Annotated in this window: 107 protein-coding genes and 1 tRNA gene (2 of these 108 cut by a window edge); 62 read left to right on the top strand and 46 right to left on the bottom strand. The window is 66.8% G+C overall.

Annotated elements, in window-relative coordinates; genetic code table 11:
- The 3 genes in view from ACFVUS_RS36825 to ACFVUS_RS36815 are tightly spaced (at most 16 nt apart) and all read right to left on the bottom strand, a layout consistent with a single transcriptional unit that may run on beyond the window.
- A protein-coding gene (locus tag ACFVUS_RS36825) for a DUF6529 family protein (protein WP_387777580.1) crosses the window boundary here: on the bottom strand, positions 1-751 show its 5' portion. Its footprint begins 23 nt before the window's first position; only the first 751 of its 774 coding nucleotides appear in the window; the start codon lies at positions 749-751; the stop codon falls past the left edge of the window.
- On the bottom strand, positions 735-1436 hold the full coding sequence (locus ACFVUS_RS36820; RefSeq protein WP_387777577.1) for a hypothetical protein: 702 nt from the start codon (positions 1434-1436) through the stop codon (positions 735-737). Before ACFVUS_RS36820 ends, ACFVUS_RS36825 begins: the two co-directional genes overlap by 17 nt.
- Before the next feature lie 16 nt (positions 1437-1452).
- Positions 1453-2031: a sigma-70 family RNA polymerase sigma factor gene (locus ACFVUS_RS36815; RefSeq protein WP_387777574.1), complete on the bottom strand. Its 579-nt coding sequence runs from the start codon at positions 2029-2031 to the stop codon at positions 1453-1455.
- Between the two features lie 233 nt (positions 2032-2264).
- Here ACFVUS_RS36815 and ACFVUS_RS36810 point away from each other — a divergent pair, with 233 nt between their 5' ends.
- The 3 genes from ACFVUS_RS36810 to ACFVUS_RS36800 are packed head-to-tail and all read left to right on the top strand — an operon-like array spanning position 2265 to position 4242.
- A complete protein-coding gene (locus ACFVUS_RS36810) occupies positions 2265-2642 on the top strand; it encodes a hypothetical protein (RefSeq protein WP_387777571.1) in 378 nt (125 codons plus the stop codon).
- A 56-nt stretch (positions 2643-2698) separates the two neighbouring features.
- Entirely contained in the window at positions 2699-3448 is a 750-nt protein-coding gene (locus tag ACFVUS_RS36805) for an SDR family oxidoreductase (protein WP_387777568.1), read from the top strand.
- A gap of 41 nt (positions 3449-3489) precedes the next feature.
- Positions 3490-4242, top strand: a complete 753-nt coding sequence (locus ACFVUS_RS36800; protein WP_387777565.1) for an alpha/beta fold hydrolase — start codon at positions 3490-3492, stop codon at positions 4240-4242.
- 9 nt (positions 4243-4251) lie between these two features.
- Here the strand turns inward: ACFVUS_RS36800 and ACFVUS_RS36795 are convergent, their stop codons facing one another.
- Together ACFVUS_RS36795 and ACFVUS_RS36790 are read right to left on the bottom strand one after the other, a co-directional pair.
- Positions 4252-5631, bottom strand: coding sequence for a bifunctional lysylphosphatidylglycerol flippase/synthetase MprF (locus ACFVUS_RS36795; protein ID WP_387777562.1), 1380 nt, complete (start codon positions 5629-5631; stop codon positions 4252-4254).
- 110 nt (positions 5632-5741) lie between these two features.
- Entirely contained in the window at positions 5742-6740 is a 999-nt protein-coding gene (locus ACFVUS_RS36790) for a DUF5996 family protein (protein WP_387777559.1), read from the bottom strand.
- 187 nt (positions 6741-6927) lie between these two features.
- Between ACFVUS_RS36790 and ACFVUS_RS36785 the strand changes: the two genes are divergently transcribed.
- Complete coding sequence (locus ACFVUS_RS36785) at positions 6928-7308, top strand: hypothetical protein (RefSeq protein WP_387777556.1); 381 nt, start codon at positions 6928-6930, stop codon at positions 7306-7308.
- A 109-nt stretch (positions 7309-7417) separates the two neighbouring features.
- Here the strand turns inward: ACFVUS_RS36785 and ACFVUS_RS36780 are convergent, their stop codons facing one another.
- The 4 genes from ACFVUS_RS36780 to ACFVUS_RS36765 all read right to left on the bottom strand — a co-directional run bounded on the left by ACFVUS_RS36780 (position 7418) and on the right by ACFVUS_RS36765 (position 14029).
- Complete coding sequence (locus ACFVUS_RS36780) at positions 7418-8362, bottom strand: ARPP-1 family domain-containing protein (RefSeq protein ID WP_387777553.1); 945 nt, start codon at positions 8360-8362, stop codon at positions 7418-7420.
- A complete protein-coding gene (locus ACFVUS_RS36775) occupies positions 8359-9825 on the bottom strand; it encodes a hypothetical protein (protein ID WP_387777550.1) in 1467 nt (488 codons plus the stop codon). The genes ACFVUS_RS36780 and ACFVUS_RS36775 overlap by 4 nt, the downstream gene beginning before the upstream one ends.
- 173 nt (positions 9826-9998) lie before the next feature.
- Positions 9999-11900, bottom strand: a complete 1902-nt coding sequence (locus ACFVUS_RS36770) for an alkyl/aryl-sulfatase (protein ID WP_387777547.1) — start codon at positions 11898-11900, stop codon at positions 9999-10001.
- A gap of 65 nt (positions 11901-11965) precedes the next feature.
- Complete coding sequence (locus ACFVUS_RS36765) at positions 11966-14029, bottom strand: alkyl/aryl-sulfatase (RefSeq protein ID WP_387777544.1); 2064 nt, start codon at positions 14027-14029, stop codon at positions 11966-11968.
- Between the two features lie 242 nt (positions 14030-14271).
- Here ACFVUS_RS36765 and ACFVUS_RS36760 point away from each other — a divergent pair, with 242 nt between their 5' ends.
- On the top strand, positions 14272-14892 hold the full coding sequence (locus ACFVUS_RS36760; protein ID WP_387777541.1) for a TetR/AcrR family transcriptional regulator: 621 nt from the start codon (positions 14272-14274) through the stop codon (positions 14890-14892).
- A 236-nt stretch (positions 14893-15128) separates the two neighbouring features.
- Here ACFVUS_RS36760 and ACFVUS_RS36755 read toward each other — a convergent pair whose 3' ends face one another.
- Together ACFVUS_RS36755 and ACFVUS_RS36750 are read right to left on the bottom strand one after the other, a co-directional pair.
- Positions 15129-16256, bottom strand: coding sequence for an acyl-CoA dehydrogenase family protein (locus ACFVUS_RS36755; RefSeq protein WP_387777538.1), 1128 nt, complete (start codon positions 16254-16256; stop codon positions 15129-15131).
- 9 nt (positions 16257-16265) lie between these two features.
- Entirely contained in the window at positions 16266-17429 is a 1164-nt protein-coding gene (locus ACFVUS_RS36750) for an acyl-CoA dehydrogenase family protein (protein ID WP_387777535.1), read from the bottom strand.
- 101 nt (positions 17430-17530) lie between these two features.
- Here ACFVUS_RS36750 and ACFVUS_RS36745 point away from each other — a divergent pair, with 101 nt between their 5' ends.
- Together ACFVUS_RS36745 and ACFVUS_RS36740 are read left to right on the top strand one after the other, a co-directional pair.
- Positions 17531-18484 (top strand): patatin family protein, encoded by a 954-nt coding sequence (locus ACFVUS_RS36745; RefSeq protein ID WP_387777532.1) that lies wholly within the window; start codon positions 17531-17533, stop codon positions 18482-18484.
- A complete protein-coding gene (locus tag ACFVUS_RS36740; RefSeq protein WP_387777529.1) occupies positions 18481-19065 on the top strand; it encodes a QsdR family transcriptional regulator in 585 nt (194 codons plus the stop codon). The genes ACFVUS_RS36745 and ACFVUS_RS36740 overlap by 4 nt, the downstream gene beginning before the upstream one ends.
- Here ACFVUS_RS36740 and ACFVUS_RS36735 read toward each other — a convergent pair.
- Positions 19051-19695, bottom strand: a complete 645-nt coding sequence (locus ACFVUS_RS36735) for a DUF3159 domain-containing protein (protein ID WP_387777526.1) — start codon at positions 19693-19695, stop codon at positions 19051-19053. The genes ACFVUS_RS36740 and ACFVUS_RS36735 overlap by 15 nt on opposite strands.
- A 343-nt stretch (positions 19696-20038) precedes the next feature.
- Between ACFVUS_RS36735 and ACFVUS_RS36730 the strand changes: the two genes are divergently transcribed.
- A complete protein-coding gene (locus tag ACFVUS_RS36730; protein ID WP_387777523.1) occupies positions 20039-21553 on the top strand; it encodes a DUF222 domain-containing protein in 1515 nt (504 codons plus the stop codon).
- 334 nt (positions 21554-21887) lie between these two features.
- Here ACFVUS_RS36730 and ACFVUS_RS36725 read toward each other — a convergent pair whose 3' ends face one another.
- A complete protein-coding gene (locus ACFVUS_RS36725; RefSeq protein WP_387777520.1) occupies positions 21888-23954 on the bottom strand; it encodes a heavy metal translocating P-type ATPase in 2067 nt (688 codons plus the stop codon).
- A gap of 73 nt (positions 23955-24027) precedes the next feature.
- Positions 24028-25341 (bottom strand): serine hydrolase domain-containing protein, encoded by a 1314-nt coding sequence (locus ACFVUS_RS36720; RefSeq protein WP_387777517.1) that lies wholly within the window; start codon positions 25339-25341, stop codon positions 24028-24030.
- Between the two features lie 253 nt (positions 25342-25594).
- Between ACFVUS_RS36720 and ACFVUS_RS36715 the strand changes: the two genes are divergently transcribed.
- Positions 25595-26248, top strand: a complete 654-nt coding sequence (locus ACFVUS_RS36715; RefSeq protein ID WP_387777514.1) for a zinc ribbon domain-containing protein — start codon at positions 25595-25597, stop codon at positions 26246-26248.
- 91 nt (positions 26249-26339) lie between these two features.
- Here ACFVUS_RS36715 and ACFVUS_RS36710 read toward each other — a convergent pair whose 3' ends face one another.
- The 3 genes from ACFVUS_RS36710 to ACFVUS_RS36700 all read right to left on the bottom strand — a co-directional run bounded on the left by ACFVUS_RS36710 (position 26340) and on the right by ACFVUS_RS36700 (position 29720).
- The gene (locus tag ACFVUS_RS36710; protein ID WP_387777511.1) at positions 26340-26585 is read right to left on the bottom strand and encodes a hypothetical protein; all 246 of its coding nucleotides are present in this window, start codon (positions 26583-26585) and stop codon (positions 26340-26342) included.
- 107 nt (positions 26586-26692) lie between these two features.
- Entirely contained in the window at positions 26693-28120 is a 1428-nt protein-coding gene (locus ACFVUS_RS36705; RefSeq protein ID WP_387777509.1) for a DUF1254 domain-containing protein, read from the bottom strand.
- Between the two features lie 79 nt (positions 28121-28199).
- Positions 28200-29720 (bottom strand): MFS transporter, encoded by a 1521-nt coding sequence (locus ACFVUS_RS36700; RefSeq protein ID WP_387777506.1) that lies wholly within the window; start codon positions 29718-29720, stop codon positions 28200-28202.
- Positions 29721-29792: 72 nt separating this feature from the next.
- Here ACFVUS_RS36700 and ACFVUS_RS36695 point away from each other — a divergent pair, with 72 nt between their 5' ends.
- On the top strand, positions 29793-30401 hold the full coding sequence (locus tag ACFVUS_RS36695; protein WP_387777503.1) for a TetR/AcrR family transcriptional regulator: 609 nt from the start codon (positions 29793-29795) through the stop codon (positions 30399-30401).
- A 139-nt stretch (positions 30402-30540) separates the two neighbouring features.
- Here the strand turns inward: ACFVUS_RS36695 and ACFVUS_RS36690 are convergent, their stop codons facing one another.
- The 4 genes from ACFVUS_RS36690 to ACFVUS_RS36675 all read right to left on the bottom strand — a co-directional run bounded on the left by ACFVUS_RS36690 (position 30541) and on the right by ACFVUS_RS36675 (position 36244).
- On the bottom strand, positions 30541-31806 hold the full coding sequence (locus ACFVUS_RS36690; protein ID WP_387777500.1) for a hypothetical protein: 1266 nt from the start codon (positions 31804-31806) through the stop codon (positions 30541-30543).
- Positions 31807-31873: 67 nt separating this feature from the next.
- A complete protein-coding gene (locus ACFVUS_RS36685) occupies positions 31874-33328 on the bottom strand; it encodes a tetratricopeptide repeat protein (protein ID WP_387778559.1) in 1455 nt (484 codons plus the stop codon).
- A 67-nt stretch (positions 33329-33395) separates the two neighbouring features.
- Positions 33396-34697, bottom strand: coding sequence for a hypothetical protein (locus ACFVUS_RS36680; RefSeq protein ID WP_387777497.1), 1302 nt, complete (start codon positions 34695-34697; stop codon positions 33396-33398).
- Entirely contained in the window at positions 34694-36244 is a 1551-nt protein-coding gene (locus ACFVUS_RS36675) for a hypothetical protein (RefSeq protein ID WP_387778556.1), read from the bottom strand. Before ACFVUS_RS36675 ends, ACFVUS_RS36680 begins: the two co-directional genes overlap by 4 nt.
- Positions 36245-36380: 136 nt before the next feature.
- Here ACFVUS_RS36675 and ACFVUS_RS36670 point away from each other — a divergent pair, with 136 nt between their 5' ends.
- A complete protein-coding gene (locus tag ACFVUS_RS36670; protein WP_387778553.1) occupies positions 36381-36950 on the top strand; it encodes a lipoprotein LpqH in 570 nt (189 codons plus the stop codon).
- A gap of 105 nt (positions 36951-37055) precedes the next feature.
- Positions 37056-37844 (top strand): hypothetical protein, encoded by a 789-nt coding sequence (locus ACFVUS_RS36665; protein WP_387777494.1) that lies wholly within the window; start codon positions 37056-37058, stop codon positions 37842-37844.
- A gap of 79 nt (positions 37845-37923) precedes the next feature.
- On the opposite strand, the gene ACFVUS_RS36660 is transcribed toward ACFVUS_RS36665, so the two are convergent.
- Positions 37924-39393 (bottom strand): DUF6882 domain-containing protein, encoded by a 1470-nt coding sequence (locus ACFVUS_RS36660; protein ID WP_387777491.1) that lies wholly within the window; start codon positions 39391-39393, stop codon positions 37924-37926.
- Between the two features lie 24 nt (positions 39394-39417).
- The gene (locus tag ACFVUS_RS36655; RefSeq protein ID WP_387777488.1) at positions 39418-40596 is read right to left on the bottom strand and encodes an ROK family protein; all 1179 of its coding nucleotides are present in this window, start codon (positions 40594-40596) and stop codon (positions 39418-39420) included.
- A gap of 134 nt (positions 40597-40730) precedes the next feature.
- Here ACFVUS_RS36655 and ACFVUS_RS36650 point away from each other — a divergent pair, with 134 nt between their 5' ends.
- The 10 genes from ACFVUS_RS36650 (at position 40731) to ACFVUS_RS36605 (ending at position 52299) form a co-directional block, all read left to right on the top strand.
- Complete coding sequence (locus ACFVUS_RS36650; protein WP_387777485.1) at positions 40731-42197, top strand: APC family permease; 1467 nt, start codon at positions 40731-40733, stop codon at positions 42195-42197.
- A 106-nt stretch (positions 42198-42303) separates the two neighbouring features.
- The gene (locus ACFVUS_RS36645) at positions 42304-43260 is read left to right on the top strand and encodes an ROK family protein (RefSeq protein ID WP_387777482.1); all 957 of its coding nucleotides are present in this window, start codon (positions 42304-42306) and stop codon (positions 43258-43260) included.
- Positions 43257-44309, top strand: coding sequence for an SIS domain-containing protein (locus ACFVUS_RS36640; protein ID WP_387777479.1), 1053 nt, complete (start codon positions 43257-43259; stop codon positions 44307-44309). Before ACFVUS_RS36645 ends, ACFVUS_RS36640 begins: the two co-directional genes overlap by 4 nt.
- Positions 44310-44522: 213 nt before the next feature.
- A complete protein-coding gene (locus ACFVUS_RS36635) occupies positions 44523-44930 on the top strand; it encodes a hypothetical protein (protein ID WP_387777477.1) in 408 nt (135 codons plus the stop codon).
- 441 nt (positions 44931-45371) lie between these two features.
- Positions 45372-47117 (top strand): DEAD/DEAH box helicase, encoded by a 1746-nt coding sequence (locus ACFVUS_RS36630; RefSeq protein WP_387777474.1) that lies wholly within the window; start codon positions 45372-45374, stop codon positions 47115-47117.
- A 356-nt stretch (positions 47118-47473) separates the two neighbouring features.
- Positions 47474-48265 carry a heavy metal-binding domain-containing protein gene (locus ACFVUS_RS36625; protein ID WP_387777471.1) on the top strand — a complete coding sequence of 264 codons (792 nt, stop codon included), beginning with the start codon at positions 47474-47476 and terminating at the stop codon, positions 48263-48265.
- Positions 48266-48268: 3 nt separating this feature from the next.
- The gene (locus ACFVUS_RS36620; protein ID WP_387777468.1) at positions 48269-48637 is read left to right on the top strand and encodes a DUF5073 family protein; all 369 of its coding nucleotides are present in this window, start codon (positions 48269-48271) and stop codon (positions 48635-48637) included.
- 28 nt (positions 48638-48665) lie between these two features.
- A complete protein-coding gene (locus ACFVUS_RS36615) occupies positions 48666-49469 on the top strand; it encodes a transglutaminase family protein (RefSeq protein WP_387777465.1) in 804 nt (267 codons plus the stop codon).
- 356 nt (positions 49470-49825) lie between these two features.
- Positions 49826-51262 (top strand): ABC1 kinase family protein, encoded by a 1437-nt coding sequence (locus ACFVUS_RS36610; RefSeq protein WP_387778550.1) that lies wholly within the window; start codon positions 49826-49828, stop codon positions 51260-51262.
- Positions 51263-51369: 107 nt separating this feature from the next.
- Positions 51370-52299 (top strand): hypothetical protein, encoded by a 930-nt coding sequence (locus tag ACFVUS_RS36605; protein WP_387777462.1) that lies wholly within the window; start codon positions 51370-51372, stop codon positions 52297-52299.
- Here ACFVUS_RS36605 and ACFVUS_RS36600 read toward each other — a convergent pair.
- Complete coding sequence (locus ACFVUS_RS36600) at positions 52292-52885, bottom strand: helix-turn-helix domain-containing protein (RefSeq protein ID WP_387777459.1); 594 nt, start codon at positions 52883-52885, stop codon at positions 52292-52294. The two genes, ACFVUS_RS36605 and ACFVUS_RS36600, sit on opposite strands and share 8 nt — an antisense overlap.
- Before the next feature lie 143 nt (positions 52886-53028).
- Between ACFVUS_RS36600 and ACFVUS_RS36595 the strand changes: the two genes are divergently transcribed.
- From ACFVUS_RS36595 to ACFVUS_RS36580, 4 genes are all read left to right on the top strand, one after another.
- Positions 53029-54135: an aryl-sulfate sulfotransferase gene (locus tag ACFVUS_RS36595; RefSeq protein WP_387777456.1), complete on the top strand. Its 1107-nt coding sequence runs from the start codon at positions 53029-53031 to the stop codon at positions 54133-54135.
- The gene (locus ACFVUS_RS36590; protein ID WP_387777453.1) at positions 54132-55436 is read left to right on the top strand and encodes a uracil-xanthine permease family protein; all 1305 of its coding nucleotides are present in this window, start codon (positions 54132-54134) and stop codon (positions 55434-55436) included. Before ACFVUS_RS36595 ends, ACFVUS_RS36590 begins: the two co-directional genes overlap by 4 nt.
- A gap of 68 nt (positions 55437-55504) precedes the next feature.
- Positions 55505-55867, top strand: coding sequence for a hypothetical protein (locus ACFVUS_RS36585; RefSeq protein WP_387777450.1), 363 nt, complete (start codon positions 55505-55507; stop codon positions 55865-55867).
- Positions 55868-56053: 186 nt separating this feature from the next.
- Positions 56054-59749 carry an arabinosyltransferase domain-containing protein gene (locus tag ACFVUS_RS36580; protein WP_387777447.1) on the top strand — a complete coding sequence of 1232 codons (3696 nt, stop codon included), beginning with the start codon at positions 56054-56056 and terminating at the stop codon, positions 59747-59749.
- 70 nt (positions 59750-59819) lie between these two features.
- Here the strand turns inward: ACFVUS_RS36580 and ACFVUS_RS36575 are convergent, their stop codons facing one another.
- The 3 genes from ACFVUS_RS36575 to ACFVUS_RS36565 form a co-directional block, all read right to left on the bottom strand.
- Positions 59820-60989 carry an alpha/beta hydrolase gene (locus tag ACFVUS_RS36575; RefSeq protein ID WP_387777444.1) on the bottom strand — a complete coding sequence of 390 codons (1170 nt, stop codon included), beginning with the start codon at positions 60987-60989 and terminating at the stop codon, positions 59820-59822.
- A gap of 157 nt (positions 60990-61146) precedes the next feature.
- Positions 61147-61485 carry a hypothetical protein gene (locus ACFVUS_RS36570; RefSeq protein ID WP_387777441.1) on the bottom strand — a complete coding sequence of 113 codons (339 nt, stop codon included), beginning with the start codon at positions 61483-61485 and terminating at the stop codon, positions 61147-61149.
- Positions 61486-61510: 25 nt separating this feature from the next.
- Complete coding sequence (locus tag ACFVUS_RS36565) at positions 61511-62074, bottom strand: DUF664 domain-containing protein (RefSeq protein ID WP_387777438.1); 564 nt, start codon at positions 62072-62074, stop codon at positions 61511-61513.
- A gap of 23 nt (positions 62075-62097) precedes the next feature.
- Here ACFVUS_RS36565 and ACFVUS_RS36560 point away from each other — a divergent pair, with 23 nt between their 5' ends.
- The 14 genes from ACFVUS_RS36560 to ACFVUS_RS36495 all read left to right on the top strand — a co-directional run bounded on the left by ACFVUS_RS36560 (position 62098) and on the right by ACFVUS_RS36495 (position 73768).
- On the top strand, positions 62098-62736 hold the full coding sequence (locus ACFVUS_RS36560) for a hypothetical protein (RefSeq protein ID WP_387777435.1): 639 nt from the start codon (positions 62098-62100) through the stop codon (positions 62734-62736).
- Between the two features lie 70 nt (positions 62737-62806).
- On the top strand, positions 62807-62989 hold the full coding sequence (gene trpM, locus ACFVUS_RS36555) for a tryptophan biosynthesis modulator TrpM (RefSeq protein ID WP_387778547.1): 183 nt from the start codon (positions 62807-62809) through the stop codon (positions 62987-62989).
- A 143-nt stretch (positions 62990-63132) separates the two neighbouring features.
- On the top strand, positions 63133-64365 hold the full coding sequence (gene trpB, locus ACFVUS_RS36550) for a tryptophan synthase subunit beta (RefSeq protein WP_387777432.1): 1233 nt from the start codon (positions 63133-63135) through the stop codon (positions 64363-64365).
- Positions 64362-65174, top strand: a complete 813-nt coding sequence (trpA, locus tag ACFVUS_RS36545) for a tryptophan synthase subunit alpha (protein WP_387777429.1) — start codon at positions 64362-64364, stop codon at positions 65172-65174. The genes trpB and trpA overlap by 4 nt, the downstream gene beginning before the upstream one ends.
- A gap of 259 nt (positions 65175-65433) precedes the next feature.
- Positions 65434-65877 carry a hypothetical protein gene (locus ACFVUS_RS36540; RefSeq protein WP_387777426.1) on the top strand — a complete coding sequence of 148 codons (444 nt, stop codon included), beginning with the start codon at positions 65434-65436 and terminating at the stop codon, positions 65875-65877.
- Positions 65878-66137: 260 nt separating this feature from the next.
- The gene (locus ACFVUS_RS36535; protein ID WP_387777423.1) at positions 66138-66887 is read left to right on the top strand and encodes a dienelactone hydrolase family protein; all 750 of its coding nucleotides are present in this window, start codon (positions 66138-66140) and stop codon (positions 66885-66887) included.
- A gap of 120 nt (positions 66888-67007) precedes the next feature.
- A complete protein-coding gene (locus ACFVUS_RS36530) occupies positions 67008-67295 on the top strand; it encodes a putative quinol monooxygenase (RefSeq protein ID WP_387777420.1) in 288 nt (95 codons plus the stop codon).
- Positions 67296-67486: 191 nt separating this feature from the next.
- A complete protein-coding gene (locus tag ACFVUS_RS36525) occupies positions 67487-68872 on the top strand; it encodes a sensor histidine kinase (protein WP_387777417.1) in 1386 nt (461 codons plus the stop codon).
- Positions 68873-68943: 71 nt separating this feature from the next.
- Positions 68944-69315 carry a roadblock/LC7 domain-containing protein gene (locus ACFVUS_RS36520; protein ID WP_387778544.1) on the top strand — a complete coding sequence of 124 codons (372 nt, stop codon included), beginning with the start codon at positions 68944-68946 and terminating at the stop codon, positions 69313-69315.
- The gene (locus ACFVUS_RS36515) at positions 69312-69656 is read left to right on the top strand and encodes a DUF742 domain-containing protein (protein WP_364638764.1); all 345 of its coding nucleotides are present in this window, start codon (positions 69312-69314) and stop codon (positions 69654-69656) included. The genes ACFVUS_RS36520 and ACFVUS_RS36515 overlap by 4 nt, the downstream gene beginning before the upstream one ends.
- On the top strand, positions 69631-70248 hold the full coding sequence (locus tag ACFVUS_RS36510; RefSeq protein ID WP_387777414.1) for an ATP/GTP-binding protein: 618 nt from the start codon (positions 69631-69633) through the stop codon (positions 70246-70248). Before ACFVUS_RS36515 ends, ACFVUS_RS36510 begins: the two co-directional genes overlap by 26 nt.
- Positions 70245-71471, top strand: a complete 1227-nt coding sequence (locus tag ACFVUS_RS36505; protein WP_387777411.1) for a cytochrome P450 — start codon at positions 70245-70247, stop codon at positions 71469-71471. Before ACFVUS_RS36510 ends, ACFVUS_RS36505 begins: the two co-directional genes overlap by 4 nt.
- A gap of 10 nt (positions 71472-71481) precedes the next feature.
- The gene (locus tag ACFVUS_RS36500) at positions 71482-72699 is read left to right on the top strand and encodes a cytochrome P450 (RefSeq protein ID WP_387777408.1); all 1218 of its coding nucleotides are present in this window, start codon (positions 71482-71484) and stop codon (positions 72697-72699) included.
- Between the two features lie 100 nt (positions 72700-72799).
- Entirely contained in the window at positions 72800-73768 is a 969-nt protein-coding gene (locus tag ACFVUS_RS36495) for a DUF2332 domain-containing protein (protein WP_387777405.1), read from the top strand.
- On the opposite strand, the gene ACFVUS_RS36490 is transcribed toward ACFVUS_RS36495, so the two are convergent.
- Complete coding sequence (locus ACFVUS_RS36490) at positions 73769-74386, bottom strand: TetR/AcrR family transcriptional regulator (protein WP_387777402.1); 618 nt, start codon at positions 74384-74386, stop codon at positions 73769-73771. It abuts the gene before it with no gap.
- An 86-nt stretch (positions 74387-74472) separates the two neighbouring features.
- On the opposite strand from ACFVUS_RS36490, the gene ACFVUS_RS36485 reads away from it, so the two are divergent.
- Complete coding sequence (locus ACFVUS_RS36485) at positions 74473-75402, top strand: metal-dependent hydrolase (protein ID WP_387777399.1); 930 nt, start codon at positions 74473-74475, stop codon at positions 75400-75402.
- Entirely contained in the window at positions 75403-76548 is a 1146-nt protein-coding gene (locus ACFVUS_RS36480; protein WP_387777396.1) for a hypothetical protein, read from the top strand. It abuts the gene before it with no gap.
- Here ACFVUS_RS36480 and ACFVUS_RS36475 read toward each other — a convergent pair.
- From ACFVUS_RS36475 to ACFVUS_RS36455, 5 genes are all read right to left on the bottom strand, one after another.
- Positions 76525-77724, bottom strand: a complete 1200-nt coding sequence (locus ACFVUS_RS36475) for a hypothetical protein (RefSeq protein ID WP_387777393.1) — start codon at positions 77722-77724, stop codon at positions 76525-76527. The two genes, ACFVUS_RS36480 and ACFVUS_RS36475, sit on opposite strands and share 24 nt — an antisense overlap.
- 66 nt (positions 77725-77790) lie before the next feature.
- Entirely contained in the window at positions 77791-78768 is a 978-nt protein-coding gene (locus ACFVUS_RS36470; RefSeq protein ID WP_387777390.1) for an alpha/beta hydrolase, read from the bottom strand.
- A 44-nt stretch (positions 78769-78812) separates the two neighbouring features.
- Positions 78813-79319: a hypothetical protein gene (locus tag ACFVUS_RS36465; RefSeq protein WP_387777387.1), complete on the bottom strand. Its 507-nt coding sequence runs from the start codon at positions 79317-79319 to the stop codon at positions 78813-78815.
- 22 nt (positions 79320-79341) lie between these two features.
- Positions 79342-79794: a MarR family winged helix-turn-helix transcriptional regulator gene (locus ACFVUS_RS36460; RefSeq protein WP_387777384.1), complete on the bottom strand. Its 453-nt coding sequence runs from the start codon at positions 79792-79794 to the stop codon at positions 79342-79344.
- Between the two features lie 241 nt (positions 79795-80035).
- On the bottom strand, positions 80036-81199 hold the full coding sequence (locus tag ACFVUS_RS36455; protein ID WP_387777381.1) for a glycosyltransferase 87 family protein: 1164 nt from the start codon (positions 81197-81199) through the stop codon (positions 80036-80038).
- A gap of 244 nt (positions 81200-81443) precedes the next feature.
- Here ACFVUS_RS36455 and ACFVUS_RS36450 point away from each other — a divergent pair, with 244 nt between their 5' ends.
- The 3 genes from ACFVUS_RS36450 to ACFVUS_RS36440 all read left to right on the top strand — a co-directional run bounded on the left by ACFVUS_RS36450 (position 81444) and on the right by ACFVUS_RS36440 (position 85984).
- Positions 81444-82406, top strand: a complete 963-nt coding sequence (locus ACFVUS_RS36450) for a ferritin-like domain-containing protein (RefSeq protein WP_387777378.1) — start codon at positions 81444-81446, stop codon at positions 82404-82406.
- A gap of 295 nt (positions 82407-82701) precedes the next feature.
- Positions 82702-85401 carry a LuxR C-terminal-related transcriptional regulator gene (locus ACFVUS_RS36445; protein WP_387777375.1) on the top strand — a complete coding sequence of 900 codons (2700 nt, stop codon included), beginning with the start codon at positions 82702-82704 and terminating at the stop codon, positions 85399-85401.
- Between the two features lie 142 nt (positions 85402-85543).
- Positions 85544-85984 (top strand): hypothetical protein, encoded by a 441-nt coding sequence (locus tag ACFVUS_RS36440; RefSeq protein ID WP_375968558.1) that lies wholly within the window; start codon positions 85544-85546, stop codon positions 85982-85984.
- A 4-nt stretch (positions 85985-85988) separates the two neighbouring features.
- Here the strand turns inward: ACFVUS_RS36440 and ACFVUS_RS36435 are convergent, their stop codons facing one another.
- Together ACFVUS_RS36435 and ACFVUS_RS36430 are read right to left on the bottom strand one after the other, a co-directional pair.
- Positions 85989-86513 carry a hypothetical protein gene (locus ACFVUS_RS36435; RefSeq protein WP_387777372.1) on the bottom strand — a complete coding sequence of 175 codons (525 nt, stop codon included), beginning with the start codon at positions 86511-86513 and terminating at the stop codon, positions 85989-85991.
- Between the two features lie 90 nt (positions 86514-86603).
- The gene (locus ACFVUS_RS36430) at positions 86604-87329 is read right to left on the bottom strand and encodes a helix-turn-helix domain-containing protein (RefSeq protein WP_387777369.1); all 726 of its coding nucleotides are present in this window, start codon (positions 87327-87329) and stop codon (positions 86604-86606) included.
- Positions 87330-87578: 249 nt separating this feature from the next.
- Here ACFVUS_RS36430 and ACFVUS_RS36425 point away from each other — a divergent pair, with 249 nt between their 5' ends.
- From ACFVUS_RS36425 to ACFVUS_RS36415, 3 genes are all read left to right on the top strand, one after another.
- The gene (locus tag ACFVUS_RS36425; RefSeq protein WP_387777366.1) at positions 87579-88472 is read left to right on the top strand and encodes a LysR family transcriptional regulator; all 894 of its coding nucleotides are present in this window, start codon (positions 87579-87581) and stop codon (positions 88470-88472) included.
- A gap of 202 nt (positions 88473-88674) precedes the next feature.
- Positions 88675-89511: an alpha/beta fold hydrolase gene (locus ACFVUS_RS36420; protein WP_387777363.1), complete on the top strand. Its 837-nt coding sequence runs from the start codon at positions 88675-88677 to the stop codon at positions 89509-89511.
- Positions 89512-89548: 37 nt separating this feature from the next.
- The gene (locus ACFVUS_RS36415) at positions 89549-90445 is read left to right on the top strand and encodes an alpha/beta fold hydrolase (protein ID WP_387777360.1); all 897 of its coding nucleotides are present in this window, start codon (positions 89549-89551) and stop codon (positions 90443-90445) included.
- Between the two features lie 9 nt (positions 90446-90454).
- Here ACFVUS_RS36415 and ACFVUS_RS36410 read toward each other — a convergent pair whose 3' ends face one another.
- On the bottom strand, positions 90455-90925 hold the full coding sequence (locus ACFVUS_RS36410) for a grhN (protein ID WP_387777357.1): 471 nt from the start codon (positions 90923-90925) through the stop codon (positions 90455-90457).
- 112 nt (positions 90926-91037) lie between these two features.
- On the opposite strand from ACFVUS_RS36410, the gene ACFVUS_RS36405 reads away from it, so the two are divergent.
- The 5 genes from ACFVUS_RS36405 to ACFVUS_RS36385 all read left to right on the top strand — a co-directional run bounded on the left by ACFVUS_RS36405 (position 91038) and on the right by ACFVUS_RS36385 (position 95104).
- Complete coding sequence (locus ACFVUS_RS36405; protein ID WP_387777355.1) at positions 91038-92207, top strand: LuxR C-terminal-related transcriptional regulator; 1170 nt, start codon at positions 91038-91040, stop codon at positions 92205-92207.
- Between the two features lie 16 nt (positions 92208-92223).
- Positions 92224-92748: a MarR family winged helix-turn-helix transcriptional regulator gene (locus ACFVUS_RS36400; protein WP_387777352.1), complete on the top strand. Its 525-nt coding sequence runs from the start codon at positions 92224-92226 to the stop codon at positions 92746-92748.
- Positions 92749-92809: 61 nt separating this feature from the next.
- Positions 92810-93217 carry a hypothetical protein gene (locus ACFVUS_RS36395; RefSeq protein ID WP_387777349.1) on the top strand — a complete coding sequence of 136 codons (408 nt, stop codon included), beginning with the start codon at positions 92810-92812 and terminating at the stop codon, positions 93215-93217.
- An 8-nt stretch (positions 93218-93225) separates the two neighbouring features.
- Entirely contained in the window at positions 93226-94086 is an 861-nt protein-coding gene (locus ACFVUS_RS36390; RefSeq protein WP_387777346.1) for an NAD(P)H-binding protein, read from the top strand.
- A 100-nt stretch (positions 94087-94186) separates the two neighbouring features.
- Positions 94187-95104: a hypothetical protein gene (locus ACFVUS_RS36385; RefSeq protein ID WP_387777343.1), complete on the top strand. Its 918-nt coding sequence runs from the start codon at positions 94187-94189 to the stop codon at positions 95102-95104.
- A gap of 18 nt (positions 95105-95122) precedes the next feature.
- Here ACFVUS_RS36385 and ACFVUS_RS36380 read toward each other — a convergent pair whose 3' ends face one another.
- Both ACFVUS_RS36380 and ACFVUS_RS36375 read right to left on the bottom strand, forming a co-directional pair.
- Complete coding sequence (locus ACFVUS_RS36380; protein WP_387777340.1) at positions 95123-96271, bottom strand: hypothetical protein; 1149 nt, start codon at positions 96269-96271, stop codon at positions 95123-95125.
- 71 nt (positions 96272-96342) lie between these two features.
- Positions 96343-96415, bottom strand: a tRNA-Ala gene (locus tag ACFVUS_RS36375).
- Positions 96416-96616: 201 nt separating this feature from the next.
- Between ACFVUS_RS36375 and ACFVUS_RS36370 the strand changes: the two genes are divergently transcribed.
- The 4 genes from ACFVUS_RS36370 to ACFVUS_RS36355 are packed head-to-tail and all read left to right on the top strand — an operon-like array spanning position 96617 to position 101320.
- Positions 96617-97747 (top strand): serine/threonine-protein kinase, encoded by a 1131-nt coding sequence (locus tag ACFVUS_RS36370; RefSeq protein ID WP_387777337.1) that lies wholly within the window; start codon positions 96617-96619, stop codon positions 97745-97747.
- A gap of 15 nt (positions 97748-97762) precedes the next feature.
- Positions 97763-97912 (top strand): hypothetical protein, encoded by a 150-nt coding sequence (locus ACFVUS_RS36365; RefSeq protein ID WP_387777334.1) that lies wholly within the window; start codon positions 97763-97765, stop codon positions 97910-97912.
- Between the two features lie 10 nt (positions 97913-97922).
- Positions 97923-99113: a hypothetical protein gene (locus ACFVUS_RS36360; RefSeq protein WP_387777331.1), complete on the top strand. Its 1191-nt coding sequence runs from the start codon at positions 97923-97925 to the stop codon at positions 99111-99113.
- The gene (locus tag ACFVUS_RS36355; RefSeq protein WP_387777328.1) at positions 99110-101320 is read left to right on the top strand and encodes a hypothetical protein; all 2211 of its coding nucleotides are present in this window, start codon (positions 99110-99112) and stop codon (positions 101318-101320) included. Before ACFVUS_RS36360 ends, ACFVUS_RS36355 begins: the two co-directional genes overlap by 4 nt.
- Before the next feature lie 117 nt (positions 101321-101437).
- On the opposite strand, the gene ACFVUS_RS36350 is transcribed toward ACFVUS_RS36355, so the two are convergent.
- The 3 genes from ACFVUS_RS36350 to ACFVUS_RS36340 form a co-directional block, all read right to left on the bottom strand.
- Positions 101438-102376: a ubiquinol-cytochrome c reductase iron-sulfur subunit gene (locus ACFVUS_RS36350; RefSeq protein ID WP_387777325.1), complete on the bottom strand. Its 939-nt coding sequence runs from the start codon at positions 102374-102376 to the stop codon at positions 101438-101440.
- 122 nt (positions 102377-102498) lie between these two features.
- Positions 102499-104001 (bottom strand): condensation domain-containing protein, encoded by a 1503-nt coding sequence (locus ACFVUS_RS36345; RefSeq protein WP_387777322.1) that lies wholly within the window; start codon positions 103999-104001, stop codon positions 102499-102501.
- A gap of 236 nt (positions 104002-104237) precedes the next feature.
- Entirely contained in the window at positions 104238-105413 is a 1176-nt protein-coding gene (locus ACFVUS_RS36340; RefSeq protein WP_387777319.1) for a cytochrome P450, read from the bottom strand.
- Between the two features lie 34 nt (positions 105414-105447).
- Between ACFVUS_RS36340 and ACFVUS_RS36335 the strand changes: the two genes are divergently transcribed.
- On the top strand, positions 105448-106260 hold the full coding sequence (locus ACFVUS_RS36335) for an SAM-dependent methyltransferase (RefSeq protein WP_387777316.1): 813 nt from the start codon (positions 105448-105450) through the stop codon (positions 106258-106260).
- Positions 106261-106279: 19 nt separating this feature from the next.
- Here ACFVUS_RS36335 and ACFVUS_RS36330 read toward each other — a convergent pair whose 3' ends face one another.
- From ACFVUS_RS36330 to ACFVUS_RS36320, 3 genes are all read right to left on the bottom strand, one after another.
- The gene (locus ACFVUS_RS36330; RefSeq protein ID WP_375968575.1) at positions 106280-106717 is read right to left on the bottom strand and encodes a hypothetical protein; all 438 of its coding nucleotides are present in this window, start codon (positions 106715-106717) and stop codon (positions 106280-106282) included.
- Positions 106714-107550, bottom strand: a complete 837-nt coding sequence (locus tag ACFVUS_RS36325; protein WP_387777313.1) for a hypothetical protein — start codon at positions 107548-107550, stop codon at positions 106714-106716. Before ACFVUS_RS36325 ends, ACFVUS_RS36330 begins: the two co-directional genes overlap by 4 nt.
- Before the next feature lie 289 nt (positions 107551-107839).
- Positions 107840-108916: a polyprenyl synthetase family protein gene (locus ACFVUS_RS36320; protein WP_387777310.1), complete on the bottom strand. Its 1077-nt coding sequence runs from the start codon at positions 108914-108916 to the stop codon at positions 107840-107842.
- Between the two features lie 358 nt (positions 108917-109274).
- On the opposite strand from ACFVUS_RS36320, the gene ACFVUS_RS36315 reads away from it, so the two are divergent.
- Positions 109275-110483, top strand: coding sequence for a glycosyltransferase (locus ACFVUS_RS36315; protein WP_387777307.1), 1209 nt, complete (start codon positions 109275-109277; stop codon positions 110481-110483).
- Positions 110484-110540: 57 nt separating this feature from the next.
- Here ACFVUS_RS36315 and ACFVUS_RS36310 read toward each other — a convergent pair whose 3' ends face one another.
- Positions 110541-111071 carry a PaaI family thioesterase gene (locus tag ACFVUS_RS36310; RefSeq protein ID WP_387777304.1) on the bottom strand — a complete coding sequence of 177 codons (531 nt, stop codon included), beginning with the start codon at positions 111069-111071 and terminating at the stop codon, positions 110541-110543.
- Positions 111072-111126: 55 nt separating this feature from the next.
- Between ACFVUS_RS36310 and ACFVUS_RS36305 the strand changes: the two genes are divergently transcribed.
- A complete protein-coding gene (locus tag ACFVUS_RS36305) occupies positions 111127-111573 on the top strand; it encodes a winged helix-turn-helix transcriptional regulator (RefSeq protein WP_387777301.1) in 447 nt (148 codons plus the stop codon).
- Positions 111574-111726: 153 nt separating this feature from the next.
- Positions 111727-112077: a ribosomal subunit interface protein gene (locus ACFVUS_RS36300; RefSeq protein ID WP_387777298.1), complete on the top strand. Its 351-nt coding sequence runs from the start codon at positions 111727-111729 to the stop codon at positions 112075-112077.
- Between the two features lie 79 nt (positions 112078-112156).
- Here ACFVUS_RS36300 and ACFVUS_RS36295 read toward each other — a convergent pair whose 3' ends face one another.
- A complete protein-coding gene (locus tag ACFVUS_RS36295; RefSeq protein ID WP_387777295.1) occupies positions 112157-113026 on the bottom strand; it encodes a response regulator transcription factor in 870 nt (289 codons plus the stop codon).
- Between the two features lie 61 nt (positions 113027-113087).
- Between ACFVUS_RS36295 and ACFVUS_RS36290 the strand changes: the two genes are divergently transcribed.
- Positions 113088-114637 carry the 5' portion of an AMP-binding protein gene (locus tag ACFVUS_RS36290; protein WP_387777292.1) on the top strand. 103 nt of this gene lie beyond the right edge of the window, so 1550 of the gene's 1653 nt are visible here — the first part of the coding sequence; the start codon lies at positions 113088-113090; the stop codon falls past the right edge of the window.

Here is a 114637-nt window from a genome sequence, read left to right as displayed (position 1 = left end):
GGAAATACCAGACCGCCGAGGTGAACCAGAGCGCCACGAAGCCGGTGAACAGCACCCCGCCCATGACCGGAATCACCCAGCGCGGCAAGCCTTTTCGGGTCAGCAGCAGCATCTTGGCGACGAAGACGCCGTAGACGGCGCAGCCCAGCAGCGAATGCAGCAGCACCCGGCGATCGGTGGCCTCGAAACCGAAGGCGTACAGGCAGTGCGCCGCGACGGGAATGCTCACCAGCACCGCCAGCCGCCCGGACCACACATGCCACACCGAGGCCCAGCGCCCCGCGCGAATCCTGGGCAGCACCCCGTACATGGCCAGCGCGCTGATGTCCTGCCCGACCGCGAGCAACACCACGACCGTGGCGAGCCAGGCCTTCACCGCGCCCGGACTGGAGAATCCCGCCAGGCTCACCGCGTAACCGCGTGCGGGATGGGTGGATCCGTACACCCCCAGCAGCACCGACACCGCCGCCCCCGCGACCACGATCAGCACGATGGTCAGCGCCGCGCGCTGGGGAGACGAACCCGAAACAGATTGTGACGCAACCCCGGACGCGGGCTGAGGCGCACTACCCGTGGCCGGCCCGGGCGATACACCGGGTGCGCACGAAGACGAGCCACTCCCACCTTGCGCGGGCAATGCACCGGGTGCGGACAGTGACGAGTCGGCGCGCGCGGGCGGGACCGCGCCTCGGATCACCGTCGGTATCGAGCGCTGGGTGTGCGGGTCGCGGGGGTCAGAAGTCGGTGTCATCGCCGTGCACCTTTCGTGCGTCCGGGGCGAGAGTCGGTGCGGGGGTGGTGGTTCCGTCGGATTGGCGGCGGACGCCGGTGACGCTGCCGTCGGGGCGCACGATCCAACTGTCGCGCGTGCCGTTTGAGCGGGCGTAGTAGATACCGGCCGGGGCCTGCACCAGGGGTGCGGTGAAATCCATGGCGCGGTTGTCCAGGGTCAGCGTGCCGGTCAGGACATTGTCCTTCAGGGTGGCCTGTAGTTCGGAGTTCTTGCCGGTCAAGGACATTCGACCGGCATCGGCCGCACCGCGCAGCCAGCTCTCGACCGATGCGCCGTCGCAGGCGTATGCCACGGCCTGTTTGCCGGTGACCGTGATGGACAGGGTGATCGAGCGGGGCTGGGCGGGGATCACCGCCACATAGTCGGCCTGGGCGGGGAAGGCCGAGGGGGCAGCGGAACCGGGCGCGGCCGAGGTCCCCGCACCGGGCGCGGCGCCGGAGGGAGCAGCGGGAACGTTCGCGGCGCTCGAGGCGGCGGCGCTCGGCCCTGCCCCGGCGGAAGTGGTGGCTGCTCCGGCGGATGTGGTGACCGCGGCACGATCCGCGGTGTCATCGGTGGGGTCGGTGACGATATCGGTGATCAGCAGTCCACCGCCGAGCACTGCGGCGGCGGCGAGGGTGAGGAGGGGGCCCGCCCGTTTCATGACTGTTCTCCGTTTTTCAGGCGCTGAGGGGCAGTCGCCGCAGCGAGCGCAGTGCGTAGTGCACGCGGGTTTTCACGGTGCCGACCGGAACTCCGAGGTCGGCGGCGACATCCTGATAGGCGCGATCGCGCAGGATGACCTGGACGACGGCATCGCGCTGCGGTCCGGGCAGGTGCGCGAGCAGTTCGTCGACCAGCAGACCGTCGGCGAGCCCATCGCTGAAATCGGGTCGGGCACAGCGTCCCTCGGCCACATCGCCGATCTCGTCCCAGTGCGCGTCGCCGGGCCGGGCGGAGCGCATGCGGGCGATATCGGTGAGGATATTGCGCTCGATGGTGAGCAGCCAGGTGCGCACGCTGCCCCGGCTCGGGTCATAGGTGGCGCAGGCTTTCCAGCCGCGCAGCAGGGTTTCCTGAACCGCGTGCTCGGCCAGGCCGGTATCACCGAGGCGGCGCATGGCGCGCCAGTGCAGCAGTGCCTTGTCGGCGGTGAGGACGGCGGAGAGTCCGTCGTGGGTGCAGAGCCGGGCGCATTCTTCGGCGCAGGTGGAGGGGCCGGGCGAACTCGCGTCGGGGAGGGGTTGGAGTCGTCTCATGCCCTGAATATCGCGATGGGCGACAAGAAGAGAATCGGTGATTACTACCTATTTCGGTGTTAACAGTTTCGACCGTGATTTCCGAATCGAAACCGGTTTGTAGGCAATCAATTACACGGAACAACCGAAATGGACGGTCGATTTCTGATAAACCTCCCCGGGAGATGCGGGGATCTCCACACCGGGCGGAAGCGAGGCCACCCGGCTCACAGAGATTTCAAGGGAGGAACACTGTGCGTACAGGCGCGCTGATGATCGCGGGAGCCCTCGCTTCCGCACTGCTGACCACCACCGCGGCCATCGCCGCCGCCGATCCGGCGACCGAGATCCCGGGCGACGGCCTCTACCTGGTGAATGTCGATATCAAGCCGGGTACCTATGTCTCGGACGGCACCCCGGACAATGCCACCGGCTGCTTCTGGCGCCGGCTCTGGCACGTCCAGACGCCCGCCGATTACAGCGACCCGAACTTCTACATCATCGCCAGCGATTTCACCCGCCAGCATCCGCTGCGGATTGTCATCAAGGCGACCGACGTGGCCTTCAGCAGCGAAAGCTGCGGCGCCTGGCGGCTGGTGCCGGATGTTCCGACGGGGTCCTTCGGCGGCTGAGATTTCGGCGTTCACTGACAATTGTCAGTGACGCGGGTACGGCTAGGGTGTCCGATATGACGCGGCAGAAGATTCTCATCACCGGTGCGAGCTCCGGGCTGGGCGCGGGTATGGCTCGCGAATTCGCCCGGCGGGGACGCGATCTCGCGCTCTGCGCCCGGCGCACCGAGAATCTGGTGGCGCTGCGCACCGAACTCCTGGCCGCCCACCCGGGCATCACGGTGGCCGTGCGCGGACTGGATGTGGACGATCACGCGGCCGTACCCAAGGTCTTCGACGAACTGCGCGCGGAACTGGGCGGCCTGGACCGGGTGATCGTCAATGCCGGACTCGGCAAGGGCGCGCGCATCGGCACCGGCCGCGCGGACGCCAATATCGCCACGGCCACCACCAATTTCGTGAGCGCGCTGGCGCAGACCGAGGCGGCCATGAGCATCTTCCGGGAGCAGAAAGCCGGACATCTGGTGCTCATCTCCTCGATGAGCGCGGTGCGCGGACTGCCCGGTAAGAAGGCGGCCTATGCGGCCAGCAAGGCCGGGCTCACCGCGCTCGGCGAGGGCCTGGCCATCGAATTGCGCGGCACCCCGATCAAGGTCACCACGGTGCAGCCGGGCTATATCGCCACCGATATGTCCGGTCGCGCCGGTGACACGACACTGCTCACCCCGCTGGACAAGGGTGTCGCGGCCATGGTCGCCGCGATCGAACACGAGACCGTGCGCGCCTCGGTACCGCAGTGGCCGTGGCGGGTGTTCGGGGCGGTCATGCCGCTGCTCCCCCGCGCCCTCATGGCCCGCATCTCCTGATCCGGCGCGGCCCTTCGGCTTTCGCCGCTAGCATCGGCCGCATGGCGAAGTTCACCAGCTGGGATGGTCTCGAGCTCAACTACCGCGTGTGGGAGGGCGAGGGCATGCCGGTTGTGCTGCAGCACGGCATCGTCGCCGATACCAACGCCAACTGGATGAGCGTCGGCGTGGTGGCGGCGCTGCACACCGCCGGGCACCACGTGATCTCGCTGGACGCGCGCGGGCACGGGCGGTCGGAGAAGCCGCACGATCCGGCTCGGTATTCCTGGCACGCGATGGCCGATGACGTGCGGGCGCTCTACGACCACCTCGGACTGGATGAGGTTGCGCAGGTTGGCTATTCGATGGGCGGGATCATCTCGATCCTCGTCGCGCAGGCCGATGCGCGGGTGCGCAAACTGGCGGTCGGCGGCATCGGTTCGGGGGTGGTGGATTGCGGCGGTATCGACTGGCGGGTGATCAATGCCGAGGACATCGTCACCGCCATGCGCGGTGACGGGTCCGGCACGGTGGAGCAGGCCAGGATGTTCCGCATGCTGGCCGATGTGCTGGGCGCGGATCGCGAGGCCATCGCCGCGCTGGCGGGCGGGTTGAACGAGGCCCCGATCAAATCGGTCGCCGATATCACCGTGCCCGCGCTGGTGCTGGCGGGCGACGCCGACCCGTTCGCGGCCGAACCGGAACGCCTGGCGGCCGCCTTCCCGAACGCGAAGCTGGCGGTGGTGCCGGGCGATCACCTGGTCGCCACCACCGATCCGGGCTTCTCCGCCGCGCTGGTGGAATTTCTGGCCTGAGAACAGCTCTCAGTATTCGCGGCGGTGCGGTACGAACTCCAGGGTGAGCAGTGCCGCCGCCGCGATGAGCACCTCGCGCCAGCGAATCAGCACGAATCGCTGATCCGAGAACGAATTGAACTTGCGCAGAAACCGGTACAGCGATTCCAGCCGGATGAGCGGATCACCCAGTCGCACAGCGGTATACGCCAGCTGGCCGAGCCTGCCGCGTTCCTTGTCCGCGAACATCTCCGGAAAAGCCGCGAACGCCAGCGAGATTCGGGTGATGCCGCGCGCCTTGGCGTACTCGATCAGATCGACGATCATGCGCTCGTCCAGCCCATTGGGCGCGTCCTTGCGCCGCCACGGCACATCCAGGCTCAGCTCGCGGCCGTTGCCGGAGATGCCGTAGCGCTGGAATCCGGCGACCTGCCCGTGCTCATCGCGGGCCAGCACCAGCAGCATGCCCGGATGCCTGCCGTCCAGCAGATGGTCCAGGATCATCGAGAATCCGCGGGTCTGCCGCCCGTGTCCCCATTCGTCGACAATGCTCAGCAGGTTCTCGCGTTGCGGTTCGGTGAGCGCGACCTCGGGCACGATCTCGGTGGTGACGCCGAAATTGCGGGTGCGGCTGACCGCCTGCCGCAGATTGCGGAATCGCCGGCCGACCATGTCGAAATCGCCGACCTCGACCACCACGTCCCGTCCGATCGGGACCTGGCGCAGCCCGCGATGTTCGAAGGCGCGCAACTGCCAGAGCTGGGTGAGTTCCGGGCTCGCGCCCAGCACCGCCACACGCCAGCCGTGCGAGGCGGCGAATTCGGAGAATTCCGAGACCAATTCGCCGAACCGCGCCCTGTCCCCGATCGGATCGCCCGCGACCACGGCGATACCGAACCGCGCGCGATAGGCGATGGCCGCCGAGGAATCGGCGTTGAAGTAATAGCTCTTGGAGGAGTGCAGCGCGAAGGGGGCGACCGGATCCAATTGCGTGCGGCGCACCAGTTCGGCCACCCGGGGTAGCTGTTCGGGCTGCGGTTTAATGCCCAGCGGGGCCATCAGCACCAGCCCGCTGGCCGCCAGGAAGACGAATCCGACGCTGGTGTGCTCGGCCCGGTAGGCGAAGTTCGCGATCACCAGCACCACGGTCGCGGCTGTGAGATGCGGGAGCGTGATGGGCCGCCGCAGGTGCAGGCCGCGGGCTATGAAGAGCCCGGCTATCGAGACCGCCACGAACCAGCCGTGGTCGGTGCCCTCGCGGGCGGAGCGTTCGGCCGCCCACACCAGCACCAGAGAGCCGAACACGAGCACACCCATGAGTGGTATCCGAGTGGTCGGTCCGGCGGTGAAAACGGTGTCGCGATATGCGGTCAGACCGGTGGTCCGCACCGCCATATTCTCGTCACGCATGCTGCTCCCTTTGCTCCACATGCGGCCCGCTCACCAAGCGTATACCCATGGTGATCCTCCCTCGGTCCCTACAAACACACTAAACGGGACATACGACGGGAGGCACTCGGTTATTCCGGCCAGCCTTTCCAGAGACTGCCCAGCACCGGGTCGGTGATGCCTCCGGGGCAGGCCAGAGCGGGTGCGTCCCAACCAGCGAGACGCGAGCCCGAGGCGTAGGCGGAGTGCAGGAAATCGAGGGTCGCGCCGACCGGATCGGCGCTGCGCCGGGCCGCGTCGTAGGAGTAGTAGGCGGCGTGCGCGGAACCCGATGGCACCCAGCGCGCTTCGGGCGGTTGCAGCGGAAGCTCGGTCAGCCCTTCGGGTTCGGGGGCGGTGTAGGAGTAGAACGTCGGCTCGGGGACCTTATCGTCGCCGAACCAGAATCCGGCGCTGATCTCCTCGCGCGAATAGGCCTCGCGGGTCACCGGATCCACGCTCTCGGGCATCTCGATCTTGCGGTCGGAGAAGCGCTGCACCGCGAGATCGAAGGTGTGCCAGAACAGTTGGACCGGGCTGATCTTGCCGGAGTAACTGGCGCTGAAATCCTCGAGAATGCGGCCCACCTGGCTGGTGACGCGGAAGGCGCGCTGGGCGGCGGCCGGGTCGTAGTGGTGGTGTTCCTCGTCCTCGGCGAAGGGGCGGCCGTGATCGGGCAGGTCGTACGGGGTCGGGAAGGGCAGTTCCACCTCGATGCCGAGATCGCGCAGGCCGCGCATGGTCTCGGCGTAGAACCCGGCCACGGATTGATCGGCGAGCGGGATTTCCTCCTGGCTGCCGCGATCATTGGAAATGCGCAGCACGTGATCGAAGAAATCGAAGGCGCAGGTGAATACCGGGCCATCGGTGGCGCTGCCGAGCGGCAGGGTGGTCCAGCCGCGCGCATTGACGCGATAGGTCATATGCCACCAGTGATTGCGGCGGATGCCTTTCGCCAGTGCGACTTTGCCGACGATCTGAATGTAGCGGTGCAGGGTTTCCTTGGTGGGCCGCCAGACTCCGAGCGGCAGGGCCGGGAGTACATCGCTCGAATCCGCCGCGATGGTGCCGGTAACCGAGGAATCGCCCATGCTCCTGCCCACTTTCGTTCGAGACGGTCGTGTTTCAGATCGGCATTGCGCCGCCAATCCTACACACTCGCAGGCCACCTGCGAGTACAGCGAAACACGCAGTAGTGCAAGATCTTTCAAAGTATCCTGAACATTCCCCGCGCAACGCGCGAGACAGCGCCGGAACCGAGAACAGGGGTGAATCCGCATGACGGACATCAATACGGCCTACGCCGTCGTCGTCACAGCGGTCAGCGACCCGACGCAGGTGGAGGGTCTGGAGTGGGAGCGGGCGGTGGAATACCTGCCCAGCCTGGCGTCCAATGCCATGCGGAGCTGGGTCCGCGCGCAGGAGGCGGCGGCCGAACCCAAGGGCGAGGAACTGCGGCACGGGGTGGTGATTCCCGGGCCGCAACGGCGGGTGGAACCGCGCCAGCCCTATCGGGAGGTGTGCGTGCCACCGGCGGAGTATCAGCTCTTCAGTGCCGCGGTACGGCAAATTCCCCAGCGCGGTGTGGCCACGCCGGGGAATCGCCCGGTAGGTACGGGACAGGCGGCCGGCGCGATGGCGGGTCGGCTATTCGCTTAACAGGCGAGTTATTTCTTCATCTGGAATGAAGCTGGTTCCCGCCGTGCCCGGCTCAGTTCCCGTAGTAGTTATTCAATCTCGTATTCGGTTGTGGCGCAATCTATTTAAATCAGGCCGCGAACAGTGATGCGTATACCAGCCGGTCGTGCTCGACGACCAGCTGACCGGTGAGGCCGCCGCCGGTCACGGTGTGCAGTCGCAGATCGAGGTAGCGCTCCTCCTCGGTGAGCCGCACCTGCGCGGGTGCGGGCATCCAGGAGAGCACCTCGCTCGCCCGGCGCTCGCGCTCACGGGTGAGCTCGGTGCGCAGTGCGGCGAGGCTGTCCACCTCGAACGGCTCCGCCTCGGCGCGCTCCGGTTCGGCCTGCCAGGCGGCGACGCCGTACGCGAAACACACCAGCGGCATCCACATTTCGGCGAAGTACCGGGGATCGGGCGCGATCTCCAGGCCCGCGAACTTCCGGCCGACGAAGAACAGTGCGCCGAGCTGGCCGGGCAGCAATTCCAGGCGGCTGCGGAACTGGGTCAGCACCGCGCGCTTACGGGTGAGCAGCTGCTCCAGATGTCCGCGCGCGGGCAGCCGGTAGCGCGCGTTCACCGCCGAAATATCCTGCCAGAGCTTGGAATAGCCCGGCTTACCGCGCAATTGCAATGCCCTGGCCCGCAATTCGAGCGGCAGTACGAAGAACCACTGATCGCGGGCCTCGAGGTAGCCGCCCTGCGCGGCCTGTACGCAGCAGGCGTCGTCGAACAGCCGGGTCTGTCCCGCGCCCATGAGCGCGGCCGAGCACAGCGCGTGATTCTGCGCGCCCTCCTGGATGTACCCGATATGCAGCGGCACGATGGCCACGCCCGCGGGCGCGCCATTGTGCAGCTCCACACTCCCGTACCCCACCACGCGATTGAGCTTCAATCCCGAACGCGGCGGCACGATCCCGGGCCGCTCCGGACCGTGGATCGGCACCATGGTGAGCGCACCCGCGGTCTGCGGCGCACCCAGCCGGTACCCGCTCAGATCGACCGGCGCGTGCACCAGCGTATCGAGTCGGTTCATGTCAGCACTCCTTCCCGCTCGTCCAGAAATGCCCGGGCCGCGGCGATGATCCAGTCCGCTCCGGCCGGGCACCGCACGAACATCCACGGCAGCAACGCCGCGAAATCGTCCTGATGCCAGCACCGCTGCCGCGGCAGCGCGGGTGCCGGATCACGCAGCGACAGGTCGTCCCGCCCGGTGAACGTGGTCTGACACAGCACAATCGGCGTATCCACCCCGATCCGCGGCAGCGTCGCCACCACCCGCGCCAAATCCCCCGCCATCCGGTTCTCATACCCGTCGGTCACAATCACCACCAGATCCGGGCCGCCCTCCCCCACCGACCGAACTGACGGTGCGACGACAACCGAATCGTCCGTCTCGGAAGACAGCGCGGCCGCCGACATTTCGGCAGACCGAGTCGCCGTCGACATTTCGGCGGGCCGGGTCGCGGTGGCCGTTTGGGCAGGCCGTGCAGTCGTACTCACGTGGGGCGCTCGGCTGGGTCGTCCGGCGAGGGCGTCAAGCAGGGCGGTGGCCAGGTCGGTCGGGGCGGTTTGGGCCGCACCCGCTTCGATGACGGTCAGGTGCTCGCAGAGTCGGGCCAGGACCAGGCGCAGCGCCTCGGCCTGGGACAGGAGTGCCCATTCGCGCTCGCCGTAGCCGCGCATGGAATCCGAGGTGTCCAGCACCAGGGCCACATTCGCGGCCAAGCGCGGGAGGCCGTCCGCCGCGGCCGCGACGTAACCGGCCAGGGCGGAGCGCAATTCGGCGCTGGAGTCGCCCCGATACGCGTGCACCAGGGTGGCCGCGATATCACCGCGATTGGTCACGGTGACGATCGGCTCGCGCTGCCGCGTCGGCTCCAGCGGGGCGATGGGTTCGGTCAGCACGGGAACACCGTGGGTGCCGGGTGCGTACAGCTGCCGCACCCGCTCGACCGCCACAGCGGGATTCACACTGAACCGCAGCAGCTTTCGCCGCAGCTCCGCGCCATTGCCGCCGATGATCTCCCGCACACATCCGCGCGCGGTTGCCTTCCCCAGCGCGTGCTCGAAGCAGTCGCGCAGGGCGGGGCGGCGGGCGGCGATGAGGAGTTCGGCGTCGGGGTGGTCCAGGACGAAGGTCAGGATGGCTCGGGTGACGTGCTTGTGGTTGAGGCGGCGGCGGCGCAGGGTCAGCAGGACCGTGATGACCTGGTTCGGGGCGAGCGCGAAAAGCAGTGCGCGCGTTGCCTTGTCGAGGGTCATACGGGTGTGCTGATCGAGTCCGGTGCGGGTGGCAGTCAGGGTCTGGAGCAGGACGCGGGCGCGCTGGTGCTCGTGCACGCCGGGGGTCAGGGCCAGCAGCAGATAGGTCTCCGGATCGGAATCGTATGCGGCACGGTGGAATTCCGCGTCATCCCAGGTCAGCACACCGGCGCGGGACAGCGCCGGCGGCATGCTGTGGGTGCGGAGGTGATCGAGCAGGGTTGCGGTGTTCACCATTCGAGGGTAGGGAACGTCACACTTGACAATCCACTGATTTTCCCTGAACCACAACGGATTCGACCGCACCGGGTTCGGCGGGCATGAAACGGGGCCCTGCCGGACGGTCGGCGGCAGGGCCCCGCATTCGAATTCGCGGCGCCGATGAGGGGTAGCACCGCGAATTCGGTCTATGGGGTGACGATGGCGAAATTCGGATCCGGATCGTCGAACAGCGTGATCAGCTTCCCGAAGCTCTGCGCGTCACCCTCGATGGAGATCGCACCCGACTGCACGGCCGCGTTCACATCCTGCCCGGCGAGCAGCACCCCGATCAGCGCCGGTTTGGTGAGCGTGAACGTCACGTCCGCGTCCGGCAGCCCGTCCCCGGCGAACCGGTCGTAGTGCACCAGTACGCCATTGCGCAGTTCCAGCCGGTGCGTGCGGTTCTGATCGGTGAAACGCCAATCGCTGACGGCCTTCTCGCTCCACGCCTTCTGCCCGTCCAGCCGCAGCGACAGTGCGTCGAAGACCTGCTCGACGGTCAGCGCCGACATCATGGTCGGCGAATTCGCCTGCGTCGGTGTGCCGACCACGCCGTTGCGCAGTTCGTACGCGCCCATGAGGTAGAAATTGCGCCAGGTCGCGTTCTCCGCACCGTAGCCGAGTTGATCGTAGGTGCTGGCGAGCAGCGTCTTGGCGGCCGCATTGGCGGGATCGGCGAAGATGACGTAGTTGACCGCCTGTGCCACCCAGCGGTAGTCGCCGTCATCGTAGGAGGCGCGCGCCTTGCGCAGCACCTCATCCGCGCCGCCCATGAATTCCACGTGCCGCCTGGCGGATTCGACCGGCGGATGCTCCCACAGGTGTGCCGGATTGCCGTCGAACCAGCCCATATAGCGCTGATAGATGGCCTTCACATTGTGGCTGATCGACCCGTAGTACCCGTGCGTGTTCCAGGCGGCGGTGATGGCGGGCGGCAGTTCGATCATTTCCGCGATCTCGCTGCCGACGTACCCCTGGTTCAGCCGCCGCAGTGTCTGATCGTGTAGGAACGCGTACAGATCCCGTTGCAGCGAAAGGTATTCCACCAGTCGCGCGGTATCCCAGGTCGGCCAGTGGTGCGAGGCGAACACGACATCCGACTGGCGCGCATAGAGATTGATGGATTCGGTGAGGTACTGCGACCACACGTGCGGATCGCGCACCAGCGCACCGCGCAGGGTGAGCAGATTGTGCAGCGTATGAGTCGCGTTCTCCGCCATGCAGAGTGCGCGATGATCGGGGAAGTAGAAGTTCATCTCCGACGGCGCTTCGGTGCCGGGCGTGATCTGGAAGACGATGCGCACCCCGTCGACCGTCTCCTCCTGCCCGGTGTGGGTGATGTCGAGGGTGGGGTCGATGAGGGTGACGGTGCCGACCGAGGTGGTCTGGCCGAGCCCCGCACCCACCTGACCCTGCGGTCCGCGCGGCAGCAGCGCACCGTACATGTACGAGGCGCGACGCGTCATAGCCGTTCCGGCGTAGACGTTTTCGGCGATGGCGTGTTCGAGGAAGCCCTGTGGCGCGATGACCGGCACCTTCCCGGACGCCACATCCTCGACCGCGACCACGCCCATCGCGCCGCCGAAATGATCGACGTGCGAATGGGTGTAGATCATTCCGGTGACCGGGCGATCACCGCGATGCGCCCGGTACAGCTTCAAACCGGCTTCGGCGGTTTCGGCCGAGATCAGCGGATCGATCACGATCACACCGGTTTCGCCCTCGATGAGCGTCATATTCGACAGGTCCAGACCGCGGATCTGATAGATCCCCTCGGTCACCTCGTACAGACCCTGGCGAATATTGAGCCCGGACTGCCGCCACAGGCTGGGATGCACGGACGCGGGGCACGATCCCTTCAGGAATCCGTAGGAATCGTTGTCCCAGACCACTTTTCCATCGGCGTTCGTGACCACGCCGGGTTCCAGCGCCGCGATGAAGCCGCGATCCGCGTCCTGCTGATCGGTGGCGTCGGCAAGGTTCGGGTCCGCGGCGGCTCGTTGATTCTGCTCGACGATGTACTGACTGGGTTCGGTCTGTGCGCTCACTGCCTGCTCCTGTTCCCGTCGGTGTCCCGACTTGATCGAACGTGCTTGCTGGTGAAGGCTTTTCGTCACGGCGTGACGATGGCGAAGCCGGGATCCGGCTTGTCGAACAGTCCCTTCATCTGGATGAGCGCGGCGGCATTGCCGTCGATCTTGATGTCGCCCTTGGCAACCGCGTCCTGCATATTGCCGCCGCCGACCATGTTCTGAATGAACCCGCCGCGGGTGAGGGTGACGGTCGCGTCCGCCGCGGGCAGGCCGTCGTCCGGCCAGCGGTCGTAGTGCACCAGCACGCCATTGCGCAGTTCGGCGCGATGCACCTTGTCCTGCTGATCACTGAATTTCCAGTCGGTGACCAGATGGGTGTCCCAGGCCCTGGGCCCGTTGACGAACAGCGAGATGGCGTCGAACGCCTGATCCACGGTGAGCGCCGCCAGCAAGCCCTTGGAGTTGGCCGCGGTGGGCGTGCCGAAGGACCCGTTGCGCAACTCGTACGCGCCGGAGAGGTAGAAGTTGCGCCAGGTGGCGTTCTCGGAACCGTAGCCGAGCTGTTCGAATGCACTGGCCTGTAGGTCTTTCGCCTTCTTGTTGTTGGCGTCGGCGAAGATCACGTAGTTGAGCATTTGCACGGCCCAGCGGAAATCGGCGTCGTCATAAGCCTTTTGGGCCTTCTTCAGCACCTCGTTCGCGCCGCCCATGGCATCGACGTGCCGCTTGGCGTTGTCGACCGGCGGATGTTCCCACAGATGTGCCGGGTTGCCGTCGAACCAGCCCATGTACCGCTGGTAGATGGCCTTCACATTGTGGCTGACCGACCCGTAGTACCCGTGTGAGTACCAAGCCTTTTCGATCGCGGGCGGCACTTTCATCGCCTCGGCGATCTCACTGCCGACCATGCCGGTATTGAGCATCCGCAGGGTCTGATCGTTGAGATACCCGTACAGATCCCGTTGCGCGGAAAGGTATTCCACGATCTTGTCGGTGCCCCAGATCGGCCAGTGGTGCGAGGAGAACACGATATCGGACTGGCGTGCGTAGAGATTGATGGATTCGGTGAGGTACTTGGACCACACGTGCGGATCGCGCACCAGCGCACCGCGCAACGTGAGCAGGTTGTGCAGTGTGTGCGTGGCGTTCTCGGCCATGCACAGGATGCGGCGGTCCGGGAAGTAGAAGTTCATCTCCGATGGCGCTTCGGTGCCGGGCGTCATCTGGAACACCATGCGGACGCCGTCGATGGTCTCCTGCTGCCCGGTCGCGGTGATGTTCACGGTCGGGTCGATCAGGCTGATGGTGCCGATCGAGGTGGTCTGTCCCAGTCCCGCGCCGATCTGTCCCTTCGGCCCGCGCGGCAGCGCCGCGCCGTACATGTACGCGGCACGTCGCGACATCGCGGTGCCCGCGTAGATGTTCTCGGCGACAGCGTGTTCGAGCAGTCCGGCGGGTGCGACCACCGGGCAGCGGCCCGCCGCCACATCCTCGCGGGTGGTGACGCCGAGCGAACCGCCGAAGTGGTCGACGTGCGCGTGGGTGTAGATCAATCCGGTGACCGGCTTGTCGCCGCGATGCTTGCGGTACAGCGCCAGGCCCGCGGCCGCGGTCTCGTTGGAGATGAGCGGGTCGATGACGATGACGCCGGTATCGCCCTCGATGAGCGTCATATTCGACAGGTCCAGGCCGCGGACCTGGTAGAAGCCGGGCGCGATCTCGTACAGACCCTGTTTGACGGTGAGCTGGGATTGCCGCCACAGGCTCGGGTTGGCCGAGGACGGACAGGTGCCCTGCAGGAAGCCGTAGGAGTCGGTATCCCAGATCACCTTGCCCTTGTCGTCCTTGATGACGCCGGGCTGTAGCGCCTCGATGAAACCGTGGTCCGCATCGGCGAAGTCGACGGTGTCCCCGAACGGCAGCGTCCGGGTGAGCTGCTGATTCGCCGAGGCGATGGCATCGGTGGGATCGGTCTGGGTGGTGGACGGATTGACCTCGTCCGAGGAACCGCAGGCGCTGAGCGCACCGCCGACGCCGACGGCCGCCAAGGCCGCCGCGCCGACTCCGAGCATGCCGCGCCGGGACACCCGGGGTCCGCCGTTCTCCTGCTTGTCCGCGCCCTTGTTCGGATTGCCGTCGACCACGCCGTCTCCTACATCTTCCGCTCGCGCGCACCGCAAACCAGCCAAGCAGCTGTTAGCTACGCGTTCGCTAATTTCGCCATAACGATTCGTTCACGGCATTGAGAACGCCTTCTACGGTTGCTTCAGCGTTTGCCGCGCAATGTCACCATAGCCGCTATTGCAGTTAGACTGCAATAGCGGTGGCCGGAATCCTCCCCCGACCCCGCGAATATCGCCGGGAGCCGATGTGATCGGATGCAGAGATGAGCGAGGGCACCACCGAGCGCCAACCGAGCGGGGAGCGCCGCCGCAGGCGCAATCCGGAGCAGACCCGCAAGGCGATCGTGGAGGCGCTGCTCGCAGCCCTCAAGGAGGGCAGTTACGCACCGACGACCAAGGACATCGCGGACCGCGCGGGTGTTTCCGAACGCAGCATCTTCGTGCACTTTCCCGGCCGCGAGGACCTGCGGGTGGCAGCGGTGGACGCACAGTCCGAACTGGTGGAGTCACTGGTCGTGGCACCCGATCCGAACCTGCCGCTGGACGAGCGGATCGCGGCGGTGGTCGAACAGAGCGCGATCGTCTTCGCCCATCAGCGCACACCCCGGCTGCTCGGACTGCTGGAGTCGCCGTCCATTACCGCTATCGATGAGCGAATGCGGTTGACCGATGGCAAGATCCGCGCCGGGCTGGCGCGGATCTTCGTTACCGAGCTGAATCGGGATGGCGTCCAGGATCGCGAACTGCTCGATCTGATCGAGGCCACCGTGGGCTGGGCGTACCGGCACCAACTGGTCGACCGGCGCGGACTCTCACAGCGCGCGGCCTCGCACGCCATTACCCGAGTCCTGCGAAATCTATTGTCCGACAAAAGCTCCGATTGAGCGTCAGGCTACATGGAACCCCAGGACTGCAATAGATAGGTGATATTGGCGAGCACTCCGGTGATGGTGCTCGCCAGGTCGAGGGTGGCGGAACCGAGGTTGATGATCGGGAAATTCATTGCGGCATCCTCGCTTTCGTTCGATCACTTCAGCGCCTTCACCGTAAGGAATTGAGCAACCGTCCAGCAAGCATTTCGACGCACACTGTTCCGCACCCACACCGGTCAGTCACATCGTCAGATCTCCACCATCTGATAGTCGCCCACGTAATCGCCGAGGCGGCGCAGATGATCGGCGGAGTCACCGAGCGTGTGCTCGATGGCGGTGAGCCGGGCCGTGTAGTGGCCGACCGGATACTCCGCCGTCATACCGATACCGCCGTGCAGCTGGATGGCCTCCTGCCCGATATGCCGGGCGGAGCGGCCGATGCGCAGTTTGGCGCGCGAGGCGACCACCGGATCGGTGATGCCGTCGGCCAACGACATGGACGCGTACATGCTCATGCCCCGCGCGAGTTCGAGCGAGACATACATATCGGCGGCACGCTGGGTCAGTGCCTGGAAGGCGCGCAGCGGAACGCCGAATTGCTTGCGGGTCTTCAGATATTCGGCGGTGAGCCGCAGCGACTCCTCCATCGCGCCCACGGCCTCGGCGCACAGCGCGGCCTGCGCACCGGCCAGCGCCGCCTCGACGGGATCGGAGACATCGACCACCGGGCCGAGTGGTTCGGCGGTCGCGCCCTCGAATTCGATTGTCGCGCCGCGCAATCCATCGTGGGTGCGGTAGCCGGTGCGTCGTACGCCCGGATCGGCGGGGTCGACCAGGAACAGCCCCATCCCGCCGTCGGCGAGTGCGACGCTGACGATCAGCAGCTCCGCGCAATCACCGTGCGCCACCGGATGTTTGACGCCGGTGAGCTGCCAGCCGTCACCGTGCTGGACGGCCCGGGTGGCGAGTTCGGTGGACGGCCAGCGCACACCCGATTCGGCGTGCGCGAAGGCGAGCCGCAGTTCACCCTCGGCCACCTTGGGCAGCAGGCCCTTGCGCTGCGCGTCCGAGCCGACGGCGGCGATCAGCCCGCCGGGCAGCAGCGCGCAGTCCAGCAGTGGCTCCGGGGCCAGTTTCCGGCCGATCTCGGTGAACACCAGCATGGCCTCCAGCGGTCCCGCGCCCATGCCGCCGTCCGCTTCGGCGAAGGTGAGCCCGAGCAGTCCGACCTCGGCGAAGGTCTGCCAGAGTTGCCGATCCCAGCCGAGTTCGGTGCCGATGACCCGCGTGCGGGCTTCCGGGCTGTAGCCGCGAGCCAGGACGTCACGCACGGTGTCGCGCAGCATCTCCTGTTCGGTGGTCAGATCGAAATCCATGGTGCTGCCTCACAATCCGAGGATCGTCGAGGCGATGATGTTGCGCTGCACCTCGTTCGATCCCCCGTAGATCGATGTCTTGCGATAGTTCAGATAGGTGGCGGTGCTGCGGCGCGCCGAGTCCGGGGTATCCCCTTCGCGCACAACCGAATCCGGTCCGGCGATATCGACCAGCAATTCGGTGACGGCCTGCTGTAGCTCGGTGCCGCGCAGTTTGAGAATCGAGGAGACCGGGTTCGGTTTACCATCCGAGGGCCCGGAGGCGACCCGCAGCTGCACCAATTCCAGTGCCAGCAGCTCGTTTTCGAGTTCGGCCAGCCGGGTGGCGAAGACCGGATCCTCGAGCAGGGTGCGCGCGCCCAGGCGGGTGGCGCGGGCCTGTTCCTTGGCCAGCCACAGCCGCACCTTGGTCTGTCCGACCGCGGCGATGCCGGTGCGCTCGTTGCCGAGCAGGAATTTGGCGTAGGTCCAGCCCTGATTCTCCTGGCCGACCAGGTTTTCCGCGGGTACCCGGACGTTCTCCAGGAAGACCTCGTTGACCTCGTGGGTGCCGTCGATGAGTTCGATGGGCCGCACGGTCACGCCCGGGGTGTCCAGCGGGAACAGCAGCATGGAGATGCCGGCCTGCTTCTTGGGCGCGTCCGGATCGGTGCGCACCAGGCAGAAGATCCAGTCGGCGTACTGGGCCAGGGTGGTCCAGGTCTTCTGGCCGTTGACCAGGTAGGAGTCGCCATCGCGCACGGCGGTGGTGCGCAGCGACGCCAGATCCGAACCGGCCTCGGGCTCGGAAAAGCCCTGGCACCACCAGATATCGAGATTGGCGGTGGCGGCGAGGAATCGCTCCTTCAGCTGTTGCGAGCCGAATTGGGCGATGACCGGGCCGATCATATTCGCGTTGAAGGTGAGCGGTTCCGGTACCGAGGCCAGCTGCATCTCCTCGTGCCAGATGTGCCGCTGTACCGGGGTCCAGTCCCGGCCGCCCCATTCGACCGGCCAGTTCGGCACCGCCAGCCCGTGCGCGTTCAGGATGCGCTGGGTGGTGATGACATCGTCCCTGCTCAGCTCCTGTCCGTGCCGGGCGCGATTGCGAATGTCGGCGGGGATTTCGCTCCGGTAGAACGCGCGCAGTTCATCACGAAAGGCGAGCTCGTCCTCGGTGAGCGCCAATTTCATGGTTGGCCTCCAATGTCTTCGGGTAGCGCCGGATATGATACACAGACTATCCAATGTCTCAAATAGCTCTCGTAGACTCGGGAGGCCACGAAAGGGGACCCATGCCGGAGCAGGACCAGACCCTCGGAGTCGGAGAGCTCATCGCCCACCGTCATCGCGCGGACAGCGCACCCGGGGCACGCACCGACGGACATCGCCTCGCCCTGGTCATCGAGGGCGGTTCCTCGCGCGGCGCGTTCTCGCACGGAATGGCCATGGCGATCGAGGAGCTCGGCATACTGCACTGCTTCGACGCGGTGTACGGCGCTTCGGCGGGCGCGCTGAACGCGGCCTGGCTGCTGTGCGGGCGGGCGCGGAACTCCGAGCGCGCCTGGCATCCGGAGGTCATCAACCGGGTCATCTCCCCCGCGCGGGCGTTGCGCGGCGGGCGCGTGGTAGATACCGAGTATCTGGTGCACACCGTGTACGAGCGCATCGTGCCGATGGATTTTCCGGCGATCCTGGCCAATCCGGTCACCTTCCATCCGATCGCGACCGATGCCGACACCGGCGCGGCCGTGGATCTGCATCCCGAGCTCAGCGACAGCGCCTCGGTGCAGGCGGCCTTGCGCGCCTCCACCTGCCTGCCGATCCTGGCCGGGCGGCCGGTGCGCATCGGCGCACACCGCTACGTGGACGCCGGAATCTCCGAATCGGTGCCGATCCGAACGGCATTGGCACAGGGTGCGACCCGGGTACTGGTGCTGCGCACCCGCCGCGAAGACGAGAACATGAGCGCCCCTTCGGCTTTGGAGAGCCGGGTGGTGGCGCGCTATCTGGCCCGGCACGCCCCCGGCACCGTCGATCCGTGGCTCGGCCGCGTGCGGCAGCATCACCGCGACGAAGCGGATTTCGCCACCGATCCGGCCGTGCTCCAAATCCGCCCGCCGCACACCGCCCCCGCCATCGGCCGCACGAATCGCGATCCGGCACTGCTGCGCGAGGCGCTCAGCCTGGGCCGCGCGGTCACCGCCCGCACGCTGTCGCCATATCTGACACCTATGCTTTCGGCGTGACGCGCGCGGAGGGGACACGAGCACCGGGACGACCGGCATCGGCCAGTCGAGACGATGTACTGACGGCCGCCGTCGACATGTTCCTGGCCGGAAAACGCCTGGACGTGAATGCCATCGCCGCCCAGCTCGGGGTGGGCCGGGCCAGCATCTACCGCTGGTTCGGATCCCGCGACGGATTGCTCGGCGCGACCATCGCCCGGCAGTTGGATCGCATGGTCGCGCACGCCGACAAACGCAGCCGAGCCGAGGGCGGCGAACGCCTGAACGAGATCCTCGACCGCACGATTCACTGGCTGGTCGAGGACGATTCGCTGCGCGCCTACTTCGACAATGAGTCCACCGCCGCACTGCGCCTGATCACCCGCAGCGACGGCATCGTGCATCCAGCGGCGGTGGCGATCGTGGAACGACTCATCGAACGCGCCGAAACGCAGGGTTATGAACCGCCGATCGAGCGAAACACCTTGGCGTACGCGCTGGTTCGGCTGTGGGAGGCATTCCTCTACAACGACGCCGTCGCCGGATTCCGCGGCGATGTGGATCGCCTGCGCCAGGTGCAGGCCGCGCTACTGCGCACCTGAGACCGGCATCGGTTCGGAGGTCCGCAGCGAACGGCGCACCCAGAGGAAGGTCGCGGCGATCATCACGACCAGCGCGGGCTTGCCCAGCACCAGCGCGACCGAACCGAGCAGCACCACCTTGTTCGCCAGGTACAGCGGTCCCATGATCACCAGATGCACCGCCCAGAAGGCGAACCAGGCAAGAGTCACCCTGCGGTGCAGGCGAATTCGCTCCTTCGGAGCGGCGTGCTCGGCCGGTTCCAGCCCGAGCCTGCGGCACGCCCAATGGCTCAGCGGACGACCGGTGAGCAGGGTGAGCCCGAAGGCGATGGTGAAGAACACGCAGATCAGCAGATCCGGGAGATAGAACCCGCGACCTTCACCGGTGATGCCGACGAAGAGCGAGAAGACCACCACCACGACCACCGATACGGCCACCACCTTCACCGAATCACCGTGCAGCAGGCGGTATCCCGCGATGGCGATGGCAACCGCGAGCGCGATGAGAACGCCGATCTCGGCATTGACGCTCGCATAGCCGATCAGGAATCCGATCGCCGGAGCCGCCCCATCCACCAAATGCTGCGGCCCGCCGAGAGCGCGAAACTTACCCCACATCTCGGCGGCCGCCGAAGGCTGGTGGACAACCATCACATGGAACCCCAGGACTGCAACAGATAGGTCCAATTGGCGAGCAGGCCGGTCACGGTGCTGGCCAGGTCCAGGGTGGCGGAGCCGAGATTGATGATCGGGAAGTTCACGGGAGTCTGCTTTCGTCGGGAGTTATTGCAGTCCCACTGTAATAAGCGTGGATATGACGGGCAATGAACTTATGACCGAAGACTCCGAATGCCGCGCCTATGACGCGCGTCACCGAATGCTAAAACAGCGCAGATGCACAGACCCGAAATTGAAAGGGCAAGAATTCTGAATACCTTTGTATCACAATAGAATTGAGGTTTCGAGGTCTGTTTTTCGAGAGTAGAATAGAGGTATGAATTCAGGGGAGAAAGTCGCAATCACGGAGAGTGTCATCGCACTGTCCGCTGCGATCGACACCCTGATCTCGCAGCCCCTTATCCCGTTGTCGGACAACGACATTGTCGAATTGATGCAGCAGATCGAAACCGCCACCCGCAAACTCGACGCGCTCAAACTCGACCTCGTCGTGCAGACCTGCTCCCGGTCACTGCCCAAGCGCGCAGGCGCGGGGAGTGTGGCGCTGTATCTGCAACAGACACTCCGCATCTCGCACGGGGACGCGTTGAACCGGTGGCACTGCGCCGAACAAGCAGCCATCTGGCCCCGCGTCGGAGACAACGCCGAAATCTCCGTCCCCGCACCGGTATTGCCGAACACCGCACTGGCGCAGGAAGAAGGCGCGATCGGCCTCGATCACGTGCGCGTCATCCGCCAGGTCATGGACCGGTTGCCCAACAAAGTCACCGCCGAAGATCGTGCCTTGGCTGAAGAGCACCTGGCCCGGCACGCTCGCGCGTTGAACCCGAACCAGCTGCCCAAGATCGGTGATCGGATCCTCGGGCACCTGGACCCCGATGGCACATTGACCGATGATGCGGATCGGGCTCGGATGCGCAGCATGCGAATGAGCCCGCAAGGCTTCGATCTGATGTCCACCATGACCGTGGTGTTGACCCCCGAAGCCCGCGCGGCCATGGACGCGGTCTTGGCCAAGCTCGCCCGGCCCGGTCTGTGCAACCCGGCTGATCCCGAAAGCCCGTTCGTGGTCGATGAGAATCTCGACCCCGAGGTGGTGAAAGCCGCCGCCAAGCGCGACATGCGCACCACCGTGCAACGCCAGCATGATGCGTTGTTCGCGTTGCTGCACCCGGACTTCCACCCCAACCACCTCGGCTCGCACCGGGGCCTGCCGGTGACCACGATCGTGACCATGAGCATCCACGATGTGGAGCGCGCCGCCGGTGTGGCCACTACGGCTACCGGCGGGACCGTTCCGGTCGCTGTCGCGTTGGAAATGGCTGCCCGCAAAAGCAAGACGTTCTCGGTCATCACCGATGGTGAGGACATGCCGCTGCACATCGGTCGGGCACGCCTGGCGAACCCGGCCCAGCGGATGGCGTTGATCGCCACCGAACGCGGCTGCACCCGCCCCGGCTGCACCGCACCCGCCAGCATGGCCGCCGTGCACCACGTCACCGAGTTCGTCAAAGGCGGGCTGACCGATATCGAAAACCTCACCCTCGCTTGCGATCACTGCCACGCGTTGGTCAATGACACCCCGACCGGGTGGACGACCATCAAGCTCGGCAAGGGCGCGAGGTTCGCCGGACGTACCGCCTGGATCGCCCCGGCGCATATCGATCCGACTCGGACACCGCAGGTCAATCACATGCATCACCCGGACGAGTTGATGGCCACCGCCCCGGTAGCCCCGCTGCCCGTCAGCCCTGCTCGGGTCTGTGCGCCGAACCGGATGCGCCAGCGACCCTGGGTATTGCCTCGCCCGGCTTGCCCAGCCCGGCAATAGCTTCCACCACTACCTGTATCCACCGTCAGGAACCTTCCTGCCGGTCCTACAGGCATGTCCGTACCTCAGTTCCAGCCCTTCCGCAGTCCGGACAAAGAAGCAGTGCTGGTTACTTCGCCTGCCGTACCCGACTTGCTCTCCCGCAACCCAGGCCCGCCCCTCACGTCCCCGACGGGGTGACTGGCTGTGGTCACCTACCGAGCCAAAAGACCAAGCCGCCCTGGTGTTTTGGTTTTTGTTGTTGGTCTTTGTCTTTTGTTCTTGTTCTTTTCTTGTCCGGGCGTCTTTTTCTTTTGTTCTTTTAATCTTGTTCTTTGAGTCTCTTGTTTTTCGATCATCGCTGAGACGGAAGGTGTAACCGCTTGAGCGATAGGGCATTCAGAGCCACGATCACACTGGACCCGGACATGGAGAGCGCAGCAATCTCAGGCCGAAGCGTGAACCCGAAAGCAGGCTCGAAAACACCAGCAGCAATGGGAAGCGCGATAGCGTTGTAACCGACCGCCCACGCAAGGTTCTGATGCATCTTGCGAAGCGTGCCACGCCCGATGCGAAGTGCGGTCGGCACATCCAACGGGTCGGAACGCATCAGAACCAAATCCGCTGTCTCGATCGCAACATCGGTACCGGCACCGATCGCAATGCCCAGATCGGCGCGCGCGAGCGCCGGAGCATCGTTCACCCCGTCACCCACCATGGCGACTTTCTTTCCGGCAGCCTGCAATTCGGCGATCCGATCGGACTTATCCCCCGGCAGCACCTCGGCGATCACCGTATCGATACCGAGCTCGGCGGCGATCCGTTCGGCGGTGGCCTGATTGTCACCGGTCAACATGACCACTTCGATACCCATATCGTGCAGATCCTGCACTGCGCGAGCGGAGGTTTCGCGCACCGCGTCCGCGATACCGATGACCGCGGCGGCCTTCCCGTCCACGGCCGCGAGCACCGCGGTCTGCCCTGCTCCCGCGACGCGATCGCGTACAGCGGCCAGCTCTCCGAGCTCGATGCCTTCCCGCTCCAGCAGACGGCGGTTGCCCAACACGACGCGCCGCCCGTTGACGGTAGCTATCGCGCCGTGCCCGGGAACATTCTCGAAGTCCTGTGCGCGTTCACCATTCGCGCCGTGCCCCTCGGCGTAATTCACGACGGCCTCGGCGAGCGGATGTTCGGACTCGCGTTCCACGGCCGCCAGCAGCGGGATCAATTCCTCCGCGCTGATCACCCCGTCGGTGACGATCTCGGTGACCTCGGGTTCACCCTTGGTGAGCGTCCCGGTCTTGTCCATCACCACCGTCTGGATGCGTGCCGCGCTCTCCAGCGCCATCGCATTCTTGAACAGCACACCGCGTTTCGCGCCCAGACCGGTGCCGACCATGATGGCGGTCGGGGTGGCCAGCCCGAGCGCGTCGGGGCAGGTGATGACCACGACGGTGATGGCGAACAGCATGGCCTTGGCGAAGGTGGCTCCGGCGAGCAGCCACACGCCCAAAGTCAGTGCGCCACCGATCAATGCGACCAACACCAGCCAGAAGGCGGCGCGGTCGGCGAGTTTCTGTCCGGGAGCCTTCGAATTCTGGGCTTCCTGAACGAGATTCACGATCTGCGCCAGTGCGGTGTCGGCCCCGACCTTGGTGGCGCGGACCCGCAGCACACCGTTCTTGTTCAGCGTCGCACCGATGACCGCCGACCCGGGTTCCTTGTGCACCGGCAGGCTTTCACCGGTGACCATGGCCTCGTCGACTTCGCTCTCACCCTCGACGACCGCACCGTCGACGGCGATCTTGGCACCGGGCCGCACCAGCAGCAGATCTCCGACAATCACGTCAGCAGTGGGGATTTCGACTTCCCGGCCGTCCCGGATCACCACGGCCTGCGGCGGCGCGAGGTCGAGCAGGGCGCGAATGGCGTCATTGGCTCCGCCGCGCGCCCGCATCTCGAACCAGTGGCCGAGCAGTACGAAGGTGGCCAGCATGGTGGACGCCTCGTAGAACACCTCGCCGCCACCGGTGAGGGTGATGGCCAATGAATACAGCCAGCCCGCACCGATACCGACTGCGACGAGCACCATCATGTCGAGGGTGCGTGCCTTCAGCGCGGCAACGGCACCGGTGAAGAAGATGGTCGACGAGTAGAAGATCACCGGCAGGCTGAGGATGAGCGCCCAGATGTCCTGCCGCAGCCCGAACGGCGTCGGCAGATCCAGGCCGAACATGTCCTTGGCCATCGGCGACCAGAACATCACCAGCAGCGAGAACACCAGCGCGACCAGGAACCGGTTGCGCATATCGCGGGCCATGTCATCCATGGACATGCCCGCGTGCCCGGCATGCCCACCGTGCCCCATGGCGGCGTGATCCATACCCGAGTGATCCATACCCGCGGGCTCGTCATGATCCATGCTCCGACCATATACCCTCGGGGGGTACCTGGCGAGCCCGGTGTGACCGGCGAGTCATTCGAACCATTCGCGACTAGCGAATACCCGGGGTCTTGGGATCGGTCCCGAAGCAGCCGACGATGTAGCACCCGGGCGGCCAATCCGACACCGGCGGCGCGAGTGGTTTGTCCAGGCATGACAGCAGCCCGCACCCCGGATAGGCCATCGGCCCCAGACCCAGCGCGGCGAGGGTGGCCGCCGGATTCGAGATCATCGGATCGGCCAGGCTGATATCCGGATGATCCCGATACGGCCCGGGATCGGCGAGCACCGGATCCCGGAAGGCGAAGGTGAGCGCGCGCAGCACATCGTGCGGGAAGCTCACCGAACTGCCGGGCACGGTCACGCCGGTCCAGCTCACCAGCAACCCGAGACTGGGCACAATCGTGTTGTCCTGCCGCATCATTCCCGACATCTGCACGGCGTCGGCGGGCATGCCGGGGAAAATCGAGCCGCAATCGGGGCCGTTCACCACGAACAGGAAACCGTAGCAATCGTTCGCGGCGGTGCCGGTGGTGGCCTCGCGCAGGTAGTCCGACGAAATCACCTGCGTACCAGCCCAATTGCCATGGTTGGCGACCAGCAGACCCAGCTTGGCGAAGTCATCCGGCGGCAGCACCAGATGCGCGTACCCGTACGTGTTCTGACTGCGATCCCGCGCCCAGTGATAGTCATTGCGCTCTATCCCCAAGGGTGTGAACAGTTTTCGCTGCGCGTACGCCTGGAAATCTTCCCGCACCGCCTGCTGCACCACGTACACCAGCAGATCCACCGCCCGCTGGCTGTACTGCCACTGCGTCCCCTGCGGATGCACGATCGGCATCGCGAGCGCCTGCGCCACCACGTTCGGGTCGAGTTGCACCAGACCCGTGACCCCTTCGGACGCCACGGCCACCTGCATACCGGAGGTCTCGGTCAGCAGGCTGCGCACGGTGATGGCGCGATGCGCCGAATCCCCCAGTCCGGCAGGAAGATACGCGTCGATCGGACTGTCGATCCGCAGCAGCCCGTCATCCACGGCCGCACCGGCGACCATGGCAACCACACTCTTGGTGCTGCTCCACAGGTTCCACGGCATCCCGCCCGCGCGCTTGTTATTGGGCCCGCCCGCCACCAGACAGTTGTTCCGGAAGATCTGCACGGTGAATCGCGTCGGATCCGCCGCGAAGTCCACCGCACGCTGTAGTTCGGCCGGATCCAGCCCGACCGCTTCCGGTTTCGCGGTCTGCTGGGTACGCCCGCTGCTCACCTCGCACTGCTGCTGCGGCTCGGCTCGCGCCGGTTGTGCGACGAGCAGCAGGCTCGCCGTGATCGCCGCCGCCACCGCGACTGTCCATATCCGAAACACCCAATCCGCCTCTCCCGAAGTCCCTGTCCGGCACATCGGCGGCAGAATTGGCCCGTTATCGATTCGTGACCCCCGACTTACCTGGACGATGCTTCTCGGGGCCATGGTTTTCGGGGCGGAGGCAATGTCCGTATTCGTCCCTCCTGTTGCGGACCTCGCACGTCATACGATAAGAACCTGACGACACGTGGTCCGGGGGGCTCCGGTCGCGTCCGTTCGTAGTCCGCTGAGCCGCAAAGGAATCACCCGCGCCATGACCGCACCGGTCGTCTTCACCAGCTCGTATTCCGATAACTCCAATGACAATGGCTTCCAGTGGGAGTTCCATTGCGATCGCTGCAACACCGCGTACAAGTCGCCGTTCGAGCAGAACTACATGTCGCGGGGACGCGGTGTGCTGCGGGTGCTGCGCGATCTGTTCGGCGACTACTCCAAGACCCTGCACAAGGTCTCCAACGCCGCCGACGACTTCTCCAACACCTGGAGCGGCGGCACGGCCTCGGCCACCAAGGACAAGGCCTTCGCCAAGGCCGTCGACCTGGTCAAGGATGACTTCCGGTCCTGTGCGGGCTGTGGTTCCTGGGTCTGCGCGCGCATCTGCTGGAACGACCACGTGGGCCAGTGCACGCGCTGCTCCCCCATGGCCGCGCATCAGATGGCGCAGGCGCAGGCCGAAGCCCGCGGTTCGCAGTACCGCGACGCCGCCAACCAGCAGAACTGGACGCAGAACCAGGATATGTCGGTGCCGGCCCGGGTCACCTGCCCCACCTGCGCGGCCAGCACCACGGGCGGACGGTTCTGCGGATCCTGCGGCACCGCACTGGATCTGCGGGTGCACTGCACCGGATGCGGACATCAGATTCAGGCGGGTACCGCGTTCTGCTCGAACTGCGGTCGCTCGCAGTAGCGGCGCGCACAAACAGCGCCCTTCCCGAATTCGGGAGGGGCGCCGGGTTTTTGGTGTTAGGCGATCAGCCTCGGATCAGTTCCGAATCAGCTCAGAAGGAGCCGGTGCCGGGCATCGGCGGCAGGCCGGGCCAGTTCTGGTTCCAGTCGCCGGGGTGGTCGTGGTGGTGCCGCCACTCGCCGTGGTGGTCCCAGTCGCCGTGATGTCCGGGGCGGCTGATGTCGGTGGGGGACGAGACGGTGGCGTCGGCACTGGCCGGGATCGCCAGTGCGGCAAGAGGTACTGCGGCGAAGATGCCGATCGCGGCGATTCTGGCTACTACTGCGGTACGAGTCATCCACCTATCGAACGACTCATACCTCACAGGTCCATCGGAGTTGCCTGGCAAACGGCTGGGAGTCGAGGCGCCGGACGCCGCTGTGACGTCCGGCGATCATCGCGCTGTCAGCCGACTCTCGTCAGAGCCGGGGGCTGCCAGGTGCCGTCGACCGCGCTCGGCTCGGGCGCGTACAGGCGCATGGTCAGCGAGAACTTGCCGCCGGCCGGAATCGGCAGCCAGTTGCCCTGCGGTACAGCCGGTCCCGGATCCGCGTTCTGGACGGCGATATCGACCGATCCGTCGGCGTTCTTCGTCACCGGGATCTGATGCCCGACGGCGTAGATATTCGCGGGGTTGTCGATCAGGAAGCTGTCGGCGTCGTAGGCCGTGATCGACCAGAACGCCTTGGCGGGCGGTAGCTTTCCATCGGGGAAGTGCAGGGTGTAGCGGATGGGGGTGCCGTTGTCGTCGGCGGTGCCGAAAACGGTCGGGTAGACCGCGTCCTTGGGCAGATTCGCACCCAGACCGCGCAGCGCGACATTGGCACGGTTCAGATAATCGGTGCCGTAGGTGCCGACATTGGTGGCGAACTGCCAGCCGTTCTCATCTTTGATCTGTGGATTCTGATAGGCCGCAATGGCTTTCATACCGGCGGTGGCACCGGTATTCAGCACGTCAGCGGCGACCTTGTCCGCGGTCGCGCCCGGTGCGACACCGATCTTGGCGAATCGCGCCATGGCCGGTGCGTCGGCCGCGGCGGGCGGATTGGTCACCATGAGTTGATTCAGCTTGCCGAAGAAGGTCGGACCGTCCATCTGCGCGACCTGCTGAGAAGGGTTCTGCGACTTGTCACTCGGTGTCCCGCCGCCGGGATTCTCGTGGTTGCCGGTCTCCCACTGACTCAGCGGAATCAATTTCATCTGGTCCTGGATGTCCTTCACATTCGCCAGATCGTCCTGACCGTTGACCTGAACGCGGCCGAGCAGCCATACCGTATCGGTGGGGACGGGCAGCGGGGTCACGTCATCGGGGAGCTTGCCCGACCAGCCCGGTCCGGTGATCGCGTAGGTGAAGGGTCCGGTCTTATCACCCGAGCGCAGTTGCGGATCGACGCTGCCGGGATCGTGCACGGTATTGGACCAGGCATCCAGGAACTGCATGAGCCAGTAGCGGTTCGGGTCCATGGCCGGGACCTGGAGCACGATCGGCTCATTCTTCACATCGAGCCACGCCTGCGAATAGAGCGTGTCCAGGTTCAGGCGCACCACCTGCCGGTCGGCGGGGGTGGGCAGGGTGTCGGCGTGCGCGAAATGATTGGCGGAGGCCGAGGTCGCGCGGGTGGCGTCCATGAGGACCAGCGGGTAGCCGAAGACGTAGGCGTCGGTGGCGATGGCCGCCGGATCATCGGATTGGGCGGTGGTGGAGGTTGCCGAATCCTTGCTCGATGAGGAGTCGCTGCTGCACGCGCTCATTCCGACGGCCGCCAGCACCACGGACAGGGTGGCTGCCGCGCCGATCAGCGGGCGTCGAAAACGTACTCTGCGAGTAGTCATAGCCTTACGCTCGCACGCACGCGAACGAATTCGATTCACCCGGAATGGGCGAGTTGTCGCGCTTGGCAATGTGTCAGCATCAGCGCCGCGCGCCCGGTGCCAAGGCCGCGATGAGTACCGCCGAGAGCAGTCCCGCACCGCCGAGAACGACTCCGGCCTGCTGAAATCCGTGCAGGAAAGCCTGTTTGGCAAAGTCCGCGAGGGGTTCACCCGCCGGGCCGCCGCGCTCGGCCACCTGTAGGGCGGCGGCGAGGGAATCACCGACCGGGCCGCGGGCGGCTTCCGGGAGCCGGGGCAGCGCGGGGGCGATATGGCTGGAGTATCCGGCGGCGAGCACGCTGCCCGCCACGGCAATGCCCAGCGCGGCACCGATTTCGCGAGCCGCGTCGTTCACCGCCGCGGCGACACCGTGCTTTGCCACGGGTGTGCCAGCGACGATCGCGGCGGTGGCGGGCGCACTGCACAAACCCATGCCGATACTCATGATCACCAGCGACCACAGCACGCCCCAGTAGCCGCTGTCGAGGTCCAGCCGCGATACGGCCAGCAGGCCGACGCCGACGGTGCCCAACCCCGCCAGGGTCACCCACCGCAGGCCGAAACGATCGGACAGCATGGGCGCGATGAGCGAGACCAGTACCAGCGGAACGATCATCGGACCCATGGCGAGCGAGGAGACGATCGGCGAGAAGCCGAGGATCAATTGCAGGTACTGCACGATCAGCATGAACAGGCCGAACGAGATCAGGAACTGCACGGTCAACGACAGTGTGCCGCTGGCGAATCCGCGATCGATGAACAGGCGCACATCGAGCAGCGGATGCGCGACACGCACTTCGATCAGGGTGAAGGCCGCGGCGGCGAGCAGTCCGCCCGCCGACAGGCCGAGCACCAGTGGATCGAGCCAGCCGCGACTCGGAACCTCCATGGCGGCAACGACTATCGCGCCGACCGCGGCGATGACGGTCACCGAACCCCACGGGTCCAGCGGCGGGCGTTCGGCGTCGATGGACTCCGATACCGTGCAGCCCGCCGCCAGCAATACCGCACCGACAGCGGTCATGGCCACGAAGACCGACTGCCAGGGCAGCCATTGCAACAGCATGCCGGAGCCGATAATGCCCAGTGCGCCACCGGATCCCGCGACGCCCGCCCACACGCCGACGGCTTGACCACGCCGTTCCTCCGGGAATCCGGCGGTGAGCAGCGAGAGCGTCGAGGGCATGACGAAGGCCGCGCCCGCACCGGCCGCCGCGCGAGCTCCGATCAGCCAGAGCGGGCCGTCGAACAGCAGCGGGAGCGCGGAAGCCACGGTGAATACGGCCATTCCGATGATCAGCACCACGCGCCTGCCCAGCCGGTCGCCGAGCGCGCCCGCGGGCAGCACCAGGCAGGCCAGCGCGAGGGTGTAGCCGTCGACGACCCAGGTCAACTGCTGCTGGGTGACCCCGGTATCGGCGGCTATACCGGGCAGCGCGGAATACAGTGCGGCCATGGCCGCCACCACGAGCGCGATGCACAGGCAGGACACCGTGAGCATCCAGCGTTGCGGGCGTGTCAATCTGGTGGTGACGGCCGCGCCCTGCCCGGTGGATACCATGGCAACTCCCGAGAAACGATACTGACAGTAGCGCTACGGTACTACCGGTAGCGCCGGAAAGGAACCGGTACGGTGGCAGCGAATACGCCCGAGGACGACACCGATCCCCGCAAACTGCGCTCGCGGGCCCGGCTGCTCGACGCCGCCACCACCCTCCTGAAAACCGGTGGGGTGCAGGCGGTCACCATCGACGCGGTGACCAAACTGTCCAAGGTCGCCCGCACCACCCTCTACCGGCACTTCGACAGTTCCGCCGAACTCCTCGCCGCGACCTTCGAACGGCTGGTGCCCCAGGTGTCCCCGCCGCCGGACACCGGCACCCTGCGGGACCGGCTGGTGGAATTGATCGTGCGGCAGTCCGCGCTCATCGACGAAGCGCCGGTACAACTGGCCACACTGGCCTGGCTGGCCATGGGCAAGACGGAAGCCAAAGACGCCACCTCCCACAGCTTCACAAGCCTGCAGCACCGCGTGATCGAACAGTATCGCCAGCCCTTCGACCGACTCCTGAACACCGAGGCGGCGCGCGCCGAACTGGGCGAATTCGACCTGAATCTCGCACTGGCACAACTGATCGGCCCAATCGTCTTCACCAAACTGACCGGGCTGCACACCTTCAGCCGCGCCGACATCACCCGGATCGTCGACGACTTCCTGCGCGCCCGCGCGCACAGAGCATGATCTGGTGATCGCGACTCGGTTCCTGAAGCCGTGTAATCGAATTCGCCGGATGGTCGAACCGCGAACTGCTCGCGGCTCCGATGATCGCGACGAACCGGCGGCGGCCTCGTAGGAGCTGAGGGTGCCCCGCGCGCTGAAGCTACTCGCGGGCGTCGACCGTTGCGAAGGCCGCCCAGATCAGCGGCGAGTCTTCGATGGCGCCGGTCGCGCGCCAGGCCGCGAGACGGGAGCGCTGCCACTCGTTCAGAGCCGCAACCGGATCGGGGCATTCGTGGGCGGCATCGATGGCGCAGACCGCGTCCTGGAGTGGGCGGCGGTCCGGGGTCGCGCCGCCGAAGCGCTGAAAGGCCAGATCGGTGGGCAGGGCCCAGCGGCCCGCCGTCACCAATTCCGCACCGCCGGTGAGCATTGCGGCGACCAGGCCGAGGGCTTCGCCGAAGCGCAGATCGCCGCCGCTCTCGCAGGCGATGAGCGCGACACGGCTCGGGATCGGCCAGAGTTGCGGACCCGTGCGGGGTTGATCGGCCAGGGTGTATGTGCCCAACAGCAGATCCCGCGCGGACAGCGGGCGGTGATCACGTTGGGCGGGCGCGAAGCCGACCGTGTCCGCAGTGCAGGCCAAATGCATTGTGGCCGACTCACTCTGACCGGAATCGGGGGCGGCGGCGGTCACGTGCCCGATATAGAGCAGGCGGGACGCGCCCGCGCGCAACGCCTCCCCCAGCCACTCGCGATCGACATCGGTGCGGCGGAACGCGGCCAGCGGATCACTCACCTTGGGCGCGAGCCGATCCCGTCCCGCGTATGCGGCGACCAGCGCCGCCAGCGGCGCGTCCTCGGTCATCCGCCCGAGCACCGAGCCGAGCGCGGAATCCGCGCGGAATCCGGGTACTCGCGGGTCCAGCACGGCGACGACGGGCAGCTCTCGGGAGTCGGCCCAGGAGCGGCCCACCCGTGCGGGCGCGTGCACGATCCCCGGCGGCGCCAGCAGGCTCACCTCGGCGATATCCACCAGTCGCACACCGGAATCCGGCGCGATCAACTCCCAGGGAAGCTGCGCGACCCGGGGCGAGGGCTGGATCCGGATACGCGGGCGCACCCCCGCCACGTGCAATTCGTAGAGCCGCACCGCCAGTTGGTGCGGGAGGAAGGTCGCCGACAGGAATCCGGCCAGCTCCTCCTCTGCCGCCACCGTGGCCAGTTCGCCCGTGCTCAACGCGGATTCGAGGCCCGCCTCCCCCGTGGTCGGCAGCGCGGTGGCGAACCGCCGCACCGCCGCGACGACCTGTTCCTCCGGCACGACACCGATTCCCGGTGCGCCGCCATCGTTCTCCCACCGCCACGAGATGAACAGATCCCCGGCGTCGGCCATTCGGACGCGGGCCGTGGGTTGTGCGCCGGTCATCGCCCCACCATTCGTTCGGTCGACAGCGCGTCGGCACGGGCGCGCTCCGGCACGGGGCATGGAATCGTCATGAACGCACCACTCGATCGTCGCGCAGGGGGCGGCCGTAGCGTTGTTCGGCGGCGAATATCGCTGCGGCCAAAGCGATGTGGCCGTCGGGGGCGACGGCGACCCGGGGTGGCAGGGCGACCGGAAGACCGGCGCGGGCGGCCACGGCGGCCAGAGCGTTGCCCAGTTGCAGGGCATCGTTGATGTGGCCGGGGTTGGCGGGCAGCGGGTCCAGCGGATCGAGGGTGTCCGGGGTGGCGTTATTCGGTTGTGCGGCGAGTCGGTCGATATCGAGGGTGGTTCCGGCGCAGGCTGTTTCGATGAGGTCGGCGATCAGGACGGCGTCACCGGATAGGAAGCCGTAGCGGAAGGCCAGGCGCATGGCGGGATCGGCCATGCGGCGGTTCCAGTTCTCGCGTTGGGCGCCGTCGGGGAGTTCGTAGCGGACGGCGTCCAGGGCCAGCGCGGCCGGTACGGCCAGGTCGACCGCTCGGGGCAGGAGTTCCGGCATGGCCTCGAGCAGGGGTTCGAGCAGGCCCGCGTGCCAGAAGTCCACCTGGGCGCAGAGCAGGCCCAATCCGTGTTCGGCGTAAATGGCTCGGGCGGTGACCAATTCGGCTTCGCCATCCTGGTATCGACCGGCGGCGAAGGCCAGGGTGGCCAGGCGGGTGCGCACGTCGGCGGCGTCGACGATGACGCCGGATTCCTCGAAGTGCGCCAGGGCGCGCCGATAGTGCGCGTCCGCCGTATCCGGCCGATCGCGGCGCTCGGCGATCAAACCCATGACCTTCCAGCCGATTCCGGCGCGATGCGCGTGCCCGGAGGTCTCGAAATACTCCTGCGCGGTGGTGAGCAGGGGTTCGGCCGCATCGTATCTGCCCGAGCGGGTGTGCATTACGGCCAGATTCTGCTGCGTCTCGGCCACCCCGTCGCCGTCCCCGGCGGCGGCGAACGCGGCCAGCGCCTGTCCGGCGAAGTCCTCCGCCAGCTCCCAGCGCCCGGTCTCGAAATGCGCGGCGGCCAGGTTCATCAGCGAATGCCCGACCTGGTCGGGGGCGAAACGTGTTGCCGCGTCCAATGATTCGGTGGCGATCTCGATACTGCGCGCCCACTGCTGCCGATGCAGTGCCACCGCACTCAACGACACCAGGCACGCGTACCGCAATTCCAGCGGCGCGCTCTCCCCCGACAGCAGCTCCCGGGCCTGTTCGAGCGCGGCCTGCGCACCGTCCAGATCCCCGAGCAGCTGCAATGCCTGCGACATATTGATGAGCGCGGCCGGGCGCATGCGCGGCGCATCGGGCCCCATCTGCGCCAGCGCGTCCCGAAACAGTTCGGCCGCACCCGCGTGATCACCCAATTGATCTGTCACACAGGCCGCGTTCACCATGGCGCACACCCGAATATCCCCGGTCTCGGTGCGCACCGCCGTCTCGAATATCCGCAGCGCCTCCCCCAGCTCACCCCGTGCCATCGCCTCCGCCCCGGCCCGCAGCACCGCCGATTCCCCGGGCGTCCCGCCCCCGGTGGTCGCCACCACCTCAGAAGTCCGAATCGTCTTCGGCGGCAGCGATTTCCGCCAGCAGCGGCGCATCGGGCGACACTCCACCGAAGGTCACCCCCGGCACATCCGAACCGGCGGGGAGGTCGATCGACGAGGCAGCCCGCCCCAGCCTGCTCGAGGCGAAATCCCTTATCTGTAAACGCAATTCGGACTCGCTCGAATGGTGCCGCAATGCGGCATGGCCGGGTGCTGTCGGGTACGACACCGGGCCCGGAGCCAGGCCGAACCCTGGGACGTAGACGTCCACATGTACCGTCGAACCTGTTGCGGTGAAGGTGATTTCGCCCGACCAGCTGCCGCCGGAAGATCGCAACGCGACCTCCCTGACTTCGCCCCCGGTAGCCACCCGCGCCCACGGCCGCAGGTACGCCGGGACCTCCCCGGAAAGCCCCGGTGCAGTTGCCGCCGCGACGGCGATCGTGGTGACGCCCGCATCGCGAATCAACTGCCAGGACAGCGCCTTTTCCGACGCGTCCACCAGCCCCGACGGGCAGCGGCGCCAATCCCAGCCACCCACGCCCCGCCCGAGCACCATCCCATTCGGGATCTCGTCGCCCGCCGCGAGCGCGTAATCCGAAGCGCGCCCCAGACTCTCGACCCTGGCCTCGACCTCCGGCCCGATCGCGTCCGCACCGTCCAGCAGCGATTCGCACTCCAGCGTGAGTTCGGCGATCTCCCTATCGAGCAGCCGCTGATCGAGGGCCGCGATTCCGTCCAGCGTGGACGCGGGCCACCACCGAGATACCCACAGCGCGAACGCGAGTCGCCAAGCACTCGCCGCGAGTTCGGACAGCGGTGCACCACCCGCGCCGACCGACCACGAATCTACGGACCGCCCCGCGAGCCGCTCCCGATCGAATTCGCTCGCGGCCGGGATGCCCGAGCGCTCCCCGTCGAACTCGGGTGCGGATGGGATGGGTGACCGCTCCGGGTCGGACCCGTCGTCGAACGCGGCATCAGATCGTTCGGAGGTGCTCGCGTCCGGAGAAGGGGCCGCGGTCCGATCCGTCCGGGCCGCCGCGTTCGCTTCGTCGAGGGCCAGGGCGATCGGCTCTCCGTATATGGCCCACACCCATTCCTGGGCGAGTTCCACATCGTCGATGACGGCCGCCGGAAGTGCCGGTCCCGCAAGCACATTCCAGGTGAGGTGGCCGCCCGCGACCTCGAGCACCATGACGTCCAGGCGCGGTGCGGCATCCAGTACGGTCGCGGCTCCGGCGGGCATGATGCCGCGCAGCCCGTCGCCGAGCCGCCGAATGAGCAATCCCGTCTCCGTCATCCCGCCCTCGATTCCAGTTCATCGAGTTCGGCCGCCACCGCGGTCGCCGCCAATGCCTTCTTCACCCGCATCCGATGATCCAGCATGACCGATCGTGCCACCCCGTCCAGCAGATCCCACAGCTCATCCGCCTCGTACACCGGCACCTCGCGCACATCCCGCCCATGCACCCGAGCCCATAATCGCCGCAGATACGGCCGCCACGGCACCTGCAGATCCGCCGCGATCGCACCCAGCGGACCGACCGCCGCGGCACCCGTCGCACCGGGCACTGCGCCGGAATCCATCGAGCCGACTCCCGGAGACACCACCGCTGTCGGCGGGATCAACGATTCCGGGCAGAGCATCATCCGACGTGCCTGGAGTACATATGCCTCGCGCTGCCAGCGGCTGTTGATCACTCGCGCGGCGGCCGACGCGACGCCGGTTCCCGGCCCGCGCCCGGTGTGCCCGTTGCCGGACGCGCCTGCCGATGGCGACCCGATATCGTTGGGCGCGTTGACAATCGGCCGCAGCTGCAATGCCAGCTGCGCGCCCGCCGCCGCGGCCAGTCGCAGCGATTCGTCGAGTAGTGCCCAGGGCGAGCACGACCGCGCGATCTCGGCATCCACCAACTCCGGGATGGGCGGCAGGTCCGCGCGCTCACTAGCCGCTTGCAGAACCGTGAATACCCGCTCGTGGATGGTCCGGTCGAAGGGCAGACCCAAACTCGCTTTCGAGGCCGATGCCCCGATGCGCGGTGGCTGTGGTGCGGGATAGGCGGTCAGACCGAGGTATTGCGCGGACGGAACCGGACCGATGGTTGCCGGCGGACCATCTCCGGCCGTACCACCGGCAACCGCTGCGATGGCAGGCGTGTGCTCATGCGTGAGTGGCAGGGCAGGCGCCGCGTCGCTGCCCTGGGCGAGCCAGAGGCGGATGCCGTGGTGGGTGCCGATGGACGCGGCGATCAGGTCGTCGATGTCGATATCGGGTTCCGGTTCGCCGAGCCGGGCGGCGGCGCAGGCGTTGAGCAGGTCGGTGAGCGGTTCGGTGTGGTCCGGGGTGGTGGTGAGGGGGCGGCGACGCCAGGCGGTGCTGATGAGTTCGGCCAGGTCACCGGATTGTTCGGGGTCGGCCAGGAATTCCTTGAGGGCCTGGGTGGTGCGCCCCGCGGTGAGGTTGTGGATTTCCAGCAGAGCGTCCTCGGCGGCACCGCGATCGGCGACCGCATCGGGCATGCCGGAGACGGTGGCGAGTTCATAGCAGCGCTGGAAGTAGAGGTCCTGGGCATTGCCCGCGGTGATGCGCAGTGCCCGGCGCACCTGTTTGAGCAGGGTGAACCAGGCCGCGGTGGCACGCAGTACATCGGCGGCGGCATTGACGCGGGCGGTCAGCAGCACCGCGCCGTCGGCGGTCAGGATGGATCCGGCACATTCGGGATGCTGCACCGGACGGATGACCAGCGGATCCAGGATCAGCTTCACGGTGCGGCGCAGGGGGCCGCCGTGTGGCCCGCTGAGGGCTTCGACGTCGTCCAGGCGGCGCCAGACCTCATCCAGCACCATGGCCCGCGGTCGTCGCATTCGCCCAGGTTAGCGGAGTTTGTCCGGAAATCGCGCGGCAAAAGTTGGTATCGGTAGGACACCGCACCCTTCCTACGGTTCTCTCATCGGCCCCGAACGCGAGCCGAACCGAGAAGAACTGGGAAACACCATGAACACCAAGTCGATTCGCCTGACCGCCGCCCTCACCGCCGCCGCGGCCGCCGCCCTGGTCGTCACCGGATGCAGTGACAACTCCAGCAGCAGCTCCCCCTCGACCAACTCCGCCACCTCGGCGGCGGCCACCTCGGCCACCCCCGGCAACACCGCCCCGGCGGGCGGCAAGTCCAGCGCCAGCGTCGACGGCAAGGCCCTGGACGCCAAGTTCGACACCACCTGCGTGAAGCAGGGCGGCACCCTGGCGCTGGCGCTCACCGATACCGCCAACTCCAACTACGGCCAGCTCAGCGTGAGCGCGACGGTGACCGGCGACAACACCGTGCAGGCGGTCGGCATCGCGGGTTCCAAGGGCGGCAGCAACGGTATGCCCTACGCGGTCGGCTACGGCAACGGCGCTCCCGGCGGCTCGGCCAAGGTCGTCAAGAACGGCAACACCTACACCGTCACCGGTGAGGGCGTCGGCGCTCCGGATCTCACCAATCCCACCGCCGGGGTCAAGAACTCGAAGTTCGAGATCGTGTTCGCCTGCGCCAACATCGTCGGTTCCTGATCCGGCCGAGGCGGCGCCTGATTCCCCATCCCCGCTCATGCCGCGCCGGGCATGAGCGGGATAAAACCCCTTACGCAGCACCATAATTCCGATTACGAGGACATCATGAAGAATCAGATCCGCGCCGCCGCAGTCATTTTCGCCGTATTGGGTTTCGGCTACTACCTCTGGCACGGCCTCACCTCCACCGACTTCCTGCCCTGGGTGGGCTGGCAGATGAGCCTGCCGATCATCGCCCTGACCATCGTCCCGATGGCGTTCGCCTTCACCGGCGACAGCGTGCTGTCGGCCCTGACCGGCAATAACAGCTCCGAATACCGCAATGGCCTGATGGGCCTGGGCACCGTGGAATCGGTGCGCAATACCGGTGTCTCGCTCAATGATCAGCCGCAGGTGCGCATCGACTTCCGGGTCGAGGGCGCGGACGGCAAGGTCTTCCCGGCGCACGCCAAGATGATCGTGCCGCTCACCGAACTGGCCCTGCTGCGCCCCGGCGTGGTGCTGCCGGTCCGCTATCTGCCCGAGCGCCCCGACCGCGTGGAGGTGGATCTGTCCGGCGATACCTCGGCGGCGCAGAATGCCATGAACCAGGCCATGATTCGCAAGGGCATCACCACCCAGGCCAAGCTCGATATCGCCCGCAACGGCATTCCGGCACAGGCCGTGGTGAGCGCGCTGTCGGTCCCCGGCGAGATCCGGGACGGCCACCCGCGACTGGATCTGACCCTGATCGTCACCCGCCCCGACGGCAGTACCTTCGAAGCCCGGACGGAGAAGTTCCTCCCTCCTACCCAGGTCGGGCAGGTACAGATCGGACGGGTGGTGCGGGTGCACTATCTGCCCGGACAGGAACAGGACCTGGTCATCTCGCTTCCGGTGAACTCCGGCTCTTGAGCAGCGCCGGAGGTACCGCACACGACAGACGGAAAACTTAGCGCCGCAGGCTTATTCAGCCCGCGGCGCTTTTGCCGTCTCAGCGCCCGAGTTGACCCTGCAAGCCCCAGTAGGCGCGGGTCAGCGCACCGTCGACACCGAACTCGACGCGCAGTTCGTAGAGGCCGAAATGACCGATCAGCAGCTGCGGTTCGCCGATGAACAGGGTCGGGATCCCGAACCGCTCGAAGTAGCCGACGACCATCTCCCGCATGGTGCGATAGCGGTTCTCCACATCGGTGAGCGGATTCAGCAGGTTGGCCGTCACCTCGAAGATGGTGGCCGCGAAGTCCGGATCGGTACCCGGCGGCGTGATGCGCGAATCGGTGATCGCCAGGCAGCGGAATCCGGATTCGTCGTCGAGCGGTACGTGCACCCAGCCGACACCGCCGCCCAGGTGGACGGCCGCGGTGGTGAGCAGATCGGCCGCGTTGGCCGGTTTGAAGGCCGGACCGAGCGGAACACGCTCGGCGGCAAGGTGATTGGCTCCCGCCTCGAAGGCCGCCCGACGGACGGCGGCAATACCGGGCCAACCGTTCCCGGCCCAGATCCAGGTATCGGTGGCGGACTCGAAGTGGCCGAGCTCCACTGCCGCCAAAGCCAATTCGGGCAGCTCGGCAATGCCGTAGACCCCCGCGACCGGATCCCAGGTGGGCGTCGGGGATTCCACGTCACGCAATCCCTCGGCGAAGTCGAGCAGGCCGCGCTTGAAGCCCATGGCGACGGCCGTGGCGGGCGCGAGCCGCGCCAGCAGCTCATCGGGTATGAACGGTTGCCGGGGCGGACGCGGTCTCTCGGCCGGAACCCGCTGCTGGGCAACACCTTCCACGTCCACAACACTGGCGTCGACGATATTGTCCCGTTCGTCGATGCGCGCGAGCAGCCGATAGCCGCCGGGCAGATCCAGTTCATTGCCGCCGGGCACCTCGCGCACGATCAGGCCGTGCCGGCGCGCGTATCCGGCGATGACCGCTCGCGCTCCACCGCCGAGCAGCAGATCCGAGGCGATGCGCAGCCAGGTCGCCACATTGCCGGGATCGGGTTGCGCCAGTGCGACGCTCTCGTCATCGATGGCGAGGTAGGTGTACGCCCGGCCGCCGTGATTGAACTTGGTCATACCGCGTGCGCCGAGCACGCCCTGCGCGATCAGCGACAGATGATCGGCGGCGAGTTTCGGATCGTGGAAACCGCCCAGATCGAGCAGTTCGGTGGTGAATTCCGGGATCCCGTGTGCCGCACCGATTTCCTGTAGCCGCACCGAATGCCTGGTGCCGGGTAGGCCCGCCAGATCCGGTTTGGCCCACGCCCACATGAAGGTTTGATCCTCGGCGAAGGTGCCCAGCTGTCCCGAACTCGCCAGTTGCCGATCACCGATCCAGGCCAGTCCGGCATCCAGATCGCAGCCGGTGCGACCCGGCGCGATCTGCTCCATGAACCAGTTGTACTGCTCGATGCCACCGCCGAGATATCCCCGCGCGAAGGACAGCAACTCGCTACTGAAAGTGTCCACGGCAGGGCAGGCTACTACCCGGCGTCAGTCCTGGGTCCGGCGGTCGAAAACCTGCGGGCGGGCAATCCGCAGCGCGGTTGCGATCGCGCCGAGAAGTACTGCGTCATCACCCAATTCACTGGAGGCGACCTGCGGGCGCAGGGGTGTCGAGCGGGTCAGCGCGGCGCGCACCTCGTCGAGATAGAGATCGGCGCTGTGCCCCAGGCCGCCGCCGAGCGCGATGACGTCCGGGTCCAGGACGGCGGTGACCGCGGCGACGACCAATGCGACGCGTTCGCCCTCCTGGCGAACGACATTCGCGGCGATGGGATGGCCCGCACGCGCCGCCTCGAAAACGCCTTTGGCGGTGAGCCGTCCGGTCATGCCCTGTGCGCGTGCGGCTTTGACGACGGCCTCGGCGGATACGGCTTCCTCGAGCGCGCCCCGGCGCGGCGCGTCGGTCTCGGGCGCGCCGAAAGTCGTTGGCAGGAAGCCGACTTCACCGGCCGCACCGTGCGCACCGGTGAAAAGTTCACCCTGGGAGACAATTCCGACACCCAGACCGGTACCGATCAGCACATACACGAACAGTCGGCTGCCGCGCCCCGCGCCGAAGACATACTCCCCCAGCGCCGCGAGATTGGCGTCATTGTGCACCGACAGCTCCGGCCCGCCCAATCGCTCGCGAATGGTGTCGAGCAGTCCGGCGCGACCCCAGCCCGGCAGGTTCACCGCGAAATGCATGCGGCCGTCCTGCGGATCGAAAACCCCCGGACTGCCGAGCGCGGCGTGGATCACCTGGTCGGAGGTGATTCCGGCGGCCTCGCAGACCTGTTCGGCGGCTCGCACCGCGATATCCGCGACGGCGGTGGCGGTGCGGGCCTTGTTCGCGATATCGATGCGGGCCAGCACTTTTCCGGAGAGATCGGCGACGGCCGCGCGCAGGTTGGCCCGGCCGATATCCAGGCCGAGCACATATCCGGCGGTCGGGTCGGGTTCGTACAGCACCGCGGTGCGCCCGCGTTCGGGTGCGACCGTGCCCATCTCGCGGACCAGCCCGTTGTGCTGGAGCGCGGCAAGGGCACTGGACACGGTCGGCTTGGAAAGCCCGGTGTCCCTGGCGAGTTGGGCGCGGCTCGACGGGCCCGCGTTGCGCAGCTGTTCGAGCAGCAACCACTCGTTATTGCTGCGCAGGCGCTGCCGGTTCCAGGGGACTTCTTCCATCGCCTTCCGTTTCTGACTCGGGTCGTCGGCTCAACTCTAGGCAAACGAATCTTGATGACCTCTTGACGGCAATAGTAAAGGAATTTAACTTTACTAAACCACTCGCTCGCTCAGCTCCCACCGGAGGAAGCCCCATGTCCGGTCCCCGCCAACTGCCCCGCAGTATCGGCCCCTTCCAGGCCACCGCCATCAATATGAGTCAGATGGTCGGTATCGGCCCGTTCGTCACCATTCCGCTCATGGTCGCCGCGTTCGGCGGTCCGCACGCCGTCATCGGCTTCGTCGCCGGGGCCGTGCTGGCCCTGGCCGACGGGCTGATCTGGGCCGAACTCGGCGCCGCCATGCCCGGCACCGGTGGCACCTACGTCTATCTGAAGCAGGCTTTCCAGTACCGGACCGGGCGGCTCATGCCGTTCCTGTTCGTCTGGACCGCAATGCTTTTCATTCCGCTCATCATGTCCACCGGGGTGCAGGGGCTGGTGCAGTACCTGACCTATCTGTGGCCGTCGATGAGCGATACCCAGGGCGATATCGTCGGCGTCGCGGTGGTGGCGCTGGTGATCGCGCTGCTGTGGCGGCGGGTGGCCTCGATCGGGAAGATCAGCGTCGTCATGTGGACGGTCATGATCATCTCGGTGGCGGCGGTCATTCTGGCCTCGTTCACGCATTTCCACGCGGATATGGCGTTCACCTGGCCCGAGCACGCCATCGACCTGGGCAGCAATACCTTCTGGCTGGGGTTCGCCTCCGGACTGACCATCGGCATCTACGACTACCTCGGGTACAACACCTCGGCGTATCTCGGTGGGGAGCTGAAGAATCCGGGGCGGGTGCTGCCGCGGTCGATCATCTTCGCGATTCTCGGGGTGATGAGCATCTATCTGCTCATGCAGATCGGTGTACTGGGCGTGACCAATTGGAAGGACATGCTCGATCCGGACAATGTGGCGTCGCGGTCGGTGGCATCGGCGGTGCTGGAGACGACCATGGGCAAGGGCGCGGCGCAGGTGGTGACCGGGCTGATCCTGATCACGGCGTTCGCCTCGGTGTTCACCGGACTGCTGGGTGGGTCGCGGGTGCCGTTCGACGCCGCGCATGATCGGGTGTTCTTCAAGGCATTCGGGCGGCTGCATCCCAAATACGAGTTCCCGGTGCTCGGGCTGATCGCCATGGGCGTGGTGACCGCGGGCGGGTTCCTGCTGGCCCGCCATGTCGGCACCTCGGCCACGCATCCGCCACTGGCGGTGCTGATCTCACTGCTCACCACCGTGATGGTGATCGTGCAGGCGCTCGCGCAGATCGCCGCGGTGATCGTATTGCGCAGGCGGCAACCGGATCTCGTGCGGCCGTACAAGATGTTCCTGTATCCGCTGCCCGCGATCGTGGCGGCCATCGGCTGGCTGGTCATCTACGGCTACGCGGATAAGTCGAATCCGGGGGTGCATCCGATCGAATGGTCGCTGGCCTGGGTCGCGCTGGGGGCTGTCGCGTTCCTGATCTGGGCGCGGGCGGAGAAGGTATGGCCGTTCGGGCCCAAGGAGATTCAGGAGGAATACCTGACTCCCGAACCCACCGAAACCACCGAAACCGTCGCGGACTGACCGATTCCGCGCGGCGCGATATCGATAGCGCGCCGGAGAACGATACCGAGATGGGCCGGGCCGCCACCTTCGCGGCGGCCCGGCCCGATTGCAGCGAGGACGTCGAATGCCGCACGCAGCAAGTGAATTCGCCGTCATCGGCATTGATTTCGGCGGCACCAAGACCGAGATCGCGCTCGCCGACGCACACGGTGCGATCCTGGCCCGCGAACGTCTCGACACCCGAACCGATCTCGGCCCCAACCACATACTGGGGCGCACCGCCGACTCCGTGCGGCGACTCGAACAGCTCGCGCGTGAGGGGCACGACCTGCCCGTCACCGAATGGGCGGCGGTGTGCCCCGGCATCATCCGGGCCGACGGCATCCAATTGACCCCCAACCTGCCCGGCTGGGAGACATTGGCGCTGTCGGCCCGGCTCGCAACGGAATTCGGGGTGCCCGCGGTGCGGGTCGCCAACGATGTCCGAGCCGCGGCACTGGCCGAACTCCGCTTCGGCGCACTGCGCGGCGTGGACACCGGCATCTACGTCAGCCTCGGCACCGGCATTGCCGCCGCGTTGATCGCGGGCGGCCGCGTCATCCCCGGCGCACACCAGGCCGCCGGGGAGATCGCCTATATGAATCCCGGCGGTTTCCCCGTCGGCGCGGTCGCCGCCGGGCAGGCTCCGCTGGAGGAATTGGTGGCCGGACGCGGTCTCGGCGAACGCGCCACCGCCCGCCTCGGCACCCCGATCACCAGCGCCGAACTCTTCCACCGCACCGACCCCGAAGCGCGAAACCTGGTGCGGCACACCCTGGAAACCCTGGCAACGGCACTGGCCAACCTCGCCGTCTTCGTCGACCCCGCCCGCATCGTCATCGGCGGCGGCATGATGGCCGCCGCCGACCGCATCCTCCCCACCCTCACCGACCTGATCGCCGCGGCCACCCCCTTCCCACCCGAATGCCGAGCCGCCCACTTCCTCGAAGACGCCTCGCTACACGGCGCGATCACCCTCGCCCTCGACGCGGAACACCGCACCCCCTCAACCTGTTTCAGCAAAATCGGAGGTACTCGATGAATTCCGCTCGCCTCGGCAGACTGATGGAAGCCGAGATGCGTGACCAACCGCGTGTGCTCGCCGCACTCGCCGACCGCTTCAGCACCATCGGCGCGGATATCGGCGCTCTCCTCGCCGGTGCTGCCGAGAGTTCCGCGAACACCGTCGGCGTTGCCTTCCTCGCTCGCGGATCATCCGACCACGCCGCGTTGCTGGGGCGATACGCGGTGGAGTTGCAGACCGGGTTGCCGACCTGCCTGGTGGCTCCGAGCATTGCCACGGCCTACGGGCGTGAGCCGCGGGGGTTTCGGGGGTGGCTGCTCATCGCACTGTCGCAGTCTGGTCGGACGCCGGAGATCGTGGATCTGACCGGGCGCTATATCGCGGCGGGGGCGAAAGTGGTTGCGGTCACCAATGATCCGGATTCGGCGCTGGCGAGGATCGCGGACTACACGGTGGCGCTGGAGGCCGGGCCGGAGCGGGCGGTACCCGCGACCAAGACCGTGACCGCGCAGATGCTCGCGGTGCTGGCGATCGCCTCGGGGCTCGGGGTGGGCGGTATGACTCAGTGCGAGGCGGCCGAATTGCCTTCCGCCGCAGCCGATCTGCTGGCCGATATCGAGGCGGTGCGGCACGCGGCCGAATTGCTCGCGACCGTCGACCGGTTGGCGGTGGTCGGCCGTAGCGCCTGCTATCCGGCGGCGTTGGAGACCGCGCTCAAACTTCAGGAGACCACCGGGATCATGGCACATGGGTTCTCCAGCGCGGATTTCCGGCATGGCCCGATCGCGGTCACCGGCCCGGGCACGCCAGCCTTGCTGCTGGCGGGTTCCGGCCCGGCCGATACCGACACTCTCGCGCTGCGGGAACCGCTCAGCACCCGGTATGCGCCGATTGTTCTGGCGGGCACCGCGACCGAAGCGCCCATCACCTGGCCCGCGCTCGGACATTTGGGCGAATGTTTACTCGCGACCATTCGCGGTCAGCAATTGGCACTCGCCGTGGCAAGGGAATTGGGGATAGACGCCGACCACCCGGCCGGCCTGGCCAAAGTGACGCTCACTCACTGACAACGGCAGATGTCGAGGCTCGACTACGACGGCGATCCAGCTCCCAGCGGTCGCCGACGGCAGCGGTAGTCGACGGCGCAGCGGCGGTGGTCGGCGCGGGTGGTCGGTGGCGGTGATGATGGTGTCGGCGGACTGTCGGTGAGCTGTCAGCGGGCCCGGCCACTGTGGGAACCACGCCGGACAAGGCGCTGAATCCCACAAAGGAGTAAGCACATGAGCACCATCACCCTCAGCAAGGACGACGCCCGCACCCTGCAGACCGCTGCCTACGGGGTAGTCACCCTGCTCGCCGCGGCCGATCCCGGCGTGATCGCCTCCACGAAGGCCAGTGTCGCGGCGGCTCAGGCCCTGCGTACCGCTACCGGACTGGTCGGTCACGCCTTGAACGACAAGCCGAAGCCGAACGTCAAGGCCGGAACCCTCGAAGGGGTGGCTCAGCTCGTGTTCCCCGCGCTGACCGCGTCAGTCCGGCTGCTGGAGGAGAAGGCCCCGGTGGAGGCCGAGAACTTCCGGCGCACCATTGCCACCGCGGTCGCGGCGGCGGGGCAGACGCGGGCCGGGCGACCGCATCCGGCGACCGCCGAACTCATCCGGGAGATCGACTCCGCGCTCGGGAACTGAGCCGCCCGGCCCCCGGTTCGCCCGGCGGCAGGCCCTGGTTGCCCGGAGGTAACAGACCGTTCTGGACTCCCGATTTCGGGGGTAGCGGGGCGGAACGGAACCGAAGGGCAGGCAGGGCGATGACGTTCATCAATGGGATTTCCAACGCGCTGTATCAGTATTCGATCGGGGCGCCGCAGGATGTTGTTGTCGGATGGTTGCTGTACGCGATCGGCATGTAGTTTCGCCGAGAGCAAGCGACATCACAGGTGGGCAATGACCTTGAATCTTGCGCACTGGGCTATGGTTGTAGCCGTTGAGTAGCGCGATCTTGCCTATTCTTCTCCGTCGTGGATGTCTTTTCCTTCGCGTCGGCCACGCAGCGAGGTCAGCAAGTGCGGACAAACAGTCCAGCACACCCCTGCGATTTCATCCGATGCTCGAAAGGCACCAGGAACCCCTATGACTTCTCGTTCGACGAGCCCCGCCACGTCCTTCGCCGATTTCGGTGTGCGCCCCGCCCTGGTCGACGCCCTCGCGGCGAACGGCATCAGCGCGCCCATGCCGATTCAGGCCGCCACCCTGCCCGATGTGATCGCCGGGCACGATGTGCTCGCTCGCGGGCGGACCGGCAGCGGTAAGACCCTCGCCTTCTCGGTGCCCATGGTCGAGCGGCTGGCCGCCGGCGGCGGTACCCGCAAGCCCGGACAGCCGATCGGTTTGATCCTCGCGCCGACCCGTGAGCTGGCCACCCAGATCGCGGTCGCCCTGGAGCCGATGGTCAAGGCGTGCGGGTTGCGCGTCACCACCGTTTTCGGTGGCGTACCGCAGAATCGGCAGGCCAAGGCGCTCAAGGCCGGCGTCGATATCGTCGTCGCCTGCCCGGGGCGGCTGGAGGATTTGATGAAACAGCGTCTGGTGGCGCTGGATTCGGTGCGCATCACCGTGCTCGACGAGGCCGACCATATGGCGGATCTGGGCTTCCTGCCCGGCGTGACCCGCATTCTCGCGGCCACCCCCGCCGACGGTCAGCGACTGCTGTTCTCCGCGACCCTGGATAACGGCGTGGACAAGCTGGTGAAGCGGTTCATGCGGAATCCGTTGTCGCACAGCGTGGACGAGGCGCATTCGCCGGTTCCGGCGATGACCCACCACGTGTTCGAGGTCGGCGGCGCGGAGGCCAAGAAGGATCTGGTCTACACCCTGGCCTCGGGTGAGGGACGCCGAATCCTGTTCATGCGCACCAAACATCACGCGCGCCGCCTCGCCAAGCAGCTGACCGCCGCGGGCATTCCCGCCACCGATCTGCACGGCAATCTCTCCCAGGCCGCGCGCGATCGCAACCTGGCCGCGTTCGCCGAGGGCACCGCGCGGGTCCTGGTCGCCACCGATGTGGCGGCGCGCGGTGTGCACGTGGACGACGTGGAACTCGTCGTGCACGTGGATCCGCCCGCCGAACACAAGGCGTACCTGCACCGTTCGGGCCGTACCGCCCGCGCGGGCAGCGCCGGTGACGTGGTCACGGTGGTGCTCCCCGAACAGCGCAAGGATGTCGCCTTCCTGCTCCGCAAGGCGGGCATCGACACCAAACCGCAGCAGGTGACCGCGCATTCGGCCCCGGTGACCGCCCTGGTCGGCCCCATCGCCGCCCTGGTCACCCCGCAGGCCGACGCCCCGCGCGTCGACGACCGCGACGATCAGCCCCCGCGTCGCGGCAACCGCCGCGGCAGCGCCTCCCGCATGGCCAAGGCCCGCGAGGGCGGCAACGCCCGCCGCACAGGCGAATTCGGCGGCGCGCGCGGCGACGCCCCGGCCCGCCGCAACGGCGACGGCCCCGCTCGCGGCGACAACTCCGCCCGCCGCACCGGCGGCACCCGCAACGCGGACAACCGCTCTTCGGACGGCACCCGCGGCGACCGCAACTTCGATGGCGATCGCACCGCGGGCAGCGGCCGTACTCGCGGAGCGGCCACCACCACCCGTGGTGCGCACGCCACCGACCGTCGCGCCACGGCGGGCCCGGCCCCGCGCACCGGCGGCACCCGCCGCACCGCGGCCCCCGAGCGCGCCACGGCAACAGCCAACGGCCGCCCGCCCCGCACCGAGGATCGCGCCACCGCGAACAACGGAGCCCCGGCCCGCCGCCGCGCCTCCCGCCCCCAGGCCGCGGCCACCCGCGACCAAGCGGCACACTCAGGCCGCCGCTGATCCAGCGCGCACAACCGAATTCGAGCCCGGCCCGCCTCTCCACTGAGGCGGGCCGGGCTCGTTTCACGCCGCGGTGCTCCAGGGACCGCATGCCATACGTCCCGTACGAAACGAGCCGAATGCCAACGCCCGGCATACGGACCGAGCTCCACACGGTGGACGACACCGCGCCGGGCACGTGATCGCCAGGGAGTTTCGTTGCCGAAGCGGCGCGCTCACGTGGGTTGAGCCCGATATCGAGGTAGTGCCGCTGCACAGCGGTTGCGGTGGCGCGCCGCTGGTTGCGGGATCGGCGGCGGGCGGGGTGGGATTCGGCGTCGTACAGTGGCGATGGTCGTCTATGGGAGGCAGGGGTCGTGCAACCTAATCCACCGTTGGAACCGACCGCGGGTGAGCGGCTCTCGCATGCGGGGCGGATCTTCACCTCGGATCTGTCGGTCAATGAGTTCGCGCTGCTGCATGGGGCGGGGTTCGAGCCGATCGATCTGGTGATGGGCGTGTCGGTCTATCACGTGGGGTTCCAGTTCACCGGGATTCGGCAGCAGATGGAGTTGACCGTGCTGACCGAGGCCACCTATCGGGCGCGGTGGAATGCCATGACCCGGATGCAGGCCGAGGCGGACGCGTTGCACGCCGATGGCGTGGTGGGGGTGCGGCTGGAGTGGCGGCACGTGGGGGCCGAGGCCAGCCATCTGGAATTCATCGCCGTCGGCACCGCGGTGCGATTCACCCAGGAGCCGGGGCGTTTTCGCAGGCCGAACGGGCAGGCGTTCACCAGTCATCTGTCCGGCCAGGACATGGTGACGCTGATGCGGTCCGGGTTCGCGCCGGTGGCGTTCGTCATGGGCAATTGCGTATTCCACGTGGCCGTACAGGGTTTCATGCAGTCGATGCGCCAGATCGGCAATAACGTCGAGATGCCGCAGTGGACGCAGGGCAACTATCAGGCCCGCGAGTTGGCCATGTCGCGCATGCAGGCCGAGGCCGAGCGCGATGGCGGGATCGGCGTCACCGGCGTGGAGTTCCAGATCCAGAACTACGCCTGGGGTCATCACACCGTCGAGTTCTACGCGGCCGGAACGGCGTTGCGCCGCACCGGAACCGGCGAGACGATCACCCCGCAGTTCGTGCTCCCGATGGGCGGCTGACCGGTGGATTTCGATGCCGAGCACGCGGCGCGGGTGATCGGTGCGGCGCTGCACGGTCCCGGCGGTGTCGCGATGGTCTTCACCGTGTTCGCCGGCGTACCGGGCGCGGTGCGCACGCCCGCCAAACGCGGGGTGTTCCGCTCCGAACCCGAACGGCTGCAATTGGGTTCATGGCGCTACGAGGTGACCGGTGATCAGCGGGTGCGCGCCGCGCACGTGGTGAACGGCATTGTGCTGGCCGAGGATGTGCTCATCGCGGCCGCGGTCGGACCGCATGTGGCGCGCGCCCTTTCCGATCTGGTGACGGGTTTCGGCGAACCGGCGGTGCCGCGCATCGCCGCGGCGCTGGAGGTCTTGGAAACAGTCGGCTGAGCGGGCGTTCACCTGCGAGTATTAGGGGGTGAAGCGCGACGTCTCCGCCCATCTCGACGTCCTTGTACATGCCGATACCGTGCTCGAGTTCCAGATCGCCGTGGCCCGCCAGCCCGGTATGGAGTTGAGCGAATCACTGGTCTTCGAACTCGATGGAATGCGGTGTCAGGCGCGCGAGGTGATCGGCCCGCACGGCACCCGGATTCACGTATTGCGCTGTGGCGCGGGTAATTTGCACGCCTACTACAGTGCGACCGTGCTCGGCGCGGCGCTCGCGGAGCCGCCCTCGGACTACGATCTCGCGATCTACACCCGCCCGAGCCGCTTCGCCGAATCCGATAAGCTGCTCAATTTCGCGGCGGCCGAATTCGGTTGCGGCATCGATGATCCGGAAACCCCCGCGCGGGTCGCCGCCTGGGTGGCGCGCCGGGTCCGCTATCTCCCCGGCGGCAGCACCCCCAGCGACGGCGCGGTGGAGACCCTGCTGTCCGGCACCGGCGTCTGCCGCGATTTCTCCCACCTCACGGTCGCGCTGCTGCGCGCGGTCGGCGTGCCCGCCCGGGTCGCCTCGGCCTATCCCCCGGGTGGCGTCCCGATGGATTTCCACTCCGTCCCCGAGGCGTACGTGGGCGGCATGTGGCGGGTCCTGGACCCCACCCGTCTGGCCCCGCGCTCCACCCTGGTCCGCATCGCCACCGGACGCGACGCCTCCGATATCGCGTTCCTGGGCAACCACGGCGGTGACATCACCGTCAATGGCCTGTGGGTCAACGCCTTCGTCGAGGGCCCGCTCCCCTATGACGATTTCGAGCAGCCGCTGACCCTGGCCTGAGGGCCCGCGCCGGGTTCGCGGGCCCCGGAAGTCTGCACCAGATCCTGCCCCCTTCGCAGGATCTGGTGCCATTCGAGAATGACTCAGCACCCCGGCCTCGATCACCCCCGAGCGGACGGGAGATCCGGGAAAAGAGCTGGTGAGTAACCCATTTCAAGGTCGAAAAGGACTTTCCGGACCGGAAAGATTTGGCCGGAATCCAGTCGTTTCGCGGCGACGCGCACGCCCCCGGGCCGCGAAATCCCCGCATCTGCGGCGATTGCCGACGGTGTGCTCGCGAAGGTGCGATGATGCTGATCGGCGATCGTGATCGCGGCACGGTCGAGTACGACAGCGATCCCGTGGAAAGGCCGGCCATGACCGGATCGAAGCCCGTATCGACCTCGCGGCTGGCCCGCGGTTCCAAACTCGGTGCGGTGGTGGCCGTACAGGCCGTCCGCAAGCGCCGCACCAAACTCGCCATGATCGGCAGATCCGCCGAGGTGCGTGCCCGCATGGCCGATGAGTCGGTCCTACATCTGGCCGAATCGCTGGTTTCGGTGCTGGGCCAGATGAAGGGCCTGGCGATGAAACTCGGGCAGCTGCTGTCGCTGCTGGATCTGGAGTTGGTACCGCCCCGGTATCGGGAGAGCTTCCAGCGCCGCCTGGCCGTGCTCTTCGATCACGCGCCGGCGGTGGGGTTCGAGGCCATGCGCGGGGTCATCGAGGAGGATCTCGGCAAACCGCTCGATGAGCTGTTCGCCGAATTCGATCCGGAGCCGATCGCGGCCGCCTCCATCGGACAGGTCTATCGGGCACGGCTTTTCGACGGCACGGCGGTCGCGGTGAAGGTGCAGTATCCGGGCATCGAACAGGCGGTGCGCGCGGACCTGCGCAATCTGGGCATGCTCCGGGTGATGATGCAGCAGGTGATGCTGCCCGGTTTCACGCTCGGCGTGCTGGATGAGATGCGCGCCAACTTCGAGAAGGAACTCGACTACGAGATCGAGGCCCGCACCCAGCGACATGTGGCGGAGCTGTACGCCGACCACCCGTTCATCGCTGTACCGCAGGCGTTTCCGGAGTACAGCAGTCGCCGCGTACTGGTGACCGAGTACTCCCCCGGCCTGGATTTCGAGGCCATGCGGGCGCTGCCCGACGCCGACCGCGATCGCATCGGCGAGATCGTCTACCGCTTCTACGTGGGTTCGCTGTTCGAGTTCGCCGAGTTCTGCGGTGATCCACATCCGGGTAATCTGCTGCTGCGCCCGGACGGCCGCGTGGTCTTCCTGGATTTCGGGCTCTACAAGCGAATGGCGCACGAGCACATCGCCTTCGAGGCCACCTGCCTGCGCGCCACCGCCGAGGATCGCGATGACGACCTGTACCGGCTCATGGTCGAGCGCGGCGTCATCGACGAGCAGTCCGGCGTCACCCCCGAGGAGTGCTACAACTACGTGCTCTCGGCGGCCGAGTGGAGCCTGGTGGACGAGGAGTTGCCGCTCACCCCGGAACTGGCGTCGGCGGCCTTCCTGCACGCGGTCGATCCGCGCATCGCCGAATTCGACGGTATGCGCAGGCAGAACCTGCCGCCGGAGCACCTGTTCTCCCGCCGCGTGGACTTCTGGACCTGCGCCACCCTGGGCCAGCTGCGCGCCACCGCGAACTGGCATCGCATTGCCAGGGAATGGCTCTACGACGCCGAGCCGGTCACCGAACTGGGCCGCCTGCACCGGGATTGGCGGGCCGGACAGCCACAAGAGTGCGAGACTGATGTGACGACCATCACCCCGTTAACGAACAACGCGTCGTAGAGGATTTCACTGCGAATCACTCGTCCGGATCTTCCGGGCGTCGCGCACTGAGATGGCAATCTTCTGGGAGGCAGAGCGTGCGATCGACAAACAGAATTTTCACAACCGTGGGGGCGGTGCTCGTGATCGGCACGTCGGCATTGCTCATGACGGCGTGCAATGACAAGGACACCAAGGCCGGGCCGAGCAGTTCGCAAATCGCGCAGCCGATGGGCACCGGCCAGCCCGGCGGCGGTAACCCGGGCGGCAGCACGAGCAACGGTCAGGCCACCGTCCGCACCGTCGGCAAGACCGGCTGGTACGAGGGCTTCGACATCACGGTGGACAAGGCGACGGTGGTCCCGGATGAGTTCGGCGGGGCCAAGATCCGCATCGACATCACCTACAAGAACACCACCACCGACAACAAGACGTTGAGCATCGTGCCGACGTTGCAGGTGGGCAATGAGATCGACGCCGGGGCGGGCTTCGACAATCCGGCCGTGCCCGGAAAGGGTTCGGCCACCGGCAATGTCACCACCACGGTGAAGAAGCTGTCCGATGCCCAGCATCTGCTGGACACCCTGAAGGTCATATACGGCACCGCCGCCGAGAATCAGACCATCATTCCGATAGCGGCCGATGGCAAGGTGCAGAGCATCCAGCCCCGCGACCTGAGCGTCTCGGGAACACTCGTGCAGGATCAGACGACCATCCAAATCACCGGCGGCACACTGAGTCCCAGTTACACCAAGGGCGAGAACGGAAAGATGGATCTCGCGCTGCACGTCAAAATCATCGGTGGCTCGGGCATTTCCGATGGCGGCGCGAATATCTTCTACGAATACTTCAGCGTGAAAACACCGGACGGACAGAATGTGCCCGCCGATATTCGCGGGCCCATCAACGAATTGCTCGAACGCAATCAAACCATCGACAACGCAAAGAATTTCGCGATCTTCGTGGTGCCCTCGCCCGGCACCGGAACCTACGTGGTGACCTACGACGCCAAGAAGGGCGAGGGCACCGCGCCGACCTTCTCCTTCACCGTCAGCTGATCCGGGCGCGGCGCACGGTCCGGCCGTCCGCCACCGCGACGACCAGCGTGCGGGTCTCGGGGGTGTGCGCCCACCAGCGGTGGGCCACACCCGCCACACAGTAGTAACTGTCGCCGGTGGCGAGGATGATCTCCTCGCCACCGGCGATCACCGTGATGGTCCCGGCCACCACGTGGATCAATTCGTCGTTGCCGTGCGCGAATTCGCGATCACCGCGTTCGGTGCCACCGGTGAATTCCAGCGCGCGCAGATCCCGCACGCCGTGCACCAGCGAGCGCACCGAACCGTCGCCGCCGTGTTCGGCCTGCGCCAGCGCGGTGTCATCGGCGGCGCGCACCACCGTCGCGGTGGGCGCGGTGTCGGCGGCGGCCAGGAGTTCGGTGGCGGTGGTGCCCAGCGCGTCGGCGATGCGCTGCAGCGACCGCAGGCTGGTATTGGTGCGGCCGTTCTCCAGCTGGCTCAGGAACGATTGTGAGAGTTCGGTCCGCACCGCGAGCTGGGCCAGGGTCAGCCCGGCGGCGCGTCTGCGGCGATGGATGACATCGCGCAGACCGGAATCGGATCCCGTCACACTCTCGCCGCTCACATCGCCCTCTCGTCGGTATCCGAACGGCCTCATTGTCGGCCCTGCCCGGGCGATCGCACGGGTTTGCCTCACCGTGAGCAGAAGGCTTCTGCCGATCGCCAGCGTACTGAATATTCAGTATCACTAAATATTCAGGAGGTTCGGTGGAGCAGAACACGCTCAAACGTCGGGGTACGGGACTGATCGGCAGCGATCGCGAGCTGGCCTCGCCCGGGTACACGCTGTACGCGCCGCTGGCGGGCAACGGCATCGTCGACCTGGTCGACCTGGACGGCGAACTCGCGCACCGATGGACGCTGCCGTACCGGCCGGGCCGCCATGCCCGACTGTTGGACGGCGAGCTGGCCTACAACGGCGCGACCCTGAATATCGCGCCGCTGTTCGCCATGTGGCGCAAGTACAGCGGCGGGTCCATGGGCCGGTACGACGCACAGGGCGTGCTGCTCAACGAGATTCGCGACGATTACCAGCACCACGACGCGCACCACTACGACGACGGGCGGGTGCTGTACGCCACGGTGGAACCGCTGCGCGGGGCCGACGCGGCGCGCATCCGGGGCGGTGTGCCCGGCACCGAGGCCGACGGGATCGTCTGGTCCGATGTCATCAGGGAGGCCGCGCCCGACGGCACATCGCTGTGGGAGTGGCGGGCGGTCGAACACCTCGATCCGGCCGAATTCGGTTTGCAGCCGCACTATTGGCGCGAGCACTGGCCGCTGATCAACAGCGTGTACCCGCTCGATGAGCACACCGTGGTCGCCAGCCTGCGCAGCGTCTCGGCCGTGATCACCATCGATCGGCGCACCGGTAAGGCGAGCACGCTGGCCGATCGCGCCAGCCTGGCGCAGCAGCATCACGCCACCCCGGTAGGGGACGGGCGCATTCTGGTGTTCGACAACGGCACCTTCCGGACCGGGGAATCGGTGACCTACAGCCGGGTCGTCGAAATCGACACCGCCACCGGCGATATCGCGTGGAGCTATCAGGATTCGCCGCGCGAGGCGTTCTTCACCCCGTTCATGGGCGGGGCGCAGCGGCTGCCCAATGGCAATACCCTCATCACCGAGGCGGCGTTCGGGCGCATCTTCGAGGTGACGCCGGAACGGCGGATCGTCTGGGAGTACGTGGTGCCGTCGTTCACCGAATACCCGGATCCCGATACCGCGGCGGTGTTCCCGGGCATCTCCAATGCCATCTTCCGCGCGTACCGCTACCGCGGCGAGGACATCCCCTGGCTCGGTGCGCTGTGAGTATTACCGCCGTACAGCCGGATTCGGCCGTCGACGAGATCCCGCCGCCGGCGCGCGCGTTCACCGCCGCGCTGCAACACCTGGCGGTGATGGTGGCCATGCCGATCACCTCGGTGCTGTTGATCGCGCACAGTCTGCGACTCGATGACGGGCAGGCGCGCGCATTGCTGTGCGCCACCCTGCTTTTCAGCGGTATCGGCACGATTCTGCAATCCAGCGGCCGGTTTTCGCTGGGTGCGGGACTGCCGTTCGTCATGCTGCCGGGCGGGGCGGCGGTGGTGCTGTTCATTCAGATCGCGCAGGAATCCGATGCGGCCACGGCCAGCGGTGCGGTGATCATCACCGCGGTGGCCGGGATCGTGCTGGTGCCGGTGGCGCGGCGGCTGGTGACCCGGCTGCCGATGGTGGTCATGGCGAGCATGGTGCTGGTCATCGGGGTCAACCTGGTCAAGGTGGCGGGCAATCTCATTGTGGGCGAACAGCCTTCGCGGACCGCGGTGGCGCTGGCCGGGGTGACGGTGGTGAGCACCGTGGTGGCGCACCGGTTCCTGCCGCGGGCCTGGCGACGGGTGTCGGTGCTGCTGGGCATGATCGCGGGCTGCCTGGTGGCGGCCGCGCTGGGTCAGTTCCATCTGCAATCCGGGTCCGAGGTCGCGCAGTTGCCGCGGTTGTTCCTGTTCGGCACACCACATTTCGATTTCCTGGCGGCGGTGCCGCTGCTGGTCTTCAGCATCGGTTCGATGGCCGAGGCGACCGGGCAGACGGTGCTGAACGCCAAGATCATCGGCAGGGAGATCGACACCAGCGTGACCACCGGGCGCACCATTCGCGGTGACGCGGTGACCTCGCTGCTGGGCGGCCTGTTCGGCGGCGCGACCATGGTGACCAGCGGTGAGAATGTCGGCCTGCTGCGGTTGACCGGAGTGCGCAGCCGGTACGTCACCATGCTGACCGGTGCGCTGCTGGTGATCGCGGCGTTCGTGGCTCCCATTGGGCGACTGGTGAACTCACTGCCGGGACCGGTGGTGGGCGGTACCGCCGCCATTGTGTTCGCGATGATCATCGCGGCGGCCATCGGCATGTTCCGGCAGGTCGATCTGGATTCCGATGCCGCGCTCATCACCGCGACCGCGGCGCTGACCGCCGGACTGCTGCCGATTCTGGTGCCGGGGCTGTACAAGAGCTTCCCGTCCGATCTGCGGCTGCTGCTCGGCAGCGGGGTGACCATGTCCGCCATTACCGGGGTGCTGGTACACCTGCTGTTCAGCCGCCGTGCACCGAGCGCGGAACCATCGCCATAACTGGAGAATTCACAACTGGAGGGGGTACCGGGGATTCGGTACTGTGTGGGCGGATCAGGGGAGGAACAATGCGATTCAGCTCGATCGGCGCGGCGGCAGTCACCACCGGGGTGCTACTGGCGCTCGCCGCCGCACCCGCGAATGCCGAGCGGGGCGACGATCATCCGGGCTCCTGCCTGGTGGTGGCGAATCACAGCGGGGGGCCGCTCACCCTCACCCTGAAGTATCCCGAGGTGTCCGGCACCTGGAATTACGACGACAATGAGCAGCCCACGGTGGTTGCCGACGAGGCGAATTCGATCATCACCTCGCCGAACGGGTTCTGGGAGGTGCGCCTCGACAAAGAGGTGCCCCGGGATTGGACCTACGATGCCGAGCAGAACTCCGGACAGGGCTGCAACGGCTCCTGGCTGCTCACCGTGAACAAATAATTCGGGAGGCGGCGGGCCACCGGCTATCGGTAGCCTCGGGGCGGCAGGACGCCGGGGTGGAATCGATCCGTCCCGGCGAGTGAACGGCAGTGACGCCGGCGGCAGTACGCCGGTGGATGGGGGACGATTCCGATTACGGCACGGGGAATTTCGCGATGGGGCGCGACCGGTGACCTACCGGGCAGGATGGGGCTCGGCCGAATCAGGCTGATCGGGCTCCTCGCGGGCGTGCTCGGCATCCTGCTGGCGGTGCTGACTCCGCTGCTACCGGTGCGCCAGGATCGCGCGAGCCTGGATTGGCCGCAACCCCAGTCGATTCAGCTCACCGCTCCCCTGGTGGACTACGTCCCCCTCGCCCTGGACGTGAGCATCCCCTGCACCGCCCTGCGCGATCTGACCACCGGCACCGTGCTGGCAACCGTCCCACCCAAATCCGAGGGTGCGACGGCGAAGGGTCTACTGGCCCGTATCGAGGACAAGAACGGCTCCGGCCGCACCCTCTCGGTGCTGCTCCGCGATACCCAGCTCCTCACGGTGCCCCTGAACGAGATATCCACGGCCGCGCCGATATTCGACCCGAATCCGCCGACCACCGCTCGCAGCCAACCCCCTGCCACCGGGCCACCGGGCGGCAATCAGCCGGTCGGGAGCAACACACCTCCCCCGGGATCCACGCCTCCTCCGGGCAGCACACCACCGCCGGGTGCAACCCCGCCCCCAGGGTCGACACCACCGCCCGGTGCGACTCCCCCGCCAGGCTCGACACCACCACCCGGTGCGACTCCCCCGCCAGGCTCGACACCGCCCCCGGGCAGCACACCGCCACCCGGCAGTACGCCGCCTGCGGATTCCACTCCGCCAGCTGGAAATACACCCTCGAACCCAGGAACTGATCCGGGCACCAACTCGGTGATCGGCAGTGGTGCGGGCCCGGCCGCGAACCGGGAGACGTCACCGCCTCCCAATTGCGGTGCACTGGTCATACATTCGACGTCCGGGTCGACCACGGCGGAGCTGACCGGGCTCAATCGCAAAGACGGCACGCCGTATCGGACCACGATCGACAAGGATGTGCGGCCGCAGATCGTCGGCGTCTACACGGATTTGGATCGGGCGCGGCTGACCGATGCGCGGCTGCACGCCGAGATCGATTCGCGGTTCTCGTCCAGTCCGAGTGCGGTCAAGCTCGCCGCGATCGTGGGCGCGGTGCTGTGCACACTGATCGCACTGATCTGCCTGCATCTGCTCGATTCCGCCGACGGGCGTAGAACGCGCCGGTTCCTGCCCGCCCGCTGGTGGCGATTCGGCCGGGTGGACGGCGCGGTGATCGCGGTACTGGCGCTGTGGCATGTGATCGGGGCCAACACTTCCGATGACGGCTACATCCTCACCATGGCCCGAGCGTCCAAGCACGCCGGATACACCGCCAACTACTACCGCTGGTTCCAGGTCGCGGAGGCCCCGTTCGGCTGGCCGTACGAAATCCTCGCCCAGCTGACCAGATTCACCGACGCCAGCCTCTGGCTACGCCTGCCGTCCCTGCTCGCGGGCATCCTCTGCTGGCTGGTGATCAGCCGGGAAGTGCTGCCCCGCCTGGGTTCTCGCGTCCGCGCGCACGCGGCCGCCCGCTGGACCGCCGCGCTGATATTCCTGGCCATCTGGCTCCCCTACAACAACGGCCTGCGCCCCGAACCCCTGATCGCCCTGGGCGCACTCCTCACCTGGTGCTCGATGGAGCGCGCCATAGCCACCCGCCGCCTCCTCCCCGCCGCGGTAGCCGTCCTGATCGCGGCCTTCTCCCTGGCCGCCGGTCCCAGCGGCCTGATCTGTGTAGCCGCCCTGATAGCCGGTTCCCGCTCGGTCATCCGCACCGTAATCGCCCGTGCCCGAACCGATTCCGGGGCGAAGCTGCTGCGGTACGGCGCATTGCTCGCGCCGATCGTGGCAGCCGGGGTGCTGGTGCTGGTTGTAGTGTTCGCGGATCAGACGATTGCCTCGGTGCTGGAGGCGACGCGGGTTCGGACGCTGGTGGGGCCGAATCTGGGGTGGTCGGATGAGCCGACGCGGTGGGAATCACTGTTGTCGCTGACTCCGGACGGGTCGCTGGCCAGGCGGTTCGGGATTCTCGGAATGCTGCTGTGCCTCGGGGTTTGCGTGCTCGTGGCGCGCGGTCGCGGGTTCCGGATTCCGGATACCGCGCGCGGGCCCGTGACGCGAGCACTGGGCATCGTGGTGATGGCGCTGCTCTTGATGATGTTCACGCCGACCAAGTGGACCCATCATTTCGGGGTGTACGCGGGACTCGCCGCCGCACTGGCGGCGATCACCACGGTTGCGCTGAGCGGCAACAGAATTCGCGCATCTTATCGGCGCTGGCTGTTCGGCGCGGGGGTGCTGTTCCTGCTCGCCGTCACGTTCACCGGGTCCAATGGCTGGTGGTACGTCTCCGGCTACGGGGTGTCCTGGCCGGACCGCGCGCCGGTGCTGGGCGGGATGAGCATCGCCACCGTTTTCCTGGTGCTCGCGATGCTGAGCCTGGTGGTGGCGGGGTGGCAGTACTATCGCGATCCGCTCGGAACCGCCTCGTCCACCGAACGTTTCACCCGGATCAGGCCGTTGACCGTCGCGGCGGCCGCGCTGGTGCTGTTCGAGGTGGCAGCCATGGCGCAGGCCGCGTACGCGCGATATCCGGCGTATTCGGTGGCGCTGTCGAACCTGCGCACCCTCGCGGGCAAGGACTGCGCGATGGCGGATGACGTACTGGTGGAGACGGATACGCCCGGTTCGGTGCTGGAACCGTACAGCGGTAAGCCCGCCGACGGGCTGGCCGCCGAGAACTCCGGCTTCACCGCCAACGGCGTCGGCGATCTGATGCCGGACGGGCCGGGCGGCAAACAGTCCGGACCGCCTTCGGGCAGTGGACCTTCGGGTGGTGGACCTTCCGCCGGTGGCCCGCCCGGCGGCGGGCCGGGCAGCGGCGGTCCCGGCGGTCCGGGGACACATGGCGGTCCGCCACCGGGTGGGCCCGGCGGCTCCGCCACCGAGACCGGAATCAATGGCAGCACGGTCGCGCTGCCATTCGGTTTGGATGCCGCCCGCACCCCGGTGCTCGGCAGCTACAGCACCGACGACCGGCAGCCCGCACATCTCACCACGCAGTGGTACCGCATGGATCTCGCTGCGGCACAGCGGGATTCCGCCTATCGCGTGCTGGTGCTGACGGTCGCGGGCCGCATCGCGGCCACCGATGACAACGGCCACCACATCGACGGTCAGCGATTGCGCGTGGAGTTCGCGCACCGCGCCGAGGACGGCACCCTCACCCCGCTGGGCGATCTGGTGCCGCCCGGTGTCGGCGGCGCGCCCATGTGGCGGAATCTACCCATCGCGCTGGATCGAATTCCCCAGCAGACCAATGCGATTCGCCTGGTCGCCCAGACCGACGGCACAACCGGCACGCAGTGGCTGGCAGTAACCCCGCCCCGGTTGCCCCGGCTATCGACACTCAACTCGGTCGTCGGCGGGTCCGAACCGGTGCTGACGGATTTCCATGTGGGACTTGCGTTCCCATGCCAGCACCCGCTCGATCACCGCGACGGCGTTGCGGAACTGCCCGGCTGGCGCATCCTGCCGGACAAGCTCAATTCCCAGGTCTCCACCTCCTGGCAGGGTGATTCCGGTGGCGGCCCGCTGGGCTGGATCGATCTGCTGCTGACCCCGCGCACCGTCCCGTCCTATCTGAATCACGATTGGACGCGAGACTGGGGCGAACTCCAGCGCTACTCCTTCGCCGCCAATGCCCGTGCCCCACAGGCGGATATCTCGGTACGGGTCGAAAACCGCTGGGGCTGGGTCGATGACGCTCCGATCAAGACCGAGTAGCACGCTCGAGTAGGCGAAAAGGTCCGCCGCATTCCGAATCCCGGACTGCGGCGGACCTTTTCAGCTGTGCCTACTTCTGCGGCGGCGCACCGCCACCCGGCGGCGGCTGCTGTCCGTCACCGGGCGGCTGCTGTCCGGCCGGCGGCTGCTGCCCCGCGGGCAGCGGCTTGCCGATGTGCTGTGCGATATCGGGCAGCATGCGATTGGCTACCTGCTCCCACTGTCCCCAGTTGTGCACGCCGATACTGGGGAAGTCGTAGGTGACATTGTCGTATCCGAGCCCCTGCAATCGCGACTGGAACGCCTTGGTATTGGCGAGCGCGATCCCCTCCAGCGGCATGCCCTGGATGATCGCGTCCACCGAGGACAGATCCTGTTGCGCCGGAACAGCACTGCCGGCCGCGATGTACAGCCGGATATTGTTGGCGATCAGCGTCGGGGCGAACCCGACCGCGTCCTGCCGCTCCCAGGCCGGGCTGCCCGCCGCCGCCATGGAGTCGATGTTGTAGCCGCCCGCCGCGATCATGGCCAGCCGCAACGCTTCTCGCATACCCGGCGCGGACGAGTGCAGATACCCCGACAGCGATCCGGCGTACACGAATTGATCCGGATGGTAGGCCGCCAGCACCACCGCGGCGCTGCCGCCACTGGAAAGCCCGAACACGCCGTTGCGACTATCGCTGAACCCCAGCCGATTTCGCAGCGCGTCGCGCAGTTCGTGGGTCAGAAAGGTTTCCCACTTGTAGGTATTGGTCTTGCCCTGCGTCTCATCCCAGCCCGCGATGGCCGATCCCGAATCCCGCCCCGGCAGCAGCGACGCATCGGGATTGACGCCGCCGAAACTGCTCGGCTCATTCCAGTCCGCGTAGAAACTGGATTCGCCGCCGACCGGCATCACCACATTGATATTGAACTTGGCCAGCGCCGCCGGAATGCTGGTGTGCAGCTCCCAGCCGTTCAAATCGTTCTGCGCCCGTTCCCCGTCGAGCAGATACACGACCCGATCGGTGTTCCCGTCCGCCGCGCGAATGATCCGGGTATTGATGGCCCCCATCGCGGAGTCGACCGAGAAGTCGAATGCCGCCGGATCACGGTCCGCCACAGCGGGTCCCGCCACTACCACCGACGCCCCGAACGGTAGTAGTGCGACCGCGACAGCACCGACAACGGTCCGCCTGGCCCACCCACCCCGGGATCTGTATCGGCGCTCCTGCGCCCCTCGCACAGCCAAGCCACCCATATCCTGTTATGCCCTTCCGCAGTGCGGCCCCATTCGACCGCTCCCCACACCGCCCCGCCCGATTCGAATCAGCGGCACAGCCCATATCGCCAGCAGCATAACGCGCCCGCGCACCCCCGTCCCCGCCAATTCCTCCCGCACCGACCTGGATAAATGATCACCGGGTAATGGTGAAGGCGGCGCTGCGGCCGCGGGCGTCGAGGCGGCCGTCGCCCCAGCTGGCGCTGCCGTAGCCGTCGACCTCGATGGCGTATTCGCCCGCGGGGACGGTGCCGGGGAGCAGGACGGTGGCCCGCGGATGCCCGTCGATGAGTTCCAGGTAGCTTCGATCGGCTCCGGTTTCCAAGGGCACCAGGAAGATTCGCGCGTACTCGAGTTTCAGATGCGCGGCGATGTCGGCGAGCGACCACGCTATCGCGAGTTCCCGCGAGTGCTCCCCGAACTCCACGGTGACCCGCAGCCGCGCCTGTCCGTCGAGTCCCGCCCGGTCGCTCACGCCGCCTCCTCCACTGCTGTCTCCACTAATACTCGCGTACGCGCCAGCCGCGCGGCGGGTCCTCGCCGACGCGGCCGTCGACGGCTTCGCGGATCAGGTCGGCGTGGCCGGTGTGGCGGCCGTATTCCTCGATGAGATCGCAGACCAGGCGGCGCAGGCTGAGGTGGTTGCCGTCCCACTCGAGGTGGACCGGCTGGTCGAGTCCGCCGTCGGCGAGTGCTGCGGCGAGTATCGCCCTGGACCGCTCGACGGTCTGATCCCAAATGGCGTAGAGCTGTTCGGGGGTGTCGGCGGCGGCCGATTCGAAATCCCAGTCGGGGGCGGATTTCCAGTCGACCGTGTCCCAGGGCGGGCTGACCGGTGCGCCGGAGAGTTTGGCGGTGAATATCTCGTCCTCGGCCCGGGCAAGGTGTTTGAGCAGACCGCCGAGGGTGAGGGCGGAGGCTCCGATGCGGACGTCCAGCCCGGCGGAGTCCAGAGCGTCGGCCTTCCAGCGGAAGGTGGTGCGCAGTCGTTCCAGCGCGCCGATGAGCTGTTCGGCCTCGGTTCCGGCCAGCGGCGGCTCCCAGGGAGTGGCGCTCGATGTCATAGGGTCACGCTAGCCTCGGGCGCATGGGGTTGGCAGTGGCAACACACGCGTTGGCTTACGCGCTGGAACATGATGAAGAGCATGCCGAATCGCTGCGCGCGCAGTTGGCAGCACTGAACACACTGCTCACGGCGGAGGGATTGCCGTCCCATGACGAGCCGATCGTCCACGGTGCGGCGACGGCCCGGGACCGGCTCGGCGGGTTCCCGTACAGCTTCGTGCACTACCTGCGGCGCGCGTACGCCCGGGCGCTGGAGAATCCGGGCGAACCGCTGACACCCGTTGCCGCGGGCGAGGATCCAACCGCGGACGAGGTGTTGGACCGCGTCATGTACACCTTCGAATCGCATCTGATCTGCCATTCGGACTGCGAGGGCTTCTACGTCCCGGCCGATTTCCAGGAGGTGCTCTTCCCCGATGCCGCGCTGGAGATTCCGGGCGGCATGGTCGGTTCCAGCGCCGCCCTGTTGCGCGAACTCGCCTATGTCGCACGGTATCTCGGCATCACCCTGGTCGACGGCGAGCTATCGGACGCGGAGATCGCCAAGTTCGCGAACGATGAGGACGAGCACCCGCTCTACCGCGAACGCGAAACCTGGCTGGTGCTGTTCGAGCAGGCGCGCGTCTCAATGGCGAACCACACCCTGATCACCTTCTGCTGAAAACCGTTTCAGCCGACGAGCGGGCGTGGGGCAAAGCTTCTTCGAACCTGATCGATCGGCGCGCGTCGTGATGGGTTACGCTGCGGGCATGTCCATCAGTGTCCGTCTTGCTCCCGGTTGCCGCCCGCGCGGCTGCCGTGCGCCGGCGCGACGGGTGCTGGGGCGTCGGGTTCGGTATGTGATCGGTTCCGAACCCGGGCAGGTCAATGGAATGCGATGGCTCAACGCGTCGCGTGTCGGGCGGGGTGTCTGAGGGAGCGATTCGTTCCCGGTTCCGTCCTCTCCTCTTCGAGGGTGTCAACGGTTGTCGAGCCGTCGGCATCGGCGCGCGCATACGCGTTCTCGTGACCCATTCCGAGCCTGCCGACCGGGGCATACGCCCCAGGAGACCGAACCATGACCACACAATTCTTCGTTCCGGACCTCGATGGCCGAACGCCCGACACCGAAGGTTATTTCGGCGCTTTCGGCGGCAAATTCATTCCCGAGGCGCTGGTCGCCGCGGTGGAAGAGGTGGCGGCCGAATATGAGAAAGCCAAGGTGGACCCCGCTTTTCTCGCGGAGTTCGATGAACTGCTCGCCGATTACGCGGGACGGCCGACCGCGCTGACCGAGGTGCCGCGATTCGCGGAGCACGCGGGCGGCGCGCGAATCTTCCTCAAGCGCGAGGACCTGAACCACACCGGTTCGCACAAGATCAACAATGTGCTGGGCCAGGCCCTGCTCACCAAACGTATGGGCAAACGCCGCGTCATCGCCGAGACCGGGGCCGGATCGCACGGCGTCGCCACCGCCACCGCCTGTGCGCTGTTCGGGCTCGAATGCGTCATCTATATGGGCGAAGTCGACACCCAGCGCCAGGCGCTCAATGTGGCGCGCATGAAAATGCTTGGCGCGGAGGTGATTCCGGTGCTGTCCGGGGCGCGCACGCTCAAGGACGCCATCAACGAGACGTTCCGGGACTGGGTCGCCAACGCCGCCACCACGCACTACATTTTCGGGACGGTCGCGGGACCGCATCCTTTTCCGGCCATGATCCGCGACTTTCAGCGCGTCATCGGCGTGGAGTCGAAGGCCCAGATCCTCAGGCGGGCAGGGCGATTGCCGGATGCGGCGATCGCGTGCGTGGGCGGCGGATCGAATGCGATCGGGCTCTTCCACCCCTTCCTCGACGATGCCGGGGTGCGTCTGATCGGTTGCGAGGCAGCCGGTCACGGCATCGAGACAGGTGAACACGCGGCCACTCTGTCGGCGGGTGAGCCGGGCATCCTGCACGGTTCACGTTCGTACGTGCTCCAGGACGACGAGGGTCAGATCACCGAACCCTGTTCCATCTCAGCGGGTCTGGACTATCCGGGTATCGGACCCGAGCACGCGCACCTGCACGATATCGGCCGCGCGGAATACCTTCCCATCACCGATAACGCCGCCATGCAGGCGTTTCGGCTGCTGTCCGCGACCGAGGGGATCATCCCCGCGATCGAGAGCGCACACGCGCTCGCGGGTGCGCTCGAGATCGGCCGCGCACTCGGCCCGGACGGATTGATCCTGGTCAATCTCTCCGGTCGCGGCGATAAGGATATGGACACCGCCACCAAGTATTTCGCACAGTCGGAGGAAGCCAAGTGAGCGGGAACATTCGACTGCTGAGCGATACGCTCGCCCGCGCCGCCCGGGAGAACCGGGCCGCGCTCATCGGCTATCTGCCCGCCGGTTTCCCGACCGTCGACGGCGGTATCGCCGCGATCAAGGCGGTGCTGGACAGCGGCGCCGATGTGATGGAAATCGGTCTGCCGCACAGTGATCCGGTCATCGACGGTCCGGTCATCCAGGCGGCCGACGATATCGCACTGCGCGGCGGCGTCCGCATCAAGGATGTACTGCGCACGGTGCGCGAGGCCTTCGAGGCGACCGGAAAGCCGGTGCTGGTGATGAGCTACTGGAATCCCATCCAGCGCTACGGCATCGAGCGCTTCACCACCGAACTCGCCGCCGCCGGGGGTGCGGGCGCGATCCTGCCCGATCTGCCGGTGCAGGAGTCCGCGGAATGGCGCGAACATGCCGAGGCGAACGGCCTCGCAACGGTTTTCGTGGTGGCGCCGAGTAGCCGCAATGACCGGCTGGCCGAAATCACCGCGGCCGGATCGGGTTTCGTCTACGCCTCGGCGCTGATGGGCGTCACCGGCACCCGACAGTCCGTCGGCACGGCGGCGGACACCCTGGTGCAGCGCACCAAGGCCACCACCGAACTGCCGGTCTGCGTCGGCATCGGCATCTCCACGCCCGCCCAGGCGGCCGATGTCGCGACCTTCGCCGATGGCGTGATCGTCGGTACCGCGCTGGTCAGGACACTGCTCGACGCAGCCGATCTGGATAGCGGAATCACCGCCGCCCGGGAACTCACCGCAGCGCTCGCGGAAGGAGTGCGCAGACGCTGACGACTCAGTGCGCGCCCAGGAAGGGCGCCACCGCGGTCCACCAGCCGTACACCGTGTCCACGAGCAGTCCGACGGCCAGGCCGGAGAGCACCGACAGGATATTGGGGTCCATGCTCTCCAGCCTAGTCCGGCGGCTCGCGCGGTCCAGTCGGGCCTTCACGCGGCACGCTCGGGCCTTCACGCGGCACAGTCGGGGCTTGTTTCGGACACTCGGTGCTTCGTGCGGCACAGTGCGGCGAACTCTGGTTGTATGCCCGGCATGGCATTGCATATGAGCCCGGACGGAGACTGGCACATCGGTGACAACCCACTCGATTTGGATGCGTTTCTGCACGAAATCGGCGCGGAAGGCTATGCGATCCACGAGACCAGACACTCGCTCTGCGTTAACTGCGGGTCCACTGTTTTCGGCATATCGGGCGATCCCGACCAAGGTGCCATTCGCCGTGAATGCCGCGGTTGCGGTGCCGGGCATTTCGTCGCCGGATGCGATGCGGAGTGGTCCGACGACCACGCCGACGCGGTCGTATGCGTATGCGGCGAAAAGGATTTCAATATCGCCGTCGGCTATTCGCTGTACGCCGAACGCACCGGAGTTCGCGCCCTGACCACCGCCGAGCGCTGCCAGTCCTGCGGGCGCATCGAATCGTTCACCGGCTGGATGGTGCGGGGAGGCGCACTGCATCTACTCGATCTGGCCTGAGCCCCGGGAATCGGAACCGGTTGCGGTGGCGGCGAACTCACGCCACCGCAGCCTCCGCACGGCAAAACGGATATCGGAATAGCCGATGGACAGCCGGGGGTCGAGTGTGTAACGTACCGCAGGCCGTGATTTCGACCGAGGAGGTGAGACCCATGAACGTTGTATCCGTATGGGTGCTCCCGCTCGGTTCACGGTTGGGCGATTGACGTAGGTGTCGCTGGGAGTGCCTGAAAGGCAAGGCATTTCCGAAAGGCACCATCATGAACATTATCTCCGAGACATCGTCCGACGGTGTCGTCGAACGCGATTTCGTCCTCGATGACGTCACCGGCGTTCTCTTCTCCCCCGAATCCGGTTCCACGGGTGCGCCATTGATCCTGAGCGGTCATTCCGGCGGTGTGCACAAGCGGGCGCCGGGACTGGTGGCCAACGCCCATCAGCTGGTAACCGAACTCGGCTACACCGTCGCCGCGATCGACGCACCCGGGCACGGCGATCGGCCGCGTGATGAACGCGATCAGCGCTGGGTCGCGCAAATGCAGGCGGCGCGGGCGGCGGGCGAATCCCTCGCCCCCGTCATCACCGAGTTCAATCTGTCCCTGGCCGAGCGGGCCGTTCCGGAGTGGCAGGCCACCATCGACGCCCTCCAGCAGCTGCCCGAGATCGGGGCGGACGCACCGATCGGGTTCGGCGGCATGACCCTCGGCGTGGTCACCGGTCTGTTGCTGGTCGCCGCCGAACCGCGGATCACCGCCGCGTCATTCGGTCCGGTGTTCGTGTTCGACGAACTGCTGGACGCGGCAAAGCGAATCACCGTCCCGGTCGAATTCCTGATCGCCTGGGACGATGAGGAGATCGATCCGCGGCCCGGCCTGGCGTTGTTCGACGCCTGCGGATCCCTCGACAAGTCGGTGCACGTCTACCCGGGCAGGCATAACCGCATGCGCGGCGTCCCGGCCGACAGCCGGAGTCGCTTCTTCGCCCGGCATCTGAACGGGGTCACCGGCTAACCGGGGCGATCTCGGCGTCCGGTTCGCTGCCGGACGCCGAGTCCCGTTCCGATGAATCACACCGCGCCGAACCGTCCTACCCTGCGACAGATCGTTTCGAATCGAGCGAAGGAATCGCATATGCTGATCGTCGCGGGACACCTCATCGTCGACCCTCAGGACCGTCGGTCGTATCTCGCCGATTGCGTCGAGGTCGTGGAATCGGCGCGCAACGCACCCGGCAATCTGGACTTCTCGCTCACCGCGGATCTGCTCGATCCCGCGCGCATCAACATCTTCGAACGCTGGGAGTCCCAGCAGGCGGTCAATGACTTCCGGGGCAGCGGTCCGACGGATTCGCAAGCCGCGACGATCCGGTCCGCGCAGGTCGCCGAGTATGACATCGCGGAAGTACGCTCGCTGACCTGATTGTGCGTGAGCCCTCAATTTGCGGGGATCGCAAGTGAAAGTATCGCTGGGATAACGGAATAGGTATGTTGTGGGCTACGGTCGGGCGTGTTGCGCGAGTGCGCCCGACCCCGGTGTAGCCGACAGGATTGACGAAACCCCATATGGCCGTGATGTTTCTCTGGATAGTTGTTCCCCTACTTGTGGTTGCGGTGGCGGCAGCCGGTTATTCGGCGCTGCGACTGCGGGCGGAGCGGGCGCGGGCCGATGCGCTCACCGCTCAGGTGCGCGGCTGGGAGCAGTTGCTCGAACAGCTTGTGCGCAAGACGCTTCCGTCGGTGACCGAATCGATTCGGCGCCCCGGAATGCCGGTCACCGGGACCGATATCCCGGTCGGACTGGAGCAGTCGAGTATCGCTCCGCTGGTGTGGCAGACCGTCGAATACTATGCCGAGGATTTGCGGCTGCTCTGGTCCGAGGCCGCCGAACAGGGCAGGCGCGAGGTGGAGACGCAGGCCCGCCAGGCGATCGCCAAGGCGGAACAGACCGTGCGCGATGAGGCGCAGGCCGTGCGCGATGCCGCCCAGGGCGCGTCCCGCGATGTCACCGGCGCGGCCGTGCGCTCGTTCGGCACCTCGGTGGTCAGCCTGGGCGCGGACGTCGGCAAGGTGGTCAGCGCCGCGCTGCGCGAACATCGCGACGACGCGGTGTACGAAACGCTGATCCGAATCGATCACAGTGTGCAGCAGATGATCCGGCAGGCGCAGTCCTATGTGATCGTCAGCGGCGGTCTGCCCGGGCGGCGCTGGCCGCAACAGGCGGTCACCGATGTGGTGGGCGGTGCGATCGGCCGCGTTCGCGATTATCTGCGCGTTCGCTCCACCCAGGCGGACCGCGTGGTGGTGAGCCGTGTGGTGGAACCGCTGGTGCACACCGTCGCGACGCTGCTGGACAACGCGCTGCGCTACTCGCCGCCAACCTCGTTCGTGGACATCAGTTTTCAGGAAGGCCACCACGGTGTGACCATTCTGATCGATGATGCCGGGGTGCGGATGAATCCCGAGCAGCTCGAGGATGCCCGGCAGGTGCTGGCGGGTGAGCGCGCCATCGATATTCTCGAACTCGGCCCCGCGCCCAAGATCGGCTTCCCGTCCATCGCGGCGCTGGTGCGCCGCTACGGATTCAGCGTGTACGTCGACGGGCCCAACGCCTACGGCGGCGTGCGCGCCATGGTCTTCATTCCCGAATCACTCTTGGTCGCACCGCAGGACGTGCGGGAGCAGCCCGCGCTTGCAGCGCCTGTGGTCGCACCCGTGCAGGAGCGCAGTGTGGCAGAAGAGGAAGAAATCGCCGCGGCGTTGACCGCGAGCGGACTCACGAAACGGCGGCGGCGCACCGTGGTTCAGCCCAGCGCACCGACGTCGGCGCCCATGCCCGCACTGCAGGCGGCGCCCACTCTCCAATCCGCGCCTGCGCTCGCCCCCGCGCCGACGCTCCAACTCGCTCGACCCGATATCGCGGTGGCGTGGTACAGCGGTTCGGTGAGCGGCCGTACCGCCGCGGCCGAAGTCGATCAGACCGAAGGGAACAACTCGTGAATTCACCGACAGCGGCCGACTCGCACACCGCGGTCGACACTCCGTCCGATGGCAGCAACCGGCTCGGCTGGATGCTCGCCGATCTCGACATTCCGGGCGTGCGTTTCGCCGTGCTGCTATCGGAAGACGGGCTGCGGATCGCGCACTCGGGCAATATCACCAAGGACAACGCGGAACGTTTCGCCGCCGCCGCCTCGGGATTGCGTTCGCTCGGTAAGGCGCTCGGTGAATTCTGCGGCGGCCCGGGCGATCGCGTGCGCCAGAACGTCACCGAATACGACGGCGGGATGATCTTCATTACCGCCGCGGGCGAGGGCGCGGTCATCGGCGTCTCCACCACTCCCGAGGTCGATGTGGCGCTGGTCGCGCACCGGCTCAACGAGCTCGCGGCGCGGGTCGGGCACGAGCTCGGTGCCACACCGCGCGGCGGCGCCCGGCCGTGACCGGGCCGCGGCGGGATCCCGATCTGGTCCGGGCCTACGTGCGCACGGGCGGGCGTTCGCGCGCCTCCCGGCAACTGGACCTGGTCACCGTGATCGTCGCCGCCGAAACCCCACCGCAGGGCGGCTCGCCCGATGCCCGGCGCATCTACGCGCTGTGTCGGGATGCGTTGTCGCTGGCCGAGATCGCCGCATACCTCGATCTGCCGCCCTCGGTGGTGAAGATCGTCGTGGCCGACCTGCTCGATGGCGGTCACCTGATAACCCGGACGCCCGCACACACCCTGCCGGACGTCAGCTTGCTGGAAGAGGTACTGAATGGGCTCCGCGCCCTCGCGGTCTGAGTTGGTGCCCCCGGGCGTCGACTATCTGGCCCCCACCGTCGTCAAGTCGGTAAAGCTGTTGGTGGCAGGCAATTTCGGCGTCGGTAAGACCACCTTCGTCAGCAGCGTGTCGGAGATCAAGCCGCTGCGCACCGAGGAGACGATCACCGAGGCCAGCGTCGGCGTCGACGATATGGCCGGACTGCGTGAGAAGACGACCACCACGGTCGCAATGGATTTCGGCCGCATCACGCTGAATCCGCAACTGGCGCTGTATCTATTCGGTACGCCGGGGCAGCAGCGGTTCGTCCCGCTGTGGGAGGAACTGGCATTGGGCGCGCTCGGCGCGCTGGTGCTGGTCGACACCCGGCGCATCGAGCAGTCCGATGAGGTGCTGGCCGTGCTCGAACAGCGCGGCGTGCCGTATTCGGTGGCGGTCAACGAATTCGAAGGCGCGCACCGGTATCCGCTGTCGGAGATCCGCGATGCGCTCGACCTCGCCGAGGGCACCCCGCTGACCGCCCTGGACGCACGCGATCGGCGTACGTGCGTGCAGTCGCTCATCACCCTCGTCGAGTACCTGTTCCAATCTCGTCAGGAGTCACGACTTTGACCACTTCGACCGGGCCCACCGTCCTAGTCGACGGCACGCAATTCCCGCTCTACGCGGAGGAATTCGCGGCCGACCCGCACGGAAACTATCGCGAGATGCGCCGGCGTTACGGCTCGCTGGTGCCGGTGGAACTCGCGCCGGGGGTGTCCGCCACCCTGGTGATCGGCTATCACGACGCGGTGCGGATTCTCAATGACCCGGAGCACTTTCCGGCCGATCCGCGCATCTGGCAGCAGAACATCCCGGCGGACTGCCCGGTCAAGCCGATGATGGAGTGGTATCCGAACGTGCTGCGCAATGCCGGTGAGGCGCATCGCCGGTACCGGCAGGCCAATGTGCACGCGGTGGACGGGGTGGATCTGCACGGGCTGCACGCGATCGTGGAGCGCGAGGCGATTCCGCTGATCAATACGTTCTGCGAGAACGGATCCGCCGAACTGATCACCCAGTACGCGTTCCCGCTGGTGTTCGCGGGGCTCAACGACATGCTGGGCTGCCCGCCGGAGATCGGGCAGCGAGTGGCAGCCGGTATGGCGGCGCTGTTCGACTCGGTGGACGAGAACGCCGAGCTCGGAATGCAAACGCTCAGTGGGGCTTTGCTGGAGCTCATCGAGCTCAAGCGGCGCGAGCCGAGCGACGATATGGTGACGCGGCTGCTACAGCATGACGCGGGCCTGGATGACACCGAGATGCTGGCCAACATCATCAGCATCTACGGCGCGGGGCTGGAGCCGCAGCAGAACCTGATCATCAATACGCTGCGGCTGATCCTCACCGACGACCGCTTCGCCGGTGATGTGCTGGGCGGAAGTCTTTCCACCCGTGACGCTTTGGACGAGGTGCTGTTCAACGATCCGCCGATGGCGAATTTCGCCATCTCCTACCCGCGTCAGCCCATGCTGGTCGGTGAGACCTGGCTGCCCGCGCATCAGCCGGTGGTGATCAGCCTGGCGGGCTGCAATAACGACCCCGCGATCGGCGGCGGGGAGCGCATCGGCAATCGCTCACATCTGGCGTGGAGCCTGGGACCGCATGCGTGCCCGGCGAAGTCGGTCGCATCACTGGTGGCACAGGAGGCCATCGACCAATTGCTGGACGCGCTGCCCGAGCTGCGTCTCGCCGTTCCGGTCGATGAATTATCTTGGCGTCCAGGGCCATTCCACCGCGCGCTGGCAGCGCTGCCGGTGGTGTTCCCTGCGTGCCCGCCGTTGAATGTGAAGTAGGAGAGCTGTTTTGACGATCGAACCCTTGGCATTGGACCTGACCGGTGTCGACATTCAAGGTGAGAACGCCCGCATTCGTGCACGTGGACCGGTGACCCTGGTCGAGCTCATGGGTGTGCCCGCGTGGTCGGTGACCGACGCGGATGTGTTGAAGCGTTTGCTGGCCGATCCCCGGGTGTCCAAGGATCCGGCGCAGCACTGGGCCGCGTTCGGCAATGGTGAGGTCACCCCCGAGTGGCCGCTGTTCCCGTGGGTCGCGGCGACCAATATGTTCACCGCGTACGGTGCGGATCACCGCCGCCTGCGCAAACTGGTGTCCCCCGCGTTCACGCACCGCCGCACCATGGCGCTGCGCCCGCGCATCGAGGAGATCGTCAACACGCTGCTGGACAACCTCGCCGCGACACCGGCAGGTGAAACCGTCGATCTGCGTGAGGGTTTCGCCTATCCGGTGCCGATTCAGGTGCTCACCGAACTGATGGGCGTCCCCGAGGATCGCGAACCCGCGCTGCGCGTCTGCGTGGCGCGCTTCTTCGACACCGAGATCTCCCCCGAGGCGGCCGGTGCCAACTACCTCGAAATGTTCGGTCTCATCGAGGAACTCGTCGCGTTCAAGCGCGACAACCCGGGCGACGATATGACCAGCGTCCTGATCGCCACCCGCGACGAGGACGGTGAGCGCCTCACCGAGAAGGAAATGGTCGACACGTTGATGCTCGTCATCAACGCCGGCCACGAAACCACGGTGAACCTCCTCGACCAAGCCATCGTCGCCCTGCTCACCCACCCCGAACAGCTCGCCGCCGTCCGCGCGGGCGAGGTCACCTGGGACGACGTCATCGAGGAAACCCTGCGCTACGAGGCCCCCGTAGCCCACCTCCCCCTCCGCTACGCGGTAGAGGACATCGAAATCGACGGCATCCACATCCCCAAGGGCCAAGCGATTCTCGCCTCCTACGCCGCCGCCGGCCGCGACCCCAAGCTCCACGGCGAAACCTCCGAATCCTTCGACATCACCCGCGTCAACAAGGACCACCTCTCCTTCGGCCACGGCGTCCACCACTGCATCGGCGCCCCCCTGGCCCGCCTGGAAGCAACCATCGCCCTCCCGGCCCTCTTCAACCGCTTCCCGGACCTGCACCTAGCGGATCCGACCGCCCTCTCCCCCGTGATCGGCTTCATCTCCAACGGCCACCGCGACCTCCCGGCCCGCCTCACCGCGAACTGATCCCCAGACCACTCGGGCCCGGCCACCCGCCGGGCCCGAGTTCGATCTTGGTAGTTTCGTGCCATCGGCCTCGAATCGGCCGGGACCTGAAGGGGGACGGGTGAATACGGCACAGCGGTATGAGTTCTTCGCAGCGCATGAGGCACGCGGTCATTCGGAGTGCTATGAGCAGTGGTCTCGCGAAATCGCCTGCGATGAAGAGATTCTCGCGCTGATCGAACAGCTGCCCGAGGATAAGCGGCAACCGAACCTGGTGCTGGGGGCAGCGCGCTATCTGGGGGCCGAACCGTCGAGTTTCGCGGACTTCAAAGCCTGGTTGATCCGGCATTGGGCATCCGTCGCGGCGACGGCAACGGCCCGCCGCACCCAGACCAACGAGGCCGGGCGCGCGGCGGTGCTGCTGCCCGCGCTGGCGCGAATTCCGGGGCCACTGGCCTTGATCGAGGTGGGCGCGTCCGCGGGACTGTGCCTCTACCCCGATCGCTACAGCTACCGATATGACGAGCGGGTTGCCATCGATCCGGCGGACGGCATCTCCGGGGTAATACTGGACTGCATCACCTCGGGCAACCCACCTCTGCCCACCGAACTTCCGAATGTGGTGTCCCGCAGCGGCGTCGACCTGAACCCGCTCGATGTCGAGAACGCCGACGATATGCGCTGGCTGGAATCCCTGATCTGGCCCGAACAACAGCACCGCCGCGAACGGCTCCGCGCCGCCGTCGCCATCGCCCGTACGGACCCGCCCCGGCTGGTCACCGGCGATCTGCTCGACACCATCGCCGATCTGGTGGCGGAGGTCCCCTCCGGCATCACACCCGTGGTCTTCGGCAGCGCGGTACTCGCTTACCTCGACCCCGACTCCCGCCTCGCCTTCGAGAAGACCATCCGCGACCTCCCCTGCCACTGGATCGCCAATGAAGGTGTCGGCGTGATCGATTCGGTCGCGGCCCGTCTTCCCCACTCCCCCAACCCAACTCGCGGCTCCTTCGCACTGAGCCTCGACGGCGCCCCCCTGGCATACGTCGGCCCACACGGCCAATCCCTGGACTGGATCGCCGGGGAGTGATCAGGGGGCGTGCGCGGGGGCCTGCGCCAGCATGGCGGGGCCCATCCAGCGGCGCAGGTAGCGGCGCAGCTCTTCCTCCGAGCGCGGCGGGTGGCCGGGTGAGACGAAGAAGGATTGCATTGTGCGGAGCAGGTATTCGACCAATTCCTGTAGCGATTCGTCGTTGTAGCCGTAGCGCGACCAGTCGACGTCGAAGCGTTTGATCATGGTCATGCCGAAGGCCTGCGCCTCGTCGGAGGTGATGCCCTCGGGGTCGGCGGCGGAGTAGGTCGAGGTCAGCAGGATGCCTAGGTGGGGCGTGCGATGCACCTCGGTGAGGGTGTAGACGACCGCGTCGGTCATGGCCTCGACCGGATCCTCCTGGCCGCGAACCTGTTCGGTGAGGCGGTCCAGGAAACCCGCGACCGACGCCAGCGCCGAGGCGCGCATGAGCGCTTCGGCGCTCGGGAAGTACCGGTACACGGTCTGACGGATGACGCCGAGCGATTCGGCCACGTCGGCGATGCTGATCTCCCGGCCGGTGCGGCCGATCAACTCGACGGCCGCGGCCACGATACGGCTCGCCGCCTCGTCGTCACTCTCCGGCGGACTGCCGCCCCACCCGCGCCTTCGTGCCACAAAAACCGACGTTAGCACGTTGTGGTCACCCGATATTTCGATTGAACATACACCTAGACGCCAGAGTGTATGTTTGTATGGTCACCATGACCGACCTGATCGTGCGGAAGATGAATTTCGCTTTCGAGGACTACGACGTGCCCTTCCTCTGGAACGAGGAGAATCCGGCCTTCGCGAGCATGGCCAATGCCGTGTCGTTCCTGGCCATCGGCTTCGAGAAGATGATCGTGCAGATGATCATGCAGACGAAACCGCTGATCACCGATGCCGAAGTCGCCGAAGAGGCGGACGCGTTCATGCGGCAGGAGGGTCAGCATTCGACCGCGCACCGCCAGCATGTGCGCGGGCTGATCCGCAGCCATCCGGGCTTGCAGGAGACCCTGGACGAGGTGATCGGCGAATTCGACCGCCTCACCGCGAGCACCTCACTGAACTACCGGCTCGCGTACACCGCGGACCTCGAGGCCACCTTCACCTCGGTCTTCAAACTGATGCTCGACAATGAGGCCGCACTCTTCGCCCCCGGCGACGATCGCGTCGCATCCCTGTTCATCTGGCACTTCGTCGAAGAGGTCGAGCACCGCAGCTCGGCGCTGATCATCTTCGATTCCGTGGTGGGCAGCGATCTCTACCGCATGCGCATGGCGCCGTCGATCTTCCAGCATGTGCTGAAGGTGGTCCGGATCGCCTGCGCGGGCTTCAATAAGCATGTGCCCGTGGAGGATCGGAAGGTGGACGCGCTCGCCATGTTCGCGAACTACCGCAGAAAGCAGCACCTGCGCCGATTGCTACCGGGCCTGCACCCGCAGAACAGCGGACCGATGCTGCGCGCGTTCGACGCGCTGCCGCTCGGCGAACAGCTGGTGGCGCTCAAGGGCATCATTCGCAGTCAGCTGCCCAAACACAATCCCGCGCACGAGAAGTTGCCCGCGCTCGCGGACGTGTGGTTCCGGCGCTACGAAGCCGGATATGACGTATCCCGCTGGTACACAGCGGATTCGATCGGAGCGAAGTAGATGACCGACCACTGTGCCCCCACCTTCGACCAACTCGCGCACTCGCTCGGTTTCTCCTGCGAGGAAGCGGGCGGCCTGGTCGAATTCCGCAATCCGTTCGGCCTGGAGAACTGGACCCTGACGGTCCTGGAAACCACCATCATCCTCGGCTCCATCCTGGCGCTGGTGTGGGCGGTGATCCGACTGCGCCGCCACGGCGATCCCACCAACCTGGTGCTCTGGTTCGGCGCGACCGCGTACCTGTTCATCATCGAGCCGCCGCTGTACTTCCCCGCCGCCTTCGGCATCCAAGAGCACGTCGATACGATGTTCGCGCACAACGTGTTCACCGTGGATTTCCTCTGGGGCCGCCTGCCGCTGTACATCGTCGCCATCTATCCCTTCATGGCGACCGTGGCCTACGAGATCGTGCGCTCGCTGGGCGTATTCCGCCGCTACGGCGCACTACTCGGCGCGACCTGCGTGGGTTTCGTGCACCACGCCTTCTACGAGATCTTCGACCACCTCGGCCCGCAATTGCGCTGGTGGGAATGGTCCACCGGCAATTCGCTGAACCAGCCCTTCTTCGATTCGGTCCCGCTCCCCAGCGTGGTGGTCTTCGCCGCCCTGTGGCCGATGTCCCTGGCGTTCTGCGTCTACTGGTTCGTCGGCCGCAAGGTCGACGCGGGCACGAACTTCACCGGCCGCCAATTGGTCGGCCGCACAGTGGGAATCGGCCTACTGGCCTCGCTCGGCACCTTCATCCTCCCGCTCCCCGCCACGGTCTTCGGCGCGGGCAGCACCACCGTGCGCGGCACCCTTTACGCCGCCGAATTGATCGTGCTGACGCTGGTCGCGATCCCGATCCTGTTCCGCAGCTGGCAAACCCAGCGCACCGACACCGAAATCCCGCACTACACGAACACTTTCGTCCGCCTCTACAGCCCGCTCTATCTGCTGGTGATGGCCGTCCTCTGGATCACCGCACTCCCCGATCTCCGCAACGCCACCAACGGCCTCACCGCCAACGGCGACCCCATCGGCAACCCCTGGTACACCTTGGCCTGCTTCGCCATCGCAATCCTCTGCGTGGCAGCCATATTCACCACGCCCACCACAGCAACCACCTCCGCCGACACACGATCAGGAGTGGAAGTCGGCGGCTGACACCCCGTGCAATGACCACCACAGCAGCGGGACCGTGACGAGGAGCAGCAGCAGGGTGCCACGGATGCGCAGGAGCGCGCGATTGAGGATGAGCGCTTCGACGACGAGCGTCGCGAGAGCGATAGCCGTGACACCCGTTGCCACCCAGACCGCGGCCGGTTGATGGGTGAATCTGGCCAGGGTCCAGCCGAAGAGCAATAGCAGCGGCACCGTGAAGATCAGCCAGCCGAGGGCCGAGTTGAGCAGGCCGCCGGCGTGCGCCGGGCGGTCGGTTTCGGGTATGCCGTCGAGCAGTTCACTCGGCACCACACGGTTTCGGGACAGTTGCACGACGGCATGGCCGACACCGGCGAGCAGGCACGACACCAACAGCGTGCGATAGCAGGCCGTGAGATACCCGGATGAACCCCGCGGATAACGCCACGCCCACACCGCCGGAAGCCAACCGGCGGCGAACATCAGGGCCAGGGCCCCGAACGTCTCCGGCCGCGCGGACAGTCGGTCGCGCAGATATCCGGATGGCAGGGCGCGCCGGGTGCGGCCGAACAGCAGGTAGATCTTGGACAGCGACGCGATGCCGATGATCAGGGTGAGCCAGCGCCAGCGCGAGGCATCGGTGAACATCGAGACGACCGCGAACGTCTGGCTCGTCACCCAGATGGCGGTCGTCGCCCTGCCGACCGCCATCCACATGGCGTCGGCCGCGACCAGGCGCGGATCCGGGACCGGCTCGTGTTCCGAATCCTCCAGCACCGCATAGTATTCCGAGACCGCCGCACCCTCGGGCATGGGCCATTCGCCGGTGTGTGTCGAGCCCGGGCACAGCAGCGGACTGTCATCGGTGTCGTAGTCGTAGTCCGGGTCGACCATGCCGTGCCAGCGCATGCGCGCCATCCGCGCGGTGATGGCCAGCCCGTGCCAGGGCTCATCGCAATAGGGGTTCGGGCATTCCGGATAGGTCGGATCGTCGAAGTCGTAACCGGTTTCGGGTTCGCCGTCGCGCATGCTGTCCTCGACGAGGGCGTCGATCTCGTCAAGTAGCCGCCGCACCGGATCGACGGGGGCGGCGTCCTCGGCTTCGAACGGGTTCACAGCCGGATTCGGCCGGGGCGCACCGGCGTCCTCGGCGCGGCGTCCGATCGGGCGCACCCGTTGTTCATCCCCGGCAATACTCACCCGCCGATAGTATGGCGGGCCCCCGACACCCGTCATCGAAAAATACCGCGAACCAACGGGATACGGTCAGTGCGCGTTGAGGGCGTCCAAAATCATGGGGCGGGCGTTCGCCAGCGCCTGCTGCCAGTACGGCCAGGTGTGCGTGCCATTGCCGAGTTCGATGCGTGCGGGAATTCCCAAGGCTCCCAGCCGATCCCGGAACATCTGATTCGCGATCAAGGTCATCGCCTCCAGACCCATGGCATTGAGGGTGTTGCCCAGCCCGAACGGCAGATCGGCCAATCCGGGCAGCGCATTGCCGGACCAGATGTACATCGGCAGCCCGCGCAGCAATTCGGCCTGATCGGTGGCGTCATTACGCACCCACGCGGGATCCGAAGCCGGACCCCACATATCGTCCACATTGAAGTTGCCCTCATCGCGCATGGCGGCGCGCATTGCCTCATTCCACATCGGGAACGTCGGGTGCACATAGCCGGAGAAGGATCCGGCGAAGCGGAATTGATCGCGATGATGCGCGGCCAGCGTCAGCGCCGCATTACCGCCCATGGACGCACCGACGATCGCGTTATTGGTGCGCGAGACGCCGTAACCGGCCAGGTACGCGGGCAGATCCTTGGTCAGGAAGGTTTCCCACTTGTACTTCGTCGCTTGACGATTGGTGCTGCTGGGCCGATACCAATCCGTATAGAAGCTGGAGTGCCCGCCCACCGGGAACACCAAAGTCACATTGTCCCCGGCGAATTGGCGCAGCGCGTCGGTATCACTGGTCCATTGACTGTGATCCCCCGGCGCGCGCAATCCGTCCAGCAGATACAGCGCGGAACTCCCGCCCCGCGCCGCCCACTGCACCTGGACCTTGACCTTCCCCATCGCGGACGGCACCCAAAGTTCCTGGTAACCGCCTGCGGGAGAACGCAATACCGGACCGGGCACGGGAGCGGCGGCGGCGACCTCCACCCCCGCCGCGCCGAGGAGGACCACCGCCGCGGCGATCGTACCGGCCTTGCGCCGCCAATTCCCCCGCGAGTTTCGATGTCGCATCACGGTATCCACCCTTATACCTCCCACCTGATTGCCCATCAAAGTTACCCCAGGTGACTCGAATCCCACTGTCCCTCAGCCGAAGTTGCCGAATTTCCGGCGGATTCGGTCTTGTCACCGCCGCGACGTCCGGTCAGTCGCAGGCCGTCCCGGATATTGAGCGACATCAGCACGATATTGACCGCGCCCGCCATGATTTCCACCGCCTGCACGCTGTAGAAGACAACGCCGAAATCGCCGCGCCCGGCAAGTACGTCCAGGGTGATCGCGGACGGAATCAACACCAGCAGTCCATTACCGGCGATGAACGGCATTCGGCGTTTCTTGGCGGCGATGATCGGGTGAGAGGCTTTGCCCGCCAATCGGAATCCACTCGCTCCGGTCAGCGCCAGGGCGAGCACCAGTAACGGCAAACCCCATGGAACAGCCTGTTTGACGGTCGTGACGGCCTGTTTCGAACCGAAGACCTCGGTCGCGACGGTGGCGAGCCAGAAGATGAGAATGGTGGTCAGTCCGAGTGCGCCCGCGATGGGATGGATGCGGGAGAGCATGGGTGCACCTCTTGTTCGATGATCAGGTGGGGCGATCGTCCTCGAGATTGCCGATCGCGTGACGCACAGCGCGCAGCAGGTCTTCCCGCTGGGCAGCCGAGAACCCTTCGGTGGCAGCGGCATTCACCTCGCGGGCCGCCGATTGCAGTACGGCGCGCAAGCCACGAGCCCGGTCGGTGAGGTGGATCAGCGCCCGCCGCCCGTCCGCCGGATCGGGACTGCGTTCGATGAGCCCGTCCCGCTCCATCCGCTTGAGCGTGTGGGCCATGGTGGACTGATCGATGCGGACCCGCTCGCACAGTTCGTGCTGGGTCAGGCCCTCCTGCTCGTAGAGCGCCAGCAGTTGTGCGAATTGCCCCGGCACCACGCCGTGTTCGGCGATTCGATCCCGCAGGGCCTGTTCCATGAGGCGCGCCAGATGGTTGATCCCGTAGCCCAGTGAGGAACTGCGGTCCAGCGGCTCGCGCGGCGTCATACCCGCAATATTAGATGGCAAGCCATGTATTTCACAAGACGAACCCGCACCCGGGGCGGCTCACACCGCCCCGGGTGGTCCGGCTACGGAAGCAGCAACCTCCCGAGGAGGTCGTTGACCGCTGCGACCAGGTCACCGATGAAATGCGGGATCATGCCTTTCCTCCTTCGCGAAAGATACTTATAGATCAACTAGATTCGCCCTTCCCTTCGACTCGGAATCGGATCGAAGGGTGTGCTGATCACTTATTCGTTGCCGGGAGCGGGAAGGATGGCGACCGGTATGAAACCAGGCATCCATAGAGCAGGACGGCCAGGTAGACCAGGACGTGCGAGTTCTCCAGGATGGGCTCGCTGTGCCAGGGTTTGGGCAGCAGGAAGATGCCCACCGATACGTAGTCCTCGCCCCAGTGGTAGGCCCAGGCGCCGGTGGCGACGAACAGGGCGGCGGCGGCGATCCACCAGCGCGGGTTCGATTGCGCGCGGTGCACGAGGTGGACGAGCAGCGGGACGAACCACACCCAGTGATGACCCCAGGCGTACGGGGATACCGCGCAGGCCGTCATACCCGCGATGGTCACCACCAGCAGGCGTTCGCCGCGGCGCTGCAACGCCACGGTGAGCGCGAGGCTCGCGAAGGTCACCAGCACGGTGACCACGAACCAGAGCCAGACCGGTGCGGCGCCGCCGGTGAGGTGGGCGAGCACGCCGCGAATGGATTGATTGGCCGGATTGGTGTCCGGGGCGATGCGCTCGGATTGGAAGAACGTCTCGAACCAGTAGCGATGTGAATCGGCGGGCAGAATCAGCCACGCCAGCGCGATCGAGCCGAGGAATCCGGCCACCACCGTCGCCGCCGAACGCCATTGGCGCAGTGCGAGATACTGCACGACGAAGTACGCGGGGACGAGTTTGATGCCCGCCGCGATACCGGCTCCGATACCGCGCAGGCGGCTGTCGTCCGCGCGCGCGAAATCCCAGAGCACCAACAGCATCAACACCAGATTGATCTGGCCGTAGAACAGCGTGGTGCGCACCGGTTCCAGGAACAGGCAGGTAATCGCAAGCAGCGCACTGATTCCCGCCAATCGGCGGTTCAGCCGGTAGCCCAGAATACGCCAGCTCAACAGCACGCAGCCATACAGCACAACGACATTCAGCAGCAGCGACGAGTACGTGACCCAATCCCAGGGCAGCACCACGATCGGCAGGAATGCCAGTGCCGAGAATGGCGTGTACGTGTACAGCAGTCCGAAAAACGTTGGCTCCGTGTACAGCGGGCGGCCGTGCAGCACCCGGTCCGCGCCGTCGCGGTACACGTGCGCGTCCAGCCCGCCCGCGAGGATGCCGCCGGATTCGTGCATCCAGGGGTCGACCGTGGCGAAGACCAGCGTCAATGCGATCACCGCACCGAGGGATAGTGCGAAAACCGTTGCACCCGAACACCTGAACTCGCGTAGCCCCTCTTTCAACACAGGTCTTTACCTTACGTAAAGATCTAGGCGTGTCATGACCCGGAAAGCAGGGTTTCGCCGTGTGGTTGCTCACCCCGAACCCCGCGATGTGATGTTTCGGATGCGATCAGCGGGTAGTCCAACCAATGGCGCACTTCGCGCCACCACCCAATGTCGATGCGAAGGACCAGAATCCATGAGCACACGCGACACCACCACCCTGCTGACGCAGCTGCGCTCCGTGCGCGATCTGACCCATACCGAAATCCAGATCGCCGAAACCCGTACCGCGCAGGCTCGCACGGAGGCCGTGCGCCGCGAACTGTCCGAGAACGCGGACAACGCCCGCGCCCGCGCGGAGGCCGTCGAGGCCGCCATCCGCGAACTGGGCGGCGTACCGCAGCTGATCGGCCCCTTCCTCGGACGGGCCGCGGCGACCTTCAAAACCGTTGGCGAACAAGCACAGTCGTTCGACGAGGCGCTGCTGAGCGACCTCACCCTCGAACACCGGCTGCTCGACCGCGCCCGCTACATCAAGGCCCTGGCCACCGATGCCCAGCGCGCGGACCTGGTCACACTGGCGGACCGCCTGATCACCGCGCACACCGCGACCGTGGCCTGGCTCACCACCGTACTGGCCGAAGATGCCCTCGGCGGCCCCGCCGCCCTGCGCCGCACCCCGTTCCAGGCCGCCACCGGCACCGCGGTACGCCTGGCCAACCTCCCGATCACCTGGTCCACCCAGGGCATAGACCGCCTGCTCGACCTCTTCCGCTCGGCCGGACCGGCCCTGGAGGACGCCCTCGACCGCGGCGCACACGCGAGCCAGGTAGCCGCCAAAACCCTGAGCGCCTCCCGTGACTCGGCCCTGGCCACCGCCGAACGAGTCACCCGCCGCGAGGGCGTCGACACCGCCGCCGACACCCTCCACTCCCTGCGCACCACCACCGGCGTCCTGGAATCCGACGAACTCCCCGTAGACAACTACGACAACCTCAACGTCAACCAGGCCGTCAGCGCAATCAAATCCCTCACCCGCCCCGCCGATATCCGCGCGGTCCTCGCCTATGAGGAAGCCCACAAAAACCGCACCAACGTCATATCGGCAGCCGAAACCCGTTTCGCCGCAATAGCCCAGGACGTAACGGGCCTCAACTGATAGTCATTTCAGCCGATAACACGGGGTGGTGCGTCGCAAGACGCACCACCCCGTAGCTGTCTGTCTCGCGGAACGCCGGGGTGACGGGTGGTGAAGGAGTACCGGCGGGACGGGACGCCATCCGGCGGCGGTCAGTGCGCTTCGTCAACCCCTCGACATCGAAGCGACGCAAACCGGATGGTCGTTCCGATCGCCGTTATCGACCCTAGGAAGGCGCGTGGCGGGGCGGTATCGGGCATGTGCCCTAGAAAGTACCTGTTTGCCGCGCCTTTGCCTCACCGATAAGTTTGGCTGCATGCTGTACGGCCGAGAGCTCGAGGAACGGCGGATCAGCACACTTCTGAACCAGGCCGGGAACGGTCAGAGCGCTGCCCTGGAAATCGTCGCCGACGCGGGCTCCGGCAAGACCGCACTGCTGGACCGCGCGGTGGAGATGACCGGCGGAACGTGGCGGATACTGCGTTGTGCCGGGGTGGACGGCGACTCCGAATTCCCCTTCGCCGGATTGCACGCACTACTGATCGCCGCCTGCGGGCATATCGAGGCACTGCCGCTGCACACGCTCCCGCAGCCGCAGGCGGACGCACTGCGGGCGGTGATCGGCCTCACCGTCGCGACCCAGCCGGTCGATCGCTTCCTGGTGGGCTTGGCCACACTCTCGCTGCTCGCCGAACTCGCCGACGAACAACAGGTGCTGTGCACGGTCGACGATGTGCAGTGGCTGGACCGGGCATCCGCGGAAGCGCTGCGGTTCGCCGCGCGCAGGCTCGGCGCGGAAGGCATCGTGATGCTCTTCGCCAGCCGCGGCGACGCCGAGCTCCCCGGAGTGCCCGAACTCCCGCTGCCGCCGCTCGATGAGCGCGCCGCCGCCGCACTGCTCGCCGACCGCTGGCCGAGCCTGAATCACGCTGTGCGGCGCAGAGTTCTACGGGAGGCCGGTGGAAATCCCTTGGCGCTGCTGGAACTACCACGCATGGACCTGGACGCCCTGCCCGTCGGCCCGCTTCCGCTGCCGTATCGGATCGCCAGTGGCTATCAGCGCCAGATAGCCGCGCATTCCGCGGGGTGCCGGACCGCACTGCTGATCGCGGCCGCCGAGCCGGCCGGTGATCCACGGCTCATATTGCAGGCGCTGGACGCGCTCGGTCTCGATCACGACAGCCTGACCGAGGCCGAGACCGCCGGACTGATCGATATCACCGCGCAGGCGATTCGATTCAGGCATCCACTCGCCCGCGCGGCCGTCTATCACGGCGCGACCTTCCGTGAACGCCAGTCCGCGCACACCGAACTCGCGGCCCTGTCGACCGACGATCCGGATGGTCGCGCCTGGCATCTGGCCGCCGCGACCATCGGCCAGGACGAGGACACCGCCGCACTGCTGGAGTCCGCGGCCGCGCGGGCGGTGAACCGCGCCGGATATTCGGCCGCCTCCGCCGCCATGGAACGCGCCGCACTGCTCACCCCCGATCGCGAAATCCGCAGTCGCCGAATGCTGCTCGCCACCGAATGGGCGGCCGCGGCCGGCGGCTATCAGCGCGCATCGGACCTGGCACGACAAACCGAACAGCTGCCGCTGGCCGCCGACGGCCGCGCTCGGCTGGGCTGGATCGACGCATTCATCGAATTCGAACGCGGCAATCTGCGCAAATCGCGGGACTCGCTGGTCGCGGCGGCCGACCACGTCGCCGCCGTCGACCCCGAACGCGCGGGTCCACTGTTTCTCCAGGCGGGCCACGCGTCCTGGGCCATGGGCGATCCGGTATCCGCACGCGCCGCACGCGCCAAACTGGCGGCGCTGCGACTGCCCGACGGCGAGCGCGCGGCATTCCTCGCCGCGATGGACGGACCGCTGGCTCTGCATAGTGATGAGCTGTCCACGGGGATCGCGATCGTGCGGGCGACCGTCGCGGCCGGGCATAGCACCGAGGATCCGGCGCTGATGCTGGCGGCGACCGGGCAGGCCATGCTCATCGGCGACCTCGAGGACGCGCGGACGCTGGCCAACCGAATGCTGGACAGCGCGCAGAGCCGGGGCATGATCAGCCGGTTCCCCACCGCGGCCATTCTCGCCACCGCCTCCGAACTCATGCTGGGCCGGTTGCACGAAGCCGAATCGATGGCGGCGCAGGCGCAACGGGTCGCCCGCGATATCGGCCAGGGCGGCAATACCGCCACCGGCGAGACCTATCTCGCGCTGATCGCCGGTTTTCGCGGCGATGAGCAGCGCTGCCACGAATTGATGGCACCGCACCGCTCCTTCGGCCAGGACAATTTCATCGACCACGTGCATCACGAATGGGCGCTGAGCCTGCTCGATCTCGCGCATGGACGCTATGGACCGGCACTGGATCGCCTGGACGCACTACACCGCGTTCCCAACCGGATTCGCGGGCACTGGCTGCATCTGCTGCGCGACCTGGTCGAAGCCGCGGTCCGGGCGCGGCAACCCGAACGCGCCGCGGCGGCGATGGCGGAGATCGAGCACTGGACCGCCGCCCTGGGCTCCCCCTTCGCCGACGCCATCGCGCTGCGCTCGCGCGCCCTGCTCGACGGGAATGGCGAAGCCTATGCCACCGCTCTGAAAATCCAAGCGTCCGAAGGTCTTCGGTATGACCAGGCGCGCACCGCACTGCTCTACGGCGAATGGCTGCGCCGCGAACGCAGCATCGGCGAGGCCCGCACCCAATTGCGCACCGCCGCAGAGACTTTCGACCGTTTGGGCGCGCTACCCTGGGCCGCCCACGCCCGCACCGAACTCCGCGCCGCCGGGGATGCCTCGCCTCAGCTCACCACCCCCACGACCGCAGCCGTCGCCACCCTCACCCCGCAGGAACTCCAGGTGGTCCGGCTCGCCGCCACCGGGGCCACGAACAAGGAGATAGGCGCGAAACTCTTCCTCAGCCCCAAAACCGTTGGCCATCATCTCTATCGGGCCTTCCCCAAACTCGGCGTCACCAATCGAGTGGAATTGGCCCGCTTGGCCGCCTTCTGAGCGCCCGTCAAGCCCCTATCTTCACCTGCATGAATCAAGCTCGACGCAATTTGAAGCATGATAATTTCACTTGGTCGGCGTGATCTCGAATTCGCGCCGAATGCTCATGACGGCATGGGCATTTCGTAGTGGAAGGGCTCTCATGACAACTTCTCGGGTGCGCGGCGCCAAGCTCGCCGCGACGGCGATCGCCGGACTCGGCGCGGTACTGCTGGCGACCGCCCCGAACGCGGCGGCGGCCGACTACGGCGCCGTGACGCTGGACGGCTCATCGGCGCCGCAGGCCGGGTGCAGTTACACCCTGACCAGCGGAGATATCGTCGGCGGCGGTAGCAGTTCGACCAACAGCATGCCGATCACGTTCTCCGACAACGGCGCCGTCATCGGCACCGGCAAAGTGGGCGGCCTGATCCCCAGCCCGGCGAAGGTCACCTGGACCCCGAAGACCGCCGGCCAGCATGTCCTCACCGCGACCGGCGGCTGGGGCTCCGACTGGATCACGCTGGCACCGCTGACCGTTCAGGTCCGCGCCTCCGCCGCCACCGGCAGCTTCGGCTGCCCGCTGCCCAGCATCTCCGGCTAGCGCGCTACGGCACGAATATCTCGGTCACGGCCGGGATATTCGGCTTGTCGGTGCGGAGCGTGAGTCGCACTCGGCCGGAACCGGTTTCGGCGAGAATGATCGCCGGACTCAATCGCTGGCCCGCCGGAATGAAGCGGGTCACCGTACCGACCTGACCGCTGTCGAGGTTCTGCCAATCCACGACGGCCGTCACATCACAGGCCAGCAATTGCGGCCCCCATTCGCCCACCGGCGAAAACCCCTGTGTCACACGCAGAACGACCGAATGCGCGGCACCCGGAGCCTCGGTGTATTGCCCGAGGGGACCGTCGAATCCGGTTCCGCCCGCGGACAACATCCCTGCGCACACACCATTGCCGAGCGTGAACACCGGACTGAGCGTGAAGTCGGTCTTGGCGCAGGTGCGCGGTCCGACATTCGACCAGCCGAGCTGACAGGCATCGGCGGGATCGGCCGCGGCGGGCACGGCCGCGGCTACACCCGCACCGATGAACGTGGCGGCGACAGCCCCGAAAAGTATGAATCGCATTGTCGTACTCCCCTCATCGCACATTCTCGTTACCAAAGGCAAGCAGTGCGATGGTAGCGATCCGAAGGCCGTGAGCCGGTGGACGACTCGCTAATGCCGGCCGCCATCGCGTTCGGCGAGAATGCGACGCCATTCGTCCATGGCCCCGTGCAGCGCGTGATTGACCAGGTCCAGGATTTCGGCGGCGTATTCGAACCGCGTCCCGGCGGGGGTGCCGGGGCCGAGGATCTCGGCGGCGCGTTTCGAGGTGACGGCCAGGGCGTGATTCGTCTGCATCGAGGTCAGCAGGCTGCACAACCAGACCTTGTCATCGATGACATAGCGTTCGCGACGCAGACCGGGGACGCGCTCGCGGCGAAGCATGGACTGACTCTCCAGGAACCCCACGGCATGCGAAACCGATGCGGCGCTGACGCTCAGCCGCCGCACCAGATCGGCGGCGGTGAGGGCGCCGGAATCGGAGAATTGCAGACAGGACAGCACCCGAGCCTCCATGCGCGGCAAGCCCTGCGCCATCAGCTGATCGGTGAAGGTCTCGCTGATATCCCGAACCGCGCCCGGATCGCGGCCGTGGGCGGTGTCGAGCGGCGGTGGCGTGGCGGGACGAGGCTCCTTCCGGCGCCGCGCGCGCTGACGAGTGTCCTTGTGCGCCTGGGCCGCCCGGTATCGGTCGGGACCGCCGTTGCGGGTGACCTCACGCATGATGGTGGACGCGGGCCGATCGAGTCGACGCCCGATTTCCGCGTAGGCGAGCCCGGCCGCCAGTCCGGCGGCGATGTGTTGACGGTCTTCATCGGTGAGCCTGCCTCCGGGCATCGGTGCCGGTGTCCTATCTGCCGAATCGTGGTGCGGCGCTGCCCGCGCCGTTGGCCAGTATGCGTTCACGCTCATCTCATTGCAAAGCAAAGTGAGCGTACCGCATTGCATTTACCTGCATAACCATTGCAATGTGCACCCGAGCTGCTACGCACGAATATTGATCAAACAGTAAACGCAATGTACTTTGGCGATCGTTCATGAAATTCCGAACGCTGCGTTGAGTCCGGCTTCACGATGGAGGAACACATGCTGGAGCGGCTCGAGCTGGAGGCGTTTCTCACGCTCGCCGAGCAACTGCATTTCGGCCGTACCGCCGAACGCCTGCACGTGACGACGAGCCGGATCAGCCAGACCATCCGCAAGCTCGAAAGACGAATCGGCGCACCGCTTTTCGAGCGCAACAGCCGCACGGTGGCGCTCACCCCGCTCGGGAAACAGCTACGCGACGATCTGCGGCCGGCCTACGACCAGATCTCCGCGAGCATCACCGCCGCCAGCCGGGGCAACGGCGTCGAGCGCACCATCACCGTCGGCTTCTCCGGGGCCTGGAGCGGGAATCTGCTGGTGCGGGCGACCGAACTGTTCCGAATCCGCTATCCGCACACCGCCGTCGAGATCGAGGAGATCCAGCTCATCGATCCGCTCGGCCGAATGCGTTCGGGCGCGGTCGATTTGCAGCTCACCGAATTCCCGATCGCCGAACCCGACATCAGCACGGGCGCGATCATGTTCGCCGAGCCGCGCGGATTGCTTGTCCCGCAGGCACATCCGTTCGCGGAACGCGAGTCGATCGCACTCGAGGATCTGGCCGACACCACACTGGTCACCCTCGATGACGCGTTGATCCCGCGCTATTGGATGGACTACCACTTCCCGCGCCGGACTCCGGCGGGCCGGCCGATTCCGCAGGGACCGGCGACGACCTTCTGGCCGGAGGTGCTGGTGCACGTGAGCCAAGGCGTCGGGGTGAGCACCGTGGCATTGCGCGCCGAGCAGTTCCATTCCCGCCCGGGCATCGTCTTCGTCCCATTGCATGACGCCCCGACCATCGACTACGGCCTGATGTGGCCGAGCGCGGGCCGGAACCCGCTGGTGCCGCCCTTCCGCGAGATCATCGCCGAGGCAGCCGCGCGGGAGTGACCGTTGAGCCCGGCTACACCCGGCGTTGCCGACTCGGCGCTTGCCGGGCCGCGCGGCGATTGGCGAAGATTGTGCTGCCGACCGAAAACATATGTCGCGCATCACAGTGAGCGAGTGATGAATTCCGGCGCGAACCGTCGTCCTGACAGGTGAGCGCGCCGGATATCGCCGCTGAAAACCATTCGCCGAGAAGGACATTACGTTGGAAACCATTATTACGCCCGGGGGCATCGAGCTGGCATACGATCGCATCGGTGGCGGTGACGCCGGAACGGTGATCCTGATCGGCGGCGCGTTCAGCTATCGGAAATTCCCGAAAATGGTGGAATTGGCCGAGAAATTGGCGCACGACTACGGTCTCACGGTGGTGAACTACGACCGGCGCGGGCGCGGCGACAGCACCGATTCCCCCGGCGAATATCACGTGGGCAATGAGATCGACGATCTCGCCGCGCTGGTCGAGGCGGTCGGCGGCCGGGCCGCGATCTACGGCTGGTCCTCGGGAGCGGGCCTGGCGCTGCAGGCCGCCGCGTCCGGCCGGATTCCGGGCCTCACCAAGGTGATCGCCTTCGAGCCGCCGTTCGTCGCCGATCGCGAAAACTTCGTGCCACCGGCCAATTTGGCCGTGCGGCTGCATGAGCTGATCGCCGCGGACCGGCGCGCCGACGTGGTGCGCTACTACATGACCCATGCGATGGGCATGCCCCGCGCGTTCGCCGCGATCATGCGCTTCACCCCCTTCTGGAAGAGCCTGCTGGCCACCGCGCCATCCGCCGCGCACGACTGGGCGGTCATGGGTCCGTTCATGCGCGGGGAGGCATTGCGCCCGGCCGATTGGGCGAATATCGAAATTCCCACCCTGGTCATATCGGGCGGTAAGAGCGGAGCGCTGCTGCGCACCGCCGCGCGCGCCATCACCGCTGTTCTTCCCAACGCGCGTCATACGGAAATCCCCAAGCTGAGCCACAATCCGAATATCGGTCTGCTGACGCCGGTTTCGGGGGAATTCCTGATCAGCGCGGATCAATTGGCGCGCTGACGCGCCCGCATATTTCGGTACCCGAGAGGATATTTTCATGCGAATTCGCATTACACCGCTGACCACCCTGATCGCGGTGTCGGCCATGTTGATCAGCGGCTGCGGCGGCGAGGACACCACCGAGACGGCCGCGGCGACAACCGCCGCCGCGGCCGACCGCCCCTCGGCCGACGGCAAGGGCCACTACGCCCAAATCAACGGCGGCAGCGTCTATTACGAGACGCAGGGCTCCGGACGGCCGATCGTGCTCTTGCACGGCGGCCTCGGCACCGCCGAATCCACCTTCGGCCCTTACGTTTCCGAACTCGCCAAGACCCGCCGGGTCATCTCGGTGGAGTTGCAGGCCCACGGCCACACCCCCGACCGCGATCGCCCCCTGGCCTACGAATCGCTGGCCGATGACGTCGGTGCCCTGATCAACCATCTGAACCTCGGCAGGGCCGATATCGTCGGATACTCCCTCGGCGGTTCGGTGGCCATGCAGGTGGCCGCCCGCACCCCGGACGTGGTCAGCGGCCTGGTCGTCATAGGCGCTCCCTTCCGATCCGACGGCTGGCGACCTGAAAGTCGCGCGGGCATGGCCGCACTCGACCCCGAGGCCATGCGCGGCACCCCACTGCACCAGCTGTACACCGGCATCGCCCCGGACCCGAACGGCTGGACCGCCCTGGTCACCAAGACCCGCGACCTGCTCGCCCAGAACTACGACTGGACGGCGCAGCTGGCCAAGATCCAAGCCCCCACCCTGATAGTCACCGCCGAGTCCGACGTGATCTTCCGCGAGCACGCCGCCGATACCGTCACCCGACTCAACACCACCCACCCCAACCTGGCCCGCCTCGAAATAGCCCCGGGCACAACCCACTACGACATCATGTACCGCCCCGACCTGCTCCTCCCGCTGCTGAGCTCGCTCCCGGCGGCCACCCGATAGGGCTGTGGATCAGTCCTCATCGAAGTCGATGCGGATCATCCCGCGCGCGATCGCCGAAAGATCCTCGACGGTCGGGGAATAGCCCCGGCCGGTCTTCAACCCGAGTTCGAAGGGCGTCGCGCCGTGGTCGAGCGCCTGGCGCAGCGCCGCCCCCAATCGGCCGGGCTCGGCGGGCAACAGCACCGCGGTCCCCCGGCGGACCCGACCGCGGGTGGTGACGGTCACCGGGATGGGTTCGGAGAAGTTCAGCCGCCACGGCCGCTCGGTGAATACCGTCGGCACTCCGTCGATGGTGTGCAGGCATATCGGCACCCGAAGCGTCCTGCCACTGCGCCTGCCGGTGAACTCCAGCAGCGCCTGTAGCGAAATATGCGGCCCGACAAGAGAATTCGTGAGCAATCGGCGGACAAGCGGGTTGATCACGCGCATCAGGGCGGGCGGTGGCGGGGCCAATCGGACCCGCGCGGTCGTCGCTGTCATCTTCGGCTCCTCGAACTGGCTGGATACCGATGACGCTAGGGAGCTGCCCGTCGCCGCGAAATACCACAAAGTTGGCATTTCCCGGCACCGCGCACGGTCGTACGGTTGGTTGATGAGCGCGGATACGCTGCGGCACGCGGCGGAACGGATCGCCAGGCTGTGCGCCGAACCGCACGACCTGGTATCGCTCTGGCAGGGGTCGACCGAGGTCCTCGCACGCGCCGTCCCGCACCATTGGACGCCGTGCTTCTACACCCTGGACCCGGCCTCGCTCCTGATGACCAGCCATTTCCATCACGGGCTCGACGAATTTCCGGGCGAGTGGCTGGCCGGTGAGTACTACGGCGACGACGTGCACCGCCTCGCCGACGTGATGTGCACGAAGTCCGGCATCTCCACGCTGTACGAGGTGACCGGTGGTGATCCGGAGAGCAGCCCGCGCTGGCACCGGAATATGACCATGGGCGGCGATCAGGAGCTCATCGCACGCCTGCGCACCCGCTCCGGAGAGATCTGGGGCGCGCTCGCGCTCTATCGCGCACCCCACGCACCGCTGTTCAGCGCCGCCGAAAAGCATTTCGTGCAATCGGTGGCGCCGCTGCTCGCCGAAGGCGCCCGCGCGGCGCTGCTACTGGGTCAGGCCCGCGAGCCGGAGTTCACCGATTCACCAGGCCTGCTCGTCCTCGATCACAATTGGGCGGTCGAGTCCACCACCCCCGGTGTCGGACAATGGCTTTCGGAGCTCCCCGACGGCGATTGGGATGCCGGGCGGCTCCCGTCCTCGGTGCTCACGCTCGCGGGCCGGACCCTGCGCACCGCGGCGGATCCGCAGCGCGGCGACACCACCGTCGTCCGGGTCCGATCGCGCACCGGAACCTGGGTGGTGCTGCACGGCGCCTGCCTGAGCTCGAGCGGCAATCCCCGCATCGCCATCATCATCGAGCCCGCCCACCCCGGCCGTCTCTACCCGCTGCTGATGTCCGCCTACGGTTTGACCGAACGCGAGAAGGACATCACCCGCCTGGTGTTGCAGGGCGCGTCGACCGCCGGCATGGCCGCCGAGCTGTCCCTGTCCGCGCACACCGTCCAGCAGCATCTCAAGAGCGTCTTCGCCAAGACCGGCGTGCACAGCCGCCGCGATCTCGTGGCGAAGGTCTTCTTCACCCACTACGAACCGCGCCTGCGCGATAACGAACACCGGGCCCGCCTCGACAAACCGCTCCGGGGCGAACCCTGGCTGCCGAATTCCAGCGCGCCGGACGATTGCGGAAACAGTAGTTAGGTGCCATATTAGTTGGGTGGACATCGACCCGAACGGCGCAGCGGCACCCACCCTGGCGCAGGCGCGCACTCAACTCCGGCGCTATGGGCTGGAGGATGAGGCGGATCCGCAGGCGGTGCTCGTCGCGGTGCGACTGCTGGCGGCCGGGGCGAAACTGAGCCAGGCCACCGAGATTCATTTCGCCAGATTCGGGCTGTCCACCGGGCGCTATCGTCTACTGGCCCACCTCGAGGACTGCGACGGCGAACAATCGCCCTCGCAGCTCGCGGCCGCCCTCGGGGTCACCCGCGCCACGGTGACGGGCCTGATAGACACGCTGGAGAAGGAAAAACTGGTGTGCCGCACGCGATCCGGGGAGGACGGCCGGTCCGTCATGGTCGTCCTCACCGCTCGCGGCGCGAGCCGACTCCGGGAGATAGCGCCCGAACACTTCGCCCGCCTGCAATCCATGGTCGATCCGCTGACCCCGGCCGAGCGAAAGCTCTTCCTGGACCTGCTCGATCGCATCACCTCCGGCATCGGCGCGCTGGTCGCGGACTGAGGTCTTGAAGTCCGCCGTCCCGCGCGCTTTTTCACAGACACATAGTTAGGTTCCTAACGATATGTTCGGCGCATCGCCACCGAAGTTCGTGCTGTGGCGCGAAGTCCTGGTCGCCTATCTCGCACCCGCGCTGTCCGCCGGAATCGGCGGCCTGCTGACCGGGAATCAAGACCTACTGCTCGCGGCCTTCACCTCCATCGCGGGTGTATCGGCCGTCGTTGCCGCGCTCATTGGAATGTGGTTGCGGCGCAATGAATATCACCCCAGACCAACTACACCGAGACTTGCCGCCGTCGCCGCGACGGCCGCGGGCGCGGCCACGATCGCAGCGGTATTCGCTTGGCTCGCAACGCATTACCTGCCCGCCCTACCGGACCGCATCCGCATCGACTTCCCCATCGCCGCCGCACTCGCGGCGACCATCACCACCTGGCGCTGGATCGGCAGCGCCCGAAGGGATTCGCAATGATCGTCGTCATGGGCGCTTCGAGCGCAACGGGATCGGCGTTGATACGCCGGCTCGCCACGCTCGGTAAGCCGAGCCGAGCCCTCACCCGGGACCCCGGATCACTGCGCGCCCGGCTGTCGCCATCCACGTTGCGCTGGACCGACATCCAGGCCGCCGACGTGACCGATCCCGCCGCACTGCGGGCCGCCTTCACCGATGCCCGGCAACTGTTCCTCACCATGACCAATGGTCCACGCCAGGTCGAACTGGAGAGCCGGTGCATCGACATCGCGGCGTCCGCCGGTATCGAACACATCGTGAAACTCTCGGCGCCCGCCGCCGAACCCGGCTCCCCCGTTGGCATTTCCCGCTGGCACCACGCCATCGAAGATCATCTGCGCACATCCCGGGTGGAGCACACCATTCTGCGCCCCTACGCCTTCATGCAGAAACTGCTCACCCTGGCACCCGCCATCGCCGCACAGTCCGTGTTCACCGGGTCCATGGGCACCGCCGCCTGCAACTACATCGACTGCCGTGACATCGGCGATGTGGCCGCGGCCATTCTCACCCGCCCCGAACTCACCGGCCGCGCGTACACCCTCACCGGCCCCGAGGCGATCACCCACCCCGAACTGGCCGCCCGCCTCACCCGTCTGCTCGGTCGCCCCGTCCGCTATCTCGATCTGCCGCCGACGGTCTTCCGCGACAGCCTCATTCGAGAGGCGCGCATGCCGCTCTGGCTGGCCGAGCACGTGATGGAAATCCAGCAACTCGCGGTAACCCGCCCGGAACGCCCCACCGGCACCGTCGCTCGTTTGCTCGGCAAGGACGCGCGATCCCTTGATGACTTCCTCCGCGAAAACCTCGAATCGTTCCTGTCGCACTGAAGCTCGCAGAAACAGACTGGTCGATTGTGTTGCCTGGCAGGACAGGTAATGTCTGGCAATTATGGGGTACGACGTTAGTTTTCACGCGGTTGATATGCGGATGGTCGAGAGTCGGGTGCTTCCGTATATCGCCGGGTACGGCGAAGACCGGGATCTGGATGATCTGATCCGTTTCGGGGTGGAGCAGGCGAAGGTGCGGTTCCGCGCCAACGCCTGGGGGCTGGGAGCGATGCAGGCGATCGGGCACGACAGCGGGTTCGACGCACAGCTGTACGTCTGGGGCCGACCGTATTTCATCACCGCGCAAGCGCCGGAGGATGTCGCCGAGACGGTGCTGGCGTACAACCGGTGCACGCCCGATCAGGTGGATCAGCTTGCGATGCACCAGCTCTCACTGCTGGACTCGCGGCTGCCGGGACGGGTGCGGCCCGATACCGAAGGCCGCCTCCCGGCGGATCATGCTCTCGCCAAGGGGATCTCCGCCAAGGTGGTGCTGCTGCGCGATGCGGTGCGGGCCCTGCGGGCCGGGCAGTCCTTCACCAAACCCAATGGCGAACAGTCGAATCCGGGCGAAGTCCTCACCGGCAACCTGCAATTCGTACTGGTCGAATTCCTCGCGAATATCCTGCCGGGCTGGATCCAGCGCGGTAAGGCCTGGCCGACGCTGCTGGAGCGCGAGGCCGAACTGGCGGGCTACTCGGGCCTGGTCGACAATTCGGCGCTGCTCGGCATGCTGCGGACCGAATTCCCGGCGCTGGAATGGGAAGCCAACTACACGATTCCGACCAACTACGAGATCGGCGGATTCGTCAGCCCGCCCGCCGTACAGCTCACCCGGCACTGGCTGGCGCGCAATACCGACGAACTGCTCGAACTGGGCGAAGACGATGACGATCGCGACTTCTACCGCACCGCGATCCGCAAAACCGATGAGGCACTGGCCCTGGCCGCGCGGATCGGCGGCGCGTTCGTCGAGGCGGCGGAGATCTACATTCCGATGGAAGGCACGATGAACTGAGCCGGGGGCCGAGGCGGGCTAGAGGTACGAACAGGCCGAGAAGCTGCCGTCGTCGCAGACGACCATCAGGTGGTATTGCAGCTGCACCGTCCCGGTCCGCACCGCCTCGGCCAGCACCGGCCGGGCCCGCAACACCTCGGCGAAATCCGGATCCGCGCCGAGCATTCCGTCGAGATAGCCACGGGAGCCCTGATACGTGTTGTCCTCGTCGAATTCGCGCAGCGCCAGATATGCGCCGACATCCTCGCCCGCGGGCACATCGAGCACCACGTCCATCACCAGCAGACTCGTCGGACCGGTCTGCGCGATGACATCCAGGGTGCGCTCGCGCGCCGGGGGCCAGTCGTCCTCCGCGCCGATCACCAGCACCTCCGCATGCTGGTTCCGGGCATAGGATCCCGCGATCCCCACCCGAAGCCGGTGTGCGCGAGCGCCTTCGGATTGCTGGTGGTCGAGCATCTGCTCGTGGATGGCGAGCAATTCCTCCAGGCGATCGGCGGGCATGCTCGCCATCGTGTCGGCATCGACGGGATCGTGTTCGAACAGCGGGATCTCGAGCTCGGCGTCGGTGTTCACATCGACCGCGACCGAGACGAGTTCCTGCGGCCATTCCGCCGAGCTGACGAACCGGAACGCCTCCACCGCGGCGTCCGCGACCTCTTCGAATTCCGTGTACGGACCCGGCCACCCGATGATCCGGAACCAGCTGTCCATCCCCTTCTTCGGATCCGGCTCCTGCCACTCCCCGTAGCTCCACATATCGACGCTGCCGCGCCGCTTCTTCGGATTCCGCTGTTCGCTGTCGTACGTCGTCGAGGTCTCACAGAGCAGGAATTCGTCGAACCTGGTGAACCGCACGTATCTGTCGGTCTCGTCGTTGACCAGGTTCGCGAAGATCAGGCGGCTGTTCGGTGGCAGCGTGAACAGCGTGTACGCGAGCGCCTCGGCGAACCAGTCCCACATCCGCGTCCGCACCGCCGCGGTCTCCGACATCGGAGTCGACCCGAGCGATGCGAACGCATCGGCCATCGACATCGTCTCGACGACCTCCTCGCCGCCGTCGAAGGACACCGTGGTGACGGTGAAGTTCATGGCGCTGAAATCGGTGGCGTCGAATGCCGCCCGCTCCCGCGCCTCCCGTAGGTCATGCTTCCAGAATCGGCTCACTGGCCCTCCCCAATCCGAACCCGTAAACGCGACAAAGCCGCAGGCTCGATGCCTGCGGCTTTGTCGACGCGTGGAGCTAAGGGGATTCGAACCCCTGACCCCCTCACTGCCAGTGAGGTGCGCTACCAGCTGCGCCATAGCCCCGTTGCCCCGATTGCCCGGGGCGACTGGAAGAAGTTATCGGAGACCGGTGGGCAACCGCAAATCGGCTGGTGGACGGGGTGCGGATGAACACCCGTCGATGCGGGCTGAGGTTTTGCTGAATGTTTTGCGGGACAGCGGAATATGCGGAGGTGCCGGGGTGGGCGCGCGCGTAGACTCGGCGGGGATTCGAGGTTGTCCTAGGTGGGCCGAGGGAGCGCGGTTCATCGGGCTTGGAGGGATCGCACGCGGTTGAGGCTGATCAATGGCCGGTATGAGCTTCGGGAACTCGTCGGCAAAGGGGGTATGGCCGAGGTCTGGGACGCCTGGGACCGGCAGCTGCGACGGCGGGTTGCGGTGAAGGTGCTCGACTCCGGCAGCCTGATGCCGCTGGAGCGCGATGAACTCCTCCAGCAGGAACGCTTCGAGCGCGAGGCGCGGATCGCGGCCCAGATGAACAGCGGGAACATCGTGATGGTGCACGATGCCGGCGTGTTCGTCGAAAGCGGGCGCAGATACCCGTTTCTGGTGATGGAGTTCATCGCCGGGGAGAATCTGCGCCAGCATCTGCGGTATCGGGAGAATTGGGCGCTGCCGAGCCTGCTGCGGATTCTCACCGACGCGCTCGACGGGCTGGTGTACGCGCACTCCAAACAGATCGTGCACCGCGATATCAAGCCCGAGAACATCATGATCTGCCGGGACGGGACCGCCAAGCTCGCCGATTTCGGCATCGCCATCGAAATGCGCGAGAACGTCCAGCGACTCACGCGGGTGCAGGGTGCGCTGGGAACACAGCAGTATTCGGCCCCGGAGTATCTGCACCACGGGCAGATCACCCACCTCAGCGATGTGTACTCGTTCGCGGTGGTGTGCGCCGAGGTGCTCAATCACGTATACGGCCCGTCCGGGATCCCGGATGACATCAAAGTCGTACTGGAGCAGTCACTTTCGCTGGATCCGACCCAGCGGCACCAATCCGCGGCGGAGTTCCGGCACTACTTCCGCGAGGCGATCGAACGGTCGCGGCACTCCAGCCGAGCGCCCATGCCCGCGGCTCCGGATCAACCGCGCCTGACCTCGGTGCTCACCCCCGGCCCGCCGCGCGAGACCGAAGCCGAACCTCCTGACCCACTGGTCTATTCGTCCACCTGGAGCTATCTGGCGGCCCCGGTGCTGGCCTCCCGGCAAAAGCTGCTCGCCGGATTGTCCAGGGACGACTACCGTTTCGTGGCCGCCCTGCTGGCCACCACCGCGCTTATCGGAATCATGCTGGGCGGCTTGGCTTTCACGCTGCTCACCTGGGTGTTCGTCGAGATCGGGAAGCTCTTCTGAAGGTGATGCGGTGAGATGGTGAGATATCGACAGGCGGGCATGGCATGGCAGCGCTACCTCTACCCGGGTTCACGTGCCTCGCACTGGCTTTGGATCGGCGTCCGGGTGGGTGTGGTGTTCTTCGTGCTGACCCTGGTGGTCATGACCTTCGCGGTGCTCTCATGAGGTGCGCTCGTTGAGAACCGTCTGCCTGAACTGCCTCACCGAATTCCGCTACGACCGCGAGCGCAACCGCTGGTACACGGTCATCCGCCAGCGCAACGGCGGCTACGCCAAGCAGATCGAGACCTACTTCGACAAGCTGAATCTGCGCTGCCCCAAGGGGTGTGAACTCGATCCGGTCACCCTGGACCACCCCACCAAGGTCATCGGGTTCGTCGGCGAGTCGGCCTCGTCCAAAAGCCATCTGATCGTATCGATGATCCATTCGATGATGAACGATCCGCACCTGGCGAGCCGCTTCTCCTTCATCGTCTCCCCCAAATCCGCGAGCCTGTGGACGGCCCTGGAGGCCCGGCTGCTCGATCGCCGGGCGCTGGACGCCACCGGGCCGCGCCGCATGGCCATGGATCAGACCCAGCGCACCGACGGCCTCGCCATGAACGCGCAGCGGCAGTCCCAGGGGCATACCTGGGCCGGGCTGGAACAGCGCAGACCCATTCTGGTGACGGCGTATTCGGTGCACACCGCGAGCGCGGTGAATCTGGCGTTCGTCGACGTGGCCGGGGAGGACATCGCCGACGGCGCGGTCGCCGCGCGGGTCAGCCCGCATCTGGCGGTGGCGGATTTCCTCTGGTTCGTGGTGCCGTCCACGCTGAACAAGCAATACTTGGCCCTCATGCGCGAACAGGCCGATCCCGATGATCAGGAGAGCCTGAGCAATATCGTCGAGCATTCGCAGACCGTGGGGCGCACCACGCTCATGATCGATCAGATCGCCAAACTCTGGCGCGCGGCGAACAGCTATCCGATCCAGCTGCCCATCGAACCGCCGCGGCTGCACGTGTCGACGATCGTCGCCAAGACCGATCTGCTCTCGCTGCTGGATCTGCCGGAGGCGAATATCGTTGCCCCGCCGCCGAATTGGGCGGACAGTCCGGTAAGCACGAATGGTTCGGGCAATGCCTACGATCCGCCGCGCATCCGGGAGCGCTGCGAGATCACCCGCAATATGGTGCGGCAGCTGTTTCCAGCGGTGGATTCCGCACTGTCCATTCACTTTCCGTGGAACATGTATTTCCCGGTATCGGCGGTGGGTTGCGGAAAGCGCGGCAATGGCACGTATCCGGTATTCAAACCGTACGGCGCGGCCGATCCGGTGGTGTACATGCTGGAGATGATCGAGGAGCTGCGGGCCTACCGATGACTGGATTTCCACAGCTGGTGTGCGGCTGGGCGCTGGTTAATCTCGAATCCTCCGGCGCCGGAGTGGGTGTGGTGGCGCGGTCCGGGAATTGGCCCGCGGCACTGGGTTTCACGGTGCGCGAACTGGGCTCGCTGGCGACCCTGCCCGAGGGCGGTGAGCCGGTCGGGTTCGCGCTGGAGTTCACCGTGACCCGTGGGCTCGCCGTCGCCGGATTGAAGACGCCGTCGCGGGTGCGGCCGGGCACCTGCGTCACCCATTTGATCGCGGGCACCCGTGAACAGCTCGACGGGGCGATGGTATTGCGGCTCTTCGGATCCGGCGGATTCCTGCGCACCCTGGACGAGTCCGTCGCGCCCACCGACAGCTGGCCGGAGGCGGCCGCGGACCCGGCTAACGGGCTCGCCGGGGCGGCCGAGAGCGCGCTCGACCTGACCTGGCTGCCGGTGCTCGTCGGCGCGGCGCTGGCCCACCTCGACGGGCGGGGGCCGACCCTGGCGCTCGGGGTCGAGGACGCGGACGAGGCGGTGCGCATGCTGGCCGCGCTGTACGGCGTGCTGCCCCGGAACGCACTGCGGGAGTTGACCTTCTCCACCGGTGCCGCGGCCTTGGCGGAGATGCCGAGTATCACCGCGCTGATCGGCCGCGGCACTCCCCCGCCGCCGGATCGGCGGATCATCACCGCCGACAGCGGTATCGACAATATCGCGGACACCTATCAGCGGCTCGGCCGCGATATTGTCGAGCATCGCCGCGCCGGGCTCGCGGTGCCCGCGATGCTGTTGTCCGTCAACGATATTCGCCAGTGGTGCTATCAGCAGCAACTGCGTGCGCTGGAACCCGCACTGCTCGATGACGCGCAAATGGTGCAGGTGCTCACCGATCCGACACTGAGCCCGGACTGGTTCACCGATGCCACCGTGGCGCGGCGCGCGATTCACCTGGCACTCGACAACACCGATGTCACAACGGCTTTGGCCAATCTTCCGGTGCGGAATCAGGTGCGCGAGGTCTTCGAACAGACCTTGATCGACCGGGTCATGACCGAGACCCGCGATCGCGGGCATGTCACCCGGGTCGCCCGCCAGCTCGGCTTCGACCTCAGCGACGTGGTCGCGGAGGCGGCCTTCCGGCGGCTCGACACCGGCACGCTCAGTGCGAGCGACGCCAAAACCGTATGGCCGCAACTGGAACGGGACTGGACCACCGGTGACACCGAACAGCGCGGGCTGGTCATCGAACGGCTGCACCGACATCGGGCACTGCGCGAGTTCACCGTGGGCGCGAAGGATCGCTATCTGGTGTACGAGACGGTGCGGGCGGAGATCGGCGATCCGGCGGTGCACACCGGCAGCAGTCAACTGTTGCGCACCGCCATGTACAGCCAGCTCGCGATCGTCGCGCAGCTGATGGTGAATATCTCCTGTACCAGCCGGGATCGCTATGTCCTGGAACAGATCATGGCCTGTGCGCCGCCGGACCGGCTGCCCGCCCTCATCGCCGAATGCACCCGGTATCCGGCGGTGGACGCCTTCGAACTCATGAAGGCGGTCACCATAGTTCGCGCCGAACCGGCCGAGCTGGTGGACGCGCTGAAACCGGCGTGGACCGCGCTGCGCCGTGTCATCGGGCTGCCGCAGGCACTGGAGGATCTGGCGGTGCTCGACGCCGACGCGGCGCAGACCGACAGTCAGCAGGGTCGGAATAGATTGCGGCCGAATATATTCGGGCGCAGCAAGGGCCGCGGCGACTGGACCCGAGCGGAGGTCTCGGCACTGATCCGGGCGGCGATCGACGATCCGCTGCTGATCGCCGAACACCGGGAAATGCTCAGCGCGGCAATAGAAACCGATAACGAGTTCGTCGCCCGCCGAATGTCCGAACACTCGGACGCCACCGGCGCACCCGCGCTGCTGAAGCAGATCCTCATCTGCGCCGGACACGACCGGGTGCCCGCACTGCTCACCCTCTGCGCACAACAGCATGACCTCGAACCACACGCCCTGCTCCGCGCGATCTGCGATCTGGACCTGGACTCCGCCGCCCTGGCCGAACTCCTCGCGGGCGGCTGGCCACACCTGCGCACCCGCCTCGACCTGCCGCACCGCATAGCCAACCTCATCGTGCTGGACGCGACAGCCACGCTACCAGCCCGCCTGAAACCGCTCAGCGCCCCAAAAAAACAGCGCCGCAACAGTTTCTGGCGCTGACCTGACACCACTGGACGTGGATCCCGGCCACAAGCACGCCGGGATGACGGGTGGGGCCACCTGCTGGGGCGGGCCTCCGGTGGTGGCGGGGATCTTGGCGGCTGTCGGGGTGAGGTGTCAGCAGCCCAGGCAGCCGGGCGGGATGATCTCGCACCACCAGGGTTTGGGTGGGGGGATGGGGTCGTCGGGGCTGCCCGCGCCCGAAACCAGCCAGGGCCCTTGCACACTCACTTCGCGGGCGTCCAGGGCGCGGGTGGCGGGGCCCGCCGCGACGGAGCCGTCGAGGTTGAATTTGCTGCCGTGGCAGGGGCAGTTGATGGTGCCGCCGGAGATATCGTTCACCGCGCAGCCGAGGTGCGTGCAGATCACCGAGAGGCCGATGAAGTTCCCGGCATTCGGTTGTGTCACAACGGTATTGCCGATGATCACGCCGGAGCCGACGGGGATATCGGAGGTCCGCGCGATAGCGTTGTCCGGTGCGCCGGGATCGGTGATGACCGGGGCGGCCTCCGGACTCGGGGCCTGTTCCTCGGACGCGGGTGCGACGGGAACGGCCGGAGCGGGACCGGCGATCAACTGGCCGTCCCGCACACTCACTTCCCGGGCGGCCAGCGGTCGAGTCGCCGGACCCGCCACCACCGAACCGTCGAGGGCGAAACGGCTGCCGTGGCACGGACAATTGATCGTTCCGCCGGACAGCGAGTTCACCGCGCACCCCTGATGGGTGCAGACGGTGGAGAAGGCCAGGAAAGTTCCGGCGCTGGGCTGGGTGACCACGGTATCGCCGAGAATCGCACCCGATCCGACCGGAACATCCGACACCCGGGCGAGCACGGTGCCGTCGATCGGCGCGGGACCCGGTGCCGGGGGCGGTGATTCGGTCGTGGTCGGCGGCACGGAGCCGGGTGGCGGTGCGCCCGAGGCCGTGGTCGGCGCGGCCGATATCGGCGAACTCGCGGGCGCGGAACCGCGCTGCCCACCGGTGCAGGCGGCCGCGAACACCAGCACGCTCGCCCCCGCCACTATTTCCCGGCGTCTGATCGGATCTGTGGTCATGTCGACCTCGGTTCACTCGGCACGCTTCGCTGATTCCACGAGCCGACACCGCGATCGGTTCAGTCACGCACAGCCCCGAGGTTCAGTCGCGCACAGCTCTCGGGTTCAGTCGAATACAGCTCTCAACAGCCCGGGGCGGGGCGGTTCCGGACTCGGCGCGCACGCCGCCGCGGTGCGCTGACCAGCAGTGGAGCGATCGGGCCGGTGTATCCGCCCGCGATCAATTCGACGGTGGCGAGGAACTTTTCGGCGAAGCGGGCGGCGGTCTCCGGATCGAACCGGGCCGTGGGATACAGGAACGGCCCGTCGATTCCGGCGGGTGCGCCGGTGTGGTCGTAGTGTTCGGTGAGCCCGAATTCCAGATCGTGTTTGGCGCGCACCACCCCGGTCGGCACCTCGGTCACCGACAGACCGCCCGGGATCTGGTCGCCGGGTGGGGCGGCGTCATCGCGTTGCAGGATCAGGGTCGCCTGGAAGAGCGGATGGTTCGGATCCTGCGGCAGGCAGCGCAGCAGTCGCGGGTTCGAGGTATCCGGATTCGCGAAGGCGGCCAGGGCGACTCGGCGCACCTGTTCGAGCAGTTCGGTCATATCGGCAGCCCGGTCCAGGCGCACCCGCATGAGCACGTCATCGGCGAGATTGCCGACGATATCGGCGAGCAGCGGATCATCGCGGCCCGAGACCGCGGTCGCCACGGTGACATCGGGCGATTGCGCGAACGCCGACACCGCCACCGCGAAGGCGGTCTGCAACATCATGAACACGCTGGAGCCGCCCTGCCGGGCGCGGTGCAGCAGCATGCGGTGGATATCGGCGTCCAGGCGTACCCGCAACAGCGCGCCCGCGGCATCCCGGTATCCGGAACCGGCTCTGTCATAGGGCAATTCGAGCGGGATGGGCCGTCCGACCAGATTGTTGGCCCAGTACCGCAGTTGGGTGCTGGCCCGGCTGGACGGATCGTCGTACGCCCCCAGGAATTCGTGCTTCCACAGCGTGTAGTCGATGTAGTCGACCGGCAGCGGCGGCCACGCCGGAGCCTGTCTGCCCGCCCGCGCCAGATAGGCGGTGACCAGATCCCGCATGAGCGGCCCCATGGATTGACCGTCTAGCGAGATGTGGTGCACGACCAACGCCAGCACCACATCCCGCGCACCGAGCCTGAGTACCCGGGCCCGGATCGGCACCTCGGTGCCGAGGTCGAAGGCGCGACGGCTGAATTCGGCGATGCGCTCGGTGAGTTCGCCCGCGAAACTGTCCACCACGCGCACATCGATTCGCGCCACATCGGCGTCCATCACCACCTGCACGGGTCCGTCCGCGGTAGCCGGATAGCAGGTGCGCAGCGGGGCGTGCCGTCGCATGACGTCATCGATGGCGGCCAGCAGTGCGGGGATATTTACCGCCTGACCACGAATCCGAAACGCGCGAGCAACATTCCAGTCAGCGGAATATCCGGCCGCCGCGGCATGCCACATGCGCTCCTGCGCGGGTGCGAGCGGAATCCTGGGTGTGCGCGGCATCCGCCGCAGCATCGGCGACTCGGCCACGATGCGCAGGAATTCGGCAGTGTCAGCGGGCTTTTTCCGCTCCACCGGCCTGGTCCAGGCAGCAACGGGTACCGCCATCGTCGCCGTCCTCTCAGCTGCCAGCCGATCCGAAACCACCGCCGCCCAAAGATCCGGCAGCGCTGCGGGACGACAGTGCGGAGAACGTTAGCAAAGCTATGGCAATTTGGGGGACCCAGAAAAGAGACACAGGCCACTGCACCCGAGAGATTTACGCAAGCCCCGGAAAACTTGGGCTCGGCCCAATGGTCGGACCATCGACGCTGAGCCCGGAAGTCCGGGCCCAGCGGATAAGGTCAGCGCCGGGTGACCGTGGTGGGGAGGCTGGCGAAGCCGCGGTTGTTCGAGGAGTGGATGCGGCGCAGACCATCCGGATCGATGTCGTAATCGGAGACGGCCGCGGCGATCTCGGACAGCGCGGTGCGCAGTTCCAGCAGCGCGAGGTTGGACCCCAGGCAGTGGTGGCGACCGCTGCCGAACACCAGCGAGGAACTGGTGTCGCGATCCAGGTAGAAGGCGTCCGGATCGGAGAAGACCTCGGGATCGCGATTGGCCGCACCGGTGAGCAGCAGCACCCGGCCGCCGGCCGGGATGGTGACGCCGTGCAGCTCGATATCTTCGGTCGTGGTGCGCAGATTGGTCTGGGTGGATGGATCCCAGCGCATGGACTCGTCGATCCAGTCCTCGATGCGGCCGTCCAGGGCGAGGCGGCGCTGATCGGGATGCAGCCAGCCCGCGTGCCAGGTATTGCCGAAGGTCAGCATGGCGGTTTCGATGCCCGCGCCCACCAGCAGAATCAGTACGCCGACAATCTCTTCCGGGGTGAGCCGGTCATCGCCGTCGGCGGCGTCGAGCAGTCCGGAGAGCAGATCGTCCTTGCGCTCCCTACTGCGTTCGATGGTCAGCTCGGTGTAGTACCCGACCAGCGCGCCGATGGCCTGCACGGCCTCGGGCCGCAGATCGGTGGACTCCTCATCGGTGTACATGATCTCCATGCCGAGCTTGCGGATCATCTCCCGATCCGCCTGGGGCACGCCGACCAGTTCGGAGATCACATCGGTCGGGAACGGCCCGGCGAAATCGGTCATCAGATCGAAGCTGCCGCGTTCGAGCAGCGGATCCAGCACCCCGCGCGCGATCTCACGTAGTCGCGGCGCGAGCCCCTGCACCCGATGCGCGGTGAACGCGCGCGCCACCAGCCCGCGCAGCCGGGTGTGCTTGGGTGGATCCATCGCGACGAAGGAGAAGAAGTGCTCGGCCTGCGGACCCCAGAAGGCGGGCTCCATCCGGATGCCGTTCACACTGGAGAAGCGTTCGGAGTCGCGCAGTGCGGCCAGCACATCGGCATGCCGGGACAGCGCCCAGAAATCATCGGTGTCGTTCCGGTAGACGGGAGCCTCGGTACGCAACCTGGCATAGTGGGGGTACGGATCGGCGTGAACTTCGAAGTCGTATGGGCTGTAGCGCGACATGATCAAACACTAATCGAATTGGATTGGGAGCGTTGTGAACTCGGAATCGGCAGCGGAGCGGATCGACACCACCAAACCGCATCCGGCTCGTCGCTACGACTACTGGCTGGGCGGTAAGGACAATTTTCCGGCCGACCGGGAGTCCGCGGACGCCGTCGCCGAGGCGTTCCCGACAGTCCGGCTGGCCGCGGTGGAGAACCGCAACTTCCTGCGCCGGGTGACCCGATACCTGGCCGCGGAGGCCGGGATTCGCCAGTTCCTCGATATCGGCGCGGGCCTGCCCACCGCGGGCAATGTGCACGAGATCGCACAGGGCATCGCACCCGAATCGCGCATCGTCTATGTGGACAACGATCCGATCGTGCTGGTGCACGCGCGCACCCTGCTGAACTCCGCGCCCGAGGGCAGGACCGCGTACCTCGACGCGGATCTCAACGATCCCGAACGCATCCTGAATCATCCGGATCTGCTCGCCACCCTGGATATGAAGGAGCCGGTGGCGCTCATGCTGGTCGCCGTCATGCACTTCTTCACCGATGACCGGCAGCCGTACGACCTGGTGCGCGCGCTCTGCGACGCGCTGCCGCCGGGCAGTCATCTGGTGATGTCGCACGCCACCAACGACCATCTGGACCCGGAGGATCTGGCGGCCACCACCGAGGCCAACAAGCGCAGCGGCGTGCCCTTCCAACTGCGCTCCAGCGCCGAGTTCACGAAGTTCTTCAGCGGATACGAGCTGGTGCCGCCCGGTATCACCGCCGTCATGGAGTGGCGGCCCGATGAGTATCGGGCGCAGCCGCGCGCGGAGGCCGTATCGATGCTCGGCGGCGTCGCGCAAATCTCGTAAATTGCGGCAAATCACCCAATCAGAGCCTGCCGGTTTCCTTCAGCACCCGGCGGGCCTGAGCGAATAGCATGCCGACATTCACGGTTTTCCGGCACACCACCACGATAACCACGTCATCGCGACTCTCGGTGCGAATGAACAGGTGTGTGAGGTTATCGCTGTTGACCAGAATTTCCTGGAAATAGTGTCGCTCCAGGCGAATTCCGCGTCGCTCCTTCCAAATATCCTCGATCATCACCACATTGCGCCCCTGGAACAGATCCAGGGTGGCGGCGGCGAGCAGATCGAGCACTTCCTGCGGATGATTGTCGACGGTCTCCACCGCCAGCAGCATTCCGGTGGTCATATCGATGGCGCCGGCGGCCAGGCATTCCGGAACTTCCGAGCGCAGCACTTTGACCATAATTCCGATGCGGTCCGAGAGGCTGCCCGGTCCGGTCGCGTTCGTGGTACTCATTGCGTCCTTTCTGTTTTCCGCGCGGTGGCGGTCCGTTGATAGGCACGGGTGGCCGGTTGCGGCGGGCGCGGCGGCAGCGTGTCATTGATGCCGCTGGCGCCGCGGCGGCGGCGCGGCAGCAGTGATCTGGCTCCGCCGCGCGCGGGTTCGGTCATCGGCAGTTGCACGCGTTCCAGCGGTGCGATGCCGAGCAGATCGGCGTCGAGCATGCGGACCACTTCGACGGTCACCGCGTACAGACCGCGGCTGAGCTGCATGGCGATATCGCGGCAACTGTGCCGGCCGTTCACCCAGAGCAGGATCTCCTGCCACTGCGCGGCGCTGCCTCGATCGTCCGCGTGGCCGGCGAGCAGTTCGCGACCGGTATCGGTGAGCACCAGATGATTTCGATGCGGGGAGACGCGACCGTGCGCGAGCGCGGCCAGCCGTCGTTCGGTCTCGAACAGCAACCAGGCGGTGTCGATACCGGGCAGCTCTTCCGATCCCCCGGGCTCGGGACCGTCCTGCCAGCCGCACCCCGACACCCAGCCCGCGGTGATGGCGAATATCCCGTCGAGCGCCGCCATCTGGGCGACCAGGCGCACATCGGCCGCACCGGTGCTGGTGCGACCGGGCCGCGCGAGCAATTGCCGCACCCCGGGCGCACCGGGCGATTCCACCGAAATGATCTCCCCGGCACGGAAATACAGATCGCCGCCGGGTTCACCGGTGACCCGCAATATTCCGGTGTGCGCGATGGCCGCCGCATTCTCCGATTCGCCGACCAATTCGCGAGCGGACTCCCGGCCGAGCACCGTCAGGCGACCGGACTCGGCGAGAGGACCCGTGGTCATGCTCGAACTCCTGGAAATGGTCGTGCACGAATGGCGAAAAACACACGCCTGGTATGTATTTCGGCGCGCTTTCGGTAGTTCGAGTGCACCGCGTGCTCGATATCCTGACAGCCCAGCAGTTTTGGAGCAACGGAATGCGGGGAATTAGGGACCAAAGTCCCATGGTCAGACCGTCAAGCGGGCTACGCGCGCGGGTTGCCGGGGCGATAGTTTGCTGAAATGACCTGTCCAGCAACAAATACCGGCCGGTCGAATTCGACCGGCCGGTATTTGCGAACGGATTCAACGCTCAGTGATCGCGCTCCACCACGCAATCGGCCAATTCCATCAGATCCCGCGCACCCCGGTATCCCGCGATACACGATTTCGCCGCCCGCACCCGGCGGATCGACTCGGCCTGCGCCCAGCGTCTGCCACCGGCGCGGGTGATCAGATCCGCGGCCCGCAATGCCGCCGGAGCGTCCAGGGGTTCGTCCGAGCGATACATATCGGCGAACTCCCGCCCGGCCGCGGTACCGGACTCGAGCGCCACCACCACCGGCAGACTGCGCTTATGCCGCATCAGATCATTGCCGACCGGTTTTCCGGTGCGCGCCGGATCGCCCCAGATGCCCATCAGATCGTCCACCAGCTGGAAGGCGATGCCCAGCTCCCGCCCGAAGTGATCCATCGCCTCCACGACCTCCGGGCGCGCATCGGCGCACAGCGCGCCCATGGCGCAGGCGCAGCCGATCAGCGCCCCGGTCTTGTACTGCAGCGTCTCCAGGCACTCATCAAGGGTCACTTCGTATTTCGACTCCGCCGCACAGTCCCGCTGCTGACCGAGGCACAGTTCGATGACCGCCTGCTCGAGTCGCGCGATACCGGACAGCCCGGCCACCGGCGCACCGGCAAGGGTCCAGATGGCCAGGCCGTGCATGGCGTCACCGGCGAGCACCGCATCGTCGATGCCCCAGATCCGCCAGGCGGTGGGGCGGCCGCGCCGGAGCTCATCGCCGTCCATCACATCGTCGTGCAGTAGCGTGAAGTTGTGCACCAATTCCACTGCGGCAGCGGCATGTACGGCCTTCTCGGGTGATCTGTCCGAGTCCCCGCGCCCACTCGCGGCGCGGGCGGCGGCGAGTACCAGCGCGGGCCGCAGGCCCTTGCCGCCGGATTCACCGAGGGTCGGCACGCCCGCGGCGTCCCACCAGCCGAGGTGGTAGCCCGCGACCAGGCGCAGTTCGGCGGGCAGGGTGTCCACCGCGGCGCGCAGCAGCGGTCTGGTCAATTGCTGGGCGCGCGAAAGGATTCGGTTCGCGTCACCGCCTTCCACCCAGGGCATTCCATTGCCGTACGCGGGATCTGCCGCTGCCGAGGAACTCATGGCCACCTCCATTGACACTGGGACTCGTAGTCGCCGAGTCGAACTCGTGGATTTCGAACCGGGGATTACCGGTTCGCAGTCGGCGTGAAAGCGGTGGAGGGGCGGCGCGGGCGGCGCACGGGGCGACCGAGCGCGCGGCAGGACAGCGTCCAGGGCTGCATCGTCAGGCCCCTCTCGCTGGGCGAAGTGCGAATTCGCTGGGCAGATTGAGAAACGAACTTGCGTCAGAACCTTTACTGCTACAACGTGATCCGAGTCACAGATCATGGTAAAGGCCCATTGGCCGTTAGCCAACACTTCGCAATCACCGCCGACCGACCGGTACCGTACGTCCGACTCATCTTCAGGAGGCTCAGCCATGACCGGATCCGCTCTCGACCGCGCCGAAATCCTGCGACGCGTAGCCGCACGGGGCCGCATTCGCGTGATCGTGGCCGGTGGCGGCACGGGTGGGCACACCTACCCTGCGGTATCGGCGGTGCGCGCGCTGCGCGATCTGACCGCCGAGACGGGTGCTACCGCAGAGGTGTTGTGGGTCGGCGTGCCGGACAGCTTGGAACAGCGTGTCTCGGATGAAAACGACATTTCGTTCACGGGCATCAAGGCCGGAAAACTGCGGCGCGACCGCAATCCGCTGAAGATGGTGAACGCCGCCAATGCCAAGGACGCGTTGCGGGTACCGCTGAGCGTGCTCAGCGCGCAGGCGGTGGTGCGGCGATTCCGGCCGGACGCGGTGCTGTGCACCGGCGGCTACGTCTGCGCTCCCATCGGGCTCGCCGCGGCGCTGCGGCGGCGGCCGCTGGTGATCCACGAGCAGACCACCGGCATCGGCAAGGCCAACCAGCTACTGGCCCGCGCCGCCGACCGCATCGCGCTGAGCTCCGCGGCGTCGGTCGACCGGCTGCCCGCCAAGGTGCGCGGGCGCGCGGTGGTCACCGGCAACCCGATCCGGCCCGCGCTGACCACCGGGGACGCGAAAGCCGCTGCGCCCGCGTTGAATTGGAGCGGTTACGCCCCCGAACTGCCCACCGTGTACATCACCGGCGGCGCACAGGGCGCGGTGCAGATCAACGACCTGATCGATGAGCTGCTGCCCGAGCTGCTCGGCATCGCCAATGTGATTCACCAGTGCGGCAAACTCTCCTACGACAAAGTGCGCGAGCGCGCGGCGGCGCTTCCGGCCGAACTGCGCGAGCGCTATCTGGTGCGCGAATTCCTGGGCGCGGAACTCCCCGATGTGCTGGCCCTCGCCGATGTGGTCGTATCCCGTTCCGGCGCAGGGACTCTGGCCGAGCTCACCACCCTCGGCAAGCCCTCGGTGCTGATCCCCTACCCGCATTCGGTGGGCGGCGAACAGATCCGCAACGCGCAGATCCTGGCCGATCACAACGCCGCCCGGGCGCTGTCGGGCACGGACGCCACCGCGGCCAACCTCCGCACCGCCCTGTTCGAACTGCTCACCGAACCCGAAACGCGCGCAGCGGTTTCCGCCGCCGCCCGCGCCCAGGGTCACCCGGACGCCGCCGAACAACTCGCCCTCAACGTCCTGGACCTCGCCACCCGCTGAGCCTTCGCAACCGAAGCGGCACTACAGCTTCCGGGCGATCAGTCACCTGGCACGGGGTCAGCCGCCGATGACCAGGCAGGTGCTGGTCGCGGTGGCGAGCATTGTCCCGTCCGCGTCGCGGACGTCGGCTTCGGCGAAGGCGACGCGGCGGCCGGGCTTGGTGACCCAGCCGTGCACGGTGAGTTCCCCGGTGTGCGCGTGGATGGGGCGCAGGTAGTTGATCTTGATTTCGATCGAGGTGTAGCCGACGTTCGCGGCGAGGGTGGTGTGCACGGCGCAGCCGGCGGCGGTATCGAGGAGGGTGCAGGCGACGCCGCCGTGGATCATGCCGATCGGGTTGTACATGGATTCGTCCGGCGTGCAGACGAACACGACATCACCGTTGGCCACCCGCACCGGGCGCATATTCATGAGCCCGGCAATGGGCGCGCCCGGAATCTCGCCGTCGACCATGGCCGTCAGGTACTCCAGGCCGGTGCGACCCGGCGCTGCCTCCAGCGAGACCTTCGGGTCATGCCAGTAGACGGTCTTGCTGCGCACCTCGCCCCAGGATTCAGGGCTCGCGGGCGGTTCGGTCGTGATGGTCATGAAAATGACCCTAACACCCTGGGTTCACAATGTGAATGTAGATAGGATGTAGCGCATGGCACGGAACTGTTCGGTCGCGGCCGCACTCGGGATAGTCGGCGAGCAATGGGCACTGCTCGCGCTGCGCGAGGTCTTTCTCGGGGTGCGCCGCTTCGACGCCATCCAGGAGGCGACCGGCGCACCGCGCGCGGTGCTGATCCGGCGGCTGCGCACCCTGGTCGACTCGGGCGTGCTGGAACTGCACGACTATCGCGAACCCGGTTCCCGTACCCGGCAGGAGTATCGGCTCACCGCCGCGGGACGCGAACTACAGCCGGTGCTGACCGCGCTGATGCAGTGGGGCGATAAGCATTTGGCCGGACCGGGCGGGGCCCCGCTCGCGGTATCGCACGCCGACTGCGGCGCTCCGGTGCGCGCGGTGCTGCGGTGCGACGAGGGGCATCAGCTCCCCGATACCGGGCGCGGGCTGATCGCCACCCCGACCGGGCGTCAAGCGGAGTAACCGAATCCACATCTCAGGCAAATCCGGTTGCGCACAATACCTTCCGGCACCGTTACGCACGAGTGACGTTCGCAACCGACCGATCGGCCCGAAAAACGGGTAATGTCGGTGGTGTCAGCAAGTTCTCGGCTATTCCAAGAGTTTGGAGATGCCATGCAAATCCAGGTCTTCGCCGACAAGCACATCGGCGGCAGCGCGGCACTCATCGAGCAGGCGCAGGACACCATCGAATCCATCCTCGACCGCTTCGCGGACAATCTGACCCGCGTAGAAGCCCACATCACCGATGTGAACGGCCATAAGGGCGGCTCCGAAGACAAACAGTGCAACCTCGAAGCACGCCCCAAGGGGCAGCCTCCGGTTGCGGTCCGCCACCGTGCCACCACCGTCGAAGAGGCGTATATCGGCGCCGCCGAAAGCATGGCTCACCTATTGGACAGCCGGTTCGGCCGACTCCACCAGCACAAGGGCGGCGAAACCATCCGCCATATGGCAGCCCGCTGAGATCAGCGAAAGACGCTGAGTAACTGGGTGATTCGCGTAGGCGAATCACCCAGAGCGCACTGGGTACCCAGGGAAGCGGTCAGGGCAGCAGGCCCAGGCGGCGGGCGCGTACGACGGCTTCGTGGCGAGAATGCGCGCCCAGTTTGGTCATCGCGCTGCGCAGATAGCTCTTCACCGTTTCGGCGCGGAGTGAAAGTCGCTCGGCAGCTTCGGAATTGGTGCAGCCGAGCGCGATCTGCGCGAGCACGTCCAATTCGCGGGGCGCGAGCGCTACTTCCTGCCCGGGATCGATCACTCCCGAGACCAAGCGCGCCAACTTATCGGTGACGTCACGTAATCTATTGCGCGCCAATGCATCCGAAACAGTCGGGGTGATACCGCGCAATTCCGCGTGTAGATCGCGGAGTTGTTCGGCGAAGACCACGTCCGAGCCGGAGACCGCCTGCGACGCCGATTGCGCGGTCGCCAGCCGCAGCCGCCGGTCCACCTCATCGCGGATCGCGAGTTCCACGCTGAGCCGCTGCCCGGATCGCACCATGGCATCGGCGACCCGATCCCCTATCGGCCCGGAGTCGCGGTTGGCCACGTAGAGCACCGCTCGCGCCTGCCCGCCGACCACCACGGGTACCGCCACCACCGCGCGCAGGCCCTCGCCGAGCACCGGGCCGTCGTAGTGGTGGGTGATGGTCGAGGCCGAACGGTAGTCCGCGACCGAACGCGGCCTGCCGGTGGCGATGGCACTGCCGCCCAGCCCCGAACTGGGCGCGACCAGCAGGCCGCGCATGCCATTGGTCCGGGTGCCGACGAATTCACTGAGCACCAGGCCGCCCGCGTGCACCGTGCCGCCGAACACCACGGGGGCCTTGGACAGCGCGGCGATCTGCCGCAATTCCGCGCGCAGCGCGTCGCCGTCATCGGGGCGCAGCAGATCGTCTGTGGCCGGGCTCATGGATACCCCCGTTCGGGGCTGGTCGGGGTGGTGGTGTGACGTGGATCCTACCGAAGTGAGCATGAGCACGGACCGGCTCCGGCCGGTGAGCTATTCCTCGGGGGCGTGGAGCACTCCGCTACTCGGGGACACCATCGGCGACAATCTGGATCGCACGGCGGCCCGGTTCGCCGAGCGCGATGCGTTGATCGACTACACCACGGGCCTGCGCTGGACCTACCGCGAGTTCCTGGCGGAGGTCGACGCCTTGGCGCTGGGCCTGCTGGCGAGCGGGCTGGGCAAGGGCGACCGGGTGGGCATCTGGGCCCCGAACTGCCCGCAGTGGACGCTGACCCAGTACGCGACGGCCAAGATCGGCGCGATCCTGGTGAACATCAACCCGGCCTACCGCGCGCATGAGCTGCGATATGTGCTGGGGCAGGCCGGAATTCACACGCTGATCGCCGCGCCGTCGTTCAAGACCTCGGATTACGCGGCCATGATCGCGCAGGTGCGCCCGGAATGCCCGGACTTGGCACAGGTGGTGCTGCTGGACAGCCCGCAGTGGCGGCAACTCTTCGAGATCGGCCGTGCGGGCGATCCGGAACGACTGGCGCTCGCACAGGCCGGACTGTCGGCAGATGACCCGATCAATATCCAATACACCTCGGGCACAACGGGTTTCCCCAAGGGTGCCACGCTCAGCCACCACAATATCCTGAACAACGGCTACTTCGTCGGCGAGCTGTGCGGGTACACCGAACAGGACCGCATCTGCATTCCGGTCCCCTTCTACCACTGCTTCGGCATGGTGATGGGAAATCTCGCCGCCACCAGCCACGGTGCGGCCATGATCATTCCCGCGCCCTCGTTCGAACCGCGCGCGACCCTGGAAGCCGTTGCCGCCGAACGCTGTACCTCGCTGTACGGGGTGCCGACCATGTTCATCGCCGAACTGGCCGATCCCGAATTCGACACCTACGACCTGTCCAGCCTGCGCACCGGCATCATGGCCGGATCACCGTGCCCGGTCGAGGTGATGAAGCAGGTCATCGAGCGCATGGGCATGCGCGAGGTGAGCATCTGCTACGGCATGACCGAGACCTCACCGGTTTCCACCCAGACCCGCGCGGATGACAGCCTGGCGCAGCGCACCGCCTCCGTGGGGCAGGCCGGACCGCATATCGAGATCAAGATCGTCGACCCGGACACCGGCCTGACGGTGCCGCGCGGAGTGCCCGGCGAGCTGTGCACGCGCGGCTATTCGGTCATGCTCGGCTACTGGAACGATCCCGAGAAGACCTCGGACGCCATCGATTCCGCGCGCTGGATGCACACCGGCGATCTGGCCGCCATGGACGAGGACGGCTACGTCGCCATCACCGGCCGCATCAAGGACATGGTCATTCGCGGTGGCGAGAACATCTACCCGCGCGAGATCGAGGAGTTCCTCTACAGCCATCCCGACATCCTCGACGCCCAGGTGATCGGCGTGCCGGACGCCAAATACGGCGAAGAACTGATGGCGTGGATTCGCATGCGCGAGAACGCGACTCCGCTCACCGCCGCGGCCCTGCGCGAATTCTGCACCGGCAAGCTCGCGCACTACAAGATCCCCCGCTACGTCCATCT

The organism is Nocardia sp. NPDC058058 (assembly GCF_042885355.1).
Classification (GTDB): Bacteria; Actinomycetota; Actinomycetes; order Mycobacteriales; family Mycobacteriaceae; genus Nocardia.
This window is presented reverse-complemented; position numbering and strand designations above follow the sequence as displayed.

Coding starts and splice junctions, on each gene's coding strand:
- ACFVUS_RS36800 (WP_387777565.1), top strand. CDS start 3,490: ATGGCGAAGTTCACCAGCTGGGATGGTCTCGAGCTCAACTACCGCGTG.
- ACFVUS_RS36710 (WP_387777511.1), bottom strand. CDS start 26,585: ATGACTCGTACCGCAGTAGTAGCCAGAATCGCCGCGATCGGCATCTTC.
- ACFVUS_RS36780 (WP_387777553.1), bottom strand. CDS start 8,362: ATGAACCGACTCGATACGCTGGTGCACGCGCCGGTCGATCTGAGCGGG.
- ACFVUS_RS36680 (WP_387777497.1), bottom strand. CDS start 34,697: ATGACGGAGACGGGATTGCTCATTCGGCGGCTCGGCGACGGGCTGCGC.
- ACFVUS_RS36705 (WP_387777509.1), bottom strand. CDS start 28,120: ATGACTACTCGCAGAGTACGTTTTCGACGCCCGCTGATCGGCGCGGCA.
- ACFVUS_RS36460 (WP_387777384.1), bottom strand. CDS start 79,794: ATGACGCCGCGCGAGCCGCTGGACCGCAGTTCCTCACTGGGCTACGGG.
- ACFVUS_RS36445 (WP_387777375.1), top strand. CDS start 82,702: ATGCTGTACGGCCGAGAGCTCGAGGAACGGCGGATCAGCACACTTCTG.
- ACFVUS_RS36560 (WP_387777435.1), top strand. CDS start 62,098: ATGGGGTTGGCAGTGGCAACACACGCGTTGGCTTACGCGCTGGAACAT.
- ACFVUS_RS36745 (WP_387777532.1), top strand. CDS start 17,531: ATGCCGGAGCAGGACCAGACCCTCGGAGTCGGAGAGCTCATCGCCCAC.
- ACFVUS_RS36725 (WP_387777520.1), bottom strand. CDS start 23,954: ATGGATCATGACGAGCCCGCGGGTATGGATCACTCGGGTATGGATCAC.
- ACFVUS_RS36575 (WP_387777444.1), bottom strand. CDS start 60,989: ATGGGTGGCTTGGCTGTGCGAGGGGCGCAGGAGCGCCGATACAGATCC.
- ACFVUS_RS36330 (WP_375968575.1), bottom strand. CDS start 106,717: ATGAGTACCACGAACGCGACCGGACCGGGCAGCCTCTCGGACCGCATC.
- ACFVUS_RS36385 (WP_387777343.1), top strand. CDS start 94,187: ATGGTCGAGAGTCGGGTGCTTCCGTATATCGCCGGGTACGGCGAAGAC.
- ACFVUS_RS36635 (WP_387777477.1), top strand. CDS start 44,523: ATGAGCACCATCACCCTCAGCAAGGACGACGCCCGCACCCTGCAGACC.
- ACFVUS_RS36630 (WP_387777474.1), top strand. CDS start 45,372: ATGACTTCTCGTTCGACGAGCCCCGCCACGTCCTTCGCCGATTTCGGT.
- ACFVUS_RS36565 (WP_387777438.1), bottom strand. CDS start 62,074: ATGACATCGAGCGCCACTCCCTGGGAGCCGCCGCTGGCCGGAACCGAG.
- ACFVUS_RS36450 (WP_387777378.1), top strand. CDS start 81,444: ATGAGCACACGCGACACCACCACCCTGCTGACGCAGCTGCGCTCCGTG.
- ACFVUS_RS36795 (WP_387777562.1), bottom strand. CDS start 5,631: ATGCGTGACGAGAATATGGCGGTGCGGACCACCGGTCTGACCGCATAT.
- ACFVUS_RS36520 (WP_387778544.1), top strand. CDS start 68,944: ATGCTCGCCGATCTCGACATTCCGGGCGTGCGTTTCGCCGTGCTGCTA.
- ACFVUS_RS36755 (WP_387777538.1), bottom strand. CDS start 16,256: ATGGATTTCGATCTGACCACCGAACAGGAGATGCTGCGCGACACCGTG.
- ACFVUS_RS36300 (WP_387777298.1), top strand. CDS start 111,727: ATGCAAATCCAGGTCTTCGCCGACAAGCACATCGGCGGCAGCGCGGCA.
- ACFVUS_RS36485 (WP_387777399.1), top strand. CDS start 74,473: ATGACCGACCTGATCGTGCGGAAGATGAATTTCGCTTTCGAGGACTAC.
- ACFVUS_RS36405 (WP_387777355.1), top strand. CDS start 91,038: ATGAGCGCGGATACGCTGCGGCACGCGGCGGAACGGATCGCCAGGCTG.
- ACFVUS_RS36305 (WP_387777301.1), top strand. CDS start 111,127: ATGGCACGGAACTGTTCGGTCGCGGCCGCACTCGGGATAGTCGGCGAG.
- ACFVUS_RS36650 (WP_387777485.1), top strand. CDS start 40,731: ATGTCCGGTCCCCGCCAACTGCCCCGCAGTATCGGCCCCTTCCAGGCC.
- ACFVUS_RS36410 (WP_387777357.1), bottom strand. CDS start 90,925: ATGACAGCGACGACCGCGCGGGTCCGATTGGCCCCGCCACCGCCCGCC.
- ACFVUS_RS36820 (WP_387777577.1), bottom strand. CDS start 1,436: ATGAAACGGGCGGGCCCCCTCCTCACCCTCGCCGCCGCCGCAGTGCTC.
- ACFVUS_RS36805 (WP_387777568.1), top strand. CDS start 2,699: ATGACGCGGCAGAAGATTCTCATCACCGGTGCGAGCTCCGGGCTGGGC.
- ACFVUS_RS36685 (WP_387778559.1), bottom strand. CDS start 33,328: ATGGCACGGGGTGAGCTGGGGGAGGCGCTGCGGATATTCGAGACGGCG.
- ACFVUS_RS36350 (WP_387777325.1), bottom strand. CDS start 102,376: ATGACCACAGATCCGATCAGACGCCGGGAAATAGTGGCGGGGGCGAGC.
- ACFVUS_RS36395 (WP_387777349.1), top strand. CDS start 92,810: ATGTTCGGCGCATCGCCACCGAAGTTCGTGCTGTGGCGCGAAGTCCTG.
- ACFVUS_RS36530 (WP_387777420.1), top strand. CDS start 67,008: ATGCTGATCGTCGCGGGACACCTCATCGTCGACCCTCAGGACCGTCGG.
- ACFVUS_RS36790 (WP_387777559.1), bottom strand. CDS start 6,740: ATGGGCGATTCCTCGGTTACCGGCACCATCGCGGCGGATTCGAGCGAT.
- ACFVUS_RS36715 (WP_387777514.1), top strand. CDS start 25,595: ATGACCGCACCGGTCGTCTTCACCAGCTCGTATTCCGATAACTCCAAT.
- ACFVUS_RS36440 (WP_375968558.1), top strand. CDS start 85,544: ATGACAACTTCTCGGGTGCGCGGCGCCAAGCTCGCCGCGACGGCGATC.
- ACFVUS_RS36340 (WP_387777319.1), bottom strand. CDS start 105,413: ATGTCGCGCTACAGCCCATACGACTTCGAAGTTCACGCCGATCCGTAC.
- ACFVUS_RS36645 (WP_387777482.1), top strand. CDS start 42,304: ATGCCGCACGCAGCAAGTGAATTCGCCGTCATCGGCATTGATTTCGGC.
- ACFVUS_RS36470 (WP_387777390.1), bottom strand. CDS start 78,768: ATGCGACATCGAAACTCGCGGGGGAATTGGCGGCGCAAGGCCGGTACG.
- ACFVUS_RS36675 (WP_387778556.1), bottom strand. CDS start 36,244: ATGGTGCTGGATGAGGTCTGGCGCCGCCTGGACGACGTCGAAGCCCTC.
- ACFVUS_RS36815 (WP_387777574.1), bottom strand. CDS start 2,031: ATGAGACGACTCCAACCCCTCCCCGACGCGAGTTCGCCCGGCCCCTCC.
- ACFVUS_RS36320 (WP_387777310.1), bottom strand. CDS start 108,916: ATGAGTTCCTCGGCAGCGGCAGATCCCGCGTACGGCAATGGAATGCCC.
- ACFVUS_RS36415 (WP_387777360.1), top strand. CDS start 89,549: ATGCGAATTCGCATTACACCGCTGACCACCCTGATCGCGGTGTCGGCC.
- ACFVUS_RS36540 (WP_387777426.1), top strand. CDS start 65,434: ATGGCATTGCATATGAGCCCGGACGGAGACTGGCACATCGGTGACAAC.
- ACFVUS_RS36700 (WP_387777506.1), bottom strand. CDS start 29,720: ATGGTATCCACCGGGCAGGGCGCGGCCGTCACCACCAGATTGACACGC.
- ACFVUS_RS36465 (WP_387777387.1), bottom strand. CDS start 79,319: ATGCTCTCCCGCATCCATCCCATCGCGGGCGCACTCGGACTGACCACC.
- ACFVUS_RS36430 (WP_387777369.1), bottom strand. CDS start 87,329: ATGCCCGGAGGCAGGCTCACCGATGAAGACCGTCAACACATCGCCGCC.
- ACFVUS_RS36580 (WP_387777447.1), top strand. CDS start 56,054: ATGGGGCTCGGCCGAATCAGGCTGATCGGGCTCCTCGCGGGCGTGCTC.
- ACFVUS_RS36315 (WP_387777307.1), top strand. CDS start 109,275: ATGACCGGATCCGCTCTCGACCGCGCCGAAATCCTGCGACGCGTAGCC.
- ACFVUS_RS36735 (WP_387777526.1), bottom strand. CDS start 19,695: ATGGTTGTCCACCAGCCTTCGGCGGCCGCCGAGATGTGGGGTAAGTTT.
- ACFVUS_RS36655 (WP_387777488.1), bottom strand. CDS start 40,596: ATGGAAGAAGTCCCCTGGAACCGGCAGCGCCTGCGCAGCAATAACGAG.
- ACFVUS_RS36390 (WP_387777346.1), top strand. CDS start 93,226: ATGGGCGCTTCGAGCGCAACGGGATCGGCGTTGATACGCCGGCTCGCC.
- ACFVUS_RS36345 (WP_387777322.1), bottom strand. CDS start 104,001: ATGGCGGTACCCGTTGCTGCCTGGACCAGGCCGGTGGAGCGGAAAAAG.
- ACFVUS_RS36535 (WP_387777423.1), top strand. CDS start 66,138: ATGAACATTATCTCCGAGACATCGTCCGACGGTGTCGTCGAACGCGAT.
- ACFVUS_RS36310 (WP_387777304.1), bottom strand. CDS start 111,071: ATGACCATCACGACCGAACCGCCCGCGAGCCCTGAATCCTGGGGCGAG.
- ACFVUS_RS36425 (WP_387777366.1), top strand. CDS start 87,579: ATGCTGGAGCGGCTCGAGCTGGAGGCGTTTCTCACGCTCGCCGAGCAA.
- ACFVUS_RS36640 (WP_387777479.1), top strand. CDS start 43,257: ATGAATTCCGCTCGCCTCGGCAGACTGATGGAAGCCGAGATGCGTGAC.
- ACFVUS_RS36365 (WP_387777334.1), top strand. CDS start 97,763: ATGGTGAGATATCGACAGGCGGGCATGGCATGGCAGCGCTACCTCTAC.
- ACFVUS_RS36730 (WP_387777523.1), top strand. CDS start 20,039: ATGAATTCAGGGGAGAAAGTCGCAATCACGGAGAGTGTCATCGCACTG.
- ACFVUS_RS36690 (WP_387777500.1), bottom strand. CDS start 31,806: ATGACCGGCGCACAACCCACGGCCCGCGTCCGAATGGCCGACGCCGGG.
- ACFVUS_RS36355 (WP_387777328.1), top strand. CDS start 99,110: ATGACTGGATTTCCACAGCTGGTGTGCGGCTGGGCGCTGGTTAATCTC.
- ACFVUS_RS36785 (WP_387777556.1), top strand. CDS start 6,928: ATGACGGACATCAATACGGCCTACGCCGTCGTCGTCACAGCGGTCAGC.
- ACFVUS_RS36665 (WP_387777494.1), top strand. CDS start 37,056: ATGAAGAATCAGATCCGCGCCGCCGCAGTCATTTTCGCCGTATTGGGT.
- trpB (WP_387777432.1), top strand. CDS start 63,133: ATGACCACACAATTCTTCGTTCCGGACCTCGATGGCCGAACGCCCGAC.
- ACFVUS_RS36750 (WP_387777535.1), bottom strand. CDS start 17,429: ATGAAATTGGCGCTCACCGAGGACGAGCTCGCCTTTCGTGATGAACTG.
- ACFVUS_RS36760 (WP_387777541.1), top strand. CDS start 14,272: ATGAGCGAGGGCACCACCGAGCGCCAACCGAGCGGGGAGCGCCGCCGC.
- trpM (WP_387778547.1), top strand. CDS start 62,807: ATGGGTTACGCTGCGGGCATGTCCATCAGTGTCCGTCTTGCTCCCGGT.
- ACFVUS_RS36510 (WP_387777414.1), top strand. CDS start 69,631: ATGGGCTCCGCGCCCTCGCGGTCTGAGTTGGTGCCCCCGGGCGTCGAC.
- ACFVUS_RS36325 (WP_387777313.1), bottom strand. CDS start 107,550: ATGACCACGGGTCCTCTCGCCGAGTCCGGTCGCCTGACGGTGCTCGGC.
- ACFVUS_RS36435 (WP_387777372.1), bottom strand. CDS start 86,513: ATGCGATTCATACTTTTCGGGGCTGTCGCCGCCACGTTCATCGGTGCG.
- ACFVUS_RS36610 (WP_387778550.1), top strand. CDS start 49,826: ATGACCGGATCGAAGCCCGTATCGACCTCGCGGCTGGCCCGCGGTTCC.
- ACFVUS_RS36295 (WP_387777295.1), bottom strand. CDS start 113,026: ATGAGCCCGGCCACAGACGATCTGCTGCGCCCCGATGACGGCGACGCG.
- ACFVUS_RS36585 (WP_387777450.1), top strand. CDS start 55,505: ATGCGATTCAGCTCGATCGGCGCGGCGGCAGTCACCACCGGGGTGCTA.
- ACFVUS_RS36480 (WP_387777396.1), top strand. CDS start 75,403: ATGACCGACCACTGTGCCCCCACCTTCGACCAACTCGCGCACTCGCTC.